This is a genomic window from Sedimentitalea todarodis, from assembly GCF_032595355.1.
GTDB lineage: Bacteria > Pseudomonadota > Alphaproteobacteria > Rhodobacterales > Rhodobacteraceae > Sedimentitalea > Sedimentitalea todarodis.
In genome coordinates this window covers 57,672-161,133 of sequence record NZ_JASMWN010000011.1, presented here as the reverse complement: position 1 = coordinate 161,133, position 103,462 = coordinate 57,672, and the positions used below count along the sequence as shown (strand labels likewise).

The window sequence follows — 103,462 nt, the reverse complement described above, 5'->3', positions numbered from 1 at the left end:
GGCCACACAATCCACCCCCACCCGACCCTGAGCGAAACCATCAATTTCGCAGCAGAAATGTTCGAAGGCACAATCACAGACCTCATGCCACCAAAAAAACGAAAGTAGTCCAACAGAGACCAAAACGAACGGCGCGCCACAATCACCGGCGCGCCGTTCTTTCAGGGCGAACCGCTCTCGCGTCCACTCTGCTATCCTAAATCAAGGTCGAAATGCGAGTAATCAGCCGACGACCTCGCCGATGAGAATCTGTGGCTGGACATCGGTAAAGTTCGGTATGTCGGCCATCACGGGCTCCGATGATTTCATGGCCGCGTTCATTGCATCCTGATCCGGAAACACGATCGTGGCGACGGCATAGATCGAGGGCGGCGTGTCGGGGCCTCCGGCATTGCCTTTGGTGACCAATGTGCGCTCGAGATGCGGCCCCATGTGTTCAGCAACAAGGTTCATGTGGGTCGACAGGTAGTAGTCATAGTCGAACCGGGACCCATCTGTGATCGGATAGAGCACCTGCAGGGAAACGGACATTGTGAACCTCCTCGAAATTTTGCGCCGTGGTTTGCGCCATTAAGCGTCTGCGGTACCAGTCTGTCAAAACCTGATTGCGCGCACCGCAGGTGTAAACGCACAGATCGTGGCGTGCCCGGACACCATCTGGCAACCGGGGTTCCGAGAGCCGGTGCAGGAAAACCCGCCAAAGGCCTTGAGTCGATGAGGTCATTTGCGCTTTAGTCGTACCAGGGCTTTATTGGTAGAACGGGTTTCATGAGAACACAGCCATTGCAATTTGATCTGCATTATTTTCGGGCTTCAGACGACCCCCAACGGCGCATACCGCATCCTGCCAAAGCGGGGTTCTGAGAACATGCCGGAGCAACGTTATCGCCATGGTGCCATATACGCCAAATCACTTGCCGAACATCTTCTGGCCGAAGGGTATAGCCAGAGCCAGGTTTTCTCGGGTACGGCCTTTGCCCCGGAGCTTCTGAGCCAGGAAAAGCCGTTTGCAGAGTTTCCTGATATCGCCGATTTTTTCGAGCATGCGGCGATCCTGTCTGGCAATGATGTTCTTGGCTTCGAGAGGGGCATGGAGCGCGATATGCGGCGCAGCGGGTTGCTCAGCTATGTCGGATTGTCCTCTCCAACGGTGCGCGATTTCATCAAGAATTTTGCGCGATATCGTCGGGTCTTCACGGATGTGGTGGAACTCGACGAGGCGATATTGGATCGGGAAAGTGTGTTGTCATGGTATTTCCGCGTACCGGCAAAAGTGGAGCGTCGTCAGCTGGTTGAGTTCGGCGCTTCGGGGATCTTGTCCGGGCTTGAGAAGGCGGCGGATCAGAAGCTGCGCTTGCGCAAGGTCTGCTTCCGACACCTGCGCAAGACGCACACCAATTTGATTGAAGACTATCTTGGGTGCCCGGTAGAATTCGGAGCACCCGAAAACGCGTTCTTCTTTGAACCGTCTGCACTCGACGTGCCTCTCGCGACAGCAGATCACGAACTTTATTCGGTTCTGCGGCAGTATGCCGAAGACGTTCTGGAGCGTGAACGCCGGAACACCTCGGCGTTGATCGTGGATGTCGAACGTGCAATCGCCGCGCGCCTTGCGGCAGGAGAGGCCAACCAGGACCGCGTTGCGCGGGCCCTGGGGTTCAGTTCGCGCACCCTCGCCAGACGGCTGGCACAGGAGGGAACGACGTTCTTTCGTACCCTGCGCGATCTGCGCGAAGGCCTTGCGATCAGCTATCTCAAGAACAGCGATCTGGGGCTTGGCGAAATCGCGTATCTCATGGGATATTCCAACCTGAGCAGTTTTACCGACGCGTTCAAGGGCTGGGTCGGTGTGAGCCCGGGACGATACAGAACGACGGTCGCGGCGGAAGACTGAAGGTTCCGCCGGCGTTCTGCCCTCGCGCACTGATCTTCCTTGATCCAGCTTGTCACCGATAGCGTTTGGCCTGTGATCATCTCGCAATCCGATCGGCATTTGGATCTGGTCAGCGCGGCAAACCGGTGTTATTGCCCTGTTAGCGCTATCAGTAAACTCACTCATAGACCATCCTCCGACAAGAAGGAGAAGGAACATGTCTGCGAAACTCGCAATCAACGGTTTTGGCCGCATCGGTCGCTGCGTTCTGAGGGCCTGGATCGAGTCCGGTCGTACCGATGTCGAAATCGTCGCGATCAACGATCTGGCCCCAATGGAGACCAATGCGCATCTGCTCCAGTTTGACTCAGTTCATGGCCGACTGAACGCGGATGTTGCGGTCGAGGACGATGCACTTGTGATCAACGGTCGCCGTATCCGTGTCACGCAGGACCGCAGCCCCGCAAACCTGCCGTGGGATGACGTCGATGTGGCGCTGGAATGCACCGGGGTGTTCACCAAACGGGACAAGGCGGCGGCCTATCTGGAAAATGGCTCGGGTCGGGTTCTGATCTCGGCACCGGGTGATGGCGCAGACAAGACGATCGTCTATGGCGTCAACCACCAGATCCTGACTGCAGATGACAGGATCGTGTCAAACGCGTCCTGCACCACCAACTGCCTGTCCCCGGTGGCAAAGGTTCTGGAGGACGCCTTTGGAATCCGCACCGGATACATGACCACGATCCACTCCTACACCGGCGATCAGCCGACCCTCGATACCGCGCACCGTGACCTCTACCGCGCGCGCGCGGCGGCCTTGTCGATGATCCCGACTTCGACAGGGGCAGCACGGGCGGTTGGTCTGGTGTTGCCACAGCTCAAGGGCAAACTCGATGGTTCCGCGATCCGCGTGCCGACACCGAACGTGTCGGTTGTGGATCTAAGCTTCATGCCGGAACGTGCGGCGACCGCCGAGTCCGTTAATGACGCAGTACGTACGGCAGCAACATCTGGCCCACTGGAAGGTATCCTGGGGGTCAGCGACCTGCCTCTGGTCTCGTCCGACTTCAACCACAATCCTCTTTCGTCAATACTGGCCACCGCGCAGACCCATGTCGGCGAAGGCGGTATGGTGCGCGTCCTCATCTGGTATGACAACGAGTGGGGATTTTCCAACCGCATGCTGGATACAGCAAAGGCGATGCAGGCAACCCTGGCGTGACGTGATCGAATCTCGGGTGCGCAGATCTCCCTGCGCACCACCCATGTCCTCAGCATTCGGGGACAATTTTCCGACTTCACATTTACTGTTTCTGCCCGGTTCGTGAAAACGAACCAAATCTGCCCAATTTTAGACTTAAACAAAGTGTCTTTTATAAAAACCCGAGCGGATGTCGCTGTTAGTGATATCCACCCTCCCACGGCCATAGTTTCGGACAGTGAGTGTTTTGTTTTGCGTGTGAGTTCGGCCTGGTGAAAGGTGCCCTTCGGGGTCATCTTTCACCGTTTAGGTCACGAAGTATGTCGTGACTTTCGGAGGGTTCGCTCGGGGGCGTTTTTGGCGATGTTTCGCCCGAGTGACCGTGTTGTTTGCGGATGTTGGAGTAACGAATGCAAGACCGATTTGATATGCGTATGGCGACACCGGCATTGTGTAGTGTCAAGGAACGCGGATTTTCCCAGAAAGACCTTTTGATGTCGTCTAAGGCAGCATTCGTGTACGGGCCGATTTCTGGCGGATTGCGCCGTGCCGCAAGCGCACAGCGTGGACGGGTTGTACGCAGCAGCAATGCCTATCTCAACTGGGGCAAGCGTACGCTGGACGTGGCCCTGGTTGTGATGTCTATGCCGGTTGTCCTGCCTCTCGTTCTGTTGTTCGCCGTGCTGCTCTGGTTTGAGGGCGGCAGCCCGTTCTACCGTCAGGCGCGTATTGGCAAGAACGGCAAGGAGTTTTTAATGCTCAAGCTGCGCAGCATGGTGATGGATGCCGACGCGCGACTGGCACGTGTTCTGGAGAACGACCAGGACCTGCGGGCAGAGTGGGAGACCACGCAAAAGCTGCGCAATGATCCCCGCGTTACGCCGCTGGGTGCCTTGCTGCGTCAGACCTCGCTGGACGAGTTGCCTCAGCTTTGGAATGTCCTGATCGGCGAGATGAGCCTTGTTGGCCCGCGCCCGATGATGCCGGAACAACTGGCTCTCTACGGCGATCCTGCGGACTATGAGGCGCTGCTGCCGGGGCTCACCGGGATCTGGCAGGTCTCTACCCGCAACGAAAGCCACTTTTCCCACCGTGCCGTTATTGATGCAGAATATCGCAAGACCGTGTCGTTGAAGACGGATGTGACCTTGCTGTTCAAGACCATCAGCGTGGTGCTGCGTCGCACCGGCTGCTGAGGCGGATGCACAAGGTGAAGTGCCGGAAATAAAGTTTCTGTGATCCTGGGTGAGCGGGGTGGACGTGGACACGCCCAAACCTAGCTGACCTGGCATGACTAAAGTTTCGCCATTTTTCCTGTCCGTTCTCCTCGCTTCCCTGCTCACAGCGGGGTGCGATACTTATGAGCCGCCGCAATCCCCCCAGCCTCTGAGTGGTGACGCGCTGCTTGCAGAATGCATCGATCTGGGATTCGTTCCCGACACATGGGCAATGTCGCGTTGTCTGAAGACCGAGTCACGTGTTCAGCGCACCGTATTGGTGGATCAGGCAACCTACGGCACGCTCTGAGCATCGAACGCCCTTTTTCTCCCAGAGATTTCCGATCTTTGAGCGGTCAAACACAATTCTTGTGACCCCTTCGGCGGGTTTAGTTTGACACGAGAATTAAATGCGGAAACACTCGCCCAACAAGTCGTTGGGGGGAGTGGATGTTTATCGGCCTTGATCTGGGCACGTCGGGAGTACGTGCCTTACTGGTGGATGAAGCGGGCACGGCGATAAACAGCGCCGAAGCCGCATTGACCGTCGCGCACCCATATCCCGGTTGGAGCGAGCAGAACCCGGCAGACTGGGTGGCCGCCGCAATGACGGCATTGCGCCAGCTTTGCGAGGACACGCCGGAAGAGATGGCGCGCTTGCGGGGGATCGGGCTTTCGGGGCACATGCACGGTGCCACGTTGCTGGACCAAAGCGGCGAGGTGCTCCGACCCTGTCTTTTGTGGAACGACACGCGGAGCCATGACCAGGCCCAGCGATTTGATGCGCTTCCCGGTATGCGCCAGATATCGGGCAATATCGTGTTTCCCGGCTTTACCGCGCCCAAGGTGGCGTGGGTGGCCGAGAACGAGCCCGAGATGTTCGCGAAACTTGCGAAAGTCCTGCTGCCCAAGGACTACCTTTCGTATTGGCTGACCGGGCGGATGGTGTCGGATATGTCCGACAGCGCCGGAACCTCGTGGCTTGATGTCGGCGCACGGGCATGGTCGCCGGAACTGCTGGCTGCGACGGGCATGCGGGTCGATCAAATGCCCGAATTGGTCGAAGGCAGCGACGTGATCGGATCAATGCGGCCCGACCTCGCCGCCGATCTCGGTTTGCCCGAAGGCGTGCAGGTGGTCGCCGGGGGCGGCGACAATGCCGCGTCGGCCTGTGGTGTCGGGGCATTGTCCGAGGGTGACGGTTTCGTTTCGCTGGGGACTTCGGGTGTCCTGCTCGCGGCGCGTGACGGGTTTGCCCCGCGCGCCGAAAGCGCTGTGCATACGTTCTGTCATGCCATTCCCGGCGCGTGGTATCAGATGGGCGTGATCCTGGCGGCGACGGACAGCCTGAACTGGCTATCGCGCATCGTTGGTGCGCGCCCTGCGGAACTCACTGCGGAACTTGGCGACACGATCGCCGGTCCCGGCAACCTGCGGTTCCTGCCCTACCTGTCAGGAGAGCGCACGCCGCATAATGACAGCGCGGTGCGGGGCGCCTTTGTCGGACTAGATATTGCCTCCACCCGGACCGATCTGACGCGGGCGGTTGTTGAAGGTGTCAGCTTTGCCCTGCGCGATAATCTCGAAGCGCTTCGACTGACCGGAGCAGACCTTTCGCGGGTGCTGGCGATCGGGGGCGGTGCGCGGTCACGCTATTGGATCGAAGTGCTGGCGACGGTTTTGAACATGCCGGTGGATTTGCCCGAACAGGGAGATTTCGGAGCGGCCCTTGGTGCGGCCCGGCTGGCGATCTGCGGCGTGACAGGTGCCGCCCCGTCCGATGTCATGACCAAGCCACCTGTCGCCGAAACCATCCTGCCGCGCGCCGATTTGCGTGCTGCCTATGACGATGCCTATGCCGCCTTTGCGGCGTCATATCCAACCCTGAAGGCCATGCAATGACCCAATCGTTCTTCGCTGATATCAAACCCGCTCGCTATGAAGGTGCCGACAGCACCAACCCCTTGGCCTTTCATTACTATGACCCCGACGAGATCGTCATGGGCAAGCGTATGGAAGACCACCTGCGCTTTGCCGTTGCCTATTGGCATTCTCTTGCATGGGAGGGCGGCGATCCGTTCGGCGGGCAGACGTTCGAGCGGCCATGGCATCCGCAGGACGACATGGGCCGGGCCAAGATCAAGGCGGATGCGGCGTTTGACATGTTCGATATCCTTGGCGTGCCGTATTTCTGCTGGCACGATGCCGATATCCGCCCCGAAGGCACGACCTTTGCCGAGTCGCTGCGCAATTTCGAAGAGATCATCGACTATTTCGCTCAGAAGATGGAAAGCCGCAAGGTTGCGCTGCTGTGGGGGACGGCCAACATGTTCAGCCATCGACGTTGGATGTCGGGGGCGTCGACCAACCCGGACCCAAGCATTTTCGCGTGGTCGGCAGCCACGGTGAAAACCTGCATGGATGCGACGCATCGTCTGGGCGGGCAGAACTACGTGCTGTGGGGTGGGCGCGAGGGCTATGAAACGCTGCTCAACACCGATCTGACCCGCGAATTGGATCATATGGGCCGCTTTCTGAGCATGGTGGTCGAGTACAAGCATAAGATCGGTTTCAAGGGCACGATCCTGGTCGAACCCAAACCGCAGGAACCCTCCAAGCACCAATACGACTATGACGCCGCAACCTGCATCGGTTTCCTGCGCAAATACGGGCTTGAGGGCGAAGTAAAGCTGAACCTTGAGCAGGGACATGCGATTCTTGCGGGCCACTCATTTGAGCATGAGATCGCGGTGGCAGCCACCGAGGGCTTGCTGGGCAGCATCGACATGAACCGCAATGACTATCAGTCGGGCTGGGATACCGATCAGTTCCCCAACAACGTGCCCGAGGTGGCGTTGGCCTACTATCATATTCTGCGGGCCGGGGGCTTTGACACCGGGGGCACCAATTTCGACGCCAAGCTGCGTCGGCAATCGCTGGATGCCGAGGACCTGATCGCCTCTCATGTCGGTGCGATGGATGTCTGTGCGCGGGGGCTCAAGGCGGCGGCTGCAATGATCGAAGATGGCGGGCTCGAGTCCGCCCTGAGCGAGCGATATGGCGGATGGGATACCGCTGCCGCGCAGGCCATGCTCGACAGCGATTTTGACACGATATTCGAAACCGTACTCTCTGGAGAAATCACCGCAGATCCGCGCTCTGGGCGGCAGGAGAAACTGGAGAACTACGTTAACCGTTTTGTCTGATCGGCTTGTGAAAGGGGTTTGGTGCGTCGCGGTTGTGGTCGCATTGGGGGCAGTCCCGGTGGTCGCCGGCCCATTGCCAAAGGCCGATGCGCGATTTTCCGAACACAGCCCGGAAGAAATCGCACTCGGGCAGCTGCTTTATTACGATCCCATCCTGAGTGGCAACAAGACCGTCTCTTGCGCCAGCTGTCACCATCCGGAATTCGCCACCGGCGACGGGGTATCGCTGGGGCTTGGCGATGGCGGCCTCGGGCTTGGGCCGGATCGCCGCATCGATCCCGGCAACCCGCCGGAACAGCGTATTGCCCGCAATGCGCCCGCGCTGTTCAATCTGGGGGCGGAGGAATTCACCCGGTTCTTTCACGATGGCAGGCTGGAAGCGGATCCAACGCGCCCATCGGGCCTGCGCACGCCATTGGGGGCGGATATGGAGCGCGGCTTTGCTTCGGCGCTCGCAGCACAGGCGATGTTCCCCGTGCTTTCGGGTGACGAGATGGCCGGGCATTATTCGGAAAACGATGTGGCACAGGCCGTGCGCCAAGGCCTGTTGACCGGCGAGGGCGGTGCCTGGTCGATCCTGTCGGGGCGGGTCGAGGCGATCCCGGAGTACCGCGCCCGGTTTGACGCGGTGATCAGCGACAGGCCGATCGCGTTCGCCGATATCGCCAATGTGATGGCTGCATTCGTTGCCTTTGAATGGCGTGCCGACGACAGTCCGTTTGACGCCTATCTGCGCGACGGAACCCCATTGCCTGCCAAGGCCGCGCGGGGCATGGACCTGTTTTTTGGCTCGGCTGGCTGCTCGGCCTGCCACGCAGGGCTGTTTCAGACTGATCACGATTTTCATGCGATCGCGATGCCGCAGATCGGTCCGGGCAAGGCCGCGCGGTTTGAGCGTCACAACCGCGATGTCGGGCGGATGCGGGTGACGGGGAATGCCGAGGATGCCTATCGTTTTCGAACGCCGTCTCTGCGCAATGTGACCCACACGGCGCCCTACGGCCATTCCGGTGCATATGCCTCGCTGGAAGCGGTCCTGCGGCATCATCTGGATCCCGTCGAGGGATTGCAGAGCTACGATGCGACGCAGGCGATGTTGCCGGCTCCTTCCCGTGGCAGTGATTTCATTCTCCTTACCGACGCCACCGAGATCGCCGAGATTGCAGCGGCGAATGAACTGCGGCCCCTGATGCTGAGCGACATTCAGATCGCCGATCTGCTGGCCTTTTTGGAAACCCTGAACGATGAACAAAGCTTGCGCGGTCGTATGGGGGTGCCCGAAGCGGTCCCCAGCGGGTTGGCCGTAGATCGATGACGCGCATGGCGAGAGGGTCGCCGGATGACCAGCGCCCAGAGCATTTGTTGCGTTTGCGCGACCGACGAGAGATAACTGGCATGATTGCAAGGGGTGCGTGATCGGGTGCAGGAAACGACGGACAGATTGTGTCGGACCGACGTCTTGTCGGCCTGGGATGTGCAGGCTTGTGTGTCCGCAGGGCGGGCTTGGGTTGATCTGACGGCTGTTTCAAACCGACAATCCGGTCTGGGCGTCGCCCATGCCTAACATTACCGGCACATCGGGCGACGATGATATTGATGTCACAAATGACAACGGAACGCTGAACGGCAACTCCGCCGGGACGCCGATTGATCAGGTGCGCGGTCGGGCGGGCGATGACACCATCAGCATCACCGACAGCACGATTTCCGGCAGGGTTGTCGGCAATGGTGGCGCCGACGCAATCGTCATTACCGGAAGCGTCATTGGCGGCAGGGTGGCCTCTGGCAGTGATGCCGACCAGGTCACGATTTCCGGGTCCAGCGTCGTCGACGTTCGGCTTGGGGGTGGCGATGATACCCTGACACTTGGCTCCACGTCGGTGGCTGGCACGATCGACGGTGGAACCGGGACCGACGCATTGAACCTGCCGGCGGGAACGGTCGTAAACGACTCCACCATTGGCAGCTTTACGGTGACAGCGGGCGCCACCTACAGCCTGACAAACGGCACGTTGACCTTGCCCACGGGCGAGACCGTCGCCTACACCGCGCTCGAGAGCGGAACGGGGTTTCCCTGTTTTTGCCAGGGCACGATGATCCAGACGCCGCAGGGCTCCAGACCGATCGACGATCTCAAGGCGGGGGACATGGTGCTCAATCGTGAGGGCCGGGCGCGACGGCTCCGATGGACTGTGAGCCGCAGCTTTAGCAAACGCGATCTTGCGAACACGGCTCAACTCTACCCTGTCAGGATCGTCGCCGGGGCGCTTGGACAGGGGCTTCCAATACGTGATCTTCTGGTTTCAAGACAACATCGCATGCTGGTGCAATCCAGGATCGCCATGCGCATGTTTGGCGTGCCCGAGGTACTGATTCCCGCCGTCAAGCTCACGGTGATGCCGGGCATCTACGTCGACGAGCGCGTGAACAGTGTCGTGTATTATCATCTGCTGTTTGACCGGCACGAGGTGTTCCTTGCCGAAGGTGCCCCCACCGAAAGCCTGTTCACCGGACCCGAGGCGATTAAAGCGCTGACTGCCGCCGCACGGGCCGAGATTGCGGCGATACTTCCCGACGTGCTGCGGATGGATCGCACACCGGATCCGGTTCGTGAGATACCGCCTGGCCGACAGCAGAAACGGCTGCTTGACCGGCATCTCAGGAATGGCAGACCGCTGTTGTGACCTGATCAGGCGCGACCTTTCGCGGCACTTGCAGAGGGGCGCGCGGCTATCCCTCATCCCGGTTAGCGTTCCGCATGCGTTGCATAGACATTGGCGGGTCTTTCAACCCATGGCGACATGGTGCCATCTGGCCATATCACGCGCAGCTCTGCCATTTCGGCCGGACCAAGGCCAAAATGCTCGGGACCCGCACTGCCCCCGGCATGTCCGCCACCTACGGTTATCTCGCGCGACTGTATCACGCCATCGGCCCTGACTTCGATCCACGCCCCCACTGCGTTCACGTTCGGCGCGGGCTGGCGCACGGACACGGAAATCGCATTGCCCGGTTCAGGGGTGATATTCTGCCAGACCTCAAGAGGGGCGCGCCGATTGACGACCGCAATGTCGAGCAGGCCGTCCGCGTTCAGATCGACCATGGCGGCACCACGGCCACGATGCAGACTTGCGACGCCCGACTCTGCGCCCATTTCCGTGAATGTTCTTTCGGCGTTCTGGATCAGCAGGTTGTTGGGGTCTTCCATCGCACTGTCGGGCATTTGCTCCACGTTGCCCTTGGTGATGAAGATATCATCGCACCCGTCATTCTGGACATCGCCAAACGCGACGTGCCAGCCGGTCGATGGTCGCCCGTCATCCCCCATGTAGGGCCGATGTGCGGTGGTTCCGAGCGCATAGGGCGCATCGGTGTATTCGGGACGGCCATTGCCGGCCGGAAGCTGCAGCCGCTGATCGCCCATCGACGTCAGGAACACCTCGGGCAGGCCGTCGCCGGTCAGATCGCGCGATGCAATGCCCATGCCCCAGAGCTTGTGAGCCTTCCAGCCATCTGCCGCGTCGTACAGGCGAGGCAGGTCCTCCATCGCCCACATCTGTTCCTCGCCATCATCGACATAATAATGGCGGTCGTTGCTGATCCGGAGGTCGGCACGCCCTGTTCTTCCCCAATCGCTGAACAACATCGAGAGAGGACAATGGCCGGGCGACAATGCGAGCGGGGCAGCATAGGCCGAGCCGTCTGGCCGATATAGCATCGCAACATCGCAGGCGCGGAACGGGCCATCGGGATCGGAGCGGTCGACATAGTTGCCAAAGGCCAGTGTCGGCAAGGATCGGCCTGCTTCCCAGGTGGCGGAGAACGCCGTGGTCCAGCGGTCGGCGCTGACAAAGCCGAGTGACTGGAATGGCGAAAACGCGCAGTCTGATCCGCCCTTCATCAGCAGGTTTTCCCCGGCACGAAGGATGACGAGATCGAGTGTTCCGTCGCTGTCGATGTCCAGCGGGTAGGCGCCGGTCACAGAGTTCAGACGCAGAGATTGCGGCGTTTCAGCCAGAAAGCGGATGGTGCCGCCGGGGGGTGACCGGTTCACCAGCAAGGTGGCAGGTGCGCTGCCTCCAGCTGCGAACAGCTCGGGCAATCCATCGCCGTTGCAATCGAATGCAGCCAGCCCACCGCCGACGTAATGCTCCCAACCGCCGGAATAGATATGCATGGGGACGTCCACCGTTTGATACCGGGGATCTGCCGTGGCGGGCAGGGCGGCGAGCGCCATCAGTAGCAAGGCGATTTCACGCCGCATTGTCATTCAACCCGGCCAGGGCAATGTCGGTAACATTGTCCAAGGCATAGGCGGCGGCGCCTCTTGCCCACATCAGATTGCCCCACTTGTGGATCACCACTTCCGGAGGGGCCTTGTCGATCTGCACGATGGACGTGCGGATCGCAGCAATGACCTCATCGGCAAAAAGATGATCGAACTGCATTTGCTCGCCCGCCAGAATGATCAACTCGGGATCAAAGATATTGACCAGATTGGCAAGCCCCAGGGCGAACATTCGCCCGGCCCTGTCAACGATGCTGCGTGCGGTACTGTCGCCCTCGCGCGCGGCATTCAACAGGGTTTCGATGCGGGCGGCGGGCGGCGCGGTCGGATCATCACCCGGAACGGCCGTCGCCTCGCGCAAAAGCGCATAGTCGGCAACATAGGCTTCGAGACATCCGCGCTGACCGCAGCGGCAAAGCGCGCCGTCCAGATGCACCTTGGTATGTCCAAACTCGGCACCACATCCCCGCGTCCCACGATAAAGGTCGCCACCGATAACCAGCCCCATGCCGACGCCGCTCTCGATTGTCACGACAATGAAATCGGAATGGGACTGTCCCAGGCCAAAGGTCTGTTCCGCAACCGCGACAAGGTTGGCATCGTTGTCGACGAATACGGGACGACCCAGACGGCGCGTCAGGATATCACCGAATTCGACATTGCGCTGCGTCAGAGAGGGAGACCAATAGACGACTCCCTCGGCTGCCTGCACGATCCCCGCGATGCCAAGGCCGACACCGGAGATATCATTCGTCGTCAGGCCGGCACGCCGTGTCAGATCCTCGACCGCCTCGGCAATGACACCAGCCAATCGATCCGGGGAAAACGTCGCGGCCGGCATCTGCAGTTCCAGTTCCGCGAGCTGTTCACCCTCGAAATCAAGCAACACGAGCGAGAGTTGACGGTTGGAGATCTTCGCCCCGACAAGGGTATGCGCACGGCCGCGAATCTTCAGGTCGACACGCGGTCTGCCACGTCGCGTATCGGGGGCGGTTTCCGGTCTTGCGATCTCTTCGATAAGACCGGCCTGTAGCAATTCGGCGGTGATGGTGGTGACGGTTGCGCGGCTCATTCCCGTCTGGTTGGCCAGTTCGATGCGGGGAATTCGGCCTGACAATCTGATCTGCCTGAGCAGCCTGCGTCGTCCATATTCTCTTGGTAAAACAACCATTTATGTCACCGTTCCTAAGACGTATTCCAGTGCTGTGATCGCATGGATTGCCGAGGCAACTCTCATGCGACAGTACATCGCGACAAGGTAATTTTCGTAGCCTAGACAATTTAATTTGATTTTCAAATTAAAATACAGCACCATTTAATGGCTGGCTCGCGGACACACTCGATTGACGTAGCGCCACAACAGTTTTGGAGGAGGACACATGAAAATCTTTGCAGCCGCCACGGCGGTGATCACCGGGGCCGTCATCGGCACCGCAGCTCTTGCCGAGGATGTCGTCGTCGGCGTCAGCTGGTCGAATTTCCAGGAAGAACGCTGGAAGACCGACGAGGCGGCGATCAAGGCCGAACTCGACAAACACGGCGCGACCTATATTTCGGCAGACGCGCAAAGCTCGTCCGCCAAACAGCTTTCCGATGTCGAGAGCCTGATTGCGCAGGGCGCGACGGCTCTGATCATCCTGGCGCAGGACGCGCAGGCGATCGGACCAGCGGTTCAAGCCGCCGCGGACGAAGGCATCCCGGTTGTCGGATATGACCGGTTGATCGAAGACCCGCGGGCGTTTTACCTGACATTTGACAATGTCGAGGTCGGTCGGATGCAGGCGCGGGCCGTATTCGAAGCCGCGCCAACGGGCCGCTATGTGATGATCAAGGGTTCGCCGACCGATCCGAACGCGGATTTTCTGCGCGGTGGTCAGCAAGAGATTCTTCAAGCCGCGATCGATGCGGGTGACATCGAAATCGTCGGGGAGGCCTATACCGATGGGTGGCTGCCCGCAAACGCTCAGCGCAACATGGAGCAGATCCTGACCGCAACCGACAATGGTGTCGATGCTGTCGTGGCCTCTAACGATGGCACGGCCGGCGGTGTGGTCGCAGCTCTGACCGCGCAGGGTATGGATGGCATCCCGGTTTCCGGGCAGGACGGCGACCATGCGGCGCTGAACCGGGTCGCAAAAGGCACTCAGACCGTGTCGGTATGGAAAGACGCGCGTGATCTTGGCCGGTCGGCGGCCCGCATCGCCGTATCGCTTGCCGATGGCACCCAGATGACCGGGATCCAGGATTCCGAACTTTGGAAATCGCCCGGTGGTACGGAATTGAACGCGGTTTTCCTGGAGCCGCTGCCGATCACCAAAGACAACCTTTCCGCTGTTGTCGATGCCCAGTGGATCACCCAGGAAGCCCTGTGCCAGGGTGTTACAGACGGCCCCGCGCCCTGTAACTAAAGTACACGCCCACCACTCACAAAAAAACTCTCTCCTCCCGGTCAACGCACCGGGGAGGGATCCCTTTTTCACAGGACACGTCATGGTACAGCCCGAAACGGACACCGCACCCGTCCCGCCGCGCAAGAACTTCATCCAGTTGCTCGATATCGATCTGCGTTTGCTTGGTATGGTCGGCGCGTTCGTCGTGCTCTGCATTGCGTTCGACCTGATGACAGGCGGGCGCTTTCTGACCCCGCGCAACATTTTCAACCTTACAATTCAAACCGTATCGGTCGCGATCATGGCCACGGGGATGGTGTTTGTCATCGTCACCCGGCACATTGACCTCAGTGTCGGGGCGCTTTTGGCGACCTGCTCTGCGGTGATGGCGATGACCCAGACGGACTGGTTGCCCAATGCTCTGGGCCTGGGGCTCGGCAATCCGCTGATCCCCTGGCTGACCATTCTGTTCGGGCTGCTGGTCGGAACGCTGATCGGGGCGTTTCAGGGCTGGCTTGTCGGGTATCTCACCATTCCGGCCTTTATCGTGACGCTCGGTGGTCTGCTGATCTGGCGCAATGTTGGCTGGTACATGACCAGCGGCAGGACGATTGGCCCACTGGACTCGACGTTCGAAAAATTCGGCGGGATCAATGGCACCCTTGGCGCGACCGGGTCGTGGATCGTTGGTGGCCTCGCCCTGGCGGGCGCGCTCTACGGTCTCTATGCGGCACGGCGCAACAAGATGCGACATGGCTTTGCGGTGAAACCTCTCTGGGCCGAAGGGGTGCTGGCGTCGCTGTGTTCGGTGGCTATCCTTGGCTTTGTTGCGGTGCTCAACGCCTACAAGGTGCCGACCCGCAGGCTCGAACGCATGTTCGAGGAACAGGGCCTTGTCATGCCCGAAGGGTTCACACAGTCCTACGGAATTCCGATCTCGGTACTCCTGCTGATCTTTATCGCGATTGGCATGACGATCATGGCGCGCCGCACGCGCTTTGGCCGTTATATCTTTGCAACCGGCGGAAACCCGGATGCCGCGGAGCTGAGTGGCATCAACACCCGCTGGCTGACGGTCAAGGTGTTTGCCCTAATGGGCGCACTCTGTGCGATCTCGGCGGTTGTGGCCTCGGCGCGGCTGACCAACCATTCCAACGATATCGGAACGCTCGACGAACTCAGGGTGATCGCGGCGGCGGTCATTGGAGGCACCGCTCTGGCCGGAGGGATGGGCACCATTCACGGGGCCATCCTTGGTGCCCTGATCATGCAGTCCTTGCAGTCGGGCATGGCCATGGTCGGCGTCGATGCGCCGCTTCAGAATATCGTGGTCGGCGCAGTCCTCGTTCTCGCGGTGCTGATCGACATCATCTATCGTAAACGGACGGGAGGCGCATGATGGCCGAGACACCCCTTGTTGAGATGCGCGATATCTGCATCAGCTTTGGCGGCGTGCATGCCGTCGATCATGTCAGCGTTGATCTCTACCCCGGCGAAGTGGTCGGATTACTTGGCCACAACGGGGCAGGCAAGTCGACCCTGATCAAGATTCTCTCGGGGGCCTACCAGGCGGATTCCGGCGAGATTTTGATCAAGGGCGAACAGGCGCAGATCGCGAATCCGCGCGATGCCCGCCGGTACAAGATCGAAACGATCTACCAGACGCTCGCGCTGGCTGACAATCTGGATGCGTCAAGCAACCTGTTTCTGGGGCGCGAACTGGTGACGTCGCTGGGGTTGGTTGACGAAGATGCGATGGAGGCCGAGACCCGCAAGATCATGGCGCGGCTCAACCCGAACTTCCAGAAATTCAGCGATCCCGTATCGGCACTTTCAGGTGGGCAACGACAATCAGTGGCCATCGCGCGCGCCGTGTATTTCGATGCGCAGATCCTGATCATGGACGAACCGACGGCAGCCTTGGGGCCGCATGAAACGCAGATGGTGGCCGAGTTGATCAGCCAGCTGAAATCCGAAGGCATCGGCATATTCCTGATCAGCCACGACATTCACGACGTGATGACGCTGTGCGATCGGGCCAGCGTGATGAAGAACGGAAAGCTGGTCGGGACGGTCGATGTCGATGACGTGACCGACGATGATCTGCTGGGCATGATCATTCTCGGCAAGCAACCCGGCACTGCGTCGGCGTAGCCATGAACGGGGAGCGCAGATGACGGGACTCGTAGCGGATGTAGGGGGCACGAACACCCGTCTTGCGCTTGTTGATGATGCCCGGGCAATTGGGCCATCGGCGCGCTTTGCCAACGATGAGTTTGGTTCGTTTGGCTCAGTGCTGCGGGCATTTGCCAGGCAGAAATCGCTGCCCGTTCTCGATGGAGTCTGCATTGCGGTTGCCGGACCCGTCACGTCGGAAACCGCGCGCCTGACCAATCGGAACTGGCACTTTGACAAGGTCGAAATTGCTGGCTTGCTACCCGGTCTCGTGCCCGAATCCGTGCTCTTGATCAACGACCTTGCGGCACTTGGATATGCGTTGCCTGCATTGACCGGTGCTCAGCTGGTCGAAATCAAGCCGACGACGTCCGATGCCGAGGGAAACGGGCAGGCGCTGGTGCTGGGGTTGGGGACCGGGGTCAATGTTTGCCTGGGCAAGTCCACGCGAAAGGCGCATGTCGTGATCGAAGCAGAGCTTGGTCACGTCAGCCTTCCCAACAGTGTACTTGAACCTCTGCGCGCCGCGATCGGGTCAGAAAGTGCTGCATTCCCATCTGTTGAGGAGCTCTTTGCAGGGCGCGGCCTGTCGCTGCTCTACCAAATCCTGTCAGAGGGCGAACAGCGGGCCGGGCAGGATATTCTGGCGGACTACGACGCAGGTGTCGGTGGTGCCGTGGCCGAGACGGTCGATCTGATGGCGGGGTTGCTGGGGCATATGGCACGCGAGTTGGTCTACATGTATCAGCCGTTCGGCGGCATCCACTTTGCTGGCGGCGTTGCGCGGGGTATCCTGGGGTCTGCCGCCCGGAAGTTATTTCTTCATCGTTTCGAAACGCCCGGTCGGTTCGCGGAGCATGCGAGCCGGGTGCCCATCAGGCTCATCATCGACGACGCCGCTGCCCTGACCGGTGCAGCGCAGGTCATTGCAGAAATCCCCGACGTCTCGTAAGACCACAATCAGTTGACGCAAAACACTCTAGTAGTCGCGTTCAAAGAACAGGCCGATCCCGGTGTCGCCCTGACGATCCACGGATCCCTTGACCGTCAGGCTCTCGGTCACGTCGAGGTTGAGGTTGACCTCGGTGTCGCCGTCCGTGTTGACGGTAATATCGGTATAGACGCCATCCGCCAGATACTTGCCGGCCCCGAATTGCGCATTGCCATCATCGTCGGACCCGATATCGAAAGTATCAACGCCCAATTCGTCGCGCGCCTTTGCATTTGCGCCGCCACCCGCACCGCTCAGTGTCGCGAGCGACGCTGCCAGTTGGGCGATCTTGATCGGTGAGAGTTCAGAATACTGGTTGCCAAAGAGCAGCATCGCCAGCGCTTCTTCGCTTGGACGCTCGGGATCGGACTCAACCTTGACTTTCGGCTTTGTGATCGGCCCCGAGATTTCCAGCCTTGCATCCCCGTCCGATGTGCTCGTCGTGGCGGCAAACTCCATATAGGGTTCCAGGTTGCCCTGGAGCGTGACAAGCCCCTTGGTGAGTTTGAGACGCCGCCCCAGCAGTTCCAGGGTTCCTCTGATGAGATTGATCTGGCCCGACGGAGCCACCTTGGCAACGGTGCCCCGAACCTGGATGTTTCCGCCTAATTCCGCCTGCAGGCCACGGCCGCGCACAAAGACCTTGTTTTCGGCCACCAGCTGGATATCAAGACCGATATCGGGCCCACCGCCACTGCCACTGGAACTCTTGATCAGCCCGGCACGATCGCGCGTTGCCCGTTGCGCACCGGTTTCACCGATGTAGGTGATGTCGGGAATCGGTGCCGCGCCGGGGGAGCCCGACAAGGCGTTGATGTTAATGTTGGTTTCACCGAAGCGGATGTCTCCGGCCAGCAGACCGCGCCCCGTCAAGGCCCCGGTAAAGGCGATGCGCCCGTTGGCCGAGGAATCAAACGTCACATTGTCTGTCAGGATCAGTTGCTGGATCTCGGTGACGATCGATGCATTGAACGGCGGGGCCAGTTTGATCGGCCCGGTGATCACCAGCCTGCCGCCCGCCCGCGCCGCAGCGGATACCGAGAGATTGGCGCTGCCATTTGCCAAAACGATCTCGGCGTCCAGATCGTCAATGGCTTGCATGACCGAAGGGATCGCGACCGTTGTGTTGGCGGTGGTGATGCGACCGCTCAGCGACTCGGGTTTTGGTTCGCCTTTGAGCGCGAGGTCGAAATTCGCGGTGCCACGCAACGAGTTCGGTTTGATAAACCTGTTGGCAGCGGCCAGCTGCACTTGCCCCTTGGCGGTAACATCAGACACCAGGGTGATCTGATTCACGGTGCCGCCTATTTTCGTCGACAGACCGCCCGGACCCTTCGCCTCGGTGGCAATGGTCCAGATATCGGAGTCGCGCGCAGCTGTGCCTTTGGCCGTCAGCTGCCCTGGAAACTCGGGCAGGAACCGTTCGATGCGGACGACGGTCGCGTCGTATGCGGCATCAATGTTGCCGTCAGGTGCCATGCTCCCTGAGAGCTTCGCGACGGAACCCGAAGGCCCGTTGGCGTCAGTTGCGACCTGCCAGGTGTTGTCGGCGCGTTTTGCCGTGCCGTTGATATCTACCGACCCTGCCAGTTCGGGCACAAACCTCTCGACCTTCGCAATGGTCGCATCATAGCGCGCGTCGATGGTGCCGTCTGGACTCATGCTTCCCGCGAGTTGCGCGACTGAACCCGTCGGTCCCTTGACGTCGCTCGCCACTTTCCAGGTCTCATCAACCCGTGATGCGGTGCCTTTCGCATTGACCGAACCAACCAGTTGCGGAACGAATCTTTCGATCTTGGCAAAGGTGGCGTCGTAATTTGCGTCGATATCACCCTCGGGGCTCATGCTGCCCGAAAGGCGTGCAACCGATCCTGTTGGCCCTTTGACATCGCTGGCGACCTGCCACGCGTTGCCAACCCGTTTTGCCGTGCCCTTGGCATTTATCGAACCGACGACTTGCGGAACGAACCTTTCGACCTTGGCGAATGTGGCGTCATAGCTGGCGTCGATCGTGCCCTCTGGCGTCATGGTGCCCGCGAACTGCGCAAAGGATCCTGTCGGCCCCTTGACGTCGCTTGCAACCTTCCAGGCATTGTCGGCTCGCTCAACCGTACCTTCAGCCGTGATGGACCCGACCAATTGCGGAACAAACCGTTCGACCCGGGCAATCGTCGCGTCATAGCGGCCGTCAATCGCGCCCTCCGGCGTCATGCTGCCCGCAAGTTCGACACTGGATCCGGACGGTCCCTTGACATCGCTCGTGACCTGCCACGTGTCGTCCAGCCGTGTGGCACGACCTTTGGCGCGGATGATGCCAACCAACTGCGGCACGAATTTCTCGACGCCACCAAGTTCGGCCTCATAGGTCACGTCCACTGCCCCATCCGGCGACAGGCTCCCATCGAGATCAGCGAATGACTCCGACGGCCCGGTGACGCGCAGTTTCCCAGTGGCTGCGGAGGGCGTCTGAACCAGATCGCCCTTGATGACCACGGGGCCGCTCAGATCCGGCACAATCCGCGCCAGGTCATCGAGGCGGGCATTGAATTCCATGTTGGTATCGCTGCTGCGCATTGTGCCCGACGCGTCGGCGGTCAGAGCCGTGCCATCGAGGTTGAAACGCCGGATATCCAACCCGTCCTCATCACGTTCGGCCTGTAGGACAATCGTCGTCTCGCCTGTGATCAGCGGATCGATCTGGGCAATGCCGCTCCTGAGATCCTGCGAAGCGACATTCAGATCAAAGTCGAACATGCCGCTGAGCGGTGCTCCCTGGCCGGACACGGTTGCTGTCACTGAACCACCGAGGTCGCGGCCTGCAACGCCTGAAAACCGCGAGAGGTCCGATGCGGTCAGACCGGCTTCTCCATCGACCTGAAATCCGCTTTCCAGCCCATCGATTTCGGCGTTCACGGTCGCCGCATAATCCGTACCACTCACCACGAAATCGCTGAGTTTCAGAACGGAACCTGTCTCTGCCGCGAAATTTCCGTTCAGTTCGATATCCGTGCCGACGGCGTCATCAAGCGCGTCATCGGTAAGATCGATCCCCCGGATTGCCGCGTTGAGATTCCCGTCGAGCGACATCCCCGCCGCCTGATCAAGTTCGCCGCCCGCGTAGATCTGGCTGCGTGTGACAGTCAGGTCGGGGCGGTTGAGCCCATCAACGCTCAGTACGAGGCTCCACGCGTTGTCCTTGTCGGCCTCAAACTCTGCCGAAAGGACCGCCGCCTGAATCGCGGTGCGAGGCTCGCCCATCGGCAGCACCACCTCGTTTCCGTTGGGCGGGGCGATGCGTCCTTGCAGGAGTACGCGTTCCAGTTGTCCCGATTCGGCGATATCCAGCGCGCCGTTCAGCATAAGCGCGTCAGACAGCATATCGAACCTTCGGATTTCCATCCGTCCGTCGGGATCGGACTGGCCGGTCAGGTTCAGTTGGGTATCCGCCCCAAAGAACTCCCGGTACTCTGTCGCGAGCAGGGGTGTGATGTCCCCGGCCATATTGGCGTCAAATCCGATGCTTGGCTGCGCGGTGTTGCCAGCGTCCGGATCGGTCACGCTCTGCAAACGCACCTGTCCGCCGAGCCGCTCGACGTCGTCGGAGGTCAGCGCGATATTGGCGGTGAAATCGCTCACCGGCCCTTCGCCCTTTGCCGTCAGCAGGATCGACGGTCGATCGGGAATGGAAAGCAGTTCAGAGACAAGCCCGCCATCGTCTTCGGCCAATGTCAGATCCAGTGAAATCAGGCTTGACGCGTTCTCGAAACCGGCGATCAGGTCGAGCTTGTCGGTTTGCCGGTCAAGCCGGATTACTTCGAAATTCGTGTCCAGACTGCCATCCGCGAGGCTCAGCGCGCCTGTGACCGAGAGTTCGGCGGCGATGCCCATCAAGGGTTCGCCCAGTTCGACGCGCTCGACCTTCAACTCACCGAGTTCAATTGCGACCGGAAGGTCCGGCAACTGAAAAGGCGTCGCTTCCGCGGTTGGCAAAGGCTCTGCGGCTTCGATGGGTTTCGGTTTGCGTGCCACGATGATTTCTCCGGCGCTCAGCGTGTTGACGGAGAATCGTCCGCGAATGAGCGCAAGCCGGTTCCAGTCCAGAACCACGTCGGATACTGTCAGCCAAACGCCGTCGTCATCGGAGACGGTCAGTTTTTCGATGCTGGCCTGAGAACTGAACGCGCCATCCAGCCCACTCACCTTGATATAGCGATTGTTGCCAGACAGGTTGTCCTGCAGCAGGTCGACAAGAAAGCCACCGCTCTCGTCGTCCTCCTGCGCGTGCACGATGGATGAACAACAGGTCAGCGCAATCAGCGCACATGTCACGATCCGCATCAAAACGCCTGTCCAATACCAAGGTAGAACTGAAGCCCGTCGTTGGTCGTGCCCTCAACGGGCATGGCAAGGTCGAGCCGTAACGGACCAAGGCCACCCAGATCGTATCGCACGCCCAGACCTGCGCCCGAGTGGTAGGGCGAATCGGCTGTGACGAACTGATCTCTGCCGACGGCGGCGATGTCAAAGAAACCAACCAGGGAAATACTCTCGGTGATCCGGCCCCTGACCTCGGCGGACACCGCGAGGAGAGACCGCCCGCCCGAGATGCCGCCGGCGACCGGGACACCGAGCGATTCATAGGGCTGCCCCCGGACTGTGCCGGCGCCACCCGAATAGTAGAGAAATTCCGGTGAGACATCTTGAAGGCTGGGCCCGATCAGTGTCCCCAACTGTACCCGGCCCGCCAGAACGATTGATGCCGTTGACGTCAGGCTCAGATATCCGCGCGCGTCGAAATAGCCCGACAATCCGGATTCGGTGTCGGAAAATCCGAGATAGGGTGTCACAAAGGAATCGAGAAAATAGCCTTTTGTCGCGCTGACCTTGCTATCGCGCTTGTCCCAGTTGACGCGCAGCGGAAAGGTCATCATGTAGAAATCCCGCTCGCCAAAGACATCGTCAGCACGGCTCAGACCGGCGTTGACCCCTAGTTCTGCAAACAGCGTATCCGAGAACACGCGGCGCACGCCGCCGCCCAGATAGAAGCGGGTCAGCTTGTAATGTTCCTGATTGTCGGTTCCAATCTGTGCAAGATAGAAAATACTGTCATCCGGGCCGAGTTTCGCGGGCTGATCCAGCCGGATCGACAAGCCGCCGTCGATATCCTCTTCACCCCCGATATTGCTGACGCGGCCCTGAATCTGGAACCGTTCGGCATTGCCGAAAAAGTTGCGGTGCATCCAGCTTCCTGACAATTCAAGGCCTTGGCTCGACGAGATGGACGCTCCAAACGAAAAGCGGCGTGGAACCTGATCGACGACGACCGCTTCGAAATCCAGTGTCCCGTCCGGGTTCGGGACCTCTGCTTCTTCCAGCGTGACGGATGAGAACGAGCCAGTGCGACGCAGGCGCGTGCCGACTTTTTGCACCTTGGCCGGGTCGTATGTTTGGCCCGATGGAAAACCCGCAATCTTGCTGATCGCTTCGGGGCGGACGGTGGAATTCTGGGGTATCTTCAGTTGACCAAATCGCAATTTGGGTCCCGGCGCCAAGGTGATGTCCGCATCCAGTTTTGCCTGACGGTTGTTCGCGACAATGCGTTGTTGACCAACCCGTGCCTTGGCGTACCCGGCCTTGCGCCATGACAGAACACCGACAGAGGCGGCATCGCGGATCACTCCGGTTGTCGCGGTCTGACCGGTCGCAAACCCTTCTGGAATCTCGGTATCCGGGGTAACGGGGGCGATCTGCGCCTTGCCAAAGGTAAAAGAACGTCCGGTCTGTACCGAGATGGCGACGGTGTTGACTGTGCGCGGCGGGTCCAGAGCGGGAATATCGGCTGCTTCGCGACCATTGACACGGATGTTGATGACCGGGCTGAAGTACCCTTCATCATACAGGATCTGGATCAGGGTTGTGTAATCCGACAAGGATGCCGCCAGCAATTCCTGCGACGTATCCAGCCCATTGGTATCGGCGTTCATGATCGATGACGCTGCGGTCAGCCGGTCACGCAGTTCTTCGGATGCGCCGGGGGCGGTCAGGTTGGTCGTCAACGCCGCAGCCAGGCCCGGTGCAAAGGCGACACAGGCGGCAAGCAGTGTTTGACTGAGGCCAGTCCTCCAACGGACGTTCTGCATGAAGAGTCTCCGGATCGCCAATCTGTCTGACGCGGCTACCTTATTCGACCTCCGCGTGCGCTCCGGTATTAACTATCATGTTCGTGCCCCAAGAAAACCTGAAACTACAAACCCGCCGGTGCAATCACCGCTGGGATGGATTTGCGCATCTATTCTATCGAGTTGCGCGCGGCCATGCATTGCCAGATGGCCAGATCCGCCTTGCTCGCATCAATGAGGTAGAGATCCGCACCGGCCCAGTAGACGATCATCAAGAGCGCAGCGCCGCTCAGCGAGCTCGAATGGCTTTTCCATTTGAACCAGATCAGATGGCTGGGCGTTTCCGGCGGCGCAGCCAGGTTTTTGTGAATGTGGCAATACCCGCCACCGTGGAACTGCCACGCTTCTTCCATGCGCGCCGGGCGGCAGGTCGGGCGCTTTGCGCAGGCCAAGATCCAATGCGACAGAGCAGATGGAAGATCCGATTCAGGCCATCACCGTGATGACATGCACCCAGCGAATGGCAAACCCGGCCCAGTCCTACAAAGCGGCAGAGTCGTAGCTGGTGTGTCGCCTGATTGAACTACGAGCAGCCTATCCAACCCTGCGTTTGTTCGGTATTTCGATATATTGCCAAGCTGTATCAAAAATTCTGGAACAATGCCCTATCTAGACAAGATCAAAACCCTTGTCCGAATCTATGAATTGGGCAGTATGTCCGCGGCCATGCGGGTTCTGCGCATTTCTCCTGCGGTCACATCTGCGCGGATTTCGCAGCTGGAGGATCACCTGAATGTCCGATTGTTCCAGCGCACCACCCGCAACCTGACAGCGACCGAACGGGGCAGGGCGTTTTTGGACGGGGCCTGTCTGTTTCTGGATTCGGTGGAAGCGGCCGAGGCGCTGTTTCAGCTGCCGCGATAGGTGGAACAGCCAAACGGCGACAGCAACAACGGCACATGGTAATGCGCCGCCACTGACATGCCAAACCGGAGGGGAATGATGTCCAGAAATCTCGGCGTTTCCGGTGGCGTGCCCTGTGGCATCCAGATAGGCGCCGGCGTTAAACACCAGTTCGTATTCACCCAGGGCAATCTCTCCGGCAGGCAGTATCTGCTCGTCCGTGCGCCCGTCATCGTTGGTTGTGAGCGTCTTCAAGAGCGTGCGTTCGCTGCTGTCGAGACGAAATAGCTCGATTTGGATTCCTTGGGCCGGGCAACCCCGGGCCGTGTCCAGAACATGTGTGGTTAGATACCCGGTCATCAATTGCCTCCTGTCGATAGCATGGGAGTGCCGCAAGCCGTGATTCTGTGCAAACCCGGGATCTCGGATAGTGTTGTTCGCCTATTTTTGAAAAAATACGGCATTGTTCTGATTTGCAAGGCGTCAAATTTCGGAGGACCATGATGACTCGAAATGCGCGCGACGTGATCGGCTACGGAGGGAACCCGCCCGATGTAAAATGGCCCGGCGGCGCCAGGATCGCTGTTCAGATCGTCATGGACTACGAAGAGGGCGGCGAGAATTGCGTGCTGCACGGCGATGCTGCGTCCAAAGCATTCTTGTCCGAAATCGTCGGTGCCGCGCAATGGCCGGGTCAGCGGCATTGGAACATGCTGTCGATCTTTGAATACGTCGCACGGGCTGGGTTCTGGCGCCTGCACCGGTTGATGAAGGATCTGCCAATTACCGTCTACGGCGTTGCCACCGCGTTGGCGCGCTCGCCTGACCGGGTCGCGGCAACGAAGGCCGCGGGTTGGGGAATCGCCAGTCACGGGCTGAATTGGGTCGAATACGAGGACGCGTCCAAAGAGGCTGAGCGTGCGGATATGATGAAAGCCATTCGCCTGCTTGCAGAGGTCGTTGGCGAACGTTCGCGCGGTTGGTACACCGGGTGCTGCTCCGAGAATACGGTGGCATTAGCGGCAAAATAGGGTGGCTTTGACAATATCGCCGATGTCTATTCGGGCGATCTGCCCTATTCGTCCCGTCTTGGCGATCGCGATCAGTTGCTGGTGCCCTATACGCTGGATGGCAAACATATGCGCCTTGCGACCCCGCAGGGGTTCAACTCGGGCGATCAGTTCTTTGCCTATCTCAACGACAGGTTTGATGCGCTCTATGCCGAGGGTGACACCATTACACGGTCAGATACCGCTTAGGTGAAAAAGCACGGGTTGCCGTTCATCATCGCAGTGCGGGACAACAGCAAGGCGTCGATCAAAGAGGCATTCGTTCGCCGCATCGGCAATCACCGCGCCACGGAGTTTGCCAAAGCCCTTCGCCAGGTTGAACGCATCGCGGAATTGCGCCTGCGCGATCTGTTGCCGTCATGCGCCATGATATCATTGTCCAGCCAATGACCGCCGAGGCTTCGCGCGGTTCGGGGACCTGAACGGTGCCGGAGAGGACCTTGAAGAGTACTGGTTTTCGGAAAACGACTGCATTCTGGATGCGGCCACCCTAGGGGAGGAGGTTGAAACCAGACCGCCGCTCGGAGCATTTCATACTGGCTATGTTCGTAAATTTTTGAAACTGCTTTCTCGTTTTATGGAGTTCCAGAAAGATGCGAATCCGCTATTCTTTCTCAATGCCAGCTGAGGAAACACCACAGGTTGCCGTCAGAGAAATGTCTGAAAACGTGACGTGGGGCATGACCAAATCGCCGATAGTGGTGTGATTGGTCGTCGCCTTGCTTCGGACCGCCGGAAAACCTCGTGCAATTGGCTGCATGGAGCGCAGAATGGGGCATACGACCCAGGTACCTGCTCCGGCTGACAGCGACGACGCAGAACCACCTGACCGCCATGCGGTCGCCCGGTCTTGCCCGCATGGCGCGCAGATATAGGGCATCAACATACCTGAAGCCGACGCAAGAAGCGGTAAGACCCCCATGACCAATCGGAGACAGAGACATGGCTGACACTTCCCTCGGGACCGCGGAACAGCTTCGCGATCCAAATTACACACCTGCCATTTACAAGGCGATCCCCTTGGGGATCCAGCACGTACTGGCAATGTTCGTTTCCAACGTGACGCCTGCTATCATCGTCGCGGGGGCCGCCGGTTTTGGCTTTGGCTCCAATTCTCCGGATTTTCCGGAGCTCTTGTATCTGATCCAGATGTCGATGCTGTTTGCCGGGATCGCGACCCTGCTGCAGACCATCACCATCGGGCCGGTAGGGGCAGCACTTCCGATTGTTCAGGGCACGTCTTTTGCCTTTATCCCGATCATGATCCCGCTGGTTGCAGGCAAAGGCGTTGACGGGTTGGCCGCGCTCTTTGGCGGCATTATCCTGGGTGGAATCTTCCACACCATCCTGGGTACGTTCATTGGCAAGATCCGCTTTGCCCTGCCACCTCTGGTCACCGGCCTCGTGGTCACGATGATCGGTCTTGCGCTGGTCAAGGTGGGCATCGAATACGCCGCCGGCGGCGTTCCGGCCAAAGCACGCAATCTGCCGGAATATGGCAGTATGCTGAATTGGTCCGCGGCATTTGTGGTGATCTTTGTCACGCTCGGGCTCAAGTTCTTTGCCCGTGGAATGCTGGCGGTGTCCGCTGTCCTTATCGGGATCATCGTGGGCTACATCTATACCCTGTTTACCGGCATGCTGACGTTCGAAGCCATTAGCGGCAGTTGGAATAATGCAGCAGCCTTTGCGCTGCCGCAGCCGCTGAAATACGGGTTCGAGTTCAGCGCCGCCGCCGTTATCGGGTTCTGTCTGATGGCATTCGTGTCGGCGGTCGAGACCGTAGGCGATGTCTCCGGGATCACCAAGGGTGGCGCGGGCCGTGAGGCGACCGACAAGGAGATCACAGGCGCAACCTATGCAGACGGGCTCGGATCGGCGCTTGCCGGTTTCTTCGGTGGCTTTCCCAACACCTCCTTCAGCCAGAATGTCGGTCTGATCGCCATGACCGGCGTGATGAGCCGCCATGTCGTCACCTTTGGTGCACTCTTCCTGATTTTCTGTGGCCTCGTACCAAAGGTCGGCGCATTGATCCGCACCATTCCGATCGAGGTCCTCGGTGGCGGCGTGATCGTGATGTTCGGGATGGTGGTTGCGGCGGGTATCTCGATGTTGTCCGACGTGAACTGGAACCGGCGCAACATGGTGATCTTTGCGGTGGCGATCTCCTTCGGGCTTGGCCTGCAACTGGAAGTCATGAACGTCGCTCCGGGATCGGCCAACGCCTTGCAGAACCTGCCAGATTCCATGCGCATACTGGGCGCCTCGGGCATCCTGCCGGCAGCTTTGATTGCGATCGTGCTGAACCTGATCCTGCCCGAAGAACTGGCCGATGAAGCGACCGAGGAAGTATCCGGCGGTATGGCCGGGCATGGCCGTGGATCGCTCGCAAATGACGACCACGTATGACGAACCGGGCCGGGGGCTAACTGGGCTCCCGGTCCGCCATCAGCGCGGCAGCATCCAGCATGCGCGCAGAAAAGCCCCATTCATTGTCATACCAGCCAAAGATCCGTGCCTGCCGGTCATTGACGATCCGGGTTTCCGGACCTGCGATGACAAGCGACTCGGGTCGCATGCGCAAGTCCGAAGAAACCAGAGGATGATCCGTCCAACCGAGCACAGGTTGCGCGCGAACCAGGTCCCGCAGGGCCTTGCCAAAGGTAGCGTTGGTCATCGACGTCTTCATCGTAAACACCAGATCCACCGCCGATACGCTGGCGGTCGGTACCCGAACCGCGGCGCCGCTGATGCGGCCTGCAAGATCGGGAAGCACCTCGTCGATCAATTGCGTTGCGCTCGACGTTGTCGGGACCATCGACAAAGCGCCGCCACGGCTGCGCGCCATGTCGCCGCGCGGGGCGTCGACCATCGGCTGGCTGTTGGTGTAGCAATGAATGGTGGTCATATGCGCGGTCTCGATCCCGCAAAGCCCGTGCAGCAAGCTGAGCAGCGGGGCAAGCGCATTTGTCGTACAGGAGGCGTTGGAGACGATGCGCGCGTCTCCGAGGCTGTTCTCGTTCGCACCCAGAACCACCGTCACTTCGGCCGCCGGCGAGGGACCGGAGATCAGAACGGATCGGGCACCCGCCTTCAATCCACGGCGCGCCACGTCGGTTTCCCGCGCAATTCCGGTACACTCCAGAACCACGTCCACCCCGGTCAGATCGAGCCGGGAAAGATCGGTCTGCTGGGTCAGCGGGATCCGGTGTCCGGCGACGGAAAGCATGTGGTCGCGCGCGGTCACCTCAAATGGCAGAGGGCCAAAGGTGCTGTCATACTGAAACAGGTAACCCAGCATGTCGGCAGGGGCGATGTCATTGATCAGCGCAATCTGCACGTTACCATGGTCCGGCAAGTTCAGGACTTGCCGTAGAATCGTGCGGCCAATACGGCCGAATCCGTTGATGGCAACGCGCATGATCAGGATATTGCAGGCAGAAGCAGAAAGCTCAACCTGTCGGGGGCTGCTGAGCGACGGGGCAGGCCATGTCGGCATGGTATTCTGCCGTTGTGTCCTGCCACAGCCTGCCAGGAACAACCTTGCATCCGGTGGCCAGTTCCAATGCTCTTACAGCCTGAGGGGTGCGAAGGGCGACGGGGCGGCCAAACGGGTTCAGGTTATTGTTGTCGCGCCACGCAACAAAGGCATTCGGGCGATCAGCGACACTCGAAACCGTCCATGTTCGCCCGAGGACCTCGACCTGTTTGCCATCTGGTTTGCCGGAGAGTTGGAATTCTGTGCAGCCCGCGAAGGCAAGCAACATGCCGAACAACAATCCGCTGAACACGCCGGTTTTCATAGGTCAGTCTCCACCCTTCGGTTGCAGGTCGCGGCCATCTGGACCAGAGGGTCCGCGCCCTGTGACAACTCTGGCGCAATCCGAGGACCGGGGCAACTGGCAGACTCTGATCAGCGTTTAGAGAGCCGCAGCGGCATCTGTCGGTTCACATCCTTGTAGAGCAGGTAGCGGAACGGGCCCGGTCCACCTGCATAACAGGCCTGCGGGCAAAAAGCGCGCAGCCACATGTAGTCGCCCGCTTCGACCTCGACCCAGTCCTGGTTAAGCCGGTAGACGGCCTTGCCTTCCAGCACGTAAAGCCCGTGTTCCATCACATGCGTCTCAAGAAACGGGATAACACCACCGGGCAGGAAGGTTACGACGGTCACATGCATGTCGTGGCGCATGTCGGTCGGATCGACAAAGCGTGTCGTCGCCCAGCGACCTTCGGTTCCGGGCATCTCGGTTGGGGAAACCTCCGAGTCGCTCGTCACAAGCGGTTCTGGCGCATCGATTCCGGGCGCAGCCTCATAGGCTTTGCGGATCCAGTGAAACCGCGCTGCGCCGCCCGCATGATTGCGCAGGGCCCAGTTGCATCCTGCAGGCAGGAACGCAAAGCCGCCGGCGTTCATCACGTGCTGTTCGCCGTCGATCGTCAGCGTCAGCGCGCCTTCGACGACAAAGATCACGCCCTCGGCTTCGGGGTCGCTTTCGGGGGTATCGCTGCCACCCCCTGCCGCGACTTCCATGATGTAATGCGAGAACGTTTCCGCAAATCCGGTCATCGGGCGGGCAATGACCCAAAGACGGGTCGCCGACCAATGCGGCAGAAAGCTGGTCGTGATGTCGCGCATCGTCCCTTTGGGGATCACCGCATAGGCCTCGGTGAACATGGCGCGGTCGGTCAAGAGCTGCTCTTGTGGCGGGTGCCCGCCGGTCGGGGCGAAGTACTTTGATTTGGGCATTCGGTTCCTCACTGAATGGCTTGGTACAGAATGCGGCAGGCGCAGCGTCAAACCAACCGCCGAAGCGCAAGTAGGATATATCGTCTTTTTTTGAAGATTGACCGATATATGCCAGTATTATCGTGGACACCGGCGCGGCGATTTTGGCAAGGTCGTCCAAGGTGTTGTATACCCTGCCTCAACCCAGGGATCAGAAAACAGGTCAAAGCAATCATGAGAAAAATAGTAAAACTGATCGTGGCGATCTCCATCGCAATGGCCGCACCCGTGGGGGGGATGGCAAAACCGCTCAGCATGATCCTCGCGGATTCCGGGTTGAGCCCGCAGGATTTTGACCTGCTCTCTGCCACCGAAAAGCAGCTCTACACACCAACGGTGAAGCCGACCGGCACCGAGCTTTCGTGGTCCAATCCCGAAACCGGGGCGCGAGGAGAGGTCAAGTTGGCAGCTGTGCGCGGTGATTGCGTCTTTGTCGAGCATTTCGTCTATCCCAAGGGCGCGACAGAACCAATCGAGCTAAAGCCGCAGATGTGCAAGGCCGCCGACGGGCGTTGGCTGCTTGCACCATAGGGGGTGGCCGTGTTCCGTATGATTGCGCGCTTTTTTGCTCTTGTCCTCGCTGTGCCGGCCATGGCGCAGACTCCTGAATGGCAGTTTCAAAGCTCTGATGACGGGTCGTTCTTTACCGGGTCAATCATAACCTCCGATGACAGGGATATGATGTTTCTATGTGGCGAGAGATCGCCGCAGGGGCTGACCGCGCTCCAGACCGGCAACATGGAGCCGGACATCACGCCGCGCGACAGCTTGCGGCTCTACATGAGCGACAAGCTGATCGGGCGTCATGATGGCGTGACGCAAGAGCGGCAAGACGTTCTGCTTGTCGCCGGGGCCACCGGGTACCGCCTGCCGGTGGTCATCTGGAACGAGCTGTTTTCGACATGGGAGGTCGATCTGCCTGCGACGGACCCGGCTTTTTCGATGATTGCCGAACAGGCGGATTTTGAAGTGCGCAGCAACGCGGGTTCGAGGGTCATCACCTCCATCGGGCTGCGCCGGGCACATGCCACGTTGACCGCGCATTGCCAGTCCATGTTCACCGCGATCGGTCAGCCATGGCATACGGTCGCCCCGGCGGCTGCGCCGCAGGTCTCGATGCGCCAGATTGCCGAGGCCGCGATACAATCGGGCTGTGGCGGTCCTGCGACCAAGGGGCCAAAGACCTTTCTCAGCGGCGAAATTGACGGGGACGGCACGGAAGACGTGGTCGTGTTCTGGGGCGAAATCACCTGCTCTGGCGGCTATCCGCGCCCGTACTGTGGGGCATCGATGTGTTCGGCACAGATTTTTGCCAGTGCGCGTCATGCCCGCGGAGAACGGCCGGAAGACCTGCTGGCGCAAGCGGTTTGGCTACAGCCTCTGAGCAACGGCAACATGGGTGTCGTGACCGTCGGATCGCTGGCAACCTGTCAGAACCGCCCCAATTGTGAATTCATCTGGTACTGGAACGGCCGCGAAATCGTACAGCTCAACTAGGTTGCAACGCTTTGGACGCGTGCCTGCACCTGATGAAACATATGGGTAAAGGTCGCCGCTCCGAGGATTGGGATCACCAGGTTGACCAGGGGTATCGACAACGGAATCGCCATCAGCGTGCCGGCCATCCAGATCGTCGTGCTGTATTGCGAGCGCAACTGTTTCGCGCGTGTACGGCCAACCCGGCGCATCGCTGCGAGCATGAAATATTCCCGCCCCAAGAGGAAGCCGTTCAGTGCCCAGAAAATGAACGGCGCCATCGGTGCGAACATGAGATAGAGCAACAGCGCGAGGACGTTCGCCCCGATCAGCACACCGAGAAAGTTCACCGTGTCGCGCAGCGCATCTCCGAACGGTACGCCGGGAACCTTGGGCAAACCGGGATAATGTTTGTCCTCAACCGCCTGCGCGACCTCGTCCAGAAACATCGAGGTGATCGCCGAAGCGACGGGAACCATGAGGAAGACCGACAAGAGCATCATCAGAAGGGCCGATGTCCAGCTGGCGAGATCGTTGAGCCAGGTCACCTCTCCGATGAACGGCAAAGACGCGTCGTCGCCCACCATCGCGCCGATCAGCCAGACAAACCCCGCGCTGGCCGCGATCAGCAGCAGGATGGTCAGCGCCAGGCCCAAAAGGAGAACCCGGCGAAAGCGCCGGTCGCCGAGTTGGCCAAGCGCAAGCGAAAACGACTGAAAGATCATGCGTCGCACCACTCTGTGATGCTGTCCAGATCGGGTCGAGGCCGCTCCGGAGGTGCCGACCGCTCGGTTCCGATGTGGATCAGTCCGGCGATAGACTCGTTCGCCGCCAGATGCAGCCCGTCTTCACAGAACCTGCGGTCATGGCTGACCCAGCCGCTCAGCCAGTTTGCGCCCCAGCCCGAGGCCAGCGCCGTATTCAAGAGCGCAAGGCAAACGGCTCCGGCGGAGTAGGTCTGTTCCACGGGTGGGATTTTCTCGGATGGCTTTTGTACTTCGATCACCGCCACAGCGAGGTGACCCTGATCAAACTGGTTACGCGCCTTTGCGATGTCCTCTGATGACTTGCCCAACGCAGCGCCGCGTGCTTCGGCCAGATCCGCAAGCCGCGCCATCGCGGCGCCCTCGATCACGATAAAGCGCCAGGGTTCCAGTTTGCCGTGGTCGGGGGTGCGCGCCGCAGCGGTCAGGATCGGGCGCAGTTCTTCATGGGTCGGAACAGGCGGCATCAGCGTCTTGGCCGGCCGTGACCTGCGGGACAACATGAACTCCAGTGCGGCGGAATTGGGATCGGGCATTTTCGGCACCTTGTCTTGCAAACTGCCTGACATGTCGGCCTTCACTCTCCGAGATTCAACCCAAAACCCGAAGGTTCCTTATCCGGATGGCGCGCGCAGGACCTCGGCTGCGTCGTTCACGATCTCGCGCAGGAAGGCATCGAACCGCGCAGACGGCTGGCGAACCGCAAAGGTTTCGGCCATCGGGTCAGGGGCGGTGATCGCGCTGCCCGAGAGTGCTTCAAGCGTGGCGTGACCACAGAAAGGCACATACATTTCGGAATACCCGCCTTCATGTACCAGCACCAGTTTTCCGTCGCAAAGGTTGCGCGCGGCGTCCTTGATTCGCACTGTCATCTGCCGAAAGGTATCCGCCGTCGCAAGCATGCGCGCGAGGGGATCACAGGCGGCAGCATCATATCCGCAGGCAACGATGATCATATCCGGCTGGAACGCGTCGAGTGCGGGGCGCACGATTTCGTCCATGACCGCGAGATAGGCGGTGTGTCCTGCCCCGGCGGGAAGAGGTACGTTCATGTTGCACCCCTGGCCTGCACCGCGCCCACGGTCGGTGATCGCGCCGGTATCGAGCGGGTAATTTCCCTCCTGATGAATGGAAATCGTCAGCACATCGTCGCGGTCATAGAAAATCGCTTCGGTCCCGTTGCCGTGGTGCACATCCCAATCCAGAACCGCGACCTTTCCCAGCCCGTGGCGCGCCTTGGCGGTTTCGATGGCGATGGCGATGTTTGCCAACAGGCAGAACCCGTTGGGAAAATCCGGCAAACAATGATGTCCCGGTGGGCGCGAAAGGGCGTAGGCATTGTCCAGCTTGCCAGTCAGAACCGAATCGACCGCCGCAATCGACAGACCTGCCGAGAGTGCTGCGATCTCGAACCCACCGGCGGCAAAGGGTGTGCGGCGGCCGAGTTCACCCCCGCCTGCATCCGACAGGCGTTTGAATTCACTCAGATAGGTTTCCGGGTGGACGCGCAACAGATCATCCCATTCGGCGGGCGCTGCCGTTTGCGCCGCGAGATCGCCGGTCAGCCCGGTCACGTCCATGAGATTCTTCAGCCGCCGCTTGGTTTCCGGGTTTTCCGGTAACCCACCAGCGACCTGTGGCTGGACCAGCCCGCCGACGGGCAGGGTAAACACATAGTTCCCGCCCGCATGCCAGAAACAGCGTTCGTCCCAGAAAAAGCCCGTTGCCATCCGATTGTTCCCCAACTTGCATCTGTCGCCAAATATCCCCGACATTCGCAAAAAGTCTATGGTGCATTCACGGCCAACCGGAGCAGACTGTGCACATGGCACGTCCCAAACTCAGCAACCTGCCCGATCTCTCTGATCTGGCCCGACCGGGCCAGCAGCTTACCGTGCGAGTCACGCCAAAGGCGGCCAGCACCCGCCTGTCGCGATCCGGTGACGACCTGCGCGCGGCAGTGACCGTGGCCCCGGAAAACGGCAAGGCAAACGCAGCCGTCCGGGTGCTGCTGGCCAGGGCGATGGGGGTTGCCATGTCGGACCTCACCCTGGTGAGAGGCCAGACATCGCGGATCAAGGTGTTTGCCTATTCGGGGCCGGGGACTTCGCGCAGCTGATAGACGCCCTCGGGCAGATCAAGCGCCGCCGCAAGATCGCGCAGCTGTTCGGGAGAAAGGGTGATTTTCTGCACCCGGTCCGTGCGCGGATCCAGTTGCTCGAGCGTGACGCATTCGGCAAAGCCGTTGATTGTGATATCTTCCTGAAGCGGTGTTTCGCCCTCGTCCACGAGGGTGATAACCGTGGCGTCGAATTCATGCTCAATCGTAAACATATCTGCACCCTGACGCGGCTTACGGGGGTTTGCAAGCACCCCGTGACAGAAGCTTGAACACGCGCCTCTGGCGGTGCAGGGCCGCTGTGATACTGTCGACCCACGATTTCCAACAGATCGTGACAAAGGAATGGCCCGATCATGCGCAGCACTGTCTTGTTATCCGTTATGGCCTTGCTTCTGGTCGCATGTGACGTGGCGATTCCGACTGCACAGCCACCCATGGAGCCAACGGAATGGGTGCTGACGCCCGAAGAGGCCGCGCGCAGTTTTACCGAGGTGGTTCGCGCAGTAGAGCCTGTGGCCGAACGCGAATGTCGCCGACGCGGCACGGTTGCCAATTGCGATTTCCTGATTGCCGTCGATCCGAACCCGCGGGCCCAGCCAAATGCGTTCCAGAGTCAGGATGCGCAGGGCAGGCCGGTCTTGACTTTTACCGCCTCGCTGATCGGCAGTGTCCACAACGCCGACGAAATGGCCTTTGTCATGGGGCACGAAGCCGCGCATCATATCGCCAACCACCTTGACCGCCAGCGTCGGAATTCAGCGGATGCGGCCGAAATCTTTGGCGGTCTCGCGACGCTGACCGGTGGCGGAACCGGAGACGTCGAGCGCGCAAAGGAAATCGGCGCCGTCGTGGGCGCACGGACATACGCCAAGGAATTCGAACTGGAAGCAGATGAACTTGGCACGGTCATAACCTGGCACGCAGGCTATGATCCGTTGATCGGGGCCCTGTTCTTTACCCGTATCCCTGATCCCGGTGACAAGTTCCTGGGCACTCATCCACCCAACAAGGCCCGGATGGATACCGTTGCGCAAACTGTGCGTTCATTGGGTGGCTAGTGGTGCGGGTCAGAAACCGTCCGTAACCGTTGGAATTGCAGTGCAAACCTGTCAGTACAGGCACGGCATCAAACTCTTGGAAACGGATCATAGCCGGACGTGCAGATTTTCGACGGAATCTTGACCGATCGCGGCAGTAAATACGCTGTCTCGGGTGGCCCGGTTGCAAGCCGCGCTGCGGCACAGAATTTTGTAAAGACCCTGTGCAAGGACAGGAAGTTCGCCAAGGCCACCCATAACACGTGGGGCGTGGTGCTGGAGGGCGAAGGGCCGGTCAAGAATGACGACGGCGAAAGCGGTGCGGGAATGGTGATCCTGCGCATGCTGGAGCGCGCAGACCTGCGCAATCACATCGTGGTCGTCACCCGTTGGTATGGCGGCAAGAAGCTGGGTGGAGACAGGTTCCGGCGGGTTCAGGAGTCCGTGCGCCACTATCTCGCAAATCGCGATGATGTTGCCTGATCCGCAGCGTGGCAGAGCAATCCGCTAGTCGGGGAGTTTTGAATGTGTCCCGTCACAGAGCGGTGTGTTGGCGCTTTGCTTGCAGCCGCAAAAGAAGACCTTCTTGTCTGCCTCTGCCGTGAATTTCACGGGCGCGAAAGCCGTTTCCTTGTGGCTGCCATCGCAGAACGGCTGCTTTGCCGAGCGGCCGCAGGCGCACCAGAAATAGGTTTTTCCCTCGGTGACTTCGATCGGAAAGGGGGCCTTCTGGGCGATGACGGGGGCGTCGGACATGGCTGGGTCTCCCTGGCTGATGTCCGGGCAGGATAACGTGCGACGCCCGTCAGGCAACACAAATACGCAGGTGGCGGAACTGATGTGCGTTCGGCTTACCGGGCGTGTCGTCCCCACAGATCATATTCGCCGGCTTCGTCCACGGTGACCGGGACGATATCGCCGGGTTTCAATGTCTGAAACTCTTCGTCGATATACAGGTTTCCGTCGATCTCGGGGGCATCGGACATGGTGCGGCAGGTGGCGGCGTCGTTGTCGACCTCGTCCACTATGACCTGAAGCGTTTGGCCAACCTTTGCGGCAAGCTTTGCTTCGGAGATCGCCTGCGCCTTTTCCATGAAGCGGTTCCAGCGATCCTGCTTTGCATCATCTGGCACATGGTCGGGCAAGGCGTTGCTGCGCGCGCCGGCAACGTTTTCATACTGAAAGCAACCGACGCGGTCGAGCTGCGCCTCGTCCATCCAGTCGAGCAAGGTCTGGAACTCCGCCTCTGTCTCGCCCGGATAGCCCACGATGAACGTGCTGCGCAGGGTGATGTCTGGGCAGATGCTGCGCCACGCCGCGATTTCATCGAGCGTGCGGCTGGCGGCCGCGGGGCGCGCCATACGTCTGAGCGTGTCGGGATGGGCATGTTGGAACGGGATGTCGAGATAGGGCAGTATCCCGTTTTGCGGATCCGCCATCATCGGGATCAGATCGCGCACGAACGGATAGGGATAGACGTAGTGCAGCCGCACCCATGCCCCGAGTCTGCCCAGATCGCGTGCCAGCGGAATGATCGGGTGTTTGTGCTCGCGGTCTCGGATGTCGGTGCCATAGGCGGAGGTGTCTTGCGAGATTACCAGCAATTCACGCACCCCGTTTTCCACCAGCTTTTCCGCCTCGCGCAGCACCGCACGGGCCGGGCGACTGGCCAGTTTCCCGCGCATGTCCGGGATGATGCAGAACTTGCACTTGTGATTGCAACCTTCTGAAATCTTGAGATAACTGTAGTGGCGCGGGGTCAACGAGACACCGCTGGCGGGCAGCAGATCGACAAAGGGATCGGGATCCGGCGGCACCGCGACATGGACCGCATCAAGCACCTGTTCGTATTGATGTGGCCCGGTGACGGCCAGAATCCGCGGATGATGCTCGCGGATGTAGTCCGGCTCTGCGCCAAGACAGCCGGTAACGATGACCCGTCCGTTTTCGGCGAGGGCTTCGCCAATCGCTTCCAGGCTTTCGGCCTTGGCGCTGTCAAGAAAGCCGCAGGTGTTGACGATCACCGCATCCGCCCCTGCATAGTCGGGCGAAATGCCATACCCCTCCGCGCGCAACCGGGTCAGGATGCGTTCGCTATCCACCAGCGCCTTTGGGCAGCCAAGACTGACCATGCCAACAGTCGGTTGGCCGGGGCGTGGCGCGTCGGTCAAACGCGTTCGTGGGGCGAGGTCGGGGCGCAGGTCGGGCGGATTGGTGCTCATCCTCGTGCATATAGAGACGAGGCGCTGCAATGCCCAGCCCTGATGATTGCGTCGCGCGACGCCGGTGTTAGACTCGCGACAGGTGTCGGAGGGTAGCAGTATGCGGTGGATGTTTCGGATAGCGGGTGCGCTCGTTGTGGCGGTTGTGGTCGTGGTGATCGGGTTGCTGTTACTGCCCCATGATCGCATCGTGCGGATCGCGACCGAACAGGTCGAAGCGCGGACGGGCCGGGATATGACCGTTTCGGGCGACGTATCGCTGTCGTTCTGGCCTGTGCTGGGAGTGAACACGGGTCCGGTGACGCTGGGCAACGCCGATTGGGCCGGAGCCGAACCGATGCTGAGCGCAAGCGGCCTGTCGATCGGAGTATCTGCGGTTGAATTGCTGATCGGGTCGATTCGGGTGACGGGCATTGTCGCAGAAGACCCGGTCTTGCGGCTTCAGACGGGTGCGGGCGGGCGCGCGAACTGGGTCTTTGAAGAGGCCCCGACGGAAACGAGCGTCGCCGCGACAGACGGTGCCGCGCCGGAAACGAGCCAGGATCGGGCCATCGCACTTGATCTCTTGGAAGTCAGAAACGGCACGCTGATCTACCGCGAGGCGGATGCGGCACCCATCACCTTTTCCGGCGTGGATCTGGAGCTGAAATGGCCCGATCCCTCGGGGCCGGCGAAACTCGCGGCAACCGTCAGGCCAGCCAGCGTTCCAATAGACATAAAGGCCGAGTTCGCGAGCCCGGGCACCCTGATCGGCGGCGCGGTATCGCCGGTCGCCTTGCAGGTCGAATTGCCGTCCGGCACCTTGGATTTTGACGGGCGCGCCAATCTCTCGGGGGAATTGGCCGGTCGCCTTGATATGACGAGCAAGGACATCGGCAAGAGCACGTCGGCGCTCGGTCTGTCGGCCATCGTGCTTCCGGCGGGATGGGGGCCAGCCGTGCGGCTGTTGGCGGATATGACCTATACTGCGGACGGTCGTCTTTCGATGCGCGAGATGCGCAGCGAATTGGGCGAGAACCGGTTGAACGGCGTCGTGGATGTGATGTTGGCTGACGTGCCGCAGATCACGGCGAAGCTGTCGGCCGGTGTCTTGACCTTTCCTGCATCCGCAGGCGCGGGCACGACGCGCGGCACTGGAGAGACCGCCGCAGCACCTGGCGTTGCAGATGACGGATGGTCGCGTAAGCCGATTGATGCGAGCGCCTTGGGGTTTGTGAACGGGTCGGTTCGTGTGGCCGCGGAGGGCATCAAGACGCCCGACCTGACCGTTGGCCCGGTGCAATTGCGGGTGGAGGTGGACCGGTCGCGCGCCGTGCTGCATCTGGAGGATGTTTCGGTGTTTGATGGCCGGGTGACCGGCCGGTTGGTCGCGAACAACCGCAATGGGCTGTCGGTGGGTGGTGCCCTGTCGGCGGCGGATATCGACCTTCAGCAGGTCCAGCGCGATCTGCTCGGTATGGAACGTGTGCAGGGCAAGGCAGCCGGCGAGTTGGAATTTCTCGGGGTGGGCAATTCCGTCGATGCGATCATGCGGTCACTGGCCGGCAAGGGCGGTCTGAGCATGGGCCGGGGCGTGATCCTGGGTCTGGATCTCGATCGGCTGATGCGCGGTGATGCTGCCAACGGCGGAACCACGGTCTTCGACAGTCTGGCTGCCAGCTTTGTGATGCGCGAGGGCAGCGCCTTCAACGACAATTTGCTCCTGCAGCTCAGCAACTATCGCGCTGATGGCGAGGGACGCATCGGGCTGGGCGCGCGCGATATTGACTATACATTCACGCCGGTCGCCCTGCGCGCGCGATCGGGGCAGGGGATATCGCTGCCGATCCGGATCAAGGGGCCTTGGGGCGCGCCCCGCATCTGGCCGGATCTCGAAGCCGCTGCCAAGGCCAATGCCGACGCCAAGCTCGAGGAAATCGAAAATGAGGCCAAGACCAAGCTGCAACAGAAGCTGGCGGAAGAACTGGATGTCCAGATTGAACAGGGGCAGGATGCCGAAGAGGTCCTGAAAGACAAGTTGGAGGACGAGGTGAAGGATCAGTTGTTCAAGCTGCTGGGCCGGAACTGAGCGAGATCGCGAACACCCCGCGACCTGACATTAATGCCGCCGGCGGGGTCTCAGCTGCTTTCAAGGGGGTCAGATCGTCTGATCGTAGTCACCAACCGATGGCTCGGTACGGATCACGGCGTCAAGATCGGCAAAGATCGCGCGCAGTTCTGTTTCGCTCTCCGGGCTTTCGCAGACCACGACAAGGTTGGGCGTATTGGAGGACGCCCGCACGAGTCCCCAGGCCCCGTTGTCGAGGATCAGGCGTGCACCATTGACCGTGACCACAGTGTCGATTCTGCGGCCGGCAATGGGGGTCCCTGCATCGGCCATCTCGGTGAGTTTGGCGACGATCCGGTCCAGCACGGCATATTTTTCAAGATCTGGACAGAAGGGCGACAGTGTTGGAGTCGAAAAGGTCTGTGGCAACGCCTTGCGAAGGTCGGACATGGATTTGTCCGGATTGCGATCCATCAGCTTGCAGATTTCCACCGCGACCCGCATGCCACAGTCATAGCCCCGCCCGATGGGTTCGGCGAGAAAGTAATGGCCTGATTTTTCGAAACCCGCCAGCGCGCCGAGTTCCTTGACCCGTCGTTTCATGTGGGAATGGCCGGTCTTCCAGTAATCGGCCTTGATGCCATGTTTCTGCAATTCGGGATCGGACGCAAACAGGCCGGTGGACTTCACATCGGCCACGATTGTCGAACCGGGGTAGAGCCGGGCAAGATCACGGGCCATGATGACCCCGACCTTGTCGGCAAAGATCTCTTCACCTTCGTCATCCACCACACCGCAGCGGTCACCATCCCCATCAAAGCCGAGCGCGAAATCCGCACCCGACGCTTTGACCGTGTCGGCCATGTCATGCAGCATTTCCATCGCTTCGGGGTTGGGGTTGTAGTGCGGGAAAGTATAATCGAGCCGATTGTGGCTGGGTACGACCTCGACGCCGAGACGTTCAAACAGGTCGGGAGCAAAGGCGCTGGCTGTGCCATTGCCGGTGGCGCATACCACCTTGAGCGGGCGGGACATGCGGAAATCGCCCACGAGATCGTCCAGATAGGCTTCGCGGATACCCGCGACGAATTCATAGGCGCCGCCGGGCCTTGCCTCTCCCAGACCGTTCAGCACGATATCGCGCAGTTCGGCCATTTCGTCCGGTCCGTGGGTCAGGGGGCGCTCAAAGCCCATCTTGACGCCGGTCCAACCGTTCGGGTTGTGACTGGCGGTGACCATTGCAACGGCTGGCACATCCAGATGAAACTGGCTGAAATAGGCCATCGGTGATAGCGCCGGGCCGATATCCTTGACGTGGATGCCGGCCTGCATCAAGCCGAGGATCAACGCGTTCTTGATGCTCAGCGAATAGTCACGATAGTCGTTTGCCACTGCGATTTCAGGCTTGATACCGCGCTTTTGCATCTGGGTCCCAAGACCAAGCCCAAGTGCAGTCATACCCGGCAGGTTGATCTCGTCGGGGTATTTCCAACGGGCATCATACTCGCGAAACCCCGTGGGCGCGATCATCGGGTCGCGTAGAAATTCCCAGGTGTTCGGTGTCACCGTGGCGGCGGGTTTTGTCATGAAACTATTCCGGATGAAGGTTCAAATTGTTACCGGGTTTGCCTTAGCAATCCTGTCTAGCTGCATCAACGTGTCAATCAGCGCAGGCATCTGGTCGAGGTGGATCATGTTGGGGCCGTCGCTCGGCGCGCTGTCGGGATCCTCATGGGTTTCGATGAATATGGCGGCGACGCCGATGGCGGCCGCGGCGCGGGCCATGACGGGCGCGAATTCCCGCTGCCCTCCGGAACTGCCGCCGCGCCCACCGGGCTGCTGGACGCTGTGGGTGGCGTCCATCACCACGGGGTAGCCCGTCTGCGCCATGATCGGCAGGCTGCGCATGTCTGCCACGAGTGTGTTGTAGCCAAAGGAAGCGCCGCGTTCGGTCAGCAGGATCCGCTTGTTGCCGGTGCTCTCGATTTTGGCGACGACATTTGCCATGTCCCACGGAGCGAGGAATTGTCCCTTTTTGACGTTGATCGCGGCACCGGTGTTCCCGGCGGCCAGCAGCATGTCGGTCTGTCGGCAGAGAAAGGCCGGGATCTGCAGGATATCCGCGGCGGCGGCGGCGGGCGCGCATTGTGCTTCGTTGTGAACATCGGTCAGCACCGGCACACCGATCGCCGTCTTGATATCTGCCAGCACCTTGAGGCCCGCATCAATGCCCAGACCGCGTTTGCCTGCGAGGCTCGTGCGGTTGGCCTTGTCATAGCTGGCCTTGAACACATACTGCGCGCCAACAGCATCGCAGGCCTCTTTCATGGTGCCGGCAATCATCTGCGCGTGGTCCGCACTTTCGAGCTGGCAGGGGCCGGCGATGATCGTCAACGGGCAATCGGTGCCAACTGTCAGTCCGGCAATGTCTATCTGGGTCATGGTTAGGATGTTACCTGTTCGCGCAAGATCGATGCGGTGAGTGATATCATCAGATAGATGCCCGAGAATATCAGGAATGCAAGCAGCGTGTTTTCGAACCCACGGGGATAGCTTGGCTCCTGGCTGGGCACAGGATCGACCGAGACGGTCAGATACCGTACCTGCCGGTTGGCTTCCATGCGGGTCTGTTCTACCTGTTGCAAGGCCGATTGCAGCATCATGTCACGAGCGGCCAGATCGGCCTGGGCCATCTGGATATTAACCGAAAGCTGTGCGAGCGAGTTTTCGCCCTTGGAGGCATCAATCATGCGAGCGTTGAGCGAGGCGAGCAGGTTTTCAAGCCGTCGGATGTCGCCGCTGGCTCCGTCAACCTTGGCCTGGTTGGGTCGGGAGTTGTCCATCAGGGCGGCCAGTTGTAGCTGTTTTTCCTGCAACTGGATTTCGACGTTGTTGATCTGGCCACGCAGGCTCGCAATGACGCCTTCGGGATCGAGCAGCGCACCCTGTTGTTGCAACTGGACCAGCGCCTCCTGTGCCTTGCGCCTTTCGTCCTGGGCATTCTCGAACCCCTGCACGGCATCGTCCATCTGATCGCCGCGCTTTTGCTGCGACAGATTGTTGACGCGGTTTTCGGCATAGGAAATCAGGCGGGTGGAAAAATCGGTGCTGACGATCGGGTCAGGCGCCGACACCTCCATCCGGATCACACCTTCGGTCGGATCATACCCGATCTTCACGTATTTCTTGTAGGTCCGATAGGCTTCTTCATTGGTGGCATTGGGGCTTAGCCGCTGGATCGGATCTATCCAATCCTGATTGAAGCGTTCCTTGAACCCCATGTCTCGGTCCAGGCGCAGCATCGCATCCTTGGATTGCAAGTAGGATTGCACCGCGATCGAATCCTGGCTGGTTGCAAACTGGGTGCCGGACAGCAGTCCACCAAGTCCCGAACCGCCGGCATTGTCTGCTTTCAGGATCAGGAATTCGGACTTTGACGAATACATCGGCGTGGCATATTTGAAATAGTACAAGCCCGCGAGGAGCGTCGGCAGCAACACAAAGAAGCTCAACCGCGTCAACAAGAACATCAGCTTGCGTCGCCGCCGCCGCATCATGTCGCGCTGAATCTTGCCGATCTCGTGATTGCGGCGCTCAGCCGGGCTCAGTTCGACCGAGGGCAGCGAAGGATGATCGTCGGGCACCGTTTGCGGAAGCTGCACGCGTGGCGCGTTGGCATTCGCCCGGGCGTCTTCCGCCTTGGGCACAACGAGTTCAAGCATGTTCGAGCGCTTGAATGGATCTATTCCGTTCTGGCGTAACAGGCGCACCGCGTCAAAGTCAGATGACGCGGACAGGTTGTTCTTCTGTGCGACACGACGTGCCATGCGGAGCTGCCGTCCGGTCAGACCTTCTGTCTTGATCGCGTCTATTTCCGCCTCGGCAGTGGTTGGCGGCACCTCGCCGTTCTCGGTCGTGGGATCTTCGGCAGCGTCATTGGCCGCCGCCTCCGCGAGATCGGGCGGCGGCAGATCATCGGGGCTGACCTGATCGGGGCCCGCAGCATCGGCAGCGCTCCGCCGAATGCGGAATTTGCTAGCCTTGGGTTTCGTAGTCATAAAGCTGTTTCGCCTCTTCCAAGGTTTCGAACATATGCAGGCGCCCGTCCATGAGTACGGCAGCCGAGCGCGCGAATTGTTCCAGGATTGCCGGTTGGTGCGATACGATGATGATCGTCGTGGTTGCCAGTCGCTCCTGCAGGATCGCGCCGGCCTTCTTGTTGAAATCTACATCGGTGCTGCCCGGCATGCCCTCGTCGATCAGGTACATGTCGAAATCCAGCGCCAGCATCAGCGCAAACGACAGGCGCGCTCGCATCCCGGAAGAATATGTTCCCAGGGGTTGCTCAAAATACTCTCCCAGATTGCAAAGCCAGCGACAGTAGGATTCGACGTAATCCGGATCAATCCCATAGATTTTGGCAATGTAACGACAGTTCTCCATTGCCGACACTCTTTTCTCGACCCCCCCCATGAAACCAAGCGGAAAGGACACCCTGCACCCGCGCCGGATTTCGCCTTCATCCGGTTTTTCCAGCCCGGCCATCATGTTGATCAACGTCGTCTTGCCGGTGCCATTCGGCGCCAGTATGCCGAGCGAATTTCCGAGATCGACGCGAAACGACGCCTGGTCCAGAATCACCTTGCGACGGGTGCCTGTCCAGAAAGACTTGCTGACATTGTCGAACTCTAGCATCGGTTTCTTGTTGTTTGCAGCGACGTTCGCCCGATGTCGCCTGGAGTTTTTGCCTGTGATCCTCTCGGTATCAGAGGAATGTTAACGATATATATGTGCGAGTCTGGCCATTTTATGTCGAAGTGTGAAGGAAGTAACCATGTTTCAATCGGTCTCGGACTCTCGGATCAGTCAAGGCTGCTTGACAATCGGCAGATCAGATTGCCTCGATGTCGAATGGCCAAGCTGAGCGGAGACACGAACGAAGCACTGCCGCTCGTGGAGCGGATCGCAGGATGCACGCTTTGTGCCGACCGGTTTGCCGCGACGGCAATCGGCCACCAGCCCCGTCCCGTGGTGTGGTTTCGACCTGGCGCGCGACTGCTGATCGCTGGCCAGGCGCCCGGCGCGCGGGTACATGCTTCGGGGCGTCCGTTCACGGATCCGTCGGGTGACCGATTGCGCGACTGGCTGGGCATTGACGCGGCGACCTTCTATGACCTCGACAGAGTGGCGGTGGTGCCGATGGCATTCTGCTTTCCGGGATATGATACGCGCAACGCCGATCTGCCGCCGCCGCCGATCTGCGCCAGAACCTGGCGTCGTGACGTGATGGATCTGTTGCGTGAGGTTCGCCTGACGATCCTGGTGGGTGGCCACGCGCAGAAATGGCATCTGGAGACACGACAGCCGGTGACGCGCGTCGTCGAAGGCTGGCGGGACCATGCGCCGCGCGTGTTTCCCTTGCCTCATCCGTCCTGGCGCAATACCGCATGGCTGAAGAAAAACCCGTGGTTTGAATCCGACTTGCTGCCGGTCCTGCGCAGCCGGGTGCAGGAGGTGTTGACATGACCGAAACGACCCCGCTGGACACAGCGCATGCCGCAATGTTTGCGGCCCCTGACGATGATGCCGCGCGGCTTCGCTTTTACGAGCGCCTGGGCGACAATGAACTGTTCCTGTTGCTTACCGAAGAGGCGCAGGGCGACTCCCTCTCGCCTGAGGTGTTCGAATTGGCAGACGGGCAATTCGTATTGGCCTTTGACCGCGAAACACGGCTTGCTCAGTTCATTGGCCGCCCGGCACCCTATGCGGCGCTATCGGGACGGGTCCTGTCGCGGATGCTGGCGGGGCAGGGGATTGGAATGGGTCTCAATCTCGACGTCGCGCCATCGTCGATCCTGATTCCCGCTGACGCTCTGGCATGGCTGTCTGAAACATTGACACATGCGCCGGACGAAATCACATCGCGGATTTCCGAAATCTCTGTCCCGGTCGGTTTGCCTGAGGCGGTGATCTCAGCACTGGATACAAAACTCGCCACGGCATCAGGATATGCGCAGGCGGCCTACCTGGTGGGCGTGGAGTATGAGAACGGATCGCACGGACACCTGTTGGGATTTGTTGAGGCTCGCCCCGAGGCACAGGCCGCCCTGGCCAAGGCCGCGGGCGAAGCGCTGACGTTTTCCGGTGTCGAGGCCGGGTCAATCGACGTTGCGTTCTTTGAGGCCGCAGACAGGATAACGGCCAAACTGGATCGGTTCGGTTTGCGATTTGATCTGCCCGGGCCGCCGGAACCGGACGTGGCCGGACACGCCGCGCCGGGAACCGACCCGGACAAGCCGCCGATCCTGCGGTGAACCCCCTGCATTCTGAAACATTTCACCGCATTCCGGTCACGCGCCATCCGGTTCCCTCACACCCGCGCGAGCAGGGCTGCGCATCCTGAAAACCATCGGATAGAGTTGCGCCACGCGGGCGGCATTGGGCCGACGCAACGCATGAAAGGATTTGCGATGAAACGTTTCGCCTTGGCCATTGTCGCCGCCACGACTCTGGCGCTTCCGGTGTTTGCCGGTGAACAATACGTGGATGGCACCAGCTACGCGGTCTCCGGCTACGATGTGGTGGCGTATCGCAGCCTGACACAGAACCCGGTCGGCACCAAGCAGCCTGGCGGCGTTCCAGGCCGGGCTGACATCACCACGGATTACAACGGTGCGACCTTTGCCTTTGCCAGTGAAGAGAACCGCGACCTGTTTCTTGCAGATCCCGAGAAATACGCGCCCCAGTTCGACGGGCACTGCGCCTATGGCGTTAGCAAGGGCGGCAAGGTGCCGGGCAATCCAAACCTTTGGCGGATCGTTGATGACAAGCTCTATCTCAACATTACCGAAAACGTGGTCGGGTTCTGGGAAGAGGATATTCCGGGCAATCTCAACCTCGCCAACGGCAATTGGCCCAAGATCGAACCAACGCACGCCTCAGCAAGCCCGATTCCGAATTTCACCTCTTCGGCTCCGGCCGCCAACTGATCTCGAGACGAAACGGAACGATCATAGCATGGCCTGCCCCGGTTACGCGGGGCAGGTTCGTCGGTTGAACCCTGACCTTCTGTGCAGCCCGTTGAGAGGAACGTCTGAAACCGGCGTTTCCCGCAGACGTGGTGGGAAATGGGAGACGAACTTGCGCAGGGTGGAAACTCCATGGCCTGAAGCGTTCCGCGCCAAGCCTTGACCATCGAGGCTGCCTGAAATCATGAATTTCAAGGTGTTCGATGATAGCAGATGATCCAAACTAAACGTGAAACGCCTTGGAACACAGCCAGTGGTCTGCGTCGCCGCACAGGGCCGCGGCGACCGATCCAGTTGCTTATCTGCGACGGTCGCGTCGGGCGCTCATCGGTTGAAACGCGACGCCAACATGGGCCTCGCAATAGGGCTTGCCCGCTTGAACAGGCAGACCGCAGAACCAGAAATCTTCGGTTGCCGGATCACCAACCGGCCATTTGCAAGTGCGCTCGGTCAGTTCCATCAGGCTGATCTTCTTGGATTTCTTTTCAACCTCGTTGACCTTGGCCAATGCTTCGGGGCTGATCTCGTTGGCGGATGGCTGCGGTGGCAGCGGCTGACCGGCCGGAATGATCTGCTTGCGCACATGCGCGACAGGTTTGACTTCGGTCGAAGGCTCCGGCACCGGCCTTGCGGCCTCGGTCTTGGGCATCGGGCGCGGCTTTGGCTCGGGCTTGGGCGCGGCGGCGGGCTTGGCCTTGGCCTCGGGCTTGGCAGCGGCGGTAGCGCCGGAATTGCGGTTGGACAGGCCAAGGCGATGCACCTTGCCGATCACCGCGTTGCGGGTCACTCCACCAAGTTCTTTTGCGATCTGGCTGGCCGACTGGCCTTCCCCCCACATTTTCTTGAGCGTCTCGACGCGCTCGTCAGTCCAGGACATGGGCTACCTTTCCAGCTAAAAAGCGGCCCCCGTAACAGGCCGCTTTTGATGTCTCTCGGGTCCCTATTCTAATCACTGTGGCCCGAGTTACAAGGCGTCTTGCGTGGCGGTCGGCCTGACCCGCGCCTCGCGCAACGCCAGCAACAGCGCGCCGGCGATGATCGTCGTGGCCCCGATCAGCGAAATCGCATCGGGTACGACACCAAAGCCGACAAAATCGTAGACCGCTGCGGCGATCAGGGTGGCATAGCTGAACGGCGCGACAAAGCTGGCATCGGCCCGGGCCATCGCATTGACAAACAGCGTCTGGGCGCAGGCCATCAGGATACCCAACCCGGCAAGCGCCACCCATTGCGGCCCCGTCGGCGGTGTCCAGAAGGGGACAACCGCCACCGTGGCAATGCCAAGCCCGATTGCATTGTTGACCAACAGGATCTGAAAAACCGGCTCGCGTCCCGAGAGCTTCTTGATAAAGATCAACTCCATGCCCATCACCATTGCCGCCGCCAGCGCCAGCATTGCCGCGGGTTGAAAGCTGTCAGGTGTCGGGCGCAGCAGGATCATCGCGCCAACAAGCGCAATTCCTGCGGCACTCCAGCGCACGGGGCCGACGCGTTCGCCCAAGAGCGGTATCGCCAACACCATCGCAAAGACCGGATTCAGGAAAGAGATCGCCGTGGCATCTGCCAGCGGGATGTAGGCGACCGAGGCAAACATCAACGTGACGCCAAGCCAACCAAACGTCGTGCGCCCGATATGCAGGCGCCAGTTGGGTCGGCTGAGTGACGGTCGCGCAACCGCTGCAATGCCGGCGAGCGCGGCAAAGGCGAACAGAAACCGCCCATGACTGATCTGCAGCACCGGCAAGGCCGGCCCCAGGGCATCGGTACCCAGTGCTTTTGCAAACAGGGTCGTTGCCGCGATAAACGCGGTTGCAAGCAGGATAAGGAGGGCAGCAAGGGCCGGATTCTGTGCTTTGGGAACGAACATGCCCTTGGCATGGCCCGGAGCGTGGTCCGGTACAAGCGCTATCAGCCGGGGGAGTACCGCAGGGTGCCATCCTCAAGATCGGCAACAGGTAAAGTCTCGCGATCCGAGAAGTAATCCTGTGTCATGAGCCAGGGTTGCCGATCGCCCTGTTTCGGCATGATGTCCAGCCCCCGCAAGATATAGCCCGCATTGAAGTTCTCGGGGTCGACCCAGGGTCGGGCTGGCATGTCCGCATCCTCGGGGCGCAGCGCGGGAACAACCGATGCGGCCTGCCGCTCCTGCATATGCGCAATCAGGCGGCACACATAGGTCGACACCATGTCGGCACGCATGGTCCAACTGGTCCGCAGATAGCCAAACACCATGGCAAGATTTGGCAATCCGGTCAGCATGACCCCCCGATGGGTCCAGCTCTGCGAAATATCGACTGCTTTGCCATCGACAGAAAATTCGATATCTCCAAGTGCATTCAAGACCAAGCCGGTCGCGGTCACGACAATGTCGGCATCAAGCTCTTCACCGGAGTCCAATTCCAGCCCGTGCGCGGTGAACCGCGCGATGGTGTCGGTGACAACCGACGCTTTGCCCGATCGGATCGCAACAAACAGATCCCCTTCCGGCACGATCGCGAGGCGTTGCCGCCAGGGGCGGTAGGACGGGGTAAAATGCGTCGCGACATCATAATCCGGTCCCAGGTAGGCCTGCGTTGCCGCGATGAGATCGGCCGCCAGCGCGTCTGGCTCTTCGAATGAACGCCGCGTGATGATTTGCTGTTCATGCAGAAACCTGCGCCGCAGAATTTCATGCTCCCACGCCGCCGGCAGGTCGAGCGCTCGCAGGGTTTCGATAAAATCATCTGTCGCCGGGCGGGGATAGTAGTAGGTGGGTGACCGCTGAAGCATCGTCACATGCTTTGCAGTCTTTGAAAGTGCCGGAACCAACGTTGCCGCCGTTGCCCCCGAACCAATCACCACAACCCGCTTGCCGGTGTGATCCAGGTCCTCGGGCCAGGTTTGCGGATGGACGATCTGCCCCTCAAAATCGGCCATCCCGGGCCACTCCGGTTGATAGCCCTCGGAATGACGGTAGTAGCCCGAGCACATCCAGAGAAACCGGCAACGGATGGTTTCTGTCCCCTGCGAATGCCTGACGGCCACCTGCCAGATGCTGTCGTCGCTGTCCCATTCGGCGCGTTCCACGGTTCGACCAAACCGAATATGGCGGCGCAGGTCGTTTTCTTCGATGGCTTCGTCAAGATAGGCAAGGATCTCCTTGGCCGTCGCGATCGGGATGCCCGTCCAGGGTTTCCATTTGAAACCAAAGGTAAACAGATCACTGTCAGAGCGGATGCCGGGAAACTTGTGGGTGCGCCAGGTCCCGCCGATATCCCGCTTGCTGTCAAGGATGGCAAACCGCTGTTTCGGCATGGTCGTGGTCAGATGATAGGCGGCGTCAATCCCCGATATCCCCGCCCCGATCACAAGAACGTCTAGATCGGGACCGACGTCAGTGCTGGTCGCGGTGGCTGGCTGTGACATTCGAGGCTCCCTGGCAATGCTGGTGGCGACTATGGCAGACTTCACCGGACGGCGGAACGCCTCTCGCCTGGCATTCTTCGTGTTCCTAGTACGTTCCACGCGCGGTTCAATCCATCGTCGTTCCGGGATGGCCTGAAAATTGGGCTTTGCAAGCGTGATTTCCTTCGCTATCAAGCGATTCATGGTCAAGAACGAACATCTCATTTCGTTGCGACGCCGACGCATCACCGCGTAACCGGCTCGTTTGACCCTGCGCCCGTCCGAGGCGCGCCCTTCCCATAAAATCGTTGACGACACCGCCCAAAGTGAGTCACTCACAGGGCTTCTTGCCTGAAAAGGATGATCCGATGATCCCGTCTGTTCTGCCGACCTATAACCGCGCGCCGCTCAGCTTTGTCAAAGGCGAGGGCAGTTGGCTGATCGAGGCGGACGGGCGACGCTTTCTCGACCTTGGGGCGGGGATCGCCGTGAACGCCCTGGGCCATGCCCACCCGACTCTGGTCAAAGCCTTGACCGATCAGGCGCAATCGCTCTGGCACGTGTCCAACCTCTATCAGATCCCGCAGCAACAGGCGCTGGCTGACAAGCTGGTCGCGGCAACCTTTGCTGATACCGTATTCTTCACCAATTCCGGGACCGAGTCCTGCGAACTGGCGATCAAGATGGCGCGCAAATACTGGTATGACAAAGGCCAATCCGACAAGACCGATATCATCACCTTTGACGGCTCTTTTCATGGCAGATCCTCGGCCGGCATTGCTGCGGCGGGGTCGGAAAAGATGACCAAGGGATTTGGCCCGCTGTTGCCGGGCTTTGTTCATCTGCCCTGGGCTGATATCGATGCTGTGCGCGCGGCGATCATCGACACGGTCGGGGCGATCCTGATCGAGCCGGTTCAGGGCGAAGGCGGTATCCGCCCGTTACCCGATCAACACCTCAAGGAATTGCGTGCAATCTGTGATGCCCATGATCTCCTTCTGATCCTGGACGAGGTGCAATGCGGCGTGGGCCGGACCGGTCGGTTGTTTGCCCATGAATGGGCGGGCATCGCACCTGATATCATGATGGTTGCCAAGGGCATCGGTGGCGGTTTTCCTCTCGGCGCAGTGCTGGCAACCGAAAAGGCCGCTGCCGGTATGACAGCGGGCACTCACGGGTCGACCTATGGCGGCAACCCTCTGGCCTGCGCCGTGGGGTGCGCGGTCATGGATATCGTTGCCGAGCCCGCGTTCCTTGCCGATATCAACCGCAAGGCCGGCCAGCTGCGACAGGCGCTGGAGGGATTGGTCGCTGGCCACCCCGACACATTTGAGGCGGTGCGGGGCACGGGTCTCATGCTTGGCGTCAAATGCAAGGTGACCAATCTCGATGTGGTCAATGCCGCCTATGATGCAGAGCTGATCACCGTTCCCGCAGCAGACAACGTCATCCGTCTGCTGCCTCCGCTCACCATCAGCGCAGACGAGATTGCCGAATCTGTGGCGCGCCTTGATCGCGCGGCGACCAGTCTGGAAACCGCCTGAACTTCATCTTTGCGAAAATACTCCGGGGGTGTGGGGGCTGGCCCCCACCCGGTCCCGCTTAACCCTGCCCAGGAAAAAGGCACTAACATGAACCATTTCCTCGATATCCACAAAACCGATTCAACCTCGCTGCGGCAGATGATCGAAACCGCCGGGCGGATGAAAAACGCCCGGCACGATCGCCCCAAGGGCGCGCCGGACGACGAACTGCCGCTTGCCGGGCGCATTGTTGCGCTGATATTCGAAAAGCCCTCGACCCGCACCCGGGTCAGCTTTGATGTCGGTGTCCGCCAGATGGGCGGTGAAACCATGGTGCTGTCGGGCAATGACATGCAGCTTGGACATGGCGAGACCATTGCCGACACCGCCCGCGTGCTCAGCCGCTATGTCGATATGATCATGATCCGGACCTTCGATGAATCCGTTCTGATCGAAATGGCCGAATACGCAGATGTGCCGGTTATCAACGGGCTGACCGACCGCACCCACCCCTGCCAGATCATGGCCGACATCATGACCTACGAGGAGCATCGCGGTCCGATCGCGGGCAAGAAGGTGGTGTGGACGGGGGATGGCAACAACGTCTGTGCCTCGTTCCTTCATGCGGCCGGACAGTTCGGGTTCGATTTCACGTTCACCGGTCCCGCGCAGCTTGACCCCGATGGCGATTTCGTCGGGTTTGCCCGCCAGCAAGGGGCGACCGTCACCATCGAACGCGACGCGCGCGCGGCGGTGCAGGGTGCCGATCTGGTGGTGGCCGATACCTGGGTGTCGATGCATGACGCGCAATCCGCCCGCGAGCGGCGGCACAATATGCTGCGCCCCTATCAGGTCAACGCCGCGCTGATGGCAGAGGCCAAGCCTGACGCGCTGTTCATGCATTGTCTGCCCGCTCACCGCGAGGAAGAGGTCACATCCGAGGTCATGGATGGTCCGAATTCGGTGATCTTCGACGAAGCCGAAAACCGCCTGCACGCGCAAAAGGCGGTGATGCGCTGGTGCCTCGGGGTCTGATCGGGGTGCAGCCTCGCGCTGTGTGAACAAGATCATAGACCTGGAACCGTCGCCGTCCTACCGTCTCGCATGAAGCATCCGATGCGGCGCATATGAGGAGACAGGCATGGCCACGGTGAACCACACGTTCAAGTTCGAGAAGAAGTTCAAGGTCAAGGGCACTGCGGACCTGACGCCATCGCTGGACGTCAAGCTGGATTGCGCGTTTCCTCTTGATGGCACCGAGGTCGCGCTGGCCAAGAAGATCGAAAAGAACTTTGCCAAGCAATACGAGAAGCTCATCATTGGTCAGCTGGCGCATTTCGAAAAGTGGCTGAAGGAAAAGCAACAGAAAATCGACGAGGCCAAGGCGCTGCACAAGGCAATCAAGAAAATGACGCCGAAGACAGAGGGTGACTTCAAGAAGCTCGGCGGCGAACTCAACAAGCTGGATAAGCTGAACAGTTATGTTGCTGCGCTTGAGGACGATTTTGAGGACTTGTCCAAGAATTGGGCCCAGAACGTGATCGACCAGCAGGCCGAGATTGCCATCATGTTGGCCAAGAAACAGGCTGGTGCCAAGTTGCTGAAGGACAAGAAGACCCGGATGGTCCTGGGCAAGGTGATCAAGGGGGTGCTGATCGTGTCGGCGATTGCGGTCGGCGTGGTCGCCCTCGTCGCCAGCGCCGGCACGGCTGCGCCGCTGGTCCTGGGCCTGGGAATCGCGGCGGCGTCGCTGAGCGGGCTGGGCGGGCTTATCGGATTTGCGAAAACCGTCGCGCGGGACAATGATCTTGAACAGAAGGTCATCAAGAACGTTGAAAGCGATCTCAAGCAGATCTCTTCCGCGCTGGATCCATTGGGCAGCAGCTCAATCGGCAAGCATGTGCTCGAGCTTGAGACGATCGTGAAACAACGCAATTCAGAGTTGGCGACGCTGAAGATGGAATTGAAGAAAACCATCGTCATGCTGGATTCCCAGATCAAGGCGGGTCGCGATCTGGCGGCAGACAAGAGCGTTCAGGAACTGTTCAACAACAAGGAATTTCAGAAACGGGCTGCAGAGTTCGCCAACCTCCGCAAGGAGGCCGCCGGGATTGGCAAGAAAATCGAAAAGGCAAGCTCTGTGGCCGCAAAGGGCGACCGCCTGTGCAAGGAGTTGAGGGAGTTTGGCGTCAAGATCGACGAATTCTCGAAATACTACAAATCCAGTTCGGTGGGCGGCAATCTCAAGTCCTACTTCAGCAATGTAGATGGTTATGTTGATCTGGCGAAGTCACTCGGTGCGTTCCGCCCCGGTGCAAGCCTCGCTGGCTAGGGTCGAGCCCGCTGCGCCACTGGATGTGAAAAGCCCCCGCTGTTTGCGGGGGCATTGTCATTGTATCTGAACCTGCCCGCAAAGGGCAGGGCATGTATTTCGGTGCTTCAGAGCTTCTCGGTGAGTTCTGGAACAGCGGTGAAGAGGTCAGCGACAAGACCGAAATCGGCGACCTGAAAGATCGGGGCCTCTTCGTCCTTGTTGATCGCGACGATGATCTTGCTGTCCTTCATACCGGCGAGGTGCTGGATCGCACCGGAAATGCCAACGGCAACATAAAGATCGGGGGCGACAACCTTGCCGGTCTGACCGACCTGCCAGTCGTTCGGGGCATAGCCCGAGTCGACCGCGGCGCGCGAGGCTCCAACAGCCGCGCCCAGCTTGTCCGCGAGCTTCTCGATCAGCGCAAAGTCCTCTTCCGATCCGACGCCACGACCACCGGATACAACCACGCCCGCGCTGGTCAGCTCGGGGCGGTCGCTTTCGGCGACCTTGTCCTCGATCCATTCCGACAGGCCGGGGTTCTCTGCGGCAGAAATGGTTTCAGTGGTGGCCGATCCACCTTCACCGGCGGCATCAAATGTCGATGTCCGGATGGTTACGACTTTTTTCGCATCGGCGGATTTCACGGTCTGGATGGCGTTGCCGGCATAGATCGGGCGCTCGAAGGTGTCGGCATCGACAACGCCGGACACATCCGAAATCACCATCACGTCCAGCAGTGCAGCAACCCGTGGCATCACGTTCTTGGCGTCGGTCGTGGCAGGGGCAACGATATGATCGTAATCTCCGGCCAGTGACACGATCAGCGCAGCCGTCGATTCCGCCAGGCGGTGGCCCAGCGACGGATCCTCGGCGACCAGGACCTTGGATACGCCATCGATCTTGGCGGCGGCTTCACCCGCGGCGGCCGCAGACGCACCACAGCAAAGCGCAGTCACATCGCCCAGTTTCGTTGCAGCGGTGACCGCCTTGGCGGTCGCGTCCATCGCCAGTTCACCATCGGTGACTTCGGCAAGCAAAAGAACAGCCATTATACAGCTCCCACTTCCTTGAGTTTCGCAACCAGCTCGTCCACCGACGCGACCTTGATCCCGGCAGCGCGGGTTGCAGGCTCGGCCGTGCTGACGATTTCAAGACGCGGGCTGACATCAACGCCGTAATCCGCAGCCGTCTTTTCGTCCAGGGGCTTTTTCTTGGCCTTCATGATGTTGGGCAGGCTGGCATAGCGCGGCTCGTTCAGGCGCAGGTCCACGGTCACGATGGCCGGCATCTTGACCTTGATGGTCTGCAACCCGCCGTCGACTTCGCGCGTGACAACCGCGCTGTCGCCATCGATGTCCAAATCGGAGGCAAAGGTGCCCTGCGACCAGCCCAGTAGGGCCGACAGCATCTGGCCTGTGGCGTTCATGTCATTGTCGATCGCCTGTTTGCCGCACAGCACCAGACCCGGCTGCTCTTCGTCAACGATCGCCTTGAGAATCTTGGCAACCGCCAGAGGTTCGATATCGGTGTGAACGTCATCCGCCGCCACAACCAGAATCGCCCGGTCAGCACCCATAGCCAGCGCAGTGCGCAGGGTTTCCTGCGACTGCTTCACGCCGATGGACACTGCGATGATCTCCTCGGCCTTCCCTGCTTCTTTCAGGCGAATGGCCTCTTCGACGGCAATTTCGTCGAACGGGTTCATCGACATCTTCACATTGGCCAGATCGACACCGCTCCCGTCCGCCTTCACGCGAACCTTCACGTTATAGTCGATCACGCGCTTGACAGGCACCAATACCTTCATCTGCGGTTCTCTCCTCAAATAGGACCAAGCCGGTCATCGACTCGGTCCGATGCATTCCTGAAGTTGATAGCGGGGCAAAGCAGCGGGAAACAGGGCAAAATCGTCACGTTTTCCGGGTTGGACGTCGCGTTTCTTGTTTTCTACCAGGAAAGACGGAAGCGCGGTTGGCTGATGGTGACTCAGCGATTTGCTCCGGGAACCCATAGAACATCGGCTTTGCCGTTGTCGTTCGCCATCCGCGCCGCGACGAAGAACCAGTCGCTTAGCCGGTTCAGATATTTGACCGCCGACGTGTTCACCGGCTCAGACGCGGCCAGTTCGACCGCCAGCCGTTCCGCGCGGCGCGACACTGTGCGACACACATGCAATTGCGCCGCCAGGGCGCTGCCACCGGGCAGGATGAAACTGCGCAGCGGGCTCAGATGCGCGTTCATCGCGTCAATCTCGGCTTCCAACCGGTCCACCTGCGCATCGATCATGCGCAGCGGCGGGTATTCCGCCGAGGCATCCTTGTCCATGTCGGGCCGACACAGATCGGCGCCGAGATCGAAAAGATCGTTCTGAATGCGCGACAAGGCCGTGTCGGTCTCGCCCTCGGCATGCAGGCGGGCAACACCGACGAAACTGTTGAGTTCATCCGATGTACCATAGGCAGACACCCGCAATGCGTTCTTGGCAATGCGATCACCATTACCGAGCGCGGTATCGCCGCCATCGCCGGTGCGCGTATAGATCTTGTTCAGGACCACCATGTCGTCAACCTCCACTTCCACGCAGCCAGACAAAGAGCAGAATGAGGCATACTGCGACAAACTGCGCGATGATCCGCAGGCGCATCATCTTGTTTCCGTATTTCTGATTGAACGCGCCACCCTTGGCGAACCCACCGATGCCGATCATCAGGATGATCACCACGGCGGCCATCGCCACAAGGATCACCGGAAAGAGTAGATCGTTCATATCGCCTCCAAGGTCTTGTCACCTGCGCAGTGATGTAGTCGCCCAAGGCGCAAAAGCGAACCGCTAAATCTAGATCCGCGACACGATGCGGTCAATCATCCGGCTTGACAGTACCCGTTTCAGGTAACCGCCGATATAGGTCGCCATCGTCACATAGTACCGTGGCGCAGGCGCGGCGCTGTCAAGGGCCCGCACCAGTTTTGCGGTGACAGCGCTCGCAGGCAATTCGAACCTTTCTGGCCCGGTGCCTTCGTACATGCGCGGTATCAGGTGCGCTTCATAGTCCGCGCGGCGCGGGGAATTTCGCCAGTCTATGTACTCTTCAAAATAGGGGATACCTTTCTCGCGAAACATCGTCGTGATCGGGCCGGGTTCGATCAGTACCACCTGGATACCGGTGTCCCGCAACTCGATTCGCATCGTATCGCTCAGCCCTTCCAGCGCATGTTTGGTCGCCGCATAGGCGCCGCGCCAGGGGATCGCGAGAAACCCGAGCCCTGACGAGCATTGCACGATATGCCCATGCCCCTGCGCCCGCATGACCGGGATCACCCGTCGGGTCAGTTCATGCCAGCCAAAGAAGTTGGCCTCGAAAATGGCACGCAGGCCATCGGTCGATAAATCCTCGACCAGACCGGCCAGTTGGTGTGCGCCATTGTTGAACAGTGCATCCAGCGTGCCCCCCGTCGCCTCGAGCACATGTTCCAATCCGCTTCTAATGCTGTCTGCATCGCAATAGTCGATGCGGGGGCTTTCAAGCCCCTCGGCGCGTAACCGGTCGCAATCCTCCTGTTGCCGGCACGCCGCGAATACGCGCCATCCCAGCCTGCGCAAGGTTTGTGCCGCGTCCAGACCAATGCCCGAGGAACAACCGGTAATTAGGATGGACTTCTGCATGGGATGCGCCTGTTGATGACTCTTGGTCAATGCCTATGCCCGCTGTGGCGGCGCACTGCAACAGAACTCACTCCGTCTCGGCAATACCGAAGACTAGCGTCCGGCCTTGCTGACCAATGATGCGGAGATCCAGCCAAGTTGCTGTCCGGGCACGGTACGCAGGCGCAACCATCCGGTGCCGCTTTCGCTCAACACCTCAACAGATTGGCCGATATTCAACCGTGCAACGACTGGATAGATCGTGCCGGGTCCATCGCGCATGTTGACCCGCGTTCCGATGATTTCGCGCAGGTCGGCATCCTGCGGCGCAAAACCGTCGATTTGCCTTGCCGTTTCGGTGGCAGCATCTGATTCGGTGGCAGAGTTGGCGCGGCTCAAGCCGGCAGCGCCAAGTTCCAATGAGACCAGCGACAGATCAGACGCTTGCGCACCATTCGAAACCAGTGTCAGGCCCTGGCTCAGACTGGCCCGCACCTGTTGAAGCTCCGCTGATGGCGCCCGTGGTTCGGCTTTGGCTGTCTCGGGTTCTTTCGCCACTGCCGGCACGATCGCCGATTTGCTCACCAGGGTCGCGGGTGCCACGCGAACCGGTTTGTCCGCAACGATGTCGACGCGACGGGGGGCCTTATCGGTTGCCGCCGCATTTGCAGTTTCGGCAATCTGTGGACGGTCGGGCGGCTGAAAATCAGACCCCCCGCTCATTTCGTAGAACACCAGCGCCAGAACGGCGAAAGAAACAAGAACCAAGCGCATAGGGCGCCCTCCAACCAAAAAAATCACCAACCAGAAACCCGGTCACTCACCAAACAACAATCCAATCATAGCGAACGCGTCGATTCGATGCATGGGGAAGAGTGCGGAAATATCGTCATCCTGCGAAAATCGACATTGGGCAACCAAAAACGAAGCGGGTCGCTTTACCCGGCTCGATCAGGCGCGTATCACAGCATCTATGAGTGATCTGGTTGATGACCCCAACATGAAGCCCGAAAAAGGTATCGGCGAAGTGGCCGAGCCGCTGCGTCGCGCAATCGGCGAGCGCTACCTCACGTATGCGTTATCGACAATTATGCACCGGGCTTTGCCGGATGCACGCGACGGGCTCAAACCGGTACACCGGCGAATCCTTTATGCGATGCGCGAATTGCGGCTCTCCAGCAATGGCGGCTTTCGCAAGTCCGCCAAGATCTCCGGTGACGTGATGGGCAACTATCACCCGCATGGCGACGCCGCCATTTATGACGCCATGGCCCGGCTCGCGCAGGATTTCAACGTGCGATATCCGCTGGTCGACGGGCAGGGGAACTTCGGCAATATCGACGGTGATAACCCCGCCGCCTCGCGCTATACCGAGGCGCGGATGACCATCGTTGCCGAGGCGCTGCTGGAAGGGCTGAACGAGGACGCGGTCGATTTCCGCGACAACTATGACGGCACGCTCACCGAACCGGTGGTCCTGCCTGCACAGTTCCCACATCTTCTCGCCAACGGTTCCAGCGGCATTGCCGTCGGTATGGCGACCAACATCCCACCGCACAATATTGCCGAGCTTTGCGACGCTTGCTTGCATCTGATCAAGACGCCGGACGCGCGCGATGACACATTGCTCAAATATATGCCGGGGCCCGATTTTCCGACGGGCGGCGTGATTGTCGAACCTCCGGAGAACATCGCCAATGCCTATCGCACCGGGCGTGGATCGTTCCGGCTGCGCTGCAAGTACGAGATAGAGGATCTGGGCCGTGGACAGTGGCAGGTCGTGGTCACCGAGATACCCTACCAGGTGCAGAAATCCCGGTTGATCGAAAAGATCGCCGACCTGATCCAGACCAAGAAGATCCCGATTCTCGCCGATATTCGCGACGAGAGTGCCGATGACGTCCGCATGGTTCTCGAGCCTCGGTCAAAGAACGTGGATCCCGAAGTGTTGTTGGGCATGCTCTATCGCAACTCCGATCTCGAGGTGCGGTTCTCGCTGAACATGAACGTGCTGATCGACGGGGTTACGCCCAAGGTCTGCTCGCTCAAGGAAGTGTTGCGCGCATTCCTTGATCACCGGCAGGAAGTTCTGCTGCGCCGCAGTCGCCACCGCCTTGCCAAGATCGACCACCGGCTCGAAGTGCTCGAAGGCTTTATCGTGGCCTTCCTCAATCTCGACCGGGTGATCGACATCATTCGCTATGATGACGACCCCAAGACCGCGCTGATGCGCGAGGACTGGTCCCGCGACTTTGTGCGTGCCACGTCCGAGAGCGACTATCAATCCCCGCCGGAAGGTGAAGGCGAACTCTCCGAGATTCAGGTTGAAGCGATCCTGAACATGCGCCTGCGCAGCCTGCGCCGTCTCGAAGAGATGGAACTGCGCAACGAATATGATGCGTTGATGAAAGAGCGTGCCGAAATCGAAGACCTTCTTGCCGATCCGAGCCTGCAATGGGCAAAAATCGCCGAACAGCTCAAGGAAACCAAGAAGACATTTGGCAAGGATTATGAATCCGGTACTCGACGCACGCTCTTGGAAGAGGCGGGCGAGGTCGAAGAGGTGCCGCTCGAGGCCATGATCGATCGCGAACCGATTACGGTGGTGTGTTCACAGATGGGCTGGATCCGGGCGATGACCGGTCATATCGACCTGAACCGCGAGTTGAAGTTCAAGGACGGCGATGGTCCGCGGTTCATCTTTCATGCGGAAACCACCGACCGCCTGTTGGTCTTTGGCAGCAACGGGCGGTTCTATACCCTGTCCGCCGCCAACCTGCCGGGCGGGCGGGGTATGGGCGAACCGCTGCGCCTGATGGTCGATTTGCCAAACGAGGCCGAGATCGTCGACCTGTTCATTCATGCGCCAGAGCGCAAGCTGCTGGTCGCCTCCACTGCGGGCAACGGTTTTGTGGTGCCCGAATTGGATGTCATCGCCCAGACTCGAACTGGTAAACAGGTGCTGAACGTGGGTGATGCTGCACGGGCCTGCATCTGTCGTCCGGTTCTGGGCGATCACGTGGCCGTGGTGTCCCAGAACGGCAAGTTTCTCGTGTTCCCGACCGAAGACCTACCCGAAATGGGGCGCGGCAAGGGCGTGCGGCTTCAGAAGTACAATATGGCGCGCGGCAAGCAGGGATCGCTGGAGCTTGACGGCGGCTTGGCTGATGTCACCACATTCAACTGGACCGATGGTCTCAGTTGGGAGATGGGCGGCGGCAAGACCCGGCATGAACCCGACCTGACCGAATGGCTTGGCAAACGTGCCGGCGTCGGCAAGCGACCACCCTATGGCTTTCCGCGCAACAACCGATTCACTTGAGGTGCATCCGCGTTTAGAGGGAGGCATTGCGCCGGGAACGCGCTGCCGGCCGATCACATCGGCGACAGACAGCCTCCATATGTTTGCACCGTCAGGCGTGCTGGTCTATCTGGGTGCAAAACACGAGGCTAACGAGTGAGTAACATGATCCGAATTATTGCCCTGCTGGGCGGGCTGACACTGATGGTGGCCTGCAATGTCGGTCCGCAGGACCGCGTTCCCGATTCACTCGGCGCATTCAGCCTTGGCCACAATGTGGTCGTCGCAAAAAAGGCGCGGCAAGGTCCGATCTCGCGCGATGCGACACCCGAAGAATGGGAAAGCACGATCAAGAACGCGGTCGCCGCACGGTTCGGTGGTTTTGACGGTGATCAGCTCTATCATCTTGGCATCAGTGTCGAAGGCTACATGCTGGCCCCCGAAGGGTTCATCTATAACCCGCGTTCGATGCTGATCCTCAATGTCACCGTCTGGGACGATGCCGCCGGCAAGAAGCTCAACGATGAGGTGCATCAGATCACCGTGGTCGAGGATTCCACCACCGCCACCTTTTTCAAGGGGTCGGGTCGCGAACGCACCAAACAGGAACAGATGGACGGGCTGACCGCGAATGCGCTGGACCAACTGGGCGATTGGTTGTCCGAGCGCCACAAGGAAGATGGCTGGTTTGAAAAACGCCCTGAAACCCTCACGGCGGTTACACCTCTGGTAGAGTGACCGTTGGGCGACTCAGGACAGGCTTGATTTTCCCTTCCGAACCTCATATGTCGCGCCCGCACTCGACGTAAATGCGGGCCGATCCGGCCCCCCAAAATCAACAGAAGGCGCCTGCAGATGGGTAAGGAAAAGTTTGAGCGTAACAAGCCGCATGTGAACATTGGCACGATTGGCCATGTTGACCATGGCAAGACGACGCTGACGGCTGCGATCACGAAGTATTTTGGTGATTTCAAGGCATATGACCAGATCGACGGCGCGCCGGAAGAGAAAGCGCGCGGGATCACGATCTCGACCGCGCATGTGGAATACGAGACCGATGCGCGCCACTATGCGCATGTCGACTGCCCCGGCCACGCCGACTATGTGAAGAACATGATCACCGGTGCGGCGCAGATGGACGGCGCGATTCTGGTTGTGAACGCGGCTGACGGCCCGATGCCGCAGACCCGCGAGCACATCCTGCTGGGCCGCCAGGTCGGCATCCCGACCATGGTCGTCTACATGAACAAGGTCGACCAGGTGGACGACGAGGAGCTGCTCGAGCTGGTGGAAATGGAAATCCGCGAGCTGCTGTCCTCCTACGAGTATCCGGGCGACGACATTCCGATCATCCCCGGGTCTGCCCTGGCCGCCCTGGAAGGTCGCGACGAAGAGATCGGCGAAAAGTCGATCCGCGCGCTGATGGAGGCCGTCGACAGCTGGATCCCGACCCCCGAGCGGGCGATCGACCAGCCGTTCCTGATGCCGATCGAGGACGTGTTCTCGATTTCCGGCCGTGGTACGGTTGTGACTGGCCGGATCGAGCGTGGCGTGATCAACGTGGGCGACACCATCGAGATCGTCGGCATCCGCGACACCAAATCGACCACCTGCACCGGTGTGGAAATGTTCCGCAAGCTGCTGGATCGTGGTGAAGCGGGCGACAATGTCGGCGTCCTGCTGCGCGGGATCGACCGTGAAGGTGTCGAGCGCGGCCAGGTGCTGTGCAAGCCCAAGTCGGTGAACCCGCACACCAAGTTCGAGGCCGAAGCCTATATCCTGACCAAGGATGAAGGTGGCCGTCACACGCCGTTCTTCGCCAACTACCGTCCGCAGTTCTACTTCCGCACCACGGACGTGACCGGGACCGTGACGCTGGCCGAAGGCACCGAGATGGTGATGCCGGGCGACAACGTCTCCTTCGGCGTCGAACTGATCGCGCCGATCGCGATGGAACAGGGCCTCCGCTTCGCCATCCGCGAAGGCGGCCGCACCGTCGGCGCCGGCGTCGTCAGCAAAATCCTCGACTGATCGAGGCACTTCGCGTCTGCGCCATGCAGACGTGTTTAGGGCGCTTTGCCTGCAAGCCGCCACACCGCGAACATTGTTTTCAGAGGCCGCCCTAGATGGGGCGGCCTTTTTTTCGGCCATTCGCAGCTGAACAGGTGACGCCACTGATCCCGCAAGTGTGGATTGGATCGAAAAGTACTACGCATATCTGCCCGTGCCGGTGCGCGAGGCGCTGACGGTCGAGGCGACTCGTGTCGGGCGACGGCGCCATTGTGATCCCGAGTGGGGTCAATACAAATCCCGGTGCCGATCCGTCGGATATCGAACCGGTTCGGTTGTAGATCGACCCTACGCGGATCGTCGGCCTGTCGCGGCGGACCGTCGCCGTAGTGGCCGACCGGCGCGCCGCGATTACACGGGGCAGGGGGTCCGCTGATGCAGGTGGTTTACTAGCCGCAGCGCGATGCGGTTACTGTGCTCGCGTCCGGGCGTCTTGTGTGGCTTGACGGCGTCAAAAGTCTGCACCTCCCAGACGCGCAGGACACTATGACCCACTCTGTCAAAGACCCGGAGGGTCTGACCGAGCAAATGGAATTGACCTGTGACGAGATTGCCGGCGACAGTTCGGAGCGTCGGAACCGAACCCTGTGGCGGTTGTCGGTGATCTCGGCGGTGTTGCTTCCGCTGGGGTTCCTGACGGGATTGATGGCGATCAACCTCGGTGACATGCCGGGTGCGGACGCGCCCCGTGCGTTCTCGGAGTTTCCGCCGGGCTCTTGGGCTTGATTGCGGGCGTGCTGTTCATCCTCTGGTGGTATTGTCGGACTTGAGGTGGACGACAATATGTTTGAATCGATACAGACTGGCACGGACCGACAGAAAGGCCCCTGTATGCCTCCCAGATTCGCCTCGCCCGATACGGCTTTCCCGATCCGCTTACCCGATGGGTCCGCTCATCCGGGCACCGTGTTCCTTTCCGCCGTTCTGCAGCACGCAAGAATCGAAGTAGGGGACTATTCCTATGCCAGCGCGTTTGATCCGCCTGCAGACCCCGCCGGTTGGGCCGCGCGTCTGGCGCCTTACCTCTTTGACTTCTCTCCCGAGCGGCTGGTGATTGGCAAGTTCTGCCAGATCGCTGATGGCGCGACGTTCATCACCGCATCGGCACAGCATCGTCACGACGGATTTTCGAGCTTCCCCTTTGCCATATTCGACGGGGGCGCGGCGCATGCACGACCTTCAATGCCCGCGCCGGGACAGGATACGATCATCGGCAATGATGTCTGGATCGGGCAGGGCGCGCGTATTCTGCCCGGTGCGCGGATTGGGTCCGGCGTGATCGTCGGCGCGGGTGCCGTGGTCGGCGGCGCGGTGCCGGATTATGCTGTGGTCATCGGCAATCCAGGCAAGGTGCTGCGCCTGCGGTTCGATCCTGAAACCATCGCCCGGCTCTTGCAACTGGCGTGGTGGACCTGGCCTATCGACCATATCCTGAGCCACGAGGCTGAAATTTGCGGTGCCGACCTGCCGGCGCTTGAGAGCGCGGCAAAGTTGCTCTAACCGCGCCCCACCGCTGCGTCCGCCGCATCCGTTACCGCATCAAGTGCGACCCCGAGCTTCTGACGAAGCGCTTCGGTTTCCGCGTCAGTGGGCCTGCGCGGCACAGTTTCCTGCCATTCCCGGCACATCAACACGCCGCGCGTGAACGGCGCGGGCAACCACATCTTGTCCCATGTGGGAAAAGCGACAACCCGGCGCGCCGAGAAACTGACCACGAACACCCGCTTGCCTGACGTCCGTGCCCAGACCAGCGGCACAGTTGAGGCGACACGCGCAGGCCCGCGTGGCCCGTCGGTGGCGATCCCGATCGACCAGCCATCACGCATACGCCCCAACACGTCGCGCGACAGGGTGACATGGCGCATATGCGACGACATGGCGATCGTTTCAAAGCCAAAGCGCGCCTGAACCTGACCGGCCATGCGTCCGGCCCGCGCCGCAGAGGTCAATGAGCAGATTTTTCCCAGGTCCATGTTGAAAAGATAAGGCGCCATCATCAAACGCTGGTGCCAGAGGGCGACGATCACCGGCTCCCCTTCGGCAAGAACCTCATCCATTGCCTCGAAACCCTGCCTCTCCCACCGCGAAGTGCGATAGGCAAATCGGATATAGGCTGCAAACGCCCCCTCGATTGCCGTGTTGAACCACGCGCTGTCCGCGATCTTTTTCCGCAGGCTCACCTGTTGCTCCCGTTTGCTCCTTCTTTCTCATACGCAATCCCGAGGGCGGCGGAAATGGCCCTGCATGCGCCTTGGGAAAATTGGGCTGGCGTCTGTTGCATCGCAGGGCCATTTCCCTCTTGCCCCCCCGCGCGCCTTGGCATAGGAAAACCCCGGCCTTAGGGGTATAGCTCAGCTGGTAGAGCGACGGTCTCCAAAACCGTAGGTCGCGGGTTCGAACCCTGCTGCCCCTGCCAATCAAACCGATTTAGATACCGTTTGCCTTGGAGGCTGGACTGCACCGCCGGGGTTCAGAGGCAAGCGCTATTCCGGTCCGATGTTGGCCGAATGCGCGCCATTCGGCGCCGAGACACCAAGATGACACGCAGAAATCGGCGTGAATTGTGGGTTTTCTGAACCCTCGAACCCTGTCGCGCCGTTCTGCGGCTTGAATCCGCGGGCACAGAAGGTTATGTGCCCGCTAATCGCTAGCAGAAAAGGGCCCTCACATGGCCACCATCAATCCGATTCAGTTCATCCAACAGGTGCGCGCCGAAGTTGCCAAGGTCGTTTGGCCGACGCGCCGCGAGGTGCTTCTGACCACGGTGATGGTGCTGATCATGGCGGCCCTGACGGCGACTTTCTTTGCACTGATCGATTTGCTGATCCGTGGCGGTCTGACCGCGCTGCTCAGCATGTTTGGCTGACAAAAGCCACGCTGTTCCCGGTTCCAACATTGATGCGCGATGCGCTCCGTTGAGTTGGCGCTGTCGCATTCTTTTGGCTTTCCATCTGCCAGCCCATTACATTCTCACCCGCAGGTGTCGGTCAAACATCATTAGTGCGCAAGCGACCTCGGCGTGACGTTGGGCCAGACAAGAATCACCGGTCGCCAAGCCATTCGCGACCGGATGCGGCCTGCGCGAGGCCCGGCAGAAACCTGCGATTGGCACAGATCGGCGGATGTGATAGTATCTAACCTGGCTGTATGATTGCGGCGTCCTTCAATTATGAGGGCGCACTTCGAGAACGTGCAAGAATAGCCTGTGAACCCCTTGAACATTTGAGCAAGGAGCGTTAGGTCACGCCCATCCCTGAACAATGGCGTGCGGCGATTCGTGCTGCGCGCCGATTTTTGTTCGGCGGATGACGGGTCAACCGTATGAAAGAATTACAGATTTCGGGGCGCCTCTGGTGGATGTCTCGACAAGACAAGGGCGACAAGCTTCATGGCGAAACGGTGGTATTCGGTCAGTGTTCTTTCGAATTTCGAAAAGAAGATCGCAGAACAGATCCGCACATCGGTTGCCGAGCAGGGGCTTGAGGACGATATCGACGAAGTTCTCGTTCCGACCGAAGAAGTGATTGAGGTTCGCCGCGGCAAGAAGGTTACGACCGAACGCCGCTTCATGCCGGGCTATGTCCTCGTGCACATGGAAATGTCGGATCAGGGGTATCACCTGATCAACTCGATCAACCGGGTAACCGGGTTCCTCGGACCGCAGGGGCGGCCAATGCCGATGCGCGATGCCGAACTGAACGCGATCATGAACCGGGTGCAGGAAGGCGAAGAAGCGCCGCGTACGCTGATCCATTTCGAGATCGGCGAAAAGGTCAAGGTCAACGACGGTCCGTTCGAGGATTTCGACGGCATGATCGAGGAAGTGGACGACGACAACCAGCGCCTCAAGGTGTCGGTGTCGATCTTTGGCCGGGAAACTCCGGTCGAACTGGAATTCACACAGGTCAGCAAGCAGGCCTGAGTGTTCGGCGGGGTGCGCCCCGCCAGCGGCCAGAAGGGCCGTTCGTTTGTGGGAGGCAACGACACGCGTGTCCGAGCCGCACCACGCTGGTAGACTGGGGTGTGACGCGTCATGCCTCATAGGGCGGGGTTTCCCGCCGGTGAAAAAGGAGATGGCCAATGGCCAAGAAACTCGTCGGCTCCATGAAGCTGCAAGTGCCCGCCGGGCAGGCAAACCCGTCGCCACCAGTTGGCCCCGCACTGGGTCAGCGCGGCATCAATATCATGGAATTCTGCAAGGCGTTCAATGCCAAGACCGCAGATCTGGAGCCCGGTGCGCCGTGCCCGACCGTGATCACGTACTATCAGGACAAGTCCTTTACCATGGACATCAAGACGCCCCCGGCGTCCTACTTCCTGAAGAAAGCCGCCAAGCTGAAATCCGGTGCCAAGACCCCCTCGCGAGAGATTGTGGGCTCGGTGACTGTCAAGCAAGTGCGCGAGATTGCGGAAGCGAAAATGAAAGATCTGAACGCCAACGACATCGAAGCGGCGATGAAGATCATTGTTGGCTCTGCCAACTCCATGGGCATCGAGGTTAAGTAAGATGGCAAAGCTTGGAAAACGTACCCGCGCCGCTCGCGAATCGGTTGCCGGCAAGGCGAACCTCTCGGTCGAAGAGGCCGTTGCCCTGGTCAAGAGCAATGCCAAGGCAAAATTCGACGAGACCGTTGAATTGGCCGTGAATCTCGGTGTTGACCCGCGTCACGCCGACCAGATGGTGCGCGGCGTTATCGGCCTGCCAAACGGCACAGGCAAGATCGTGCGCGTCGCAGTCTTTGCCCGAGGTGCCAAGGCCGATGAAGCCACTGCAGCCGGTGCTGATATCGTCGGTGCAGAAGACCTGATGGAAACCGTTCAGGGCGGCAAGATCGAATTCGATCGCTGCATTGCAACCCCGGACATGATGCCGATCGTCGGCCGCCTGGGCAAGGTTCTGGGCCCCCGTAACCTGATGCCAAACCCGAAGGTCGGCACGGTCACCATGGACGTGGCCGATGCAGTCAAGGCAGCCAAGGGTGGCGAAGTGCAGTTCAGGGCCGAAAAGGCCGGTGTGGTGCACGCCGGCGTCGGCAAGGCGTCGTTCGACGAAGCCAAGCTGGTCGAGAACGTACGCGCGTTTGTGGGTGCCGTGGCCAAGGCCAAGCCAGCTGGTGCCAAAGGCACCTACATGAAGAAGATTGCACTGAGCTCGACCATGGGCCCGGGTGTCACCATCGATGTGAGTGACGCAACCGGCGAATAAGTTCGCCGCACAAGAATTTGGGGCTTCGGCCCCAGATGGCGGGGCCAGCATATCGGCCCTGTCCTGTCCGAGACGGAGGGTTCAGGCATCTGCCTGAATAATTCCTTCCTGAGATGGGAAACGAGACATTCTGCACCTTCGGGTGATTTTGGCTCGGGACCCTGAAATTGGACCCGAATGCCCTGCGGCCAATATGCAGGGTGAAAATGAGCCGGGGGGCAACCCCCATACTTGGAGTGAAACTGTGGATAGAGCCCAGAAAGAGAAAGTGGTCGAGGAACTCGGCCAGATCTTTGAAAGCTCTGGCGTCGTTGTGGTTAGCCACTACGTCGGACTGACAGTTGCTGAGATGCAGGACCTGCGCGCGCGTGCACGCGAAGCGGGTGGGTCTGTGCGTGTTGCCAAGAACAGGCTCGCCAAGATCGCCCTTGACGGTAAGCCGTGTGAGTCCATCACATCGCTCCTGACGGGCATGACCGTTCTGACCTATTCCGAAGACCCCGTGGCAGCAGCCAAGGTGGCCGAGGACTTCGCCAAGGACCACAAGAAGTTTGAGATTCTTGGCGGCGCTATGGGTGAGAACGCGTTGGACCGGGCCGGTGTTCAGGCCGTATCGAAAATGCCGTCGCGCGATGAGCTTATTGCTACCATCGCTGGCATGATCGGTGCGCCTGCAAGCAACATCGCCGGGGCCATTGGCGCACCTGCAAGCAACATCGCGTCCATCTTGTCCACCATCGAGGACAAGGCGGCCGCCTGAGCAACGTAAGTCCGGCACGTGGATAAACACGCGTCGTTGGAACACACGAACTGTAAACGGAAAGAGCTGATAAAATGGCTGATCTGAAGAAACTGGCAGAAGAGATCGTTGGTCTGACCCTGCTGGAAGCACAAGAACTGAAAACCATCCTCAAGGATGAATACGGCATCGAGCCCGCTGCTGGCGGCGCTGTCATGATGGCTGGTCCTGCTGACGCCGGTGGCGCAGCCGAGGAAGAAAAGACCGAATTCGACGTCGTTCTGAAGAACGCCGGCGCTTCGAAAATCAACGTGATCAAAGAAGTTCGCGGTCTCACCGGTCTTGGCCTGAAAGAAGCCAAGGACCTGGTTGAAGCCGGTGGCAAGATCAAAGAAGGCGTCTCGAAAGACGAAGCCGAAGACGTCAAAGCCAAGCTGGAAGCAGCTGGCGCCGAGGTCGAACTGGCCTAAGGCAAAGGTGCGCGCCAGCGCACCTGCGAAATTTGGCTGGACCCGGGATATCCCGGGTCCAGCCGAACCTGTCTTAGAAAAGGCCTCGCAACAGGGACCTTTTCTAAGGCGCGGTTCATTGGATCGGGAGGCCGCCACTCGGGACGGTGGCCATGAATTGATCCGGACGCGCTGTCTCGTATGGTTAAGGTGCCAGGGCCCGGCGGCATCCTTGACCAGTGAGAAAAACTGAAAGGTGACACCTGATATGGCTCAGTCCTTCCTTGGCCAGAAGCGTCTTCGCAAATACTACGGCAAAATCCGTGAAGTTCTGGAAATGCCGAACCTCATCGAGGTTCAGAAATCCAGCTATGACCTGTTCCTGAACTCCGGCGATGGACCCGAGCCAACCGATGGCGACGGCATCATGGGCGTGTTCCAGTCGGTCTTTCCGATCAAGGATTTCAACGAGACCAGCGTGCTGGAATTCGTGAAGTACGAGCTGGAGAAGCCGAAATATGACGTTGAGGAATGTCAGCAGCGCGACATGACCTACAGCGCACCTCTCAAGGTGACGCTGCGTCTGATCGTGTTTGATGTCGACGAGGATACCGGCGCCAAATCCGTCAAGGACATCAAGGAACAGGACGTGTTCATGGGCGACATGCCCCTGATGACGCCCAACGGCACATTCGTCGTCAACGGCACCGAGCGCGTGATCGTCAGCCAGATGCACCGCAGCCCCGGTGTGTTCTTTGACCACGACAAGGGCAAGACGCATTCCTCGGGCAAACTGCTGTTTGCCTGCCGCATCATCCCGTACCGCGGCAGCTGGCTCGACTTTGAATTCGACGCCAAGGATATCGTGTTCGCCCGTATCGACCGTCGCCGCAAACTGCCGGTGACGACGCTGCTCTATGCCTTGGGGCTGGATCAGGAAAGCATCATGGATGCGTATTACAACACGGTCTCCTACAGGCTGAACAAGAACAAGGGCTGGGTCACGCCGTTCTTCCCCGAGCGCGCGCGCGGCACCCGTCCGACCTATGATCTCGTCGATGCCAAGACCGGCGAAGTGATTGCCGAAGCCGGCAAGAAAGTGACCCCGCGCGCCGTCAAGAAACTGATCGACGAAGGGGCAGTCACAGAACTGCTGGTGCCGTTTGAGCATATCGTCGGGAAATTCGTCGCCAAGGACATCATCAACGAAGAGACCGGCGCGATTTATGTCGAGGCCGGCGACGAGCTGACGCTGGAGTATGACAAGGCAGGTGATCTGATCGGTGGTACGGCCAAGGAACTGATCGATGCCGGTGTTACCGAGATCCCGGTTCTGGACATCGACAACATCAATGTCGGCCCGTACATGCGCAACACCATGGCGCAGGACAAGAACATGAACCGCGAAACCGCGCTCATGGACATCTACCGCGTCATGCGTCCGGGCGAGCCGCCCACGGTCGACGCTGCAAGCGCTCTGTTTGATACGCTTTTCTTTGACAGCGAGCGGTATGATCTGTCGGCTGTTGGCCGCGTCAAGATGAACATGCGTTTGGCACTGGATGCCGAAGATACCCAACGCACGCTGCGTCGCGAAGATATCGTGGCCTGCATCAAGGCGCTGGTGGAATTGCGCGACGGCAAGGGCGATATCGACGATATCGACCACCTCGGCAACCGACGTGTACGTTCGGTTGGTGAGCTGATGGAAAACCAGTACCGCGTTGGCCTGTTGCGGATGGAGCGCGCGATCAAGGAGCGGATGTCGTCTGTCGAGATCGACACGGTGATGCCGCAGGACCTGATCAATGCGAAACCGGCCGCTGCGGCCGTGCGCGAATTCTTTGGCTCGAGCCAGCTGTCGCAGTTCATGGATCAGACCAACCCGCTCTCGGAAGTGACGCACAAGCGCCGCTTGTCCGCGCTCGGGCCTGGCGGTCTGACCCGTGAACGCGCCGGCTTCGAGGTGCGCGACGTGCACCCGACCCACTATGGCCGCATGTGCCCGATTGAAACGCCGGAAGGGCCGAACATCGGTCTGATCAACTCGCTGGCCACCTTTGCCCGCGTGAACAAATACGGCTTCATCGAAACCCCGTACCGCGTGGTCAAGGACGCGCATGTCACGGACGAAGTGCATTACATGTCCGCGACCGAGGAAATGCGTCACACGGTGGCGCAGGCCAACGCGACGCTGGACGAGAACGGCGATTTCATCAACGAACTGGTCAGCACCCGCCAGTCAGGCGACTATACGCTGGCCCCGCGAGAAAATGTCGACCTGATCGACGTCAGCCCGAAACAGCTGGTCTCGGTTGCGGCATCGCTGATCCCGTTCCTCGAAAATGACGACGCCAACCGCGCCCTGATGGGTTCGAACATGCAGCGTCAGGCGGTTCCGCTTCTGCGGGCCGAGGCGCCGCTGGTCGGCACCGGTATCGAAGAGGTCGTGGCGCGGGATTCCGGCGCGGCGATCATGGCGAAACGTGCGGGCATCATCGACCAGGTCGATGCCCAGCGGATCGTGATCCGGGCAACCGAAGATCTGGAGCTGGGCGATGCGGGCGTGGATATCTACCGCATGCGCAAGTTCCAGCGATCGAACCAGAATACCTGCATCAACCAGCGTCCCCTGATCAAGGTAGGTGACACGGTCAAGAAGGGCGAAGTGATTGCCGATGGTCCATCCACCGATATCGGTGAACTGGCGCTCGGCAAGAACGTGGTCGTCGCGTTCATGCCGTGGAACGGGTACAACTACGAAGACTCGATCCTGATTTCGGAGCGGATCGCACAGGATGACGTCTTTACCTCGATCCATATCGAGGAATTCGAAGTCGCCGCCCGCGATACCAAGCTGGGACCGGAAGAGATCACCCGCGACATTCCGAACGTCGGTGAAGAAGCGCTGCGCAACCTCGACGAGGCAGGCATCGTTTACATCGGCGCGGATGTGGAGCCGGGCGATATCCTGGTGGGCAAGATCACCCCGAAAGGTGAATCGCCGATGACACCGGAAGAAAAGCTTCTGCGTGCCATCTTCGGTGAAAAGGCAAGCGACGTGCGCGACACCTCGCTGCGCGTGAAGCCGGGCGATTTCGGTACTGTTGTCGAAGTGCGCGTGTTTAACCGCCACGGTGTGGAAAAGGACGAACGTGCCCTGCAGATCGAGCGGGAAGAGGTCGAACGTCTGGCCCGTGACCGCGACGACGAATTGGGCATTCTGGACCGCAACATCTATGCGCGCCTGAAGTCCGTCATCATGGGCAAGACCGTTGCCAAGGGACCGAAGGGCATCAAGACCGGCTCTGAAGTGACCGAGGATCTTCTGGCAACCATGAGCCGTGGTCAGTGGTGGCAGCTGGCCCTGCACGAAGAGGAAGACGCCAAGATCGTCGAAGCGCTTCACGAGCAGTACGAGGCGCAGAAACGGGCCCTGGATGCGCGCTTCGAAGACAAGGTCGAAAAGGTGCGCCGCGGCGACGATCTTCCCCCGGGCGTGATGAAGATGGTCAAGGTGTTCGTCGCGGTGAAGCGCAAGCTGCAGCCGGGCGACAAGATGGCCGGACGTCACGGCAACAAGGGGGTTATTTCCAAGGTGGTTCCGATGGAGGATATGCCATTCCTTCAGGATGGCACGCCGGTCGATTTCTGCCTCAATCCGTTGGGTGTGCCGTCGCGTATGAACGTCGGTCAGATTCTGGAAACCCACATGGGCTGGGCCGCGCGCGGTCTGGGCGTCAATATCGACGAGGCGCTTCAGGAATACCGTCGTTCTGGCGATCTGACGCCTGTGCGGGACGCGATGAAACTGGCCTATGGCGATGATGTCTATGAAGAGGGCATCTCTGGCATGGACGAAGATCATCTTATCGAAGCGGCTGGCAACGTCACGCGCGGTGTGCCGATTGCGACGCCGGTGTTTGACGGGGCCAAAGAGGCCGACGTGAACAATGCGCTGAAACGCGCAGGGTTCAGCGAATCCGGTCAGTCGGTTCTGTTTGACGGTCGTACAGGCGAGCAGTTCGCGCGCCCGGTCACGGTCGGCGTCAAGTATCTGCTGAAACTGCATCACCTTGTGGACGACAAGATCCACGCTCGCTCGACCGGGCCTTACAGCCTCGTTACACAGCAGCCGTTGGGTGGCAAGGCGCAGTTCGGTGGCCAGCGGTTCGGGGAAATGGAAGTCTGGGCTCTGGAGGCCTATGGCGCGGCCTATACCCTGCAGGAGATGCTGACCGTGAAATCGGACGACGTTGCCGGACGGACCAAGGTCTATGAAAGCATCGTGAAGGGCGAGGACAACTTTGAAGCCGGCGTGCCGGAAAGCTTCAACGTTCTGGTCAAGGAAGTCCGTGGCCTCGGGCTGAACATGGAACTCCTGGATGCGGAGGAAGAGTAGGGGCGGTCCCGCCCCACACTCATCCCATCCCAATTTGTAAGGACGCAAAATGAACCAGGAACTGACAAACAACCCGTTCAACCCGCTGACACCGCCCAAGGTGTTCGACGAAATCAAGGTGTCGCTGGCCAGCCCCGAGCGCATCCTGTCGTGGTCGTATGGCGAAATCAAGAAGCCGGAAACCATCAACTACCGCACGTTCAAGCCCGAGCGTGACGGTCTTTTCTGCGCGCGTATCTTTGGCCCGATCAAGGATTACGAATGCCTCTGCGGCAAGTACAAGCGGATGAAGTATCGCGGCGTCGTCTGCGAAAAATGCGGTGTGGAAGTCACCCTGCAAAAGGTCCGCCGCGAGCGCATGGGCCACATCGAACTGGCCGCACCTGTTGCGCATATCTGGTTCCTGAAATCGCTGCCGTCCCGCATCGGGCTGATGCTGGACATGACGTTGCGTGATCTGGAGCGGGTTCTGTATTTCGAAAACTACGTTGTTATCGAGCCGGGTCTGACCGACCTGCAATACGGCCAGATGATGACCGAAGAAGAATACATGGACGCGCAGGATGCCTATGGCATGGATGCCTTCACCGCCAATATCGGCGCCGAAGCCATCCGCGAAATGCTGGCGGCCATCGATCTTGAGCAGGAGGCCGAAACCCTGCGTGCCGATCTGAAAGAGGCGACAGGCGAACTGAAGCCCAAGAAGATCATCAAGCGCCTGAAAGTGGTCGAGAGCTTTCTGGAATCCGGCAACCGCCCGGAGTGGATGGTTCTGACGGTGATTCCGGTGATCCCGCCGGAATTGCGCCCGCTGGTGCCGCTGGATGGGGGCCGTTTTGCGACGTCCGACCTGAATGATCTCTATCGCCGCGTGATCAACCGGAACAACCGCCTGAAGCGTCTGATCGAACTGCGCGCGCCTGACATTATCGTCCGTAACGAAAAGCGGATGTTGCAGGAATCGGTGGATGCGCTGTTTGACAACGGCCGTCGTGGCCGCGTCATCACCGGTGCCAACAAGCGTCCGCTGAAATCTCTGTCTGACATGCTGAAAGGCAAGCAGGGTCGTTTCCGCCAGAACCTTTTGGGCAAGCGCGTCGACTTCTCGGGTCGTTCGGTCATCGTGACCGGCCCGGAACTTAAGCTGCACCAGTGCGGTCTGCCCAAGAAGATGGCGTTGGAACTGTTCAAGCCGTTCATCTACTCGCGGCTGGAAGCCAAGGGCCTGTCTTCGACGGTGAAACAGGCGAAGAAACTGGTCGAGAAAGAACGCCCGGAAGTCTGGGATATCCTTGATGAGGTGATCCGAGAACATCCGGTCATGCTGAACCGTGCGCCGACGCTGCACCGTCTGGGCATCCAGGCGTTTGAACCGGTTCTGATCGAAGGCAAGGCAATCCAATTGCACCCGCTGGTCTGCTCGGCTTTCAACGCCGACTTTGACGGTGACCAGATGGCCGTTCACGTCCCGCTGAGCCTTGAGGCGCAGTTGGAAGCGCGTGTCCTGATGATGTCCACCAACAACGTGTTGTCGCCTGCCAACGGCGCGCCGATCATCGTTCCGTCGCAGGATATGATCCTGGGCCTCTATTATGTCACGCTGGAACGCGAAGGCATGAAGGGCGAAGGCAAGATCTTTGGCTCGATCGAAGAGGTTCAGCATGCACTGGACGCGGGCGAAGTGCATCTGCACTCCAAGATCACCGCACGCGTTCCCCAGATCGACGATGAAGGCAACGAGGTCCAGAAACGTTTTGAAACCACGCCGGGCCGGGTGCGCCTGGGGGCATTGTTGCCGCTGAACGCCAAGGCACCGTTCGAACTGGTGAACCGGTTGCTGCGCAAGAAGGAAGTGCAGCAGGTTATCGACACGGTCTATCGCTACTGCGGTCAGAAAGAGTCGGTGATCTTCTGTGACCAGATCATGACCATGGGTTTCCGCGAGGCCTTCAAGGCCGGCATTTCGTTCGGCAAGGACGACATGCTGATCCCGGACACCAAATGGCCGATCGTCGAAGAGACCCGCGAGCAGGTCAGAGACTTTGAACAACAGTACATGGACGGCCTGATTACCCAGGGCGAAAAGTACAACAAGGTCGTTGATGCGTGGTCCAAGTGTAACGACCGCGTCACCGATGCGATGATGGGCTCGATTTCCAGCAGCGAACGCGATGCGGATGGCTCTGAACGGGAACCGAACAGCGTCTATATGATGGCGCACTCCGGTGCACGTGGCTCGGTCACGCAGATGAAGCAGCTGGGCGGCATGCGTGGCCTCATGGCAAAGCCGAATGGCGATATCATCGAAACGCCGATCATTTCAAACTTCAAGGAAGGTCTGACCGTTCTTGAATACTTCAACTCGACCCACGGTGCCCGCAAGGGACTGTCCGATACCGCTCTGAAAACAGCAAACTCGGGGTATCTGACACGGCGTCTGGTGGACGTGGCGCAGGATTGCATCGTGCGTATGCATGATTGCGGCACCGAAACTGCGATCACGGCAGAGCCGGCGGTGAACGATGGTGAAGTCGTGGCGACTCTGGCCGAGCGGCTGCTGGGCCGTGTTGCCGCCGAAGATATCCTCAAGCCGGGCACGGACGAAGTGTTGGTTGCACGGGGTCAGATCATCGACGAACGGCTGGCGGATCTGGTCGACGAAGCAAGCGTGCTGTCGGCGCGTATTCGCAGCCCGCTGACCTGTGAGGCCGAAGAAGGCGTTTGTGCAATGTGCTATGGTCGTGACCTTGCACGCGGTACGCTGGTGAACCAGGGTGAAGCGGTGGGCATCATCGCGGCACAGTCCATCGGTGAACCGGGCACACAGCTGACCATGCGGACCTTCCACATCGGTGGCGTTGCGCAAGGCGGACAGCAGTCGTTTCAGGAAACCAGCCAGGCTGGTGTGATCGAATTCGAGAACCCGCAGATCCTCGAGAACGCATCGGGCGAAATGCTGGTCATGGGCCGGAACATGAAGATCGTCATCAAGGATGAGCATGGCGAAGAACGTTCAAGCTTCAAGCTCAGCTACGGCTCCAAGCTGTTCGTCAAGCATGGCGATACGGTCGAGCGCGGTCAGAAACTGTTCGAGTGGGACCCGTACACCCTGCCGATCATTGCCGAAAAGGCCGGTACGGCCAAGTTCGTCGATCTGGTCAGCGGCATTGCCGTGCGCGACGAGACCGACGATGCAACCGGTATGACCCAGAAGATCGTGATCGACTGGCGCGCGGCCCCCAAGGGCAACGAACTCAAGCCGGAGATCATTCTGGTAGGTGAGGATGGCGAACCGGTCCGCAACGATGCGGGCAATCCGGTGACCTATCCGATGTCGGTGGATGCGGTTTTGTCGATCGAAGAAGGCTCCGAAGTCATGGCGGGTGATGTCGTCGCGCGTATTCCGCGCGAAGGCTCCAAGACCAAGGACATTACCGGTGGTCTGCCACGTGTGGCCGAACTGTTCGAGGCACGTCGTCCGAAGGATCACGCGATCATCGCCGAAATCGATGGGTACGTGCGCTTTGGCCGCGACTACAAGAACAAGCGGCGCATCAGCATCGAACCTGCGGATGAAACGCTGGAAACGTCGGAATACATGGTGCCCAAGGGCAAGCATATTCCGGTCCAGGAAGGCGACTTTATCCAGAAGGGCGACTATCTCATGGACGGCAATCCGGCGCCGCATGACATCCTGTCCATCATGGGTGTCGAGGCGTTGGCCGATTACATGATCGACGAAGTGCAGGACGTGTATCGCCTGCAAGGTGTGAAGATCAACGACAAGCACATCGAAGTCATCGTCCGTCAGATGCTGCAGAAGTGGGAAATCCAGGACTCCGGCGACACCACGCTGCTCAAGGGCGAGCATGTGGACAAGCAGGAATTCGATCTGGCCAACGAAAAGGCGCTGTCCAAGAAGGGCCGCCCCGCGCAGGGTGAACCGATCCTGCTGGGGATCACCAAGGCATCGCTGCAGACCCGCAGCTTTATCTCGGCGGCGTCGTTCCAGGAAACCACCCGGGTTCTGACCGAAGCATCGGTACAGGGCAAGAAAGACAAGCTGGTTGGTCTCAAGGAGAACGTTATCGTCGGACGCTTGATCCCGGCCGGGACCGGTGGTGCCACGCAAAAGGTGCGCCGTGTTGCCACCGAGCGCGACAATGTGGTGATCGAAGCTCGGCGTGAAGAAGCCGAAGCGGCCGCGGCTCTGGCTGCTCCGACCGAAGAGGACATCATCAAAGCCGATGCGTTCGATTCGCTGAGCGAGACACCGGAGAGCCGCGATTGATCGCCTGATCTGATTGCCGGCTAAACAAGATATGCCCCTCGCACCGTCTGGTGCGGGGGGTTTCTTTTTTCCGGAGGCCTGAGAGCGTGGCTGTCTTTGGTTGATACCGGCGCCATTTTCGGGTTGATCGGTGGGGTACGACGGTCTGCGAATCCTGCCGGACGGAGCAATCAATGTCGCCAAACCTGCGCGGTTCCCTGCTGATGATGGCGGGCATGGCCGCATTCACTCTGAACGATACCTGTATCAAGGCCACGGACAATGCGCTTCCACTGTTTCAGTTGCTGACGCTGCGGGGCATCGTTTCGAGCGTGTTGATCTATGTGCTGGCACGGCGACTGGGTGCCTTGCATTTCAACCTGTCATATCGCGACTGGATGCTGGTAGCCCTGCGGTCGTTGGCCGAGATCGCGGCGGCCTATTTCTTTCTGACGGCACTCCTGAACATGCCGCTGGCGAATGTGACGGCGGTCTTGCAGGTCTTGCCCCTGACAGTGACACTGGGGGCGGCGCTGTTTTTTGGTGACCCCGTCGGATGGCGGCGGATGAGCGCGATACTTGTTGGATTCTGTGGGATGTTGTTGATCGTGCGGCCCGGCCCGGACGGATTTGATATCGACTCGTTGTTCGCCCTGGCTGCCGTGCTGTGCGTGACGGTGCGTGATCTTGCGACGCGACGCATGTCGGCCTCGGTGTCGTCAATGACGGTGACGCTTGTCGCGTCATTGGCCGTGCTGGCGTTCTTTGGCATCGGCTCGGTTGGCACAGATTGGCAGCCGCTGGACATGCGTCTGACCCTGTTGGTGATCGGGGCATCCATCTTTGTGCTGGGTGGCTACCTGTTCAGCGTGATGGTGATGCGGGTGGGTGATATCTCTTTTGTAGCACCGTTCAGGTACACAGGATTGCTTTGGGCCTTGGCCCTGGGGTGGTTGGTGTTCGGCGATTGGCCGGCCGATCTGACCTTGCTGGGCGCGTTCATCGTCGTGGCCACCGGCGTGTTCACACTCTATCGCGAACGCAACGTGACCCGGGCCAGGTCAGATCGGCGCTGAAAACACCCGGCGCACGTGGTCGGAATCAATGCCGTAGGTCATCTGAAACAACAATTCTCCGTCCGTGGTCAACGGCGTCAGCTTGACGGGTTTGGCAGTCTTCTTAAGTCGGGAATCGTTGTACCCATTGAACCCGCGCAGCATCATGTCGTCTCCGGTGAGGGTCACGGTCGGCATTGTCCGGTACAGTTTGCCATGGCTGAAATTCATCACCGATACCCGCACATCCGGGCGCAGCATCAGCGCCAGTGCCGGGGTCCAGTAGGGGGTCTGGATCGGCATTGCAGCGATCCCATTGGCGTCGGGGCGGGCAACATAGCCCTGGTTGAAATCAATTGCGACATGCCGGTGATTGCGCAGCAGCGGGGCCACATCCCGCGCGGCGTCCCTGAGCCTTTCGATATAGGTAAACGCCACCGCGTCATCGTCATCCAGCCGAAATTGCAGGCATGGTTCATGGCTTGGCAATCGGTGGGCGTTGATCGCCTTTTGCATCATTCGCCGATGTTCACCCGGCGGATAAGCCAGAATTACGGCCTGCGGGATGTCCGCGATCAGCTTTTGCAGGCGCTGGCAGTGACGGTCGGGCAGGCTGTCACCGATCACGATCAGAAACGTGAAGTCGGGGTCAGACTGGGCGCGGATGCCGGGCAGGGTGATCGTCTCGAAGAAACGGAAACGCTCTTCCAGGCGCTCGGTCGCATAGAGATAGGCGATGCGCTCGTCCAGGGTCTCGTGTTCGATCTGAAACCCGCCGATTGCAGGGTAGGAGAAACGGCAAAGGCCGATAACTTGCATGAAACCTCCCCGATCAGTGAAACGCGCCTGCGGCTTGATGTAACAGCATGACTTTTGCAGTGACGGTGAATGGATGCAAGGACGCTAAGACCGAAGGCGGATAGGATTGGTGGGCAGGTGTTTAGCCTGGCAAACTCATGCAAGACTGGCATAGGATGCACCCAGATCAATCATTAACAGGTAAGACATCATGAGAACTTTGGCACGCCTTTCGGCAATGGCGCTTTTGTGCGGGAGTGCTGTTCCCGCATTGGCAGAGGTGGACGAGGCAACGATCCGTGCCCTCTCCGCCCCCGACAGTATTGAAACGCAACTTGGAACGCTGGAATTCAGCAAGGGCGCACCGTCGAAATCTACGGTCGACACAGTTCGCGACGCCGTGGATTTTGCGCGAGCATTGGAGGTCTACAACAACAGCTTTCGCGGGGCGTCGGCCCTGGCGATCAAGAAGGGTCTGCAGGGTGTCGGCGCTGGAAGTGGCGATATCGTCATTTTTTCCGAGCTGATGGATTCAAGCTCGCTGTTTCTGACCGCCAACGCCGACACCGTTTACTATCTGGGCTGGCTCGATCTGTCCAAAGGGCCGGTGGTTATTGACCAGCCAACGGACGGGCTGGGGACCTTGAATGACATGTGGTTCCAATGGGTCATAGACATCGGCAAACCCGGCCCGGATCGCGGCATGGGTGGCAAATATCTGGTGGTCGGGCCGGGTTACGACGGTCCTCTGCCAGAGGGCGGCTATTTCGTGGCCCACGCCAATACCAATCATGTCCTCTACGCCATGCGCGCCTTTATCAAAGACGGCAACGATCCGATACCAGCGGTCGGCAACATCAAGGATAACCTCAAGATCTATCCCTACGGTGAAGGCAGTTATGGCACGTCCATCGCGGAAGCATTGGAAGGCAAGGTCCGCCTGGGAGCAGAGCCGAAGTCCCCCGAAATGAAATTCATCGAGGGAAGCGGCGTTTCATTCAACACGATCCCGCCCAGCGACTATGGGTTTTACGATTTGCTGAATGAAAACGTCCAGAACGAGCCGGCGACGAGCTATGATGTCGAGTTGGCTGGCCAGTATGCGGCGATCGGCATCGTTCATGGCAAGGAATTTGCACCTGACGAGCGGATGAAGAAGATCCTGACAGATGCCGCTGCAGCCGGGCAGGCCTTTGGCCGCGCGCTGCAATGGAGCTTCCCGGAGCTTCATCCCGAGTGGGCCTATTACGAAGGCTCCGCATGGGGCAACATGCTGTTCGAAGGCGGCGCGCTGTTTGAAACGCCTCCACCGCTGTTTGAGAAGGGCATGTTCAAGCCGTTCCTGGCGACAGGAGCCCGGACGCTCGATAGCCGTGCCGCGTTCTACTATGCCTATACGCTGGATAGCCCGGCGATGGTCATGCGAATTCCCGAAGTTGGATCGCAGTATCTGATGGGGTTCCTCGATTCCGAGATGAAGCAGTTTGACGGGGCAAAGACCTACAAGGTGACCCTGCCCAAGGGTATCCCGGCGGCGGCCTTCTGGTCCTTTACCCTCTACGACACCCAGACGCGATCGATGTTGCAAACACCGCAGAAGTTCCCACGTGCGGGATCGCAAAGCTATCCGACTCTGGCGGCGACCGCGGCAGAGGATGGAAGCACCACAATCTGGTTTGCTCCGCAAAAGCCGGCGGAAGTGAAAGATGGCAACTGGATCCAGACCGATCCTGAAAAGAGCTGGTTCACGATCCTGCGGCTCTACAGCCCCTTGCCGGCATTCTTTGACAAGTCCTGGCAGCCAACTGAAATCGAGGCGGTGAACTAGCCGACCAGCGCCTGAAAGGTCGATGTCCGGGCCCGTTTCCGGACATCGGCGGCGGGCTGTTGACACGGTGTGCGACTCCTCGTATACGCCGGTCTCATCTCGGCTTTGGGGGTCGCCCCGCCTGTCGATATCTATACTGAAGTGGTCACGATCCGGGCACCTGTCGCTCCGATCCTCTGGATACCCACCGCGTCGTTCACCTCGGAATGGGAACGATTGCGGTTTTTGCGCTTGCGGACGCGTCAAGTGCTGAAATTTGAACCGCACGCACATGCGTGCACGACACATGTGTTGCGAAACGGGGAAAGAACCGGAATGCCAACGATCCAACAGCTGATCCGCAAGCCGCGGCAGCCTAAAATCAAACGCTCAAAGTCCATGCACCTGCAGGAATGCCCGCAGAAGCGTGGCGTTTGTACGCGCGTGTATACCACCACGCCAAAGAAACCGAACTCGGCCATGCGGAAGGTTGCCAAAGTGCGCCTGACCAACGGTTTTGAGGTCATTTCCTATATCCCGGGTGAAAGCCACAACCTTCAGGAACACTCTGTCGTCCTGATCCGTGGCGGTCGTGTCAAAGACCTTCCCGGTGTGCGTTATCACATCCTGCGTGGTGTTCTGGATACGCAAGGCGTCAAAGACCGTAAGCAACGTCGTTCGAAGTACGGCGCCAAGCGTCCCAAATAAGGAGAGAGTGACATGTCACGTCGTCACGCCGCTGAAAAACGCGAAGTCCTGCCCGACGCCAAGTTTGGCGATACGGTTCTGACCAAGTTCATGAACAACCTGATGATCGACGGCAAGAAGTCGGTCGCGGAGCGCATCGTCTACAATGCGATGGATCGGGTTGAGAGCAAGATCAAACGGTCGCCGCTGGAAGTGTTCCACGAAGCGCTTGAGAATATCCAGCCCAGCGTCGAGGTCCGCTCGCGCCGTGTGGGTGGTGCAACCTACCAGGTTCCGGTCGAAGTTCGCCCCGAGCGCCGCGAAGCGCTGGCGATCCGCTGGCTGATCAAGGCAAGCCGCGCCCGCAACGAAAACACAATGGAAGAGCGTCTCGCCGGCGAACTTCTGGACGCTGTTCAATCCCGCGGCTCCGCGGTGAAAAAGCGCGAAGACACCCACAAGATGGCCGAGGCGAACAAAGCCTTCAGCCATTACCGCTGGTAAGAATACAGAGGCAAGAGACCCATGGCACGCGACTATCCGCTCCAACGCTACCGCAACTTCGGCATCATGGCCCATATCGATGCAGGCAAGACCACCTGCAGCGAACGGATCCTGTTTTACACCGGCAAATCCCACAACATCGGTGAGGTGCATGACGGTGCGGCCACGATGGACTGGATGGAGCAGGAGCAGGAACGCGGGATCACCATCACGTCGGCTGCGACCACAACCTTCTGGCAGCGCCAGGAAGAGCCGACCGCCGAAGGGACATCCGACACCAAGTACCGGATGAACATCATCGATACGCCCGGTCACGTGGACTTCACGATTGAAGTCGAACGTTCGCTGGCGGTTCTCGACGGTGCCGTCTGTGTTCTGGACGCCAACGCCGGTGTCGAGCCGCAGACTGAAACCGTGTGGCGTCAGGCCGATCGGTACAAGGTGCCGCGCATGGTGTTCGTCAACAAGATGGACAAGATTGGCGCCGACTTCTTCAACTGTGTTCGCATGATCGAAGACCGGACCGGCGCGCGCGCCGTGCCTGTTGGTATCCCGATCGGTGCCGAAACAGAGCTGGAAGGTCTGATCGATTTGGTGACCATGGAAGAGTGGCTGTGGCAGGGCGAAGACCTCGGCGCGTCCTGGATCAAGGCACCGATCCGCGACAGCCTGAAGGACATGGCTGACGAGTGGCGCGGCAAGATGATCGAAGCGGCCGTCGAAGAAGACGACGACGCCATGATGGAGTACCTTGAAGGCAACGAACCCGACGTGCCGACCCTGCGCAAACTGCTGCGCAAGGGCACTCTGGCATTGCACTTTGTGCCGGTTCTGGGTGGTTCCGCGTTCAAGAACAAGGGCGTTCAGCCTCTGCTCAATGCTGTAATCGACTATCTGCCTAGCCCCATGGACGTGGTCGACTACATGGGCTTCAAACCGGGCGACGAAACTGAAACCCGTGACATTCCGCGCCGCGCGGATGACGACATGGCGTTCTCAGGCCTGGCGTTCAAGATCATGAACGACCCGTTTGTTGGTTCTCTTACGTTCACGCGCGTGTATTCCGGCAAGTTGAACAAGGGCGACACGCTTTTGAACTCGACCAAGGGCAAGAAAGAGCGCGTGGGCCGGATGATGATGATGCACTCCAACAACCGCGAGGAAATCACCGAAGCGTTTGCGGGCGACATCATTGCGCTGGCTGGTCTCAAGGACACCACAACCGGTGACACGCTGTGTGCGGTCAACGATCCGGTGGTTCTGGAAACCATGACCTTCCCCGATCCGGTCATCGAGATCGCAGTCGAGCCAAAAACCAAGGCTGACCAGGAAAAGATGTCCCAGGGTCTCGCCCGTCTGGCTGCCGAGGATCCGTCCTTCCGTGTCGAAACCGATATTGAGTCGGGACAGACCATCATGAAGGGCATGGGTGAACTTCACCTCGATATCCTGGTGGATCGCCTGAAGCGAGAGTTCAAGGTCGAGGCCAACATTGGTGCGCCGCAGGTTGCCTATCGCGAGACCATCGGTCACGAAGTCGAGCATACCTATACCCACAAGAAGCAGTCGGGTGGTTCGGGTCAGTTTGCAGAGGTGAAGTTGATCATCTCGCCGACAGAGCCGGGCGAAGGCTATTCGTTTGAATCAAAGATTGTTGGTGGTGCTGTTCCAAAGGAATACATCCCGGGCGTTGAAAAAGGCATCAAGTCCGTCATGGACAGCGGGCCTCTGGCTGGTTTCCCCGTGATCGACTTCAAGGTTGCTCTGATCGACGGCAAGTTCCACGACGTGGACTCCTCGGTGCTGGCGTTTGAAATCGCCGCGCGGATGGGCATGCGCGAAGGTATGCGCAAGGCCGGTGCCAAGATGCTGGAACCGATCATGAAAGTCGAAGTGATCTCCCCTGAAGAATACACGGGCGGGATCATTGGAGACTTGACCAGCCGTCGTGGCCAGGTGACCGGTCAGGAAAACCGTGGCAATGCCATCGCCATCGACGCGATGGTGCCGCTGGCGAACATGTTCGGCTACATCAACACCCTGCGGTCGATGTCTTCGGGCCGGGCGAACTTCTCGATGCAGTTCGATCACTATGACCCGGTTCCGCAGAACATCAGCGACGAGATCCAGGCCAAATTCGCATAACCGGGTGGCGGGGTGCCCCGCCCGACCCACCAACTTTAGGGCGGGGTTTCTCGCCAGCCGAAAGATAAAAGGAGACCTGTCATGGGTAAGGAAAAGTTTGAGCGTAACAAGCCGCATGTGAACATTGGCACGATTGGCCATGTTGACCATGGCAAGACGACGCTGACGGCTGCGATCACGAAGTATTTTGGTGATTTCAAGGCATATGACCAGATCGACGGCGCGCCGGAAGAGAAAGCGCGCGGGATCACGATCTCGACCGCGCATGTGGAATACGAGACCGATGCGCGCCACTATGCGCATGTCGACTGCCCCGGCCACGCCGACTATGTGAAGAACATGATCACCGGTGCGGCGCAGATGGACGGCGCGATTCTGGTTGTGAACGCGGCTGACGGCCCGATGCCGCAGACCCGCGAGCACATCCTGCTGGGCCGCCAGGTCGGCATCCCGACCATGGTCGTCTACATGAACAAGGTCGACCAGGTGGACGACGAGGAGCTGCTCGAGCTGGTGGAAATGGAAATCCGCGAGCTGCTGTCCTCCTACGAGTATCCGGGCGACGACATTCCGATCATCCCCGGGTCTGCCCTGGCCGCCCTGGAAGGTCGCGACGAAGAGATCGGCGAAAAGTCGATCCGCGCGCTGATGGAGGCCGTCGACAGCTGGATCCCGACCCCCGAGCGGGCGATCGACCAGCCGTTCCTGATGCCGATCGAGGACGTGTTCTCGATTTCCGGCCGTGGTACGGTTGTGACTGGCCGGATCGAGCGTGGCGTGATCAACGTGGGCGACACCATCGAGATCGTCGGCATCCGCGACACCAAATCGACCACCTGCACCGGTGTGGAAATGTTCCGCAAGCTGCTGGATCGTGGTGAAGCGGGCGACAATGTCGGCGTCCTGCTGCGCGGGATCGACCGTGAAGGTGTCGAGCGCGGCCAGGTGCTGTGCAAGCCCAAGTCGGTGAACCCGCACACCAAGTTCGAGGCCGAAGCCTATATCCTGACCAAGGATGAAGGTGGCCGTCACACGCCGTTCTTCGCCAACTACCGTCCGCAGTTCTACTTCCGCACCACGGACGTGACCGGGACCGTGACGCTGGCCGAAGGCACCGAGATGGTGATGCCGGGCGACAACGTCTCCTTCGGCGTCGAACTGATCGCGCCGATCGCGATGGAACAGGGCCTCCGCTTCGCCATCCGCGAAGGCGGCCGCACCGTCGGCGCCGGCGTCGTCAGCAAAATCCTCGACTAAAGAACCCTATGGGTTAGACGAGGGCCAGCGGATGAGCCGCTGGCCCTCCTATCAACTCCAAAGCCTTGAAAGGCTGACGAAATGCAAAGCCAAAACATTCGCATTCGGCTGAAAGCGTTCGATTACCGTGTACTGGACTCCAGCACGCAGGAAATCGTGAACACAGCCAAGCGGACCGGCGCCAACGTCCGTGGCCCGATCCCGCTGCCCAACAAGATCGAGAAGTTCACCGTTCTGCGTGGGCCTCACGTTGACAAGAAATCCCGTGACCAGTTCGAGATCCGCACGCACAAGCGTCTGCTGGATATCGTTGATCCGACCCCCCAGACCGTGGACGCGCTGATGAAGCTCGACCTGGCCGCTGGTGTGGACGTCGAGATCAAGCTGCAATCGTAATCGGAGGGTAATGAACATGCGCTCTGGTATTATCGCAAAGAAAGTCGGCATGACCCGGCTGTTCATGGAAGACGGCAAGCAGATCCCTGTGACCGTTCTGCAATTGGACGGTCTGCAGGTTGTGGCGCAACGCACCACCGACAAGGACGGCTACTCTGCTGTTCAGCTGGGTGCCGGTTCGGCCAAGGTCAAACGCACGAGCCAAGCCATGCGTGGGCACTTTGCCGCAGCAAAAGTGGAACCCAAGCGCAAGGTCGCCGAGTTCCGCGTGTCCGAGGACAACCTGATTGGCGTTGGCGAAGAGCTCTCTGCCGAGCACTTTCTGGAAGGCCAGAAAGTGGACGTCAGCGGCACCTCGATCGGTAAAGGTTTTCAAGGTGCGATGAAGCGCCACAACTTTGGCGGTCTGCGGGCCAGCCACGGTGTGTCGATCAGTCACCGGTCGCATGGCTCCACCGGTCAGTGTCAGGATCCCGGCAAGGTGTTCAAAGGCAAGAAGATGGCCGGACACATGGGCGCAGCCCGCGTGACCACCCAGAACCTGGAAGTCGTCAAGACCGACGCCGACCGCGGCCTCGTGTTCATCAAAGGAGCTGTTCCCGGCTCCAAGGGTGGCTGGGTCACGGTCAAGGATGCGGTCAAGAAAAAGCTGCCCGAAGGCGTGCCGTTCCCGGCAGGTCTGAAAGTTGCTGCAACCGAAGCACCCGCAGAAGAAGCTCCTGCGGAAGGTGGTGAAGCATGAAACTTGATGTGATCAAACTGGACGGCGCCAAGGCCGGCGACATCGAGCTGGATGCCGATCTGTTTGGCCTGGAGCCGCGCGCAGATATCCTGCACCGTGTGGTTCGCTGGCAGCGTAACAATGCGCAGGCGGGCACCCACAAGGTCAAGACAAGGTCCGAAGTGAGCTACTCGACCAAGAAGATCTATCGCCAGAAGGGCACCGGCGGCGCACGCCACGGCGCGCGGTCTGCGCCGATCTTCCGCGGTGGTGGTGTCTACAAGGGCCCGGTTGTTCGCAGCCATGGCCACGAGCTGACCAAGAAGTTCCGCAAGCTGGGCCTTCGTCACGCGTTGTCCGCCAAGGCCAAGGCAGGTGAGCTGGTCATTATCGACGAGGCTGCCGCAGAAGGCAAAACCGCCGTGCTCGCCAAGCTGGTCAAGAACCTTGGCTGGAAACGGGCTCTGGTCATTGACGGCGCTGCCGTCAACGAAGGGTTCGCCAAAGCCGCGCGCAATATCGAAGGTCTGGATATCCTGCCGTCGATGGGCGCAAACGTTTATGACATCCTCAAGCGTGACACTCTGGTGATCACGAAGGCGGGTGTAGAGGCACTGGAGGCTCGTCTGAAATGAGCGCGAAGGCAGAACATTACGACGTGATCCGCAAGCCGGTCATCACCGAAAAGGCCACAATGGCGTCTGAAAACGGCGCCGTGGTGTTTGAAGTGGCGATGGACAGCAACAAACCGCAGATCAAGGAAGCCGTTGAGGCGCTGTTCGGCGTCAAGGTGAAGGCGGTCAACACCACCATCACCAAAGGTAAATCCAAGCGCTTCCGCGGTCAGTTGGGCAAGCGCAAAGACGTGAAGAAGGCCTATGTGACCCTCGAAGAGGGCAACACGATCGATGTGTCTACCGGACTCTGATTTGATCGAACCGATCTAGTGAAAGGCCCTCGCGCACGCGGGGGCCTTTTGTGTTTTTCTCGCAGCTGTTCGGGATGGTGCAGATTTGCCGATCTGGCAAAAAGCGTTTCAAATCGCTTGCTATTCACGCGCAAAAGGCGCAGGTGGACGTGCGACGTTACTACATCTATCGTGATTACTGCTCCTAACGGCTCAGTCTTTCGATCTTTCAATGACTTAGCCGAACTGCCGCATCCTGCGGGCAGTGTATATCTAGGAGTACGACGATGGCTACTGGCACCGTCAAATGGTTCAACTCAACTAAAGGTTTTGGTTTTATCGCCCCCGATGGCGGCAGCAAAGACGTGTTTGTGCACATCTCTGCCGTTGAGCAAGCTGGTCTGACCGGTCTGAGCGACAACCAGAAAGTGACTTTCGACATCGAAAACGGTCGCGACAATCGCGAGAGCGCAACGAATATTGTGCTGGCGTAAGCCGCTTCCCTTTGTTGGGAATGATGTCTGAATGAATGGAACGGGGCGTATCGGTGACGATACGCCCTTTTTTTGATTTTCGGTGTGCCCAATCTTTCGGACGGTGCCGCAGTTTCCCTTGCGCCCAGTGTGAACGCCGAGTTCATTGGTAGATTCCCAGGCCACGACTTCGCAGATGGTAGGGGCCCAAGATACTGATCCCAGTGATCCCGGCATATTTCGCGCTCTGGCGGAACGTCACGTATGACCGAAAGCGCTGCGCCTGCTTCACTATGGACGACGGGCACGCGCAGCGTTGCTATGGATCTGCTTCAGGCGTCTTGCTGTCTATTGGCCATCTGCCGCTGGTTCTAGAGCGGTACGTCGTCATAGCCGCGTGACGACACCTTTGCCGTTTCGGTCAGGGTCACGCGTGTGGCCTCCGACATCTTTTCGAACACGCGGGTCGTCTGTGCTGTGTATTGACTGACGGCATTGCTCAAGAACTCGGACTGAACCTGCATCAACTCTGCGGGCGTATTGCAACTCAGCAGCGCCTTCTGAGTCTCCTGATCCTTTTGCAGACGATCTGCAACAAAGCGGGCGCTTTCGTTCATCAGGTCGAGCCAGGCTTCCATGACTTTGGGATTGGCCTGCAACAATGCCTGCGTCATTTCCATGGTGCTTGTGGCTGCCTTTTGGTCCTTTGCTCTCGTTCTGGGCATGGTTCTCTTCCTTCTCGCCGGGCGCATCGTAGTGCGCTGTATACAAGAATCTCATACCATGCCTGAAGATATCCGACTTTGATCTGGATCGTGCGGAGGCGAGATCTCACGGTGTTTCCCACGAAGAGACGCCGATTTCGGGGCCAAACGGGGCATGTCGCGAGCGTGCGACTCAAACAGAAAGCGCCCTTTGGTGACGAAGCGCTTGACCCCCGTGCGGGTCTCTAATAACAGACACCATCCGCGCCGCCCCGGATTCGTCCGGGGCGGGCGTTATTTTGCCATCAGGCAATGCAATCGAGGACCTTCGGGGCCTTATACCACTGGCGCTTCCGGTGGGTTCTGAATGAACCTGCGGGCGGGGCCTCAAACATAGCGGCGGGCAATAACCGCTGCACTGCTAAACGGAAGACAGAAAGCATGGCACTCAAGTCGTATAAGCCGACGACGCCGGGCCAGCGTGGGCTGGTGCTGATCGACCGTTCGGAGCTGTACAAAGGACGTCCTGTCAAAGCCCTCACCGAGGGTTTGAGCAAGTCAGGCGGCCGGAACAACACCGGGCGGATTACAATGCGTCGCACAGGCGGTGGGGCAAAGCGCCTCTATCGCATCGTGGATTTCAAGCGGAACAAGCGCGATGTGGCGGCCACCGTCGAACGGATCGAATATGATCCGAACCGGACCGCCTTTATCGCCCTGATCCAATACACGGACGGTGAACGCGCGTATATCCTTGCGCCGCAGCGTCTGGCGGTCGGCGATCAGGTGATCGCGTCCACAAAAGCCGATATCAAGCCGGGCAACGCGATGCCGTTCTCGGGCATGCCGATTGGTACAATCGTGCACAACATCGAGATGAAGCCCGGCAAGGGCGGTCAGATCGCACGCGCGGCTGGCACCTATGCCCAGTTCGTCGGTCGTGATGGCGGCTATGCTCAGGTGCGCCTGAGCAGTGGTGAACTGCGCCTGATCCGTCAGGAATGCATGGCCACCGTCGGTGCCGTGTCGAACCCCGACAACAGCAACCAGAACTACGGCAAAGCCGGTCGTATGCGCCACAAGGGTATTCGCCCGTCCGTGCGTGGTGTGGTCATGAACCCGATCGATCACCCGCATGGTGGTGGTGAAGGCCGGACCTCGGGTGGTCGTCATCCGGTGACCCCATGGGGCAAGCCGACAAAGGGTGCAAAAACCCGCAACAAGAACAAAGCGTCCAGCAAGCTGATCATCCGCTCGCGGCACGCCAAGAAGAAGGGACGCTGATAGATGTCTCGCTCTGTTTGGAAAGGTCCTTTTGTCGACGCATATGTGTTGAAAAAGGCCGAGGCGGCCCGCGAAAGCGGTCGCAACGAAGTTATCAAGATCTGGTCGCGCCGCTCGACGATCCTGCCCCAGTTCGTGGGCCTGACGTTTGGCGTCTACAACGGCAAGAAACATATCCCAGTCAACGTCAGCGAAGACATGATCGGTCAGAAGTTCGGTGAGTATTCCCCGACTCGGACCTATTACGGTCATGCCGCCGACAAGAAAGCGAAGCGGAAGTAAGTCATGGGCAAGGAAAAGAACCCCCGCCGCGTGGCAGACAACGAAGCAATGGCAAAACTGCGCATGCTTCGCACCAGCCCGCAGAAACTGAACCTGGTCGCAGGTATGATCCGTGGCAAGAAAGTTGATCGGGCCTTGACCGATCTGACCTTCAGCAACAAGCGGATCGCCGAGGACGTGAAGAAATGCCTTCAGTCCGCGATTGCCAATGCCGAGAACAACCACAACCTGGACGTCGATGAACTGATCGTCGCCGAGGCCTATGTGGGCAAGAACATGACGCTGAAGCGCGGACGCCCCCGGGCCCGTGGCCGTTTCGGCAAGATCATGAAGCCGTTCTCGGAACTGACCATCAAAGTGCGCCAAGTTGAGGAGCAAGCCTAATGGGTAATAAAGTCAATCCGATTGGCATGCGCCTGCAGGTAAACCGCACCTGGGACAGCCGCTGGTACGCCGACACAAAGGATTACGGTGATCTTCTGCTGGAAGATCTCAAGATCCGTGATTTCATCAAGGACGAGTGCAAGCAGGCCGGCATTAGCCGTGTGATCATCGAACGTCCGCACAAGAAGTGCCGCGTCACGATCCACACAGCACGCCCCGGCGTCATCATTGGCAAGAAAGGTGCAGACATCGAAGGCTTGCGCAAGAAAATCGCCAACATGACCGACAGCGAGTTGCACCTGAACATCGTCGAAGTCCGCAAGCCGGAACTTGATGCTGCTCTGGTCGGTGAGTCCATCGCACAGCAGCTGGAGCGCCGGGTCTCTTTCCGCCGCGCCATGAAACGTGCGGTTCAGAACGCGATGCGCATGGGTGCACTGGGTATCCGGGTAAACCTCGCGGGTCGTCTGGGCGGCGCGGAAATCGCGCGGACAGAGTGGTATCGCGAAGGTCGTGTGCCGCTGCACACACTGCGTGCCGATATCGATTACGCACATGTAGAGGCCAAGACCGCTTATGGGATCATCGGGATCAAGACCTGGATCTTCAAAGGCGAGATCATGGAACACGATCCCGCTGCACGTGACCGTAAAGCTCAGGAACTCCAGGATGGTCCCGCACCCCGTGGTGCCGGTGGCCGCCGCTAAGGAGATACGACTATGCTTCAACCAAAACGTACAAAATTCCGCAAGATGCACAAAGGCCGGATCAGTGGCCTGGCAAAAGGCGGAAGCGATCTGAACTTTGGCACCTACGGCCTGAAGGCTCTCCAGCCCGAGCGCGTAACCGCCCGTCAGATCGAAGCTGCACGTCGTGCGATGACGCGCCACATGAAACGCCAGGGCCGTGTCTGGATCCGGATTTTTCCGGACACCCCGGTGACCTCCAAGCCGACCGAAGTTCGGATGGGTAAAGGTAAGGGTTCGGTTGATTTCTGGGCCGCCAAGGTGAAACCCGGCCGCGTGATGTTCGAGATTGATGGCGTCAATGACGACGTCGCGCGCGAGGCCCTGCGCCTGGCCGCGATGAAGCTGCCGATCAAGACGCGGATCGTGGTTCGCGAGGACTGGTAAGGCTCACACCTACCACCGCTGGAATTGAAGAGGCCTCCACCGATGATCGGTGGGGGCCTTTTCTTGTCGTATAGGGAGGCTATTTGAGCGGCCAAGAGGCACGCATCGATCAGGGGGCGGGGAGGTTCGGCCAGGGTTCGGTTGGCAAATCGAGCATGTAGGGGAATGGATCATAGGTAACCTCCTGCGCGTCACGGCGCCACGACTGGACCGCCGGGTCCGCCAGGAGCGTCATGCAATAGGCCCGGGTGTGTTCCGCTACGGGCAACCCATAGCCGATAATGCGCGCGGCGACGGGTGTATAGAACACGTCGGCGAGCGAGTAGCCACCAAAGAGCCATCCGGACCCGCCGCCCGATATCTGGCGCGCATGTGCCCAAAGCGTTTCAACGCGGGCAAGATCGGTCATGACGGCCTCTGACGGTGCAAATCCGCGAAAACAGTGAGACAATTGCATCGGGCAATCAGTCCGGAGAGCGCTGAAACCGCTCGCCATTTCCGCGCACAACCACCGCGCGGTGGCGCGTTCGGCAGAGTCGGTTGGCCAGAGACCTGCTTCGGGATGCCGCTCTGCCAGGGTTTCCGCGACGGCGATGCTTTCGCCGACGATGGTGCCATCGGGCGTTCGTACCGAAGGCACCAGCCGCGCAGGTGCGATGTCGGCCATGTCTGCCGCCATGGTGCCGGAATAGAGCCCGACCATGCGGGTCCGGCAGGGGATGTTGAACTTCTCGAACATCAGCCAGCCGCGCAACGACCAGCTGGAGAACATGCGGTCGCCGATAAAAAGATCATAGGTCATGGCCAGAGCCTAGATGTGGCGCATTAGTCGGTAAAATGTCGATTTGTGGCCGCGTTCATCACGGAAGATGATTGATCCGCCTGACCTGCCAATCTGTGCCAGACAGGTGCAACTCCGTCACCGACAGATTGTCGATCTTGTTACCGATGACCTCGCGTGCCGACTGCCCGGATGCGTGTTCGATCTGGGTCATGATCACGCCGATATGCGCAACCACGATGATGTGCCGCCCGGGATGCTGCTTGATCAGGGTGTCCACCACCGGACGCACGCGCGCAGCGGCCATGTTCCAGCTTTCGCCACCCGGTGGTGTTGGCTCCCCCGGATTTTCCCAATAATCGCGGCTGAGCCGTGGATGTGTTTCGGCCACTTCGGAGAAATGCAGACCATCCCAGTCGCCAAAATGAAACTCGCGCAGGTCGCGCACATCAGGCAGGCGCGTGCGCGCCGCGCTGAGCGCGTCGGCGGTTGCGGACGCCCTGATCAGATCGGAGGAAACCACGATGGCATCACGGGGCAGAAAGCTGTCGAGCCGCTGAATCCGGGCGGTATTCGACAGATCCGCCGGGACATCACGCCAGCCGACAATGGCGCGTTCATGGGTGGGGCCATGCCGGACCCAGTGAAAGGTTGTCATTCCAAACTCCCCTTCAGCACCCGTGGCAATCCGGCGATGACCTGCACCACGATGTCGCATTCTGCCGCAAGCGCGATGTTGAGCCGCCCTTGCGCGTCGCGAAACCGGCGGGCCAATGAATTCTCGGGCACGATACCCTGCCCAACCTCGTTGGACACAATGACGAGTTCTGCGGCACAGGCTCGGATTGCGTCGATCAAGGCCGTCTGTGCCGAGTTGATGTCTTTTTCCGCCAGCATCAGGTTGCTGAGCCACATGGTTGCGCAATCAAGCAGACAGCCCTGCCGTGAAGACAGTGACCCGAGAGCCGGAACAAGATCGAGCGGTGCCTCGACCGTTGTCCAGACATCGCCGCGGCGCGCGATATGCCGGTCAATCTTGTGACGCATTTCTGGGTCGAATGCCAGTGCGGTGGCCAGATAAATCAGGGGCTTGCCCGATTTTTCGGCAAGTGTCTCGGCAAACGCCGATTTTCCAGACGCGGCGCCGCCCAGGACAAGGATATGTCTTGATTGCACGTATTAGTTACCCGTGATTGATCCAAACTTCTCTAACCTGCGTATCTGTCACGAAAACGCAAAACAACCCGCCGCAGATCGGGCGCCAGACCGGGGGTGAAGATGGCACTTGATACTCACAACGACAGGTCCCTTTCGCGGATCGCCATGAAGGCGGAACTGCTTGATGCGGAAACCGAACTGAGACTTGCATATGCGTGGCGGGATGAACGCGACGAGGCGGCGCTGCACCGGCTGATCACCGCCTACATGCGCCTGGCGATTTCGATGGCTTCCAAGTTTCGCCGCTATGGCGCGCCGATGAACGATCTGATCCAGGAGGCGGGGCTGGGTCTCATGAAGGCGGCAGACAAGTTCGACCCGGACCGCGGCGTTCGCTTCTCGACATATGCCGTCTGGTGGATCAAGGCGTCGATACAGGACTACGTGATGCGCAATTGGTCGATGGTCAGGACCGGGTCGACCAGCAGTCAGAAATCGCTGTTCTTCAACATGCGCCGGGTTCAGGCGCGGCTGGAGCGCGAGGCGGCGGCGCAGGGCGACAAGTTGGACCGCCACCAGTTGCATCATCTGATCTCGACCGAAATCGGTGTTCCGCTACGGGACGTAGAAATGATGGATGGCCGACTGGCGGGGTCCGATTTCTCCTTGAATGCAACACAATCCGTCGAAGACGAAGGGCGCGAATGGATTGATGCGCTCGAGGACGAAGGCGCGCAGGCCGCAGAGGTTGTCGAGGAGAGCCATGATCGCGAGCAGTTGCGCGAATGGCTGCTGCACGCCATGCAGGATTTGCCGGAACGGGAACGGTTCATCGTGCGCGAGCGCAAGTTGCGCGACACGCCGCGGACTTTGGAAAACCTGGGTGACGAACTGGGCTTGTCCAAGGAACGCATCCGGCAGCTTGAGGCAGCGGCATTTCAGAAGATGCGCAAGAGCCTTGAAACCCAATCGGACGAGGTGCAACAGTTCCTCGCATGAGGGTCCTTCAGATTTTGTTCCTGATGGTATTGGCCGCCCCGGTTTGGGCGGCCGGTTTGCCTGAAGACGTACTGTCACGGATCGGCGAAGCGGACGTGGTGATCGTGGGCGAGGTCCATGACAATCCCGCCCATCACCGAAATCAGCATGATATCTTGAAAGCGCTGCAACCCAAGGCGGTTGTCTGGGAGATGCTAACCCGCGAGGAAGCCGGGCGGATATCGTCGGAAATGATTCATGCCCCTGATCGGCTCGAAGCGGCGCTTGATTGGTCGCAGTCCGGCTGGCCGGCGTTCTCGATGTATCATCAGCTGTTCATCGCGGCCCCTGGCGCACGCATCTTTGGTGGGGAGGTGCCTCGCGAAGCCGCCATGAAGACCCTCCAGAGCGGACCCGCGACTGTCTTTGGCGCGGATGCCGAACGCTATGGGCTCACGGATCCTTTGCCGGAGGCCGAGAAACACGCCCGCGAGGCACTGCAATTCGCGGCACATTGCGAGGCGGTGCCCATGGAACGGATGCGGGCCATGGTCGACATTCAACGCCTGCGGGACGCAGTTCTTGCCCGCGAGGTTGTCGCCGCGCTTACCGAAACCGGTGGACCCGTTGCGGTCATCACTGGCAACGGTCACGCCCGGCGCGATTGGGGCATTCCGGTTTATCTGGACCAGGTCAGGCCGGGGCTGTCCGTTTTCGCCGTCGGCCAGTCTGAAGGCGGAGAAATCGCCGGAGTGTTCGACGCGGTCATCGACAGTGATCCTCCGGCGCGCGAAGACCCCTGCCGGGCATTCAGGAACGAAGGCTGAAATGCTCTGGCAGATCGCGAGCCGCCCGCCTATGGTCGGGGCGATCTGAACCAGGGAGCACGGGATGCTGGCGTCAAAACGCATATTGCTGATCATCGGTGGCGGTATCGCGGCCTATAAATCGCTGGAGCTGATCAGACGGTTGCAGGATCGTGGTGCAAGCGTGACCCCGGTGCTGACACGCGCGGGCGAGGAATTCGTGACGCCATTGTCAGTGTCCGGCCTGGCGGGGCAAAAGCTGTACCGCGATCTGTTTGATCTTGGGGATGAGGCCGAAATGGGCCACATCCAATTGTCGCGCAGCGCCGATCTGATTGTGGTCGCCCCGGCCACCGCAGATTTGATGGGCAAGATGGCGGCGGGATTGGCCGATGATCTGGCATCTACCTTGCTCCTGGCGACCGATACGCCGGTGTTGATTGCACCTGCGATGAACGTACGCATGTGGCAGCACGCAGCGACCCGGCGCAACCATGCGCAGTTGTTGTCAGACGGCATCCGTTGTGTCGGGCCGAACGATGGCAGCATGGCCTGTGGTGAATTCGGGCCGGGGCGCATGGCCGAGCCGATGGAAATCATCGCGGCGATCGAAAAGGCCCTTGCCGATGGGCCGTTGAAGGGCAAACGCATACTCGTGACCTCTGGCCCCACGCACGAGCCCATCGACCCGGTACGCTATATCGCAAATCGTTCGTCAGGGGCGCAGGGCACTGCCGTTGCGCGGGCGCTTGCGGGTCTGGGGGCCGAGGTTGTGTTTGTCACCGGCCCAGCAGAAGTTCCGCCGCCGCAAGGGGTAAAGGTGGTGCGCGTTGAAACGGCGCTGCAGATGGCCGAAGCGGTGCAATCCGCACTGCCGGTTGATGCTGGCGTGTTCGCGGCGGCGGTGGCGGATTGGCGCATGGCGCAGGCGAGTGATCGCAAGTTGAAAAAGAGCCGCGACGGGCTGCCTGTTCTCGAATTCGCGGAGAACCCGGACATTCTGGCTGCCGTGTCGCAGATGACAGAAGGGCGGCCTGAACTGGTTGTCGGCTTCGCTGCGGAAACCAATGATGTTCTGGCGAACGCGACCGCAAAGCGTGCGCGCAAGGCGTGTGACTGGATCGTGGCAAATGATGTCAGCCCAGAGACCGGTATCATGGGCGGGAGCGAGAACGCGGTCGTCCTGATCAGAGGCGACGGGGTCGAAACATGGCCGCGTATGGGCAAGGATGCGGTCGCGCAGCAACTTGCCCAGCGTATCGCGGCGGCTCTGGCAAAATAGATTTCCCGCTTCTTGCGAGGGGCGAACAGACTCAAGTGGTAGGGCGAAATGGTTGCAATTCGGGTGACATATGATGATGGCGCTGATCGGGGCGTTGCGTTGCCGTCCTATGAGACAGCGGGCGCGGCGGGTGCGGATCTGCGCGCCAATCTTGCGGACAGAGGCGTGGTAACGCTAGCGCCCGGTGCGCGTATGTTGGTGCCCACGGGGCTGCGCATCGAGATACCCGAGGGCTATGAGGTACAGATCCGACCCCGCTCGGGTCTTGCCCTGAAACATGGGATCACCTTGCCAAACGCGCCGGGAACCATTGACAGTGACTATCGCGGCCCGCTTGGCGTGATCGTCATGAATGCTGGCGAGGTGCCATTTGTGATTTCGCACGGTGACCGGATTGCCCAAATGGTCGTTGCCCCGGTGGTGCAGGCCAGGTTCGAGATTGCCGAAGGGTTGGGTGATACGGCGCGCGGGTCAGGCGGCTTTGGGTCGACCGGGCAGGGCTGATGCTGCTGGTTCTGGCAATTGCCGCGCTGATCTGGGGTGTGGGAAGGTTGATGGGCGTATCGCGGCAGGCGCGCTTGACCCTCCTGGCCGTATTGTTCGGGGTGGTCCTGCTGGTGCAACTGATGCTGCCGGACGGGCACCCGGTGCGGATGGCCACGGGTGAATCTCCGGCGCTCTGGCTGTTGCTGGCGGGTTTCGCCGCGATGATCGCAATCTATCGTCGCGGACTGTCGGCTTTGCGCAAACGCGCAAAGGATACAGAGCCTGCACAGCAGGACTCCCAAAAAACAGGCGCGTTTTCCGAGACTGAGTTGAACCGCTATGCGCGCCACATCGTGCTGCGCGAGATCGGCGGCCCCGGGCAGAAGCGCATGAAACAGGCGCGCGTTCTGGTCATCGGTGCCGGTGGATTGGGCGCGCCCGCGCTGCAGTATCTGGCGGCGGCAGGGATTGGAACCATCGGTGTGATTGACGATGACATCGTCGAAAACGCCAACCTCCAGCGGCAGGTCATCCATCGCGATGCGGATATTGGCATGCCTAAGGTATTCTCGGCCCAACAGGCCATGGTGGCCCAGAATCCGTCAGTGATCGTTCGACCGTATCATCGTCGGCTGACGCAGGAAATCGCGGCGGATCTGATTGCGGATTACGATCTGATACTTGATGGCACAGATAATTTCGAAACCCGCTACCTGGCAAATGCCACGGCGGTCGCTGCGGGCAAGCCGCTGGTATCCGGTGCGCTGGCGCAATGGGAGGGCCAACTGAATGTGTTCGATCCCACGCATTCCGGGCCATGTTACGAGTGCATTTTTCCCGAGGCCCCCGCGCCGGGGCTTGCACCATCCTGTGCCGAGGCCGGTGTCATCGGCCCGCTGCCCGGCGTGATTGGCGCAATGATGGCCGTTGAGACGATCAAGATCGTGACCGATGCGGGTGCCCCGCTGCGCGGGCAGATGTTGATCTATGATGCGCTCTATGGCGAGACCCGGACCATTCGCCTCAAACCGCGCGCGGATTGCCCGATTTGCGGTGGCAAAGGGCAGGCGCGCTGAGCGCGCGGGCAGAAATCTTGTGTCGCCCTCTGGACCCGGACGCAACGGCCTCATAGCTTGCGCGTCAGAAGGAGATTGCCATGACCAACCCGATCCTGACCGAATGGAACACACCGTTTCGGATTGCCCCGTTTGATGCGATCTCTGACGGCGATTTTTCGCCTGCACTTGAAACCGCACTGGCGGCGCACAAGGCCGAGGTCGAGGCGATTGCCACAAACTCGGCGCCTCCGAGTTTTGCCAACACGGTCGAGGCGCTCGAGGCCGCCGGCGAAGCGCTGGACAAGGTTCTGTCGGTGTTCTTCACCGTGTCAGGTGCCGACAGCAATCCGGATCGCGAAGCCTTGCAGAGAGAGTTCTCACCCAAGCTGGCGGCGCATTTTTCCGATGTTTCGTCAAACAAGGCGCTGTTTCGGCGGGTCTCGGAACTGTGGGCACATAAGGAGGAACAGGACCTGACGGACGAGCAGGCGCGGGTGCTGATGCTCACCCATCGCGGCCTTGTGCGTGCCGGTGCGGCGCTGGAAGGAGAGCCGGAAGTCAGGATGAAGGCGATCAAGTCACGGCTCGCGACACTGGGGACCGAGTTTACCCAGAACCTGTTGGCGGATGAACGTGACTGGTACATGGAGTTGAGCGAAGCGGATCTGGAAGGTCTGCCGAAATTTGCCATAGAAGCTGCACATGCTGCTGGCCGGGAAAAAGGTGTCGCGGGACCGGTTGTCACGCTTTCGCGCTCGATCATCGTGCCGTTTCTGCAATTTTCGCCCCGCCGTGACTTGCGTGAAAAGGCCTTTGCCGCCTGGGCGGCACGGGGTGCAAACGGTGGCAAGACAGACAACCGCGCGATTGCGGCCGAGATTCTTGCGCTGCGGCAGGAACGGGCCGAACTTCTGGGATATGAGAGTTTCGCGGACTACAAGCTCGAAACCGAAATGGCAAAGTCGCCGGACAAGGTGCGCGACCTGCTGATGGAGGTCTGGGGTCCGGCCAAGGTACGTGCGGATGCGGATGCCGAGGTGCTGACCCGGATGATGCAGGACGACGGGGTGAACGCATCGCTGGAGCCTTGGGATTGGCGTTACTATGCGGAGAAGCGGCGCAAGGTCGAACATGATCTCGACGAAGCCGAATTGAAACCCTACCTGCAACTGGACCGGATGATCGAGGCTGCATTCTCCTGCGCGCACCGTCTGTTCGGATTGGAGTTCCGCGCCGTTGACCTGCCGCTCTACCACCCGGATTGCCGGGCCTGGGAGGTGATGCGCAACGGAAATCACGTGGCCCTGTTCATCGGGGATTACTTTGCCCGCGGATCAAAGCGGTCGGGGGCCTGGTGCTCTGCGATGCGGTCGCAGGCGAAGTTTCCGCAAGAGCAGGCCCCGATCGTTATCAACGTCTGCAACTTTGCAAAGGGCGATCCGGCGTTGCTGTCCTATGACGATGCGCGCACGCTGTTTCACGAGTTCGGCCATGCCCTGCATCAGATGTTGTCGGATGTAACCTACGAGAGCATTTCGGGCACTTCGGTGGCGCGCGACTTCGTGGAATTGCCGAGCCAGCTCTACGAACACTGGCTCGAAGTGCCCGACGTGCTGCGCGAATTTGCCACGCATGCCGAAACCGGCGAGCCGATGCCGGCGGAAATGCTGAACAGGGTGCTGGATGCCGCGACGTTCGATATGGGCTTTCAGACCGTTGAATACGTGGCGTCGGCATTGGTCGATCTGGCATTTCACGAAGGGGACGCGCCTGCCGATCCGATGGCCCGACAGGCCGAGGTTCTGGACGCTCTGGGCATGCCCCATGCGATCGGAATGCGCCACGCTACGCCGCATTTTGCGCATGTGTTTGCCGGTGACGGCTATTCCAGCGGATACTACAGCTATATGTGGTCCGAGGTGATGGATGCGGATGCCTTTGCCGCCTTTGAAGAGGCAGGAGACGCGTTTGATCCAGAGCGTGCGCAGGCGCTTGAACAGCATATCCTGTCCGCGGGCGGATCGCAGGAGCCGGATGTATTGTACAAGGCGTTTCGCGGGCGGTTGCCGGGTGTCGAGGCGCTGTTGAAGGGGCGAGGGCTGGCCGCATGAATGGTGTGACGATTGTCAAAGGATTAAGCCATCCTGCGGTATTCGATCACTATCGCGCGGCAGGAGATCGGGAGAGCAAATGATGGATCAAACCGAAATCGCCCCTGTGGCGGATCCGCAGAAGGTGTCGGTCTCCGACCCCGGCTTTGAGATGTATGTGGACCTGATGGCGAATTGCCTCACCGACATGATCTATGGCGCGGATCGGACAATCATTCGGCGCGGCAACAAGATCCCGTTTGACAGGAAAAAGCGGTTTCAGGGGCGGGACTGGCCGGTTGTCGGGCATAGTATGGCCGGGATCAAACGGCTCCAGAACGTGGCACATCTGACCGACCGGGTCATCGCCGAGGACGTGCAGGGTGATTTTATCGAGACCGGCGTCTGGCGGGGCGGGGCATCCGCGATGGTGCGCGGTGTGTTGAAGTTTCGCGGGGTCGAGGACCGCAAGGTATACCTCGCGGACAGTTTTGAGGGACTGCCTCCGCCCAACGAAGACGATTTCCCGGCCGACAAGGGCAGCCGGTATCACACGCGCGGGCGGTTGGCGGTGGGCGTCGAGGCCGTCAAAAAGACCTTCGCGGCCTATGATCTGCTGGATGACCGGGTGGAATTTGTCATCGGGTGGTTCAAGGACACCTTGCACAAGCTGGACGTGCCGCATTTTGCGCTGATCCGACTGGACGGGGATATGTATGAATCCACCATTCAGGCGATTTCAGCGCTGTATCCCAAGCTGTCACCGGGCGGCTTTGTCATTGTCGACGACTATGGTGGGATCAAGGCATGCCGGGAGGCGATCCATGACTACCGCGACGAACATGGCATAACCGACGAGATTCACAAGATCGACCACACAGGGGTCTGGTGGCAGAAATCGTGACGCCAACAGCTCAGTAGCCGAGAGTGCGATCAACGAGGTGAAGGAAAGGCTCGCCGGCTTCGCCCCTTCGGATATTTTCGGCGATCACTTCGCTGGCGGTGTCCTCGCGGGTGGCGGATGCGATGTGCGGGGTCACCGTGACCTTTGGATGTGCCCAAAAGGGGTGATCGGCGGGGAGGGGTTCGGTGCGGAACACATCCAGTGTGGCATGCCCCACCTGCCCACTGTCCAGCGCCGTCAGAAGTGCCGTATCGTCGATCAGCGGCCCGCGCCCCGGATTGATCACCACCGCTCCGCGCGGCAGCTGGGCAAGCGTTTCTGCGTTCAGGATATCGGTCGTTGCGGGGGTGTTCGGCAAGAGCAACACCAAGATTTGAGCCGTCCTGAGCGCTGATTGCAGCCCGTCAGTGCCGTGAAGGGTCGTCACCTGCGGCACCGCTTTCTCGCTCCGGCTCCACCCCGTCACGAAAAATCCAAGAGCGGTCAGCGCGGCTGCACAGGCCTGACCAAGCGCGCCCATCCCGAGGATCGTAACCGGGCGATCCTGGGCCAGCGGCGGCACCTGGGTACGCCACTGCCCGTCCTGCCCGTTAATATGGGTGTCCATGCCTAGGTGATGGCGCAGGACATGGCCGGTCACCCATTCGATCATGCCTTGCGTGAGCCCATGATCGACCATCCGCGCCAGCGGTACCGTCAGGGTATCGTTGTGAACCACGTCCTCGACCCCGGCCCAGAGATTCAGAACCGCCTTGAGGTTTGTGAAGGGGCCGAAATCCTGCACCGAGCTGTTGGGGGCATAGACAATATAGTCGACCTGTTCGGGCGGAAAATCAGGGCGCAGGTCGAAATCGAGGCCGGCCTCTTCAAGAGCATCGGTCAACGGACCCTGATAGGTCTCCCAGCGTCCGGACTTGGCGGCAAATAGGATATTGATGGTCAAGAGATCACCGTCTCTGTTGGCGTGGGCGATGGATATGGGCGCTGTGCACAAGTCCAAAGGCGACCATGAGAACCAGCATCGCCGATCCGCCATAGCTGACCATTGGCAAGGGAACGCCGACAACCGGCGCAAGGCCCATGACCATCGACATGTTCACCGCAAAGAACAGGAAGAAGTTGAGACCGATGCCCAATGTGACCAGTGACGAAAAGCGGTC

At 59.9% G+C, this 103,462-nt stretch carries 96 protein-coding genes, 1 tRNA gene and 5 pseudogenes (1 of these 102 running past the window's edge); 65 read left to right on the top strand and 37 right to left on the bottom strand.

All coding sequences use genetic code 11. From position 1 onward, the window contains the following. Nucleotides 1-222 precede the first annotated feature (222 nt). Nucleotides 223-531, bottom strand: a complete 309-nt coding sequence (locus QO231_RS14650) for an EthD family reductase (protein WP_316777775.1) — start codon at nucleotides 529-531, stop codon at nucleotides 223-225. A gap of 337 nt (nucleotides 532-868) precedes the next feature. On the opposite strand from QO231_RS14650, the gene QO231_RS14645 reads away from it, so the two are divergent. From QO231_RS14645 to QO231_RS14610, 8 genes are all read left to right on the top strand, one after another. Further along, nucleotides 869-1,894, top strand: a complete 1,026-nt coding sequence (locus QO231_RS14645) for an AraC family transcriptional regulator (protein ID WP_316777773.1) — start codon at nucleotides 869-871, stop codon at nucleotides 1,892-1,894. A 196-nt stretch (nucleotides 1,895-2,090) separates the two neighbouring features. Next, the gene (gene gap, locus QO231_RS14640; protein WP_316777770.1) at nucleotides 2,091-3,098 is read left to right on the top strand and encodes a type I glyceraldehyde-3-phosphate dehydrogenase; all 1,008 of its coding nucleotides are present in this window, start codon (nucleotides 2,091-2,093) and stop codon (nucleotides 3,096-3,098) included. Between the two features lie 389 nt (nucleotides 3,099-3,487). Next, nucleotides 3,488-4,273 carry a sugar transferase gene (locus QO231_RS14635; RefSeq protein WP_316777768.1) on the top strand — a complete coding sequence of 262 codons (786 nt, stop codon included), beginning with the start codon at nucleotides 3,488-3,490 and terminating at the stop codon, nucleotides 4,271-4,273. A 94-nt stretch (nucleotides 4,274-4,367) separates the two neighbouring features. Continuing rightward, on the top strand, nucleotides 4,368-4,604 hold the full coding sequence (locus QO231_RS14630; RefSeq protein WP_316777766.1) for a hypothetical protein: 237 nt from the start codon (nucleotides 4,368-4,370) through the stop codon (nucleotides 4,602-4,604). 140 nt (nucleotides 4,605-4,744) lie between these two features. After that, on the top strand, nucleotides 4,745-6,196 hold the full coding sequence (xylB, locus tag QO231_RS14625; RefSeq protein WP_316777763.1) for a xylulokinase: 1,452 nt from the start codon (nucleotides 4,745-4,747) through the stop codon (nucleotides 6,194-6,196). Continuing rightward, nucleotides 6,193-7,500, top strand: coding sequence for a xylose isomerase (gene xylA, locus QO231_RS14620; RefSeq protein WP_316777759.1), 1,308 nt, complete (start codon nucleotides 6,193-6,195; stop codon nucleotides 7,498-7,500). Before xylB ends, xylA begins: the two co-directional genes overlap by 4 nt. 7 nt (nucleotides 7,501-7,507) lie before the next feature. Continuing rightward, nucleotides 7,508-8,815 (top strand): cytochrome-c peroxidase, encoded by a 1,308-nt coding sequence (locus QO231_RS14615; protein WP_394356603.1) that lies wholly within the window; start codon nucleotides 7,508-7,510, stop codon nucleotides 8,813-8,815. Between the two features lie 241 nt (nucleotides 8,816-9,056). Next, nucleotides 9,057-10,184 carry a Hint domain-containing protein gene (locus QO231_RS14610; protein ID WP_316777756.1) on the top strand — a complete coding sequence of 376 codons (1,128 nt, stop codon included), beginning with the start codon at nucleotides 9,057-9,059 and terminating at the stop codon, nucleotides 10,182-10,184. A gap of 62 nt (nucleotides 10,185-10,246) precedes the next feature. On the opposite strand, the gene QO231_RS14605 is transcribed toward QO231_RS14610, so the two are convergent. Beyond that, entirely contained in the window at nucleotides 10,247-11,764 is a 1,518-nt protein-coding gene (locus QO231_RS14605) for a CRTAC1 family protein (protein ID WP_316777786.1), read from the bottom strand. Next, on the bottom strand, nucleotides 11,754-12,959 hold the full coding sequence (locus tag QO231_RS14600; protein ID WP_316777754.1) for an ROK family transcriptional regulator: 1,206 nt from the start codon (nucleotides 12,957-12,959) through the stop codon (nucleotides 11,754-11,756). The genes QO231_RS14605 and QO231_RS14600 overlap by 11 nt, the downstream gene beginning before the upstream one ends. A 208-nt stretch (nucleotides 12,960-13,167) precedes the next feature. Between QO231_RS14600 and xylF the strand changes: the two genes are divergently transcribed. The 4 genes from xylF to QO231_RS14580 all read left to right on the top strand — a co-directional run bounded on the left by xylF (nucleotide 13,168) and on the right by QO231_RS14580 (nucleotide 17,305). Next, nucleotides 13,168-14,196 carry a D-xylose ABC transporter substrate-binding protein gene (gene xylF / locus QO231_RS14595; protein ID WP_316777751.1) on the top strand — a complete coding sequence of 343 codons (1,029 nt, stop codon included), beginning with the start codon at nucleotides 13,168-13,170 and terminating at the stop codon, nucleotides 14,194-14,196. A gap of 82 nt (nucleotides 14,197-14,278) precedes the next feature. Beyond that, nucleotides 14,279-15,577, top strand: a complete 1,299-nt coding sequence (locus QO231_RS14590) for a sugar ABC transporter permease (protein ID WP_316777748.1) — start codon at nucleotides 14,279-14,281, stop codon at nucleotides 15,575-15,577. Next, a complete protein-coding gene (locus QO231_RS14585) occupies nucleotides 15,577-16,332 on the top strand; it encodes an ATP-binding cassette domain-containing protein (protein WP_316777745.1) in 756 nt (251 codons plus the stop codon). The genes QO231_RS14590 and QO231_RS14585 overlap by 1 nt, the downstream gene beginning before the upstream one ends. A gap of 19 nt (nucleotides 16,333-16,351) precedes the next feature. Then, nucleotides 16,352-17,305: a glucokinase gene (locus tag QO231_RS14580; RefSeq protein WP_316777742.1), complete on the top strand. Its 954-nt coding sequence runs from the start codon at nucleotides 16,352-16,354 to the stop codon at nucleotides 17,303-17,305. A 27-nt stretch (nucleotides 17,306-17,332) separates the two neighbouring features. Here QO231_RS14580 and QO231_RS14575 read toward each other — a convergent pair whose 3' ends face one another. From QO231_RS14575 to QO231_RS14565, 3 genes and pseudogenes are all read right to left on the bottom strand, one after another. Beyond that, the gene (locus QO231_RS14575; protein ID WP_316777738.1) at nucleotides 17,333-21,682 is read right to left on the bottom strand and encodes a translocation/assembly module TamB domain-containing protein; all 4,350 of its coding nucleotides are present in this window, start codon (nucleotides 21,680-21,682) and stop codon (nucleotides 17,333-17,335) included. Then, the gene (locus tag QO231_RS14570) at nucleotides 21,682-23,484 is read right to left on the bottom strand and encodes an autotransporter assembly complex protein TamA (RefSeq protein ID WP_316777735.1); all 1,803 of its coding nucleotides are present in this window, start codon (nucleotides 23,482-23,484) and stop codon (nucleotides 21,682-21,684) included. Before QO231_RS14570 ends, QO231_RS14575 begins: the two co-directional genes overlap by 1 nt. A 179-nt stretch (nucleotides 23,485-23,663) precedes the next feature. Next, nucleotides 23,664-23,949, bottom strand: a pseudogene (locus tag QO231_RS14565) (urate hydroxylase PuuD); the annotation flags it as partial. A gap of 174 nt (nucleotides 23,950-24,123) precedes the next feature. Here QO231_RS14565 and QO231_RS14560 point away from each other — a divergent pair. Then, nucleotides 24,124-24,366, top strand: a pseudogene (locus QO231_RS14560) (LysR family transcriptional regulator); the annotation flags it as partial. Nucleotides 24,367-24,371: 5 nt separating this feature from the next. Here QO231_RS14560 and uraH read toward each other — a convergent pair. Next, a pseudogene (gene uraH / locus QO231_RS14555) lies at nucleotides 24,372-24,726 on the bottom strand (hydroxyisourate hydrolase). A 143-nt stretch (nucleotides 24,727-24,869) separates the two neighbouring features. Here uraH and QO231_RS14550 point away from each other — a divergent pair. From QO231_RS14550 to QO231_RS14545, 3 genes and pseudogenes are all read left to right on the top strand, one after another. Then, nucleotides 24,870-25,595 (top strand): annotated as a pseudogene (locus QO231_RS14550) (polysaccharide deacetylase family protein); the annotation flags it as partial. A 30-nt stretch (nucleotides 25,596-25,625) separates the two neighbouring features. After that, a complete protein-coding gene (locus QO231_RS26270) occupies nucleotides 25,626-25,826 on the top strand; it encodes a 2-oxo-4-hydroxy-4-carboxy-5-ureidoimidazoline decarboxylase (protein ID WP_449421119.1) in 201 nt (66 codons plus the stop codon). A 552-nt stretch (nucleotides 25,827-26,378) separates the two neighbouring features. After that, a complete protein-coding gene (locus QO231_RS14545) occupies nucleotides 26,379-27,845 on the top strand; it encodes a uracil-xanthine permease family protein (protein ID WP_316777733.1) in 1,467 nt (488 codons plus the stop codon). A gap of 16 nt (nucleotides 27,846-27,861) precedes the next feature. On the opposite strand, the gene QO231_RS14540 is transcribed toward QO231_RS14545, so the two are convergent. From QO231_RS14540 to QO231_RS14530, 3 genes are all read right to left on the bottom strand, one after another. Beyond that, the gene (locus QO231_RS14540) at nucleotides 27,862-28,857 is read right to left on the bottom strand and encodes a type I glyceraldehyde-3-phosphate dehydrogenase (protein WP_316777784.1); all 996 of its coding nucleotides are present in this window, start codon (nucleotides 28,855-28,857) and stop codon (nucleotides 27,862-27,864) included. A gap of 31 nt (nucleotides 28,858-28,888) precedes the next feature. Further along, on the bottom strand, nucleotides 28,889-29,239 hold the full coding sequence (locus QO231_RS14535) for a hypothetical protein (protein ID WP_316777731.1): 351 nt from the start codon (nucleotides 29,237-29,239) through the stop codon (nucleotides 28,889-28,891). Nucleotides 29,240-29,349: 110 nt separating this feature from the next. Beyond that, nucleotides 29,350-30,183 carry a bifunctional allantoicase/(S)-ureidoglycine aminohydrolase gene (locus tag QO231_RS14530; RefSeq protein WP_316777729.1) on the bottom strand — a complete coding sequence of 278 codons (834 nt, stop codon included), beginning with the start codon at nucleotides 30,181-30,183 and terminating at the stop codon, nucleotides 29,350-29,352. Nucleotides 30,184-30,396: 213 nt separating this feature from the next. Between QO231_RS14530 and QO231_RS14525 the strand changes: the two genes are divergently transcribed. Both QO231_RS14525 and QO231_RS14520 read left to right on the top strand, forming a co-directional pair. After that, on the top strand, nucleotides 30,397-30,753 hold the full coding sequence (locus tag QO231_RS14525) for a hypothetical protein (protein WP_316777725.1): 357 nt from the start codon (nucleotides 30,397-30,399) through the stop codon (nucleotides 30,751-30,753). Between the two features lie 9 nt (nucleotides 30,754-30,762). Next, nucleotides 30,763-31,719, top strand: coding sequence for a hypothetical protein (locus tag QO231_RS14520; RefSeq protein ID WP_316777722.1), 957 nt, complete (start codon nucleotides 30,763-30,765; stop codon nucleotides 31,717-31,719). Here QO231_RS14520 and QO231_RS14515 read toward each other — a convergent pair. The 3 genes from QO231_RS14515 to QO231_RS14505 form a co-directional block, all read right to left on the bottom strand. After that, a complete protein-coding gene (locus tag QO231_RS14515; RefSeq protein WP_316777719.1) occupies nucleotides 31,716-32,423 on the bottom strand; it encodes an EI24 domain-containing protein in 708 nt (235 codons plus the stop codon). The genes QO231_RS14520 and QO231_RS14515 overlap by 4 nt on opposite strands. Next, nucleotides 32,420-32,998 carry a nitroreductase family protein gene (locus QO231_RS14510; RefSeq protein ID WP_316777716.1) on the bottom strand — a complete coding sequence of 193 codons (579 nt, stop codon included), beginning with the start codon at nucleotides 32,996-32,998 and terminating at the stop codon, nucleotides 32,420-32,422. The genes QO231_RS14515 and QO231_RS14510 overlap by 4 nt, the downstream gene beginning before the upstream one ends. A gap of 78 nt (nucleotides 32,999-33,076) precedes the next feature. After that, the gene (locus tag QO231_RS14505; RefSeq protein WP_316777713.1) at nucleotides 33,077-34,192 is read right to left on the bottom strand and encodes a class II histone deacetylase; all 1,116 of its coding nucleotides are present in this window, start codon (nucleotides 34,190-34,192) and stop codon (nucleotides 33,077-33,079) included. A 95-nt stretch (nucleotides 34,193-34,287) separates the two neighbouring features. On the opposite strand from QO231_RS14505, the gene QO231_RS14500 reads away from it, so the two are divergent. After that, on the top strand, nucleotides 34,288-34,581 hold the full coding sequence (locus QO231_RS14500) for a DUF167 domain-containing protein (protein WP_316777711.1): 294 nt from the start codon (nucleotides 34,288-34,290) through the stop codon (nucleotides 34,579-34,581). Here QO231_RS14500 and QO231_RS14495 read toward each other — a convergent pair. After that, entirely contained in the window at nucleotides 34,551-34,796 is a 246-nt protein-coding gene (locus tag QO231_RS14495; RefSeq protein ID WP_316777708.1) for a hypothetical protein, read from the bottom strand. The two genes, QO231_RS14500 and QO231_RS14495, sit on opposite strands and share 31 nt — an antisense overlap. A 141-nt stretch (nucleotides 34,797-34,937) precedes the next feature. Between QO231_RS14495 and QO231_RS14490 the strand changes: the two genes are divergently transcribed. Both QO231_RS14490 and QO231_RS14485 read left to right on the top strand, forming a co-directional pair. Continuing rightward, nucleotides 34,938-35,642: a M48 family metalloprotease gene (locus tag QO231_RS14490; protein WP_316777706.1), complete on the top strand. Its 705-nt coding sequence runs from the start codon at nucleotides 34,938-34,940 to the stop codon at nucleotides 35,640-35,642. 99 nt (nucleotides 35,643-35,741) lie between these two features. Beyond that, nucleotides 35,742-36,104: a YigZ family protein gene (locus QO231_RS14485; protein ID WP_316777704.1), complete on the top strand. Its 363-nt coding sequence runs from the start codon at nucleotides 35,742-35,744 to the stop codon at nucleotides 36,102-36,104. Between the two features lie 24 nt (nucleotides 36,105-36,128). On the opposite strand, the gene QO231_RS14480 is transcribed toward QO231_RS14485, so the two are convergent. Together QO231_RS14480 and rimO are read right to left on the bottom strand one after the other, a co-directional pair. Then, entirely contained in the window at nucleotides 36,129-36,377 is a 249-nt protein-coding gene (locus QO231_RS14480; protein WP_316777702.1) for a CDGSH iron-sulfur domain-containing protein, read from the bottom strand. 95 nt (nucleotides 36,378-36,472) lie between these two features. Then, nucleotides 36,473-37,843: a 30S ribosomal protein S12 methylthiotransferase RimO gene (gene rimO, locus QO231_RS14475; RefSeq protein WP_316777699.1), complete on the bottom strand. Its 1,371-nt coding sequence runs from the start codon at nucleotides 37,841-37,843 to the stop codon at nucleotides 36,473-36,475. A 100-nt stretch (nucleotides 37,844-37,943) separates the two neighbouring features. Between rimO and QO231_RS14470 the strand changes: the two genes are divergently transcribed. Continuing rightward, nucleotides 37,944-39,911: an AsmA family protein gene (locus QO231_RS14470; protein ID WP_316777697.1), complete on the top strand. Its 1,968-nt coding sequence runs from the start codon at nucleotides 37,944-37,946 to the stop codon at nucleotides 39,909-39,911. 69 nt (nucleotides 39,912-39,980) lie between these two features. On the opposite strand, the gene QO231_RS14465 is transcribed toward QO231_RS14470, so the two are convergent. From QO231_RS14465 to QO231_RS14450, 4 genes are read right to left on the bottom strand one after another with little or no spacing between them, the layout of a single operon-like run. Further along, a complete protein-coding gene (locus tag QO231_RS14465; protein WP_316777696.1) occupies nucleotides 39,981-41,477 on the bottom strand; it encodes a phosphomannomutase/phosphoglucomutase in 1,497 nt (498 codons plus the stop codon). 21 nt (nucleotides 41,478-41,498) lie between these two features. Next, on the bottom strand, nucleotides 41,499-42,332 hold the full coding sequence (gene kdsA, locus QO231_RS14460) for a 3-deoxy-8-phosphooctulonate synthase (RefSeq protein WP_316777695.1): 834 nt from the start codon (nucleotides 42,330-42,332) through the stop codon (nucleotides 41,499-41,501). A gap of 2 nt (nucleotides 42,333-42,334) precedes the next feature. Then, complete coding sequence (locus QO231_RS14455) at nucleotides 42,335-43,948, bottom strand: capsule biosynthesis protein (protein WP_316777694.1); 1,614 nt, start codon at nucleotides 43,946-43,948, stop codon at nucleotides 42,335-42,337. Beyond that, complete coding sequence (locus QO231_RS14450) at nucleotides 43,926-44,585, bottom strand: ABC transporter ATP-binding protein (protein WP_316777693.1); 660 nt, start codon at nucleotides 44,583-44,585, stop codon at nucleotides 43,926-43,928. The genes QO231_RS14455 and QO231_RS14450 overlap by 23 nt, the downstream gene beginning before the upstream one ends. A 216-nt stretch (nucleotides 44,586-44,801) precedes the next feature. Between QO231_RS14450 and QO231_RS14445 the strand changes: the two genes are divergently transcribed. The 3 genes from QO231_RS14445 to QO231_RS14435 all read left to right on the top strand — a co-directional run bounded on the left by QO231_RS14445 (nucleotide 44,802) and on the right by QO231_RS14435 (nucleotide 46,879). Further along, on the top strand, nucleotides 44,802-45,416 hold the full coding sequence (locus QO231_RS14445) for a uracil-DNA glycosylase family protein (protein ID WP_316777691.1): 615 nt from the start codon (nucleotides 44,802-44,804) through the stop codon (nucleotides 45,414-45,416). Beyond that, nucleotides 45,413-46,204 (top strand): SseB family protein, encoded by a 792-nt coding sequence (locus QO231_RS14440; protein WP_316777689.1) that lies wholly within the window; start codon nucleotides 45,413-45,415, stop codon nucleotides 46,202-46,204. Before QO231_RS14445 ends, QO231_RS14440 begins: the two co-directional genes overlap by 4 nt. A 156-nt stretch (nucleotides 46,205-46,360) precedes the next feature. Further along, nucleotides 46,361-46,879 carry a YHS domain-containing (seleno)protein gene (locus QO231_RS14435; RefSeq protein WP_316777687.1) on the top strand — a complete coding sequence of 173 codons (519 nt, stop codon included), beginning with the start codon at nucleotides 46,361-46,363 and terminating at the stop codon, nucleotides 46,877-46,879. Nucleotides 46,880-47,216: 337 nt separating this feature from the next. On the opposite strand, the gene QO231_RS14430 is transcribed toward QO231_RS14435, so the two are convergent. The 3 genes from QO231_RS14430 to QO231_RS14420 all read right to left on the bottom strand — a co-directional run bounded on the left by QO231_RS14430 (nucleotide 47,217) and on the right by QO231_RS14420 (nucleotide 50,323). Further along, nucleotides 47,217-47,795, bottom strand: a complete 579-nt coding sequence (locus QO231_RS14430) for a GcrA family cell cycle regulator (RefSeq protein ID WP_316777685.1) — start codon at nucleotides 47,793-47,795, stop codon at nucleotides 47,217-47,219. Between the two features lie 87 nt (nucleotides 47,796-47,882). Then, on the bottom strand, nucleotides 47,883-48,785 hold the full coding sequence (locus QO231_RS14425) for a DMT family transporter (protein ID WP_316777682.1): 903 nt from the start codon (nucleotides 48,783-48,785) through the stop codon (nucleotides 47,883-47,885). A gap of 41 nt (nucleotides 48,786-48,826) precedes the next feature. Further along, nucleotides 48,827-50,323, bottom strand: a complete 1,497-nt coding sequence (locus tag QO231_RS14420; RefSeq protein ID WP_316777679.1) for a flavin-containing monooxygenase — start codon at nucleotides 50,321-50,323, stop codon at nucleotides 48,827-48,829. A 347-nt stretch (nucleotides 50,324-50,670) separates the two neighbouring features. On the opposite strand from QO231_RS14420, the gene QO231_RS14415 reads away from it, so the two are divergent. The 3 genes from QO231_RS14415 (at nucleotide 50,671) to QO231_RS14405 (ending at nucleotide 54,157) form a co-directional block, all read left to right on the top strand. After that, entirely contained in the window at nucleotides 50,671-51,846 is a 1,176-nt protein-coding gene (locus QO231_RS14415; RefSeq protein WP_316777677.1) for an aspartate aminotransferase family protein, read from the top strand. Nucleotides 51,847-51,933: 87 nt separating this feature from the next. Continuing rightward, the gene (gene argF, locus QO231_RS14410; protein WP_316777673.1) at nucleotides 51,934-52,860 is read left to right on the top strand and encodes an ornithine carbamoyltransferase; all 927 of its coding nucleotides are present in this window, start codon (nucleotides 51,934-51,936) and stop codon (nucleotides 52,858-52,860) included. A gap of 106 nt (nucleotides 52,861-52,966) precedes the next feature. Next, nucleotides 52,967-54,157, top strand: a complete 1,191-nt coding sequence (locus QO231_RS14405) for a hypothetical protein (RefSeq protein WP_316777670.1) — start codon at nucleotides 52,967-52,969, stop codon at nucleotides 54,155-54,157. A gap of 107 nt (nucleotides 54,158-54,264) precedes the next feature. On the opposite strand, the gene QO231_RS14400 is transcribed toward QO231_RS14405, so the two are convergent. The 6 genes from QO231_RS14400 to QO231_RS14375 form a co-directional block, all read right to left on the bottom strand. Beyond that, the gene (locus QO231_RS14400; RefSeq protein WP_316777667.1) at nucleotides 54,265-55,191 is read right to left on the bottom strand and encodes an electron transfer flavoprotein subunit alpha/FixB family protein; all 927 of its coding nucleotides are present in this window, start codon (nucleotides 55,189-55,191) and stop codon (nucleotides 54,265-54,267) included. Next, nucleotides 55,191-55,949, bottom strand: a complete 759-nt coding sequence (locus QO231_RS14395) for an electron transfer flavoprotein subunit beta/FixA family protein (protein ID WP_316777664.1) — start codon at nucleotides 55,947-55,949, stop codon at nucleotides 55,191-55,193. The genes QO231_RS14400 and QO231_RS14395 overlap by 1 nt, the downstream gene beginning before the upstream one ends. A gap of 179 nt (nucleotides 55,950-56,128) precedes the next feature. Then, the gene (locus tag QO231_RS14390; protein WP_316777662.1) at nucleotides 56,129-56,701 is read right to left on the bottom strand and encodes a cob(I)yrinic acid a,c-diamide adenosyltransferase; all 573 of its coding nucleotides are present in this window, start codon (nucleotides 56,699-56,701) and stop codon (nucleotides 56,129-56,131) included. Nucleotides 56,702-56,705: 4 nt separating this feature from the next. Next, nucleotides 56,706-56,909 carry a twin transmembrane helix small protein gene (locus tag QO231_RS14385; RefSeq protein ID WP_316777659.1) on the bottom strand — a complete coding sequence of 68 codons (204 nt, stop codon included), beginning with the start codon at nucleotides 56,907-56,909 and terminating at the stop codon, nucleotides 56,706-56,708. 69 nt (nucleotides 56,910-56,978) lie between these two features. Then, a complete protein-coding gene (locus tag QO231_RS14380) occupies nucleotides 56,979-57,806 on the bottom strand; it encodes an SDR family NAD(P)-dependent oxidoreductase (protein ID WP_316777656.1) in 828 nt (275 codons plus the stop codon). A 93-nt stretch (nucleotides 57,807-57,899) separates the two neighbouring features. Then, nucleotides 57,900-58,559, bottom strand: a complete 660-nt coding sequence (locus QO231_RS14375) for an SH3 domain-containing protein (RefSeq protein ID WP_316777653.1) — start codon at nucleotides 58,557-58,559, stop codon at nucleotides 57,900-57,902. 199 nt (nucleotides 58,560-58,758) lie between these two features. On the opposite strand from QO231_RS14375, the gene parC reads away from it, so the two are divergent. The 5 genes and pseudogenes from parC (at nucleotide 58,759) to QO231_RS14350 (ending at nucleotide 64,656) form a co-directional block, all read left to right on the top strand. Next, on the top strand, nucleotides 58,759-61,107 hold the full coding sequence (gene parC / locus QO231_RS14370; protein ID WP_316777650.1) for a DNA topoisomerase IV subunit A: 2,349 nt from the start codon (nucleotides 58,759-58,761) through the stop codon (nucleotides 61,105-61,107). 144 nt (nucleotides 61,108-61,251) lie between these two features. Beyond that, a complete protein-coding gene (locus tag QO231_RS14365; protein ID WP_316777647.1) occupies nucleotides 61,252-61,824 on the top strand; it encodes a hypothetical protein in 573 nt (190 codons plus the stop codon). A 117-nt stretch (nucleotides 61,825-61,941) separates the two neighbouring features. Beyond that, nucleotides 61,942-63,117, top strand: coding sequence for an elongation factor Tu (gene tuf / locus QO231_RS14360; protein ID WP_316777589.1), 1,176 nt, complete (start codon nucleotides 61,942-61,944; stop codon nucleotides 63,115-63,117). A gap of 444 nt (nucleotides 63,118-63,561) precedes the next feature. Further along, nucleotides 63,562-63,882 (top strand): annotated as a pseudogene (locus QO231_RS14355) (CorA family divalent cation transporter); the annotation flags it as partial. A gap of 105 nt (nucleotides 63,883-63,987) precedes the next feature. Then, nucleotides 63,988-64,656: a CatB-related O-acetyltransferase gene (locus QO231_RS14350; protein WP_316777644.1), complete on the top strand. Its 669-nt coding sequence runs from the start codon at nucleotides 63,988-63,990 to the stop codon at nucleotides 64,654-64,656. Here QO231_RS14350 and QO231_RS14345 read toward each other — a convergent pair. Then, nucleotides 64,653-65,336: a lysophospholipid acyltransferase family protein gene (locus tag QO231_RS14345; RefSeq protein WP_316777641.1), complete on the bottom strand. Its 684-nt coding sequence runs from the start codon at nucleotides 65,334-65,336 to the stop codon at nucleotides 64,653-64,655. The two genes, QO231_RS14350 and QO231_RS14345, sit on opposite strands and share 4 nt — an antisense overlap. Nucleotides 65,337-65,496: 160 nt before the next feature. On the opposite strand from QO231_RS14345, the gene QO231_RS14340 reads away from it, so the two are divergent. From QO231_RS14340 to QO231_RS14295, 10 genes are all read left to right on the top strand, one after another. Further along, nucleotides 65,497-65,572, top strand: a tRNA-Trp gene (locus QO231_RS14340). A gap of 252 nt (nucleotides 65,573-65,824) precedes the next feature. Further along, nucleotides 65,825-66,022 (top strand): preprotein translocase subunit SecE, encoded by a 198-nt coding sequence (secE, locus tag QO231_RS14335; RefSeq protein ID WP_316777640.1) that lies wholly within the window; start codon nucleotides 65,825-65,827, stop codon nucleotides 66,020-66,022. A gap of 522 nt (nucleotides 66,023-66,544) precedes the next feature. Next, nucleotides 66,545-67,078 carry a transcription termination/antitermination protein NusG gene (gene nusG / locus QO231_RS14330; RefSeq protein ID WP_316777637.1) on the top strand — a complete coding sequence of 178 codons (534 nt, stop codon included), beginning with the start codon at nucleotides 66,545-66,547 and terminating at the stop codon, nucleotides 67,076-67,078. A 158-nt stretch (nucleotides 67,079-67,236) separates the two neighbouring features. After that, a complete protein-coding gene (gene rplK, locus QO231_RS14325) occupies nucleotides 67,237-67,662 on the top strand; it encodes a 50S ribosomal protein L11 (RefSeq protein WP_316777634.1) in 426 nt (141 codons plus the stop codon). A gap of 1 nt (nucleotide 67,663) precedes the next feature. Next, complete coding sequence (rplA, locus tag QO231_RS14320) at nucleotides 67,664-68,362, top strand: 50S ribosomal protein L1 (protein ID WP_316777631.1); 699 nt, start codon at nucleotides 67,664-67,666, stop codon at nucleotides 68,360-68,362. 244 nt (nucleotides 68,363-68,606) lie between these two features. Then, complete coding sequence (gene rplJ / locus QO231_RS14315) at nucleotides 68,607-69,122, top strand: 50S ribosomal protein L10 (protein ID WP_316777628.1); 516 nt, start codon at nucleotides 68,607-68,609, stop codon at nucleotides 69,120-69,122. Between the two features lie 74 nt (nucleotides 69,123-69,196). Next, nucleotides 69,197-69,571, top strand: a complete 375-nt coding sequence (gene rplL, locus QO231_RS14310) for a 50S ribosomal protein L7/L12 (protein ID WP_316777626.1) — start codon at nucleotides 69,197-69,199, stop codon at nucleotides 69,569-69,571. A 247-nt stretch (nucleotides 69,572-69,818) separates the two neighbouring features. Next, nucleotides 69,819-73,952 (top strand): DNA-directed RNA polymerase subunit beta, encoded by a 4,134-nt coding sequence (gene rpoB / locus QO231_RS14305; protein ID WP_316777623.1) that lies wholly within the window; start codon nucleotides 69,819-69,821, stop codon nucleotides 73,950-73,952. Nucleotides 73,953-74,001: 49 nt separating this feature from the next. Next, nucleotides 74,002-78,243, top strand: coding sequence for a DNA-directed RNA polymerase subunit beta' (rpoC, locus tag QO231_RS14300; protein WP_316777621.1), 4,242 nt, complete (start codon nucleotides 74,002-74,004; stop codon nucleotides 78,241-78,243). Nucleotides 78,244-78,416: 173 nt separating this feature from the next. Next, nucleotides 78,417-79,298 (top strand): DMT family transporter, encoded by an 882-nt coding sequence (locus QO231_RS14295; RefSeq protein ID WP_316777618.1) that lies wholly within the window; start codon nucleotides 78,417-78,419, stop codon nucleotides 79,296-79,298. Here the strand turns inward: QO231_RS14295 and QO231_RS14290 are convergent. Continuing rightward, the gene (locus QO231_RS14290) at nucleotides 79,284-80,096 is read right to left on the bottom strand and encodes a putative rhamnosyl transferase (RefSeq protein ID WP_316777615.1); all 813 of its coding nucleotides are present in this window, start codon (nucleotides 80,094-80,096) and stop codon (nucleotides 79,284-79,286) included. The genes QO231_RS14295 and QO231_RS14290 overlap by 15 nt on opposite strands. A 190-nt stretch (nucleotides 80,097-80,286) precedes the next feature. Here QO231_RS14290 and QO231_RS14285 point away from each other — a divergent pair, with 190 nt between their 5' ends. From QO231_RS14285 to QO231_RS14240, 10 genes are all read left to right on the top strand, one after another. Beyond that, on the top strand, nucleotides 80,287-81,903 hold the full coding sequence (locus QO231_RS14285) for a DUF1254 domain-containing protein (RefSeq protein ID WP_316777613.1): 1,617 nt from the start codon (nucleotides 80,287-80,289) through the stop codon (nucleotides 81,901-81,903). Between the two features lie 315 nt (nucleotides 81,904-82,218). Beyond that, a complete protein-coding gene (gene rpsL / locus QO231_RS14280; protein WP_011570072.1) occupies nucleotides 82,219-82,590 on the top strand; it encodes a 30S ribosomal protein S12 in 372 nt (123 codons plus the stop codon). Nucleotides 82,591-82,602: 12 nt separating this feature from the next. Beyond that, a complete protein-coding gene (gene rpsG, locus QO231_RS14275) occupies nucleotides 82,603-83,073 on the top strand; it encodes a 30S ribosomal protein S7 (protein WP_316777597.1) in 471 nt (156 codons plus the stop codon). A gap of 21 nt (nucleotides 83,074-83,094) precedes the next feature. Next, nucleotides 83,095-85,218 (top strand): elongation factor G, encoded by a 2,124-nt coding sequence (gene fusA, locus QO231_RS14270; protein WP_316777592.1) that lies wholly within the window; start codon nucleotides 83,095-83,097, stop codon nucleotides 85,216-85,218. 81 nt (nucleotides 85,219-85,299) lie between these two features. Beyond that, the gene (tuf, locus tag QO231_RS14265; protein WP_316777589.1) at nucleotides 85,300-86,475 is read left to right on the top strand and encodes an elongation factor Tu; all 1,176 of its coding nucleotides are present in this window, start codon (nucleotides 85,300-85,302) and stop codon (nucleotides 86,473-86,475) included. 81 nt (nucleotides 86,476-86,556) lie between these two features. Next, the gene (rpsJ, locus tag QO231_RS14260) at nucleotides 86,557-86,871 is read left to right on the top strand and encodes a 30S ribosomal protein S10 (protein WP_316777587.1); all 315 of its coding nucleotides are present in this window, start codon (nucleotides 86,557-86,559) and stop codon (nucleotides 86,869-86,871) included. 16 nt (nucleotides 86,872-86,887) lie between these two features. Next, nucleotides 86,888-87,613, top strand: coding sequence for a 50S ribosomal protein L3 (gene rplC, locus QO231_RS14255; RefSeq protein WP_316777584.1), 726 nt, complete (start codon nucleotides 86,888-86,890; stop codon nucleotides 87,611-87,613). Beyond that, entirely contained in the window at nucleotides 87,610-88,227 is a 618-nt protein-coding gene (gene rplD, locus QO231_RS14250; protein ID WP_316777581.1) for a 50S ribosomal protein L4, read from the top strand. Before rplC ends, rplD begins: the two co-directional genes overlap by 4 nt. Continuing rightward, entirely contained in the window at nucleotides 88,224-88,520 is a 297-nt protein-coding gene (locus QO231_RS14245) for a 50S ribosomal protein L23 (RefSeq protein ID WP_316777578.1), read from the top strand. Before rplD ends, QO231_RS14245 begins: the two co-directional genes overlap by 4 nt. A gap of 266 nt (nucleotides 88,521-88,786) precedes the next feature. Next, nucleotides 88,787-88,993, top strand: coding sequence for a cold-shock protein (locus QO231_RS14240; RefSeq protein ID WP_316777576.1), 207 nt, complete (start codon nucleotides 88,787-88,789; stop codon nucleotides 88,991-88,993). A 350-nt stretch (nucleotides 88,994-89,343) separates the two neighbouring features. On the opposite strand, the gene QO231_RS14235 is transcribed toward QO231_RS14240, so the two are convergent. Beyond that, a complete protein-coding gene (locus QO231_RS14235; protein ID WP_316777573.1) occupies nucleotides 89,344-89,697 on the bottom strand; it encodes a phasin family protein in 354 nt (117 codons plus the stop codon). Nucleotides 89,698-90,117: 420 nt separating this feature from the next. Between QO231_RS14235 and rplB the strand changes: the two genes are divergently transcribed. The 5 genes from rplB to rplP are packed head-to-tail and all read left to right on the top strand — an operon-like array spanning nucleotide 90,118 to nucleotide 92,759. Then, complete coding sequence (rplB, locus tag QO231_RS14230) at nucleotides 90,118-90,960, top strand: 50S ribosomal protein L2 (RefSeq protein ID WP_316777570.1); 843 nt, start codon at nucleotides 90,118-90,120, stop codon at nucleotides 90,958-90,960. Nucleotides 90,961-90,963: 3 nt separating this feature from the next. Continuing rightward, nucleotides 90,964-91,242 (top strand): 30S ribosomal protein S19, encoded by a 279-nt coding sequence (gene rpsS, locus QO231_RS14225; RefSeq protein ID WP_106609258.1) that lies wholly within the window; start codon nucleotides 90,964-90,966, stop codon nucleotides 91,240-91,242. 3 nt (nucleotides 91,243-91,245) lie between these two features. Beyond that, nucleotides 91,246-91,626, top strand: coding sequence for a 50S ribosomal protein L22 (gene rplV, locus QO231_RS14220; RefSeq protein WP_316777566.1), 381 nt, complete (start codon nucleotides 91,246-91,248; stop codon nucleotides 91,624-91,626). Beyond that, nucleotides 91,626-92,333: a 30S ribosomal protein S3 gene (gene rpsC / locus QO231_RS14215; protein WP_316777563.1), complete on the top strand. Its 708-nt coding sequence runs from the start codon at nucleotides 91,626-91,628 to the stop codon at nucleotides 92,331-92,333. Before rplV ends, rpsC begins: the two co-directional genes overlap by 1 nt. 12 nt (nucleotides 92,334-92,345) lie before the next feature. Further along, on the top strand, nucleotides 92,346-92,759 hold the full coding sequence (gene rplP / locus QO231_RS14210) for a 50S ribosomal protein L16 (protein ID WP_316777560.1): 414 nt from the start codon (nucleotides 92,346-92,348) through the stop codon (nucleotides 92,757-92,759). Between the two features lie 109 nt (nucleotides 92,760-92,868). On the opposite strand, the gene QO231_RS14205 is transcribed toward rplP, so the two are convergent. Genes QO231_RS14205 through cobU form a run of 3 tightly spaced genes read right to left on the bottom strand, consistent with a single transcriptional unit; the run spans nucleotide 92,869 to nucleotide 94,716 of the window. Next, entirely contained in the window at nucleotides 92,869-93,561 is a 693-nt protein-coding gene (locus QO231_RS14205; RefSeq protein WP_316777557.1) for a glutathione S-transferase, read from the bottom strand. A 58-nt stretch (nucleotides 93,562-93,619) separates the two neighbouring features. Next, the gene (locus tag QO231_RS14200; protein ID WP_316777554.1) at nucleotides 93,620-94,198 is read right to left on the bottom strand and encodes a histidine phosphatase family protein; all 579 of its coding nucleotides are present in this window, start codon (nucleotides 94,196-94,198) and stop codon (nucleotides 93,620-93,622) included. After that, nucleotides 94,195-94,716 carry a bifunctional adenosylcobinamide kinase/adenosylcobinamide-phosphate guanylyltransferase gene (gene cobU, locus QO231_RS14195; protein WP_316777551.1) on the bottom strand — a complete coding sequence of 174 codons (522 nt, stop codon included), beginning with the start codon at nucleotides 94,714-94,716 and terminating at the stop codon, nucleotides 94,195-94,197. The genes QO231_RS14200 and cobU overlap by 4 nt, the downstream gene beginning before the upstream one ends. A gap of 102 nt (nucleotides 94,717-94,818) precedes the next feature. Between cobU and QO231_RS14190 the strand changes: the two genes are divergently transcribed. The 7 genes from QO231_RS14190 (at nucleotide 94,819) to QO231_RS14160 (ending at nucleotide 102,302) form a co-directional block, all read left to right on the top strand. Beyond that, nucleotides 94,819-95,697 (top strand): RNA polymerase factor sigma-32, encoded by an 879-nt coding sequence (locus QO231_RS14190; protein WP_316777548.1) that lies wholly within the window; start codon nucleotides 94,819-94,821, stop codon nucleotides 95,695-95,697. Then, nucleotides 95,694-96,503, top strand: coding sequence for a ChaN family lipoprotein (locus QO231_RS14185; RefSeq protein WP_316777546.1), 810 nt, complete (start codon nucleotides 95,694-95,696; stop codon nucleotides 96,501-96,503). The genes QO231_RS14190 and QO231_RS14185 overlap by 4 nt, the downstream gene beginning before the upstream one ends. 64 nt (nucleotides 96,504-96,567) lie before the next feature. Then, nucleotides 96,568-97,764, top strand: a complete 1,197-nt coding sequence (gene coaBC, locus QO231_RS14180) for a bifunctional phosphopantothenoylcysteine decarboxylase/phosphopantothenate--cysteine ligase CoaBC (RefSeq protein ID WP_316777544.1) — start codon at nucleotides 96,568-96,570, stop codon at nucleotides 97,762-97,764. A gap of 48 nt (nucleotides 97,765-97,812) precedes the next feature. After that, entirely contained in the window at nucleotides 97,813-98,268 is a 456-nt protein-coding gene (gene dut / locus QO231_RS14175; RefSeq protein WP_316777541.1) for a dUTP diphosphatase, read from the top strand. After that, nucleotides 98,268-99,326 (top strand): HesA/MoeB/ThiF family protein, encoded by a 1,059-nt coding sequence (locus QO231_RS14170; protein WP_316777539.1) that lies wholly within the window; start codon nucleotides 98,268-98,270, stop codon nucleotides 99,324-99,326. The genes dut and QO231_RS14170 overlap by 1 nt, the downstream gene beginning before the upstream one ends. Before the next feature lie 80 nt (nucleotides 99,327-99,406). Then, nucleotides 99,407-101,419, top strand: a complete 2,013-nt coding sequence (locus QO231_RS14165; protein WP_316777537.1) for a M3 family metallopeptidase — start codon at nucleotides 99,407-99,409, stop codon at nucleotides 101,417-101,419. Nucleotides 101,420-101,498: 79 nt separating this feature from the next. Continuing rightward, on the top strand, nucleotides 101,499-102,302 hold the full coding sequence (locus QO231_RS14160) for a TylF/MycF/NovP-related O-methyltransferase (protein ID WP_316777535.1): 804 nt from the start codon (nucleotides 101,499-101,501) through the stop codon (nucleotides 102,300-102,302). Between the two features lie 10 nt (nucleotides 102,303-102,312). On the opposite strand, the gene QO231_RS14155 is transcribed toward QO231_RS14160, so the two are convergent. Beyond that, a complete protein-coding gene (locus tag QO231_RS14155) occupies nucleotides 102,313-103,245 on the bottom strand; it encodes a 2-hydroxyacid dehydrogenase (protein WP_316777533.1) in 933 nt (310 codons plus the stop codon). Between the two features lie 4 nt (nucleotides 103,246-103,249). Then, nucleotides 103,250-103,462 carry the end of a rod shape-determining protein RodA gene (gene rodA, locus QO231_RS14150; RefSeq protein ID WP_316777531.1) on the bottom strand. 939 nt of this gene lie beyond the right edge of the window, so the window shows 213 of its 1,152 coding nt (coding positions 940-1,152); the start codon falls outside the window, past its right edge; the stop codon is at nucleotides 103,250-103,252.

Bases quoted from the DNA above. Each gene is read 5' to 3' on its own strand.
- QO231_RS14650 (WP_316777775.1), bottom strand. From the start codon at position 531: ATGTCCGTTTCCCTGCAGGTGCTCTATCCGATCACAGATGGGTCCCGG.
- QO231_RS14645 (WP_316777773.1), top strand. From the start codon at position 869: ATGCCGGAGCAACGTTATCGCCATGGTGCCATATACGCCAAATCACTT.
- gap (WP_316777770.1), top strand. From the start codon at position 2,091: ATGTCTGCGAAACTCGCAATCAACGGTTTTGGCCGCATCGGTCGCTGC.
- QO231_RS14635 (WP_316777768.1), top strand. From the start codon at position 3,488: ATGCAAGACCGATTTGATATGCGTATGGCGACACCGGCATTGTGTAGT.
- QO231_RS14630 (WP_316777766.1), top strand. From the start codon at position 4,368: ATGACTAAAGTTTCGCCATTTTTCCTGTCCGTTCTCCTCGCTTCCCTG.
- xylB (WP_316777763.1), top strand. From the start codon at position 4,745: ATGTTTATCGGCCTTGATCTGGGCACGTCGGGAGTACGTGCCTTACTG.
- xylA (WP_316777759.1), top strand. From the start codon at position 6,193: ATGACCCAATCGTTCTTCGCTGATATCAAACCCGCTCGCTATGAAGGT.
- QO231_RS14610 (WP_316777756.1), top strand. From the start codon at position 9,057: ATGCCTAACATTACCGGCACATCGGGCGACGATGATATTGATGTCACA.
- QO231_RS14605 (WP_316777786.1), bottom strand. From the start codon at position 11,764: ATGCGGCGTGAAATCGCCTTGCTACTGATGGCGCTCGCCGCCCTGCCC.
- QO231_RS14600 (WP_316777754.1), bottom strand. From the start codon at position 12,959: ATGGTTGTTTTACCAAGAGAATATGGACGACGCAGGCTGCTCAGGCAG.
- xylF (WP_316777751.1), top strand. From the start codon at position 13,168: ATGAAAATCTTTGCAGCCGCCACGGCGGTGATCACCGGGGCCGTCATC.
- QO231_RS14590 (WP_316777748.1), top strand. From the start codon at position 14,279: ATGGTACAGCCCGAAACGGACACCGCACCCGTCCCGCCGCGCAAGAAC.
- QO231_RS14585 (WP_316777745.1), top strand. From the start codon at position 15,577: ATGGCCGAGACACCCCTTGTTGAGATGCGCGATATCTGCATCAGCTTT.
- QO231_RS14580 (WP_316777742.1), top strand. From the start codon at position 16,352: ATGACGGGACTCGTAGCGGATGTAGGGGGCACGAACACCCGTCTTGCG.
- QO231_RS14575 (WP_316777738.1), bottom strand. From the start codon at position 21,682: ATGCGGATCGTGACATGTGCGCTGATTGCGCTGACCTGTTGTTCATCC.
- QO231_RS14570 (WP_316777735.1), bottom strand. From the start codon at position 23,484: ATGCAGAACGTCCGTTGGAGGACTGGCCTCAGTCAAACACTGCTTGCC.
- QO231_RS14545 (WP_316777733.1), top strand. From the start codon at position 26,379: ATGGCTGACACTTCCCTCGGGACCGCGGAACAGCTTCGCGATCCAAAT.
- QO231_RS14540 (WP_316777784.1), bottom strand. From the start codon at position 28,857: ATGCGCGTTGCCATCAACGGATTCGGCCGTATTGGCCGCACGATTCTA.
- QO231_RS14535 (WP_316777731.1), bottom strand. From the start codon at position 29,239: ATGAAAACCGGCGTGTTCAGCGGATTGTTGTTCGGCATGTTGCTTGCC.
- QO231_RS14530 (WP_316777729.1), bottom strand. From the start codon at position 30,183: ATGCCCAAATCAAAGTACTTCGCCCCGACCGGCGGGCACCCGCCACAA.
- QO231_RS14525 (WP_316777725.1), top strand. From the start codon at position 30,397: ATGAGAAAAATAGTAAAACTGATCGTGGCGATCTCCATCGCAATGGCC.
- QO231_RS14515 (WP_316777719.1), bottom strand. From the start codon at position 32,423: ATGATCTTTCAGTCGTTTTCGCTTGCGCTTGGCCAACTCGGCGACCGG.
- QO231_RS14510 (WP_316777716.1), bottom strand. From the start codon at position 32,998: ATGCCCGATCCCAATTCCGCCGCACTGGAGTTCATGTTGTCCCGCAGG.
- QO231_RS14505 (WP_316777713.1), bottom strand. From the start codon at position 34,192: ATGGCAACGGGCTTTTTCTGGGACGAACGCTGTTTCTGGCATGCGGGC.
- QO231_RS14500 (WP_316777711.1), top strand. From the start codon at position 34,288: ATGGCACGTCCCAAACTCAGCAACCTGCCCGATCTCTCTGATCTGGCC.
- QO231_RS14495 (WP_316777708.1), bottom strand. From the start codon at position 34,796: ATGTTTACGATTGAGCATGAATTCGACGCCACGGTTATCACCCTCGTG.
- QO231_RS14490 (WP_316777706.1), top strand. From the start codon at position 34,938: ATGCGCAGCACTGTCTTGTTATCCGTTATGGCCTTGCTTCTGGTCGCA.
- QO231_RS14480 (WP_316777702.1), bottom strand. From the start codon at position 36,377: ATGTCCGACGCCCCCGTCATCGCCCAGAAGGCCCCCTTTCCGATCGAA.
- rimO (WP_316777699.1), bottom strand. From the start codon at position 37,843: ATGAGCACCAATCCGCCCGACCTGCGCCCCGACCTCGCCCCACGAACG.
- QO231_RS14470 (WP_316777697.1), top strand. From the start codon at position 37,944: ATGCGGTGGATGTTTCGGATAGCGGGTGCGCTCGTTGTGGCGGTTGTG.
- QO231_RS14465 (WP_316777696.1), bottom strand. From the start codon at position 41,477: ATGACAAAACCCGCCGCCACGGTGACACCGAACACCTGGGAATTTCTA.
- kdsA (WP_316777695.1), bottom strand. From the start codon at position 42,332: ATGACCCAGATAGACATTGCCGGACTGACAGTTGGCACCGATTGCCCG.
- QO231_RS14455 (WP_316777694.1), bottom strand. From the start codon at position 43,948: ATGACTACGAAACCCAAGGCTAGCAAATTCCGCATTCGGCGGAGCGCT.
- QO231_RS14450 (WP_316777693.1), bottom strand. From the start codon at position 44,585: ATGCTAGAGTTCGACAATGTCAGCAAGTCTTTCTGGACAGGCACCCGT.
- QO231_RS14445 (WP_316777691.1), top strand. From the start codon at position 44,802: ATGGCCAAGCTGAGCGGAGACACGAACGAAGCACTGCCGCTCGTGGAG.
- QO231_RS14440 (WP_316777689.1), top strand. From the start codon at position 45,413: ATGACCGAAACGACCCCGCTGGACACAGCGCATGCCGCAATGTTTGCG.
- QO231_RS14435 (WP_316777687.1), top strand. From the start codon at position 46,361: ATGAAACGTTTCGCCTTGGCCATTGTCGCCGCCACGACTCTGGCGCTT.
- QO231_RS14430 (WP_316777685.1), bottom strand. From the start codon at position 47,795: ATGTCCTGGACTGACGAGCGCGTCGAGACGCTCAAGAAAATGTGGGGG.
- QO231_RS14425 (WP_316777682.1), bottom strand. From the start codon at position 48,785: ATGTTCGTTCCCAAAGCACAGAATCCGGCCCTTGCTGCCCTCCTTATC.
- QO231_RS14420 (WP_316777679.1), bottom strand. From the start codon at position 50,323: ATGTCACAGCCAGCCACCGCGACCAGCACTGACGTCGGTCCCGATCTA.
- QO231_RS14415 (WP_316777677.1), top strand. From the start codon at position 50,671: ATGATCCCGTCTGTTCTGCCGACCTATAACCGCGCGCCGCTCAGCTTT.
- argF (WP_316777673.1), top strand. From the start codon at position 51,934: ATGAACCATTTCCTCGATATCCACAAAACCGATTCAACCTCGCTGCGG.
- QO231_RS14405 (WP_316777670.1), top strand. From the start codon at position 52,967: ATGGCCACGGTGAACCACACGTTCAAGTTCGAGAAGAAGTTCAAGGTC.
- QO231_RS14400 (WP_316777667.1), bottom strand. From the start codon at position 55,191: ATGGCTGTTCTTTTGCTTGCCGAAGTCACCGATGGTGAACTGGCGATG.
- QO231_RS14395 (WP_316777664.1), bottom strand. From the start codon at position 55,949: ATGAAGGTATTGGTGCCTGTCAAGCGCGTGATCGACTATAACGTGAAG.
- QO231_RS14390 (WP_316777662.1), bottom strand. From the start codon at position 56,701: ATGGTGGTCCTGAACAAGATCTATACGCGCACCGGCGATGGCGGCGAT.
- QO231_RS14385 (WP_316777659.1), bottom strand. From the start codon at position 56,909: ATGAACGATCTACTCTTTCCGGTGATCCTTGTGGCGATGGCCGCCGTG.
- QO231_RS14380 (WP_316777656.1), bottom strand. From the start codon at position 57,806: ATGCAGAAGTCCATCCTAATTACCGGTTGTTCCTCGGGCATTGGTCTG.
- QO231_RS14375 (WP_316777653.1), bottom strand. From the start codon at position 58,559: ATGCGCTTGGTTCTTGTTTCTTTCGCCGTTCTGGCGCTGGTGTTCTAC.
- parC (WP_316777650.1), top strand. From the start codon at position 58,759: ATGAGTGATCTGGTTGATGACCCCAACATGAAGCCCGAAAAAGGTATC.
- QO231_RS14365 (WP_316777647.1), top strand. From the start codon at position 61,252: ATGATCCGAATTATTGCCCTGCTGGGCGGGCTGACACTGATGGTGGCC.
- tuf (WP_316777589.1), top strand. From the start codon at position 61,942: ATGGGTAAGGAAAAGTTTGAGCGTAACAAGCCGCATGTGAACATTGGC.
- QO231_RS14350 (WP_316777644.1), top strand. From the start codon at position 63,988: ATGCCTCCCAGATTCGCCTCGCCCGATACGGCTTTCCCGATCCGCTTA.
- secE (WP_316777640.1), top strand. From the start codon at position 65,825: ATGGCCACCATCAATCCGATTCAGTTCATCCAACAGGTGCGCGCCGAA.
- nusG (WP_316777637.1), top strand. From the start codon at position 66,545: ATGGCGAAACGGTGGTATTCGGTCAGTGTTCTTTCGAATTTCGAAAAG.
- rplK (WP_316777634.1), top strand. From the start codon at position 67,237: ATGGCCAAGAAACTCGTCGGCTCCATGAAGCTGCAAGTGCCCGCCGGG.
- rplA (WP_316777631.1), top strand. From the start codon at position 67,664: ATGGCAAAGCTTGGAAAACGTACCCGCGCCGCTCGCGAATCGGTTGCC.
- rplL (WP_316777626.1), top strand. From the start codon at position 69,197: ATGGCTGATCTGAAGAAACTGGCAGAAGAGATCGTTGGTCTGACCCTG.
- rpoB (WP_316777623.1), top strand. From the start codon at position 69,819: ATGGCTCAGTCCTTCCTTGGCCAGAAGCGTCTTCGCAAATACTACGGC.
- rpoC (WP_316777621.1), top strand. From the start codon at position 74,002: ATGAACCAGGAACTGACAAACAACCCGTTCAACCCGCTGACACCGCCC.
- QO231_RS14295 (WP_316777618.1), top strand. From the start codon at position 78,417: ATGTCGCCAAACCTGCGCGGTTCCCTGCTGATGATGGCGGGCATGGCC.
- QO231_RS14290 (WP_316777615.1), bottom strand. From the start codon at position 80,096: ATGCAAGTTATCGGCCTTTGCCGTTTCTCCTACCCTGCAATCGGCGGG.
- QO231_RS14285 (WP_316777613.1), top strand. From the start codon at position 80,287: ATGAGAACTTTGGCACGCCTTTCGGCAATGGCGCTTTTGTGCGGGAGT.
- rpsL (WP_011570072.1), top strand. From the start codon at position 82,219: ATGCCAACGATCCAACAGCTGATCCGCAAGCCGCGGCAGCCTAAAATC.
- rpsG (WP_316777597.1), top strand. From the start codon at position 82,603: ATGTCACGTCGTCACGCCGCTGAAAAACGCGAAGTCCTGCCCGACGCC.
- fusA (WP_316777592.1), top strand. From the start codon at position 83,095: ATGGCACGCGACTATCCGCTCCAACGCTACCGCAACTTCGGCATCATG.
- tuf (WP_316777589.1), top strand. From the start codon at position 85,300: ATGGGTAAGGAAAAGTTTGAGCGTAACAAGCCGCATGTGAACATTGGC.
- rpsJ (WP_316777587.1), top strand. From the start codon at position 86,557: ATGCAAAGCCAAAACATTCGCATTCGGCTGAAAGCGTTCGATTACCGT.
- rplC (WP_316777584.1), top strand. From the start codon at position 86,888: ATGCGCTCTGGTATTATCGCAAAGAAAGTCGGCATGACCCGGCTGTTC.
- rplD (WP_316777581.1), top strand. From the start codon at position 87,610: ATGAAACTTGATGTGATCAAACTGGACGGCGCCAAGGCCGGCGACATC.
- QO231_RS14245 (WP_316777578.1), top strand. From the start codon at position 88,224: ATGAGCGCGAAGGCAGAACATTACGACGTGATCCGCAAGCCGGTCATC.
- QO231_RS14240 (WP_316777576.1), top strand. From the start codon at position 88,787: ATGGCTACTGGCACCGTCAAATGGTTCAACTCAACTAAAGGTTTTGGT.
- QO231_RS14235 (WP_316777573.1), bottom strand. From the start codon at position 89,697: ATGCCCAGAACGAGAGCAAAGGACCAAAAGGCAGCCACAAGCACCATG.
- rplB (WP_316777570.1), top strand. From the start codon at position 90,118: ATGGCACTCAAGTCGTATAAGCCGACGACGCCGGGCCAGCGTGGGCTG.
- rpsS (WP_106609258.1), top strand. From the start codon at position 90,964: ATGTCTCGCTCTGTTTGGAAAGGTCCTTTTGTCGACGCATATGTGTTG.
- rplV (WP_316777566.1), top strand. From the start codon at position 91,246: ATGGGCAAGGAAAAGAACCCCCGCCGCGTGGCAGACAACGAAGCAATG.
- rpsC (WP_316777563.1), top strand. From the start codon at position 91,626: ATGGGTAATAAAGTCAATCCGATTGGCATGCGCCTGCAGGTAAACCGC.
- rplP (WP_316777560.1), top strand. From the start codon at position 92,346: ATGCTTCAACCAAAACGTACAAAATTCCGCAAGATGCACAAAGGCCGG.
- QO231_RS14205 (WP_316777557.1), bottom strand. From the start codon at position 93,561: ATGACCTATGATCTTTTTATCGGCGACCGCATGTTCTCCAGCTGGTCG.
- QO231_RS14200 (WP_316777554.1), bottom strand. From the start codon at position 94,198: ATGACAACCTTTCACTGGGTCCGGCATGGCCCCACCCATGAACGCGCC.
- QO231_RS14190 (WP_316777548.1), top strand. From the start codon at position 94,819: ATGGCACTTGATACTCACAACGACAGGTCCCTTTCGCGGATCGCCATG.
- QO231_RS14185 (WP_316777546.1), top strand. From the start codon at position 95,694: ATGAGGGTCCTTCAGATTTTGTTCCTGATGGTATTGGCCGCCCCGGTT.
- coaBC (WP_316777544.1), top strand. From the start codon at position 96,568: ATGCTGGCGTCAAAACGCATATTGCTGATCATCGGTGGCGGTATCGCG.
- dut (WP_316777541.1), top strand. From the start codon at position 97,813: ATGGTTGCAATTCGGGTGACATATGATGATGGCGCTGATCGGGGCGTT.
- QO231_RS14170 (WP_316777539.1), top strand. From the start codon at position 98,268: ATGCTGCTGGTTCTGGCAATTGCCGCGCTGATCTGGGGTGTGGGAAGG.
- QO231_RS14165 (WP_316777537.1), top strand. From the start codon at position 99,407: ATGACCAACCCGATCCTGACCGAATGGAACACACCGTTTCGGATTGCC.
- QO231_RS14160 (WP_316777535.1), top strand. From the start codon at position 101,499: ATGATGGATCAAACCGAAATCGCCCCTGTGGCGGATCCGCAGAAGGTG.